Raw genomic sequence first — 113,808 nt, 5'->3', positions numbered from 1 at the left:
CGAGCACCAGCGTGGCGGCGGCCAGCGCGGCCATCTTGAGCGTGCGTTGCATGTGTCTCTCCTTGCGTCTGTGCGGGGGTCAACGACCGCACTGCGCCAGGCGTTCCTGCAGCGCACGCTCACAAAAGCCGTGAGAGATTGTTGATCGGATTCGCGTCAAAACCCTCTTGCAGACCTGCGGGAGCAGGCTCGCAAGAGGGCAACGCGAGACGCGACCCGGACGGCGACGTCCCCTGATCAGCAGCTCACGCTGCGACGGCGACCGCCCGCGGCCGCGCCACGCCGGTCTTGGTGACCCCCGGCAGCGGCGGCGCCGTCGTGCCAGTCGCGTGCGGGAAGTACTGCAACTGCATGGAATGCATGTAGCCGGCTTCTGCGGTCCAGGAATCGTTCGTCTCCACGATCGGCGTGATCGTGAACAGGTCCGGATTGCTCGGCACGATCGACGTATAGGTCGGGATCGTTGCGCTGAGGAGCTCAAGCGGCTTGTAGATCGAGTAGTAGTTGGTGTCCTTCAGGACCGGCGCCGGCGGCGCATAGGTGACGAGAATCCCTTTCAGATTGGCCCATCCCATCGGCACGATGTCGTTGCTGTTGACCGCCGCATAGTAGGTATAGGCCTTCGCGAAGGTGGTCGCGAAGCCCGCGTTCCACATGGTCGGAGCCGCGAAGGTGTGCGGCCACAGCGTGAACTTCAGCGACGAGTTCAGCTTCGGCAGTTGATCCTTCAGCCACGCCGTCGCCACCACGGCGAGCGCGCCGCCCAGGCTGTGCCCGGTCACCATCAGTTGCAGATTCTGCTTGGCCGCAAGGCCGCGCAGATAGTCGAGCAGCGACAGGTCCGTCGCGGGATCGGTGAGCGCGATGACCAGCGCCAGCGCATCGTTGATCCCGGCACTGATCTGCAGCGGCGAGCCGGCCTGCTGCGGATACAGCCACGGCACCTGGAAGACTGCATCGACGTCGGCGAGCACGTTCTCGAAGGCGCCGCCGACCGAGCCGTCGACATCGGTGCCGCGGAACGCCAGCGCGTAGCTGCCGTCGCTGCCTTGCGCGACATAGGCGAGCACGCCGTTGTTGACCGCCGGGCCCCAGACGAGCGACCACGGACCGTTCGCCGCGCCCGACGGGACGGACTTCAGCATCGTCACGAAATCGCTCGGCTGAACCGTATCGAGCGCGTCGTCGATATAGGCGAAGTAGGACAGATACGCTGCAGCAACCTTGTTGAGGGCCATGTGAAATCTCTCTGGCTTGAATGATGAAAACAAATTCGATCAAATCGGGCAGGCAGACCCTGATCCGCCGGCGCATCGGGATCATAGACCGCGTTATTTCCAGGTGCACATCACAACATGTTCAACCCCTGATCGTCGAACGTCACCATGGAGCTGCGACACGCAAGGGTCGCATCTCATTGCGCGCCGCCCCTCCCATTGCTATGGCCCAGGGCTGTCGCAGGACGACACGCCTCGACGATCATCAGCCCCTCGCCACGCTCACCCCGCGCGATGCCATATTCCCTCGTCATCTTCGATCTCGACGGCACGCTCGCCGACAGCTTCCCGTGGTTTCGCACCCACGTGAATGCCGTCGCCGTGCGGTACCGCTTTCGTCAGGTCGAGGAGCAGGACATCGACGGGCTGCGCCATGCCTCGACCCGTGAGATCCTCGATTTCCTTCAGGTGCCGCGCTGGAAGCTGCCCTTGATCGCGCGCCACGTGCGCCGGCTGAAGACGGCGCATGCAGCAAGCATCCCGCTGTTTGCAGGCGTCGACATCATGCTCGACACCCTTGCCGCGAACGGCACCATGCTCGCATTGGTCTCGTCGGACAGCGAGGCCAACGCGCGGCAGAAGCTCGGATCGCGCGCCGGTCTGTTCGCCGATTTCGATTGCTCAGCCTCGGTGTTCGGCAAGGCACGGAAGTTTCGCCGGGTGCTGAAGCGGCTGCGCGTCGACCCGGCCCAGGTCATCGCGATCGGCGACGAGACCCGCGACATCGAGGCTGCGCGCGCCGCCGGCATCGCCTTCGGTGCGGTGACATGGGGCTATGCCGCGGAGCAGGCGCTGCGCGACCACCAGCCGGAGATGCTGTTCACCCGGATGGACGAGATCGTGGAACGGTTGGTGGTGCCCGCCAGACGAGATTCGTAGCCTGCATCAGCGCCGGCGACATGCAGGGATAACGACGAGCCTCGATACCTCCCCGCGTCATTGCGAGCTACGCTCGCAATGACGGAGGCTGCAGATGCAACTCCATTCCCGCCACTGGCCGGCCTGCCTCACCGCCGCAGGAACGCGCCGAACGCGCGCGGGCCGTTGCCGACCTTGATCTCCCCTGTGACCTTCAGTGCGGCCACGTCGATGACGCTCAGGATGTTGCTCTCCCAATTGGCGACGATGACGCGTCGGCCGTCGGCCGTCGCCTCGATGCCCTCGGGATAGTCACCGACATTGATGCGCTGGAGCGGCTGGAGGCTCGCCAGGTCGAACACGCTGACCGTGCCGTCATACTGGTCGGTTACGAAGCCCCTGCCCTGCGCCAGCGCCACTGCATAGGGCCGCAAGCCGGTCTTGACCCGGCCGATCTCGCGACGCTCGGCGAGGTCGATCACCGAGACGTCGTTGGAGGCGACATTTGCCGTGTAGGCGCGCTTGCCCTCGGCGTCGATGGTGACACCGAACGGCCGCGTGCCAACCTTGATGGTCGCAAGGCGCTGGCGCGTCGCCGTGTCGATCACCGAGACCATGTCGTCGTCGCGGTCGGCGGAGAGCAGCAGCTTGCCGTCTTGTGTCACCGCAAGCCCCGACGGCGAGGCGCCGACCGCGATGCTGCCGGTCACGGTCCGGGTCTTCGCATCGATCACGCGAATTGCGGCGTTGTACCAGTCTGCGACGTAGACCGTCGAACCGTCCGGCGTCACGGCAATGCCGAGCGGGCCGCCACCGACCTCGATCCGTCCAACAACCTTTCGCGCGACAGCGTCGACGACGCTGATGCTCTTGTCGTCCGGACTCGCCACATAGGCGAAGCGTCCGTCGGCAGCCACCGCAACGCCGGCCGGCTTGCCGCCGATCGGGATCGTCGCCACCGGCTTCGAGGTCGCGAGGTCGACGATGGTCAGATCATCGCTGAGCTGATTGGTGACGAAGGCTTCTTCAGCATGGGCACTGGCGCAGCAGACGAGCAAGGCTGCGAGCAGAAAAGCTCGAATAGGATCTGAGAGACGATGAGTGGTACAGCGCCCTGCCTTGTACCCACCTCGCCCCGCTCTTGTCCGCCGTAGCTCGCAGAGCGAAGGCGGATGCGGGGCCGCGACGAGCTTCGCTCGCGCTGAGAGGTCGGATTGCATCGCCAGATGCAATCCGGGTGAGGCGGCACAGGTCTCACCGCCCACACCCCCCGTTCGGCTGCCCCTCACCCCAACCCTCCCCCCGTAAGAACGGGGAGAGGGAGCGCAGCGCTGACTTGGCGACATGGTCGTATCCAATCAGCTCCCGCTCTCCACCTTCTTCTTCAGTCCCTCGAGCCCGCCCTTGTAGAGCCCGGTCACCGCATTGACCGCGGCCTCGTCGCTCAGCTCCGGCGGCGGATCGTTGTTGGGGAAGCCGCGGTAGAACGCGCCGGTCCATTCGACCACGCTGCCTTTGCCGTCCGCACTCGGCGTCACCGCGATGGTCGACGAGTAGTTTGTCACCGGCAGCACCTTCACATCGACCGCCGTGATCCGGTACGAATAGCTCATCTTCTCGGCGTCGTATTTGTAGAGCTCCTCGTCGACCGTGGCGCCGCCCTTCAGGGTCAGCTTGCGCGTGGCGCCGATCTCGTTGCCCTTCTCGCCCGCGGTCTTGTCGACGACGCCGAGCCAGCTCATGTCCTGGAAGTTGCCGATCACGGCCCACACCTTGGCGGGCGCGGCGTTGATCTCGACGTGCTCCTGCACCTTGCGCCGGGTGGGACCATGCGCATCCGCCGTGCTCAAAGCCGTCGTTGCGATCGCGAGCGCCGCCGTTACGGCCAGCGCCTTGCCGAACACCATCCTCATCTCGTTTCCTCAACCATTCTCATTTGGCCCGCGCATCTGGCACGCGGCGGGCCCATCTTTGCACCGCTCCCGATTGTTGCAACAAAAAAGACCGTGTCGTGGCGCTCGAAAGCGGGTCAATTGGCGCCACAGCAGCGCTTGTATTTCTGGCCGGAACCGCACGGACAGGGATCGTTGCGGCCGACCTTGCCGAAGGAGGCGAACGGATTGGGTTGCTCAATGAAGGCGGGCGCGCCGGGCACGGGCGCCCCGCTCCGCCGATGACGGTTGAGGGTCAGCACCGCATGGCGGATGTCAGCAGGTGCTTCGCGGTCGAGCCTGGTATTCTCGACGCGGTCGGCATTCTCGTCGCGCGCCAGCTCGATCGCCACCATCAGGCTCAGGGCCGCCTCGCCCACGTCGCCGTCGACGTTCCGGTAGGCCTTGAACCGCTCTTGACGCAGGTCCACCGCCGCAGCGAAGCCGTCGATCCACAACTCCCAGATCACACTGCCGTCGATCGGATCGACCGGATAGCGCGGCTGATACAGCTCCGGCGTTTGCGTGAGCGTCCGGGCGATCTCGTCATGATACGCCATCACCAGGTCGAGCACCGCGTTGGCATGGGCGATGCTCGCAAACACCGAGTGGCGGCCTTTGCCGAACCCGAACGCCGCGGCGAACCATTCGCCGGGCGGGACCTGCTCCGGCAGGACCAGCAGGCCGGCGATGAAGCCGTCGAGCTCCTCCAGCACCATGGCGCGGTCGTCGAGGGCGAGCAGCGCCTGGTCGAGCTCGTCGTGACGGTTGGCCTGCTCCGACATCTGAAACCCTGCTTCCCTCACCCGCGTCGCGACCTGATTTGCCCGACGCGCACGCCGCGAAGGCGTGACGCGACCGTTTTGACACCAAAACGGCCATGCGCGCAAAATCTATATTTCGATGCGGGATCAGCGCCATCACCCCTGTCCAGTCGTGTCGCGAAAAGTATTCTTCTTTCGTTTTTTCGGAATTTGCGTTCTTCTGGGTGCGTCCTGCACTCACGAGAGGGGCGCTTCGCGGTCGTCACGGGCGTTGAGTGCGGGATGCGATGGACGTCACGGGCCCGGCGCAAATGCGCAGACGACGGGTCCGGCGGCGGACGGCGAAATCGTGTGGTCCTGACCTCCCGACGCTGAGGTCAAGCTGGTGGTGATGCTCACGCATCGCGCCGGTGACGGTGGCCAGAAAGCCCGGTGCACCGAGGAGATCACGTATAAGCCGTAACACCATCGCGCAGGGAAGGCCGGGTCATCTCGGCTGAGCCTGTGGTTCCTGCCCCGTGCATTTTTCCCGCACGGGGGCCGCGGGCATCAGCGGATGCCCGGCCTTCCCTGCGCCCCCTCACTTCGAGGAGGGCAGAATATGATGCAAAGCCCGGACGCCATTCGCACGCGGGAACGCGGACTCATGTCTCTCCGTCATCGCGAGGAGCAAAGCGACGAAGCGATCGAGAGTCTTTGCGCAGCCCTGGATTGCTTCCGCCTGCGCCCGATGGGCTTCGGCGGACACGTCGCTTCGCTCGCAATGACGGCGGAGCAAGTTGGTCGACCTCGCCAACTCTCATGCACCACACCCCGCCCTCACTCCGCAAGCACCGCCTGCACGAAGCCATCGGGATCGGCGCAGAACTCGCGCAGGGCCTTGAAGTGATCGGTGTCCTGCACAGCGACCTTCTCGAGACCGTATTTGGTCAGGCGCAGCAGGGTCGCGCCGGGATAGGCCATCAGCACCGGCGCATGCGTCGCCATCAGCACCTGGCAATGACTGGACTCGTCCATCCGCCGCATCAGCTTGAGAAACTCGATCTGGCGCGCCGGCGACAGCGCCGATTCCGGCTCGTCGAAGATGTAGATGCCCTGGCGCTGGCAGCGCTCCTCGAAGAAGCGCAGGAAGCCCTCGCCGTGGGAATGCGACAGGAAGTCGGGCGGCGGCCCTCCGAGTGGATCGTCCAACGCGGCCTCGTCGAGATAGCGCGCCACCGAGAAGAAGCTCTCGGCGCGGAAGAACCAGCCCTGCGTGATCTTCGGCAGCCAGCTCGCACGGAACGCGGCACCGAGCGTACCCCCCATGCGCTCGATTGCACGACCATGATCCACCGGCCTATAGCCCTTGCCGCCGCCGGCCTCGTCATAGCCGGCCAGCGCCGCGATGCCTTCGAGCAGGGTCGATTTGCCGGTGCCGTTCTCGCCGACGATGATGGTGATGGCGCTCGTGAAGCTCAGCTCGAACTCGTCCTGCAGGAACGGCAGGCAGAACGGATATTCGGCGCGGTCGGCGATCTTGGCCGGATCGAGCCACAGCCGCTTCAGATAGGGTGCGCGCAGCCGGATCTCACGTTGCTTCCTCGCCATGACGCCTTCACAAATTCGGTGACATCGCGGGCAATCTCGCACAAGGCGGCGGGATCGGCTACCGTCCCACGCGGGCTACGCCGCGACCTCCAGCACCAGCTCCATCGTCATCAGCACCGGGTTGTCGCCGCGAACCAGACGCCCCTGTGCCAGCGCGCCGGTGTAGTCGACCAGCGCGACGTCGAGCGTGGCTTCGAGGCCGACAGCGCCGGGCGCGATCGCGCCCGAGGCGATGGTCAGCTCGGTCGCAAACGGCTCGACCACAGCACCGCTCTCGAAGTGCGCGCCGATGGTCGAGCCGACACCGCCGCGGATGCGCGCCCTGCTGATGCCTTGCGCGCGGCAGAACTCCTCCAGACAGCCGGCAAAATCCTGGTTCGGCCGCAGCCGCAGCGCGAAGGCGCGGCGATCGGTTCTTGCGGCGCGCGGTGCCGCCGCCACCGGTCCGAACAGCTTGAAGCCGGTCTCCGGATCAGGCTCGGCCGCGAAGATCGCACCGTCGAGCCCGAAGGCCTCGACATCAAAGGACTCCGCGACAATCGTCTCCTCGGGCAGGATGTGCCCGCCACCGTTGCGACCGCCCTCTTCCGTCCACAGCGCATGGCAATGGAAGAACGGCGCGCCGTCGCGGACGCCAAGCGTCATGGTGGCGGTGGTCAGATGCGTGACACCCGCGGGCCGAAAGGTCTCGCTGTAGAACGCGGCATGATCCGGCGTCTTCGACAGCGCCGGCATCACATAGGTAAACGGGCCGAGCGCGCCACCTCTGATGTCGAGCACGCCGCCGGCAAAGCCTTCACGCGCAAAGCCGCGATGGGCCGCTTCCAGCAGCGGCAACCCCTGCTCCATGGTGAAGGTGAAGGCGCGGCCCCGCGCCTCGACCCAGTGGATGCGGTCGGCCACCGGCGCGCCGGGCTGTTTGATGAATCGCATCAGTGCTCAGCCCTGCCTGGTGAGATCGAGCAGGCCGCGCGCCTCGAGCTCGTCGCGCACGAGACGCTTGGGGATCTTGCCGTAGCCAGACTTCGGCAGCGCGTCCCAGAAGAAGAACCGCTTCGGCATCTTGTAGCGCGGCAGCTTGGTGGCGAGATAGCCGGCGATCGCGCTCTCGCTCGGCACGGCCGCGCCCTCGCGCGCCACGCAGACGGCGACGCCGACCTCGCCCCACACGGGATCAGGCACGCCGAGCACGGCGACCTCGCCGATGTCGGGATGGGTCAGGATCTTCTCCTCCACCTCGCGCGGATAGATGTTGGAGCCGCCGGAGATGTACATGTCCGACGCGCGGCCGGTGATATAGACGAAGCCCTGCGCGTCCATGTGGCCGAGATCGCCGGTGCGGAACCAGCCGTCGCGAAACGCCTTGGCATTGGCGTCGGGATTGTCGTAGTAGCCCGCGAACACGGCCGGACCGATGACGCAGATCTCGCCGGTCTCGCCCGGCTTCAGCTCGCGCCCCTGATCGTCCTGGATCGAGACCTGCATGCCCGTGCGCTCATAGCCGCAGGTGCCGATCCGCGCCTCCGGTCCATCCTCGTCCTCGTGCGCCGCGGCCGGCAGCACCGTGATGTTGCCGGTGACCTCGCCGAGGCCGAAATACTGGACGATGACCTTGCCGAGCCGCGCCAGCGCGCGCTTCTGGTCCTCGCGATACATCGGCGCGCCGGCATAGATCACATGGCGCAGCGAGGAATGATCGAATTGGTCGACGGCGGGATGCTCGACCATCATCTTCAGGATGGTCGGCACCGTGAACAGGTTGCTGATGCGATGCGCCTCAATGAGACGGAACGCCTCGGTGATGTCGAACTTCTCGCTCGGCAGCAGCACCGTCCTGGCGCCGCGCGCGCTCTGCATCAGCTGATGCACGCCGGCGCCGTGCGACAGCGGCGCCACGACGAGCGACGCGTCGTGCTCGGTCGTGCCCGGCGTCAGGTCCGCGAGATGGTTGGTGATGACGAACGCCATCTGACCATGCGTCAGCACCGCCGCCTTGGAGCGGCCGGTCGTGCCCGAGGTGAAGAAGAACCAGCAGGGATCGTCGTGCTCGACGGCAGCGTTCGCGACGTGTGCGCCGACATGCGCCTTCATTGCGTCGGCCACGGCCCCCGTGCCGAAGCTGCCGCCGTCACCGATGCGCCAGGTGAAGTCAGCAGTCGTCACTGCGGCAGCGTGCTCCGGAAAGTCGCCGTGGCAGAGAAACGCCTTCGCGCCCGATGCGGTCGCGAGGTAGGCGACCTCGTCCGGCATCAGGCGGAAATTGGTGGGCACCCAGACCGCGCCGAGCCGGAACGCGGCAAACATCGAGACGAACATCTCCTCGCAGTTCTTGGAGTGCACCAGGATGCGATCGCCCTTGGCGATGCCCTGCTCGGCCAGCGCCGCCGCGAGCGCCGAGACCATCGCGTCGATCTCGCGCCAGGACCACGACCTCTCGCCCCAGACGAAACCGACGCGGTCGCCGAGCCGGCGGCCGTTCTGCGTCACGATATGCGCGAGATTCATCACCCGCCGCGACATCCGCAGCTGTGTGCCACTCATCGACGAGCCCTCGCATCCCGGCAGCAAATGAACAGACCCATGACAGCGTCCCCTCGATCGATTTTCGGGCGGTCTCGGCCACCCGTTACCTTCCCGCTTGTTTATCGCGGTCCCGCGCGACCTCGCAAGCGCGGCCTGCCCATCGCTCCCATGCGACGGTGTCATTCGAACGAATGCAGATGCCGTGCGACAAACCCGAGGCTGGCCGCGCATTCCTTCATTTCACCGCGCACCGAATCTGATTTGAGGACACCCATGATCAATCGTCGTTTCCTGCTTCTCGGCCTCGCTGGCGTGCTCGCCGTATCCCCGCTTCGCGCGCAGGCCCCCGCCGCCAATGAGCCCACCGGCATCATGACCGCGATCTACACCCGCGTCGCCAAGGGCAAGGGCGAGGATGGCGGCAACTTCGTCATCGAGAACAAGGCGGCACGCGCGAACTATCTGTCGAAGTCGCTGGCCGCCCAATGGGCCAAGATGGACGCCCGCACGCCGAAGGGCGAGGTCGGCGCGGTCGATTTCGATCCGATCACCAATTCGCAGGACCCGGATGTCGCCTCGTTCAAGGTGAGTCCGGAGAAGCAGGAGGCCGACAAGGCGATGGTCGCCGTCACCATCGCCGGCCATCGCAACGATCGCAAGGAACAGGCCGACAACGTCATCCGTTACGACTTCGTGCGCGATGCCGGCCAATGGAAGATCGACGACATCCGCGGCGCCGTCGACGGCAAGCCCTGGTCGATCCGCGAAATGCTGGCCGAATTCATCAAGCAGACCGACAAACCGAAACGAAGGTAGAGAAGCATGACCGCCGTCCGCGACAACAAGGCCCAGAGCCGCTTCGAGCTCGACGTCGAAGGCAGCACCGCTTTTGCAAACTACCGAGCGACGCCGCAGGCGGTCGTCATCACCCACACCGAGACCCCGGCAGCCCTGCGCGGCCGGGGCATCGGGTCCGAGCTGGTCAAGGGCGCACTGGAGTTGATCCGCGCCGAGGGCCGCAAGGTGATCGCGGGCTGCAGCTTCGTCGCAGACTACCTCCGCGACCATCCGGAGAACCGGGACATCATGGCGTGACGTTCCGTAGAATTACCGAGCAACACGATTGGACCGCGCGCTTTAACCCAATGGCTACCCGGATGGATCAGCAATCCCCCGCCGAACAAGCAACCAGACCGGTGGGGAGAGGCTCATGTTCGTCACTGCCATTTTCGACGTTCTCAAGCGCTACGTCCACTACCGCACCCAGCTCGCTTATCTTGACCAGCTCGACGAGCGCACGCTGCGCGACATCGGCTTCAACCGCGACCAGTTGCACGCCGAGGCCTGGCAACGCGCCGGCGTCGTGCACGTCTGAGCCGTTCGAGCAACCTCTCGCGACACGATATCGACGACAAAGGCCCGCGCGATGGCGGGCCTTTCGCTTTTGGGCCGTCGGCGGCCGACGCTCAGTGCTTGATCTCCGGCGGAAGCTTGCCGCCATTGGCGGCGAGCTTGCTCATCACCTGCTTGTGCAGCCACACATTCATGCTGGCCGAGTCGTTGGTGTCGCCGCTGTAGCCGAGCTCCTTGGCAAGCTCCTTGCGCGCGGCGAGGCTCGAATCGATGTCGAGCGCCTTCATCAGGTCGACGATCGAGGTCCGCCACTCCAGCTTCTCGTGCTTGGCAGCCGCGGCCTTGTCGACGATCGCCGCCACATCGACGTTTTGCGCCGCAGCAGCCGGGCCCCCGGTCGGAGCTGCCGTACCGCCTGCCGGCGCGGTGCCGCCCGCGGCGGGCGTGCTGCCGCCGGCCGGCGCAGCCTCGGCATGATGGCCGAAAATAGCGCCCATGATCTTTCCGAAAATGCTCATCAATGGCTCCCAATGGATGGTGATCGTAAGAAGAACTCGGCCGGCGTTGTTCCGTTGCAAAGACGGCCGTAGAGCCGCTCCGCCACCCGCCGGGGCCTGCCAAGGCGACCACGGCGACGAATGTGAAGCTTACCCAAGGCGGAATGACGGCGGAATGACTTTGTCCGTGGACGGCTCGGCTTCTTCGGTCGCGGGCACCGTTCTAATGCACCGCGACATTCACAGCACTCACCGAGGCGTGAGTAGGCGCGGCCTGTTTTGCCACTATCCTGATGACTTCCGTTCGCGAATGGCCGCCCCGAGGTTCGTCGCGTCTGGCCATCGGCGAATTTGTTCCAACGAGAAGCGCAGCCCGCCTGCGTGGTTGGGTAGCGCCCTACGCAAGTTGAGGGAGCACACGACGATGGCCACCTACCACAGCAATGCCGCCTCCCACGTTCGGGCGGCAGACGAGGTCGCGGCTGAGCTGACGATTCGCACGATCGACATGTCGAGCCTGATGCGCGCGCTGCGGCTCGGCTGGGACGATTTCAAGGCCGTCCCGAGTCACGCCGTGATGCTATGTGCGATCTATCCCGTTCTCGGCCTGGTGATCGCGCGCGCGGTGTTCGGCTATGCGGTGCTGCCGCTGTTGTTTCCACTGGCGGCGGGCTTCGCCCTGCTCGGCCCATTCGCCGCGCTCGGTCTCTATGAGCTCAGCAGCCGCCGGGACCGCGGCGAGAACACCAGTGCCTGGGATGCTCTGGAGGTGCTGCGGTCGCCGTCGTTCGGCTCGATGCTCGGACTAGGCACGCTGCTGCTCGCGCTGTTCGTCACCTGGGTCGCGACCGCGCAGGCGATCTACGTCGCAGTGTTCGGCTATGGCGGCGCGACGGGTGCGGGCGATTTCCTGCAGCGGGTGTTCACGACGCCGCAAGGCTGGTGGCTGATCGCGGTCGGCTGCGGCGTCGGCTTCCTGTTCGCGCTGCTGGCGCTGTGCCTGAGCGTCGTCTCCTTCCCGCTGATGCTCGACCGACACGCCGGCGCGCTCGAAGCAGTCGTCACCTCGCTGCGCGTGGTGGCCAAGAATCCCGTTCCGGTTGCGGCCTGGGGCCTCATCGTCGCGGTGCTTCTGGTCGCCGGCACGATTCCGTTCTTCCTGGGGCTCGCCGTTGTTATCCCAGTGCTCGGCCACGCCACTTGGCATCTGTACCGCGAAGCCATCGCGATCAATCCCGACGCAGCCCGGATCGTGCCGCCGGCCCCGCGCGGCTCCAAACCCGCGGCCGACTTCCCGGCGAACCTGTTCCCATGGCGCTCGCGCGACGGGATGTGAGGACGCAGCGACGAGTTTGTCACGGCCGCCGGCCTCCCAGGCCGGCGGTCGCCTCGAGAGGCCGCCAGCGTGTGGCAGCGCTCACGAAATCCGACGCCAATGTGATCGAAAGGCCTTGTTGCTGCCGCGGTTACGCCCGACATGGAGCGCGCCCAGCAACGCTTTTTGAATCCATTGCCGTCCAGGTGTTTCGATGATTGCTCGCGTTCTCGCCGTTTCCGCTCTTGCCTGCCTCGCTGCCCTCACCACCCTGTCAGCGCCAGCGCACGCCGCGGTGCCTTGCGGCAGCGGCAATTTCGACGGCTGGCTCGCCGAGTTCAAGACCGAAGCTGCGGCCAAGGGCATCTCACAAAACACGATCAATGCGGCGCTGACCGGCGTGACGCCCGACCAAAGCGTGCTGAACCGCGACCGCGGTCAGAAGGTGTTCAGCCAGACCTTCGAGGAATTCTCCGGGCGCATGATCCCGCCGCGCATGACCCGCGGCTCCAACATGCTGAAGCAATACGGCTCGGTGCTGTCGCGGATCGAGCAGAGCTACGGCGTGCCGGGCGAGGTGCTGGTCGCGATCTGGGGGCTCGAGACCGATTTCGGCGTCAATGTCGGAAAATTTCCGACCATCCGTGCGCTCGCGACCTTGGCCTATGACTGCCGCCGCGCCGAGCAGTTTCGCGGCGAGTTGCTGGATGCGCTGCGGATCGTCGACCGCGGCGACCTTCAGCCGGCCGACATGCGCGGCGCCTGGGCCGGCGAGATCGGTCAGACGCAGTTCATGCCGTCGTCCTGGATCAAATACGCCGTCGATTTCGACGGCAATGGCCGGCGCGATCTGATCCGCAGCGCGCCCGACGTTCTCGCCTCCACCGCGAACTATTTGAAGGGCTATGGCTGGCAGAAGGGCAAGGATTGGGAGCCCGGCGGCCCGAATTTTGCGGTCATCCAGCAGTGGAACAAGAGCGAGGTCTACGCGCGGACGGTCGCGACCTTCGCGACCCAGCTGGCGCGGGCGCCGTAGCCCGGGTCAGGAATGAGGCCGATCGCGGCATCGCGACCGGCCGTTCGTTCGATGATGCGAAAGATGCGCCTGCTACTTGATCATCCCGGCCTGCATCGCCTTGGTCAGGTGCACGCTGCAGGCGCCCATCTTGCCGCTCAGCAGCGCGTCCTGCGCTGCCGCAATCTCCTTCTGCGCAGTATATCTGGCGTCGCCGTCGGCCATCGCCTCGATCGCCGTCTCGGTCTTCTCCAGATTGGCCCCGCTACAGCCGGCGCCATGCATCCGCGCCGCCTGAGCCGGACCGACCGCCACAATTGCCGCAGTGATGAGCGCGGCCCCAATAAGTTTGTTCATTGTTTTTCCTCGCTGGTGCGACGGCGCCGGCATCATTGCCCAGCACCGCGACACTTTGTCGCACCTTTCGTTATATGCCGCGAAGTGAAATCCGCGCGAGCGGTCCGTGATGGCGATCATCGATTTGAGAGGCGCAGCGTACATAATGAATTTATGTTCATTATATGAACCCATGCGTTTCGTGGGGTGTATGTCGGGCAATAGCTTCGTGCCTGGACCGGCCTTTAAGCCGGCATTGCTCGATCCGGCAATTCGAACGGGCGATCGAAAATCCGCATGAATACGGAGCCTTGCGCGGGTCGCTGAGCTGCCGGGCGCCTGCCCGATTCTTACTCAAGGGTTATGCAAGCTATGCGTCCGGGGTTTAGCTGCATCGCAACATTCACGCTTCCGCATCGCAATAAGCTCTTCTATGTTCATTTCAACGATGAGGTTCCGACGAAGAACTGAATCGCGAACTAAAGGAGATTTCTCATGTTGCTCTCGCTCATCCGCATGGTGCAGGCGTTCCGTGAGTATCAGCGCAACGTTGCCGAGCTGTCGCAGCTCAGCGATCGCGAGCTCGCCGACATCGGTCTCGATCGTTCGGACATCCCGCGCGTTGCTGCCGGTCACTACAACGGCTGATCAGCCTTCTTCCGATATCTACCGGACATCGCCCGCCTCGCTGCGGGCGTTGCCGCGTCTAGGCCCTGGCGCAACGAAACACACGCGCCCGGTTTCTCGCGTTGAACCCCACTGGCGCATTTGCAGCGCTCGGGAAAAGCGCTACCTGTCCCGCGCATGACAGGGACCAAATCACCTTCCAATACCGTCCACGTGATCGGTGCCGGCCTCGCTGGATCCGAAGCCGCCTGGCAGCTGGCCGAGGCCGGCGTCGACGTGGTGCTGCATGAGATGCGGCCGGACCGCATGACCGAGGCGCACCGGACCGCCACGCCTGCCGAGTTGGTCTGCTCGAATTCGTTCCGCTCCGACGATGCCGCCAACAACGCCGTCGGCCTCCTGCATGCCGAGATGCGCCGGCTGGGCTCGCTGATCATGCGGGCCGCTGACGCCAACCAGGTCCCGGCCGGTGGCGCATTGGCCGTCGACCGCGACGGCTTCTCGGCGGCCGTCGCAAGCGCGTTGGAAGGCCATCCACGCATCGCGCTGCGCCGCGGCGAGATCGCGGGCCTGCCGCCCGCGGAGTGGGAGAAGGTGATCATCGCCACCGGTCCCCTCACCTCGCAGCTGCTCGCCGAGGCCATCCGTGACCTGACCGACGAGACGGCGCTCGCGTTCTTCGACGCCATCGCGCCCATCGTGCACAAGGACACGATCGACATGTCGGTCGCTTGGTTCCAGTCGCGTTACGACAAGGTCGGCCCGGGCGGCACCGGTGCCGACTACATCAACTGTCCGATGACGAAAGAGCAGTACGACGCCTTCGTCGCGGCGTTGCTCGCGGGCGAGAAGATCGACTTCAAGGAGTGGGAGACCAACACGCCCTATTTCGATGGCTGCCTGCCGGTCGAAGTGATGGCGGAGCGCGGCCACGAGACGCTGCGTCACGGCCCGATGAAGCCGGTCGGCCTGACCAATCCGCACAATCCGACGGTCAAGCCCTACGCGATCGTGCAACTGCGCCAGGACAACAAGCTCGGCACGCTCTACAACATGGTCGGGTTCCAGACGAAGCTGAAATACGGCCCGCAGCAGCAGATCTTCCGCACGATCCCAGGCCTCGAGAACGCGGAATTCGCGCGGCTCGGCGGCCTGCATCGCAACACCTTCCTCAACTCGCCGAAACTGCTGGATTCGCAGCTCCGCCTGCGGGCCCAGCCGCGGCTGCGCTTTGCCGGCCAGATGACGGGATGCGAGGGCTATGTCGAGTCGGCGAGCATCGGCCTGATCACCGGGCTCTACGCCGCCGCGGAGACACGTGGCGCAAATCTGCTGCCGCCGCCTCCGACCACCGCGCTCGGTGCCCTGCTCGGCCACATCACTGGCGGCCATATCGAAACGATCGATGGAGCCACGCGCTCGTTCCAGCCCATGAACATCAATTTCGGCCTGTTCCCGCCGCTGGCGACGGCCCCGACCCGCAAGCCGGACGGCACGCGGCTGAAGGGCAACGAGAAGACGGTGGCGAAGAAGCAGGCGATGAGCGCCCGCGCGCTGGCCGATCTCGACCGCTGGATCGCCGAGCACCTGCCCGTCGCGGCCGCTGCGTGAGAGTACGATGAGCCTGCCGAAGACCGATTCCGCCCTGCTGGCGGCGCGCTGGAGCGAAGGTGTGCTGCTCAAGCGCGACGTGTTCTCGACCGTCGAGCGCGGCCGCTTCAAGAGCGAGGCCGGCGATGTCGATGCCGTGCTGCGCCGGCTCGACGAGGTGCCGTGGTGGTCGTTCGTGCTGGCGCGGCATTTGTTCGCGCGCGAGCGCAAGGCGCTGATGCGCGCCAAGGGGCTCAACGCCGGCCCTGATCTGCTATGGGCGGGGGATCGCGCGCTGATCCGCGGCTTCATCAATGGCGTGGCGCTGCATCTGGCCAAGCCGCACGGCAACGTCGCCTATTTCCGCTCGGCCAAACAGATGATGCGCCGGCTGCATCGCGCCGGGATCACGCACAACGATCTCGCCAAGGAGCAGAACTGGCTCGTCGGTCACGACGGCCATTGCTACGTGACCGATTTCCAGTTGGCCGCCTGCTTCGAGAGCCGCAGCCGGCTGTTCCGCATCGCGGCCTATGAGGACTTGCGTCATCTGCTCAAGCATAAGCGGAGTTACGCGCCCGAGGCGCTGACGCCGAAGGAGCGCAAAATCCTGGCGCGCAAATCGCTGTTCGCGCGCATCTGGCTGATGACCGGCAAAAAGGTGTATCGCGCCATCACGCGCGGCATCTTCAATTTCACCGACCGCGAGGGTGGCGGACGACGCTTGGTCAACGATGCGCCGGTGCTGATGGACATGATCCGGAAGAACCCGGCCGTGCGCGACGCGGCGATCGTTGCCTTCGCCGACCGCCGGACCGGCGTCGGGCTCTACGCGTTCGTCGAGAGCGAGCAGCCGACGCTTGAAACTCAGCTGCAAAACGAGCTTGCTTCAGCCAAGGGACCGAAGCCGCCGGAGCATATCCAGGTCGTGCATGCCCTTCCGCGCGACGCCAGCGGCAGGCCACGCACTGAACTTTTGCAGCTGGTCGCGATGAACCAGATCGACCTGATCGAGCCGATGCTCACGAGCGACAGCGATCGCGCTTTCCTCAAGGACATCCTGGACTCGCGCAAGAACCTGCGCGACCGGTTCAATTTCGAGGCGGACCTGAAACTGCCTTCGGCCTGAGCGGACGAGACTTCGCGGTCCGACCATTGTATCCTGCGAATGCAATGTCCTTTGGGAGGATCTGGCAATGAACGTCGAGAGCCGCGCAGCCACCACGTCTCGGTCGTCGAACATCGAGATCATCCCGACCGGCCGGCAACTGGGTGCCGAGATTCGACATGTCGATCTCAAGCATCTGGACGACGCGGGCTTCAGCGCCCTGCTCCGTGCCTTTCACACGCACTCCGTTTTGCTGGTGCGCGGCCAGGGTCTGACGGACCAGGATCTGATCGCCTTCAGCCGCCGCTTCGGCGATCTCGACTGGGCGCCGGTGCAGGAGAACGGCCGGCGCTTTGTCGACGGTCTGCCGGAGATCTACATCGTGTCGAACGTGAAGGTGAACGGCGAGGCGATCGGCAGCCTCGGCGCCGGCGAAGCGGTGTGGCACACGGACATGTCATATCTCGACACGCCGCCGATCGCGAGCGCGCTCTACGCGCTGGAAATTCCCCCCGTCGGCGGCAACACGTCGTTCTGCAGCATGTATGCCGTGTACGACGCGCTTCCTCCTGAACTGAAGCGCCGCGTCGCGGATCTGAAGATCAAGCATGACGGCACCTACAACAGCGGCGGCTTCGTCCGGCAGGGCGTGACGCCGACCGATGATCCGCGCACGTCGCCGGGCGCGATCCATCCGCTGGTCTGCACGCATCCCGATTCCGGCCGGCAGATGCTCTATCTCGGCCGCCGGCGCAACGCCTATCTGGTCGGCCTCGGGCTCGCCGAGTCGGAAGCATTGCTCGACGAGTTGTGGACCTATGTTGCTCGTCCGGAATTCGCCTGGGAGCACGTCTGGAAGGTCGGCGACCTCGTCATCTGGGACAATCGCTGCACCATGCATCGGCGCGATCCGTTCGATGATCATGCGCGGCGAATCATGCATCGAACCCAGATCAAGGGAACAGATCGCCCGCACTGATTCGCTTGCGCGCGGGCATCCGCACGATCAAGCGCCAGAATGCCTGCGAATGAGTTGCAGGATGCTGGATATTTCCTCGCGCGTCGCCTTGAAGCGTCCAATTTCCGACTCAGAGCGGCAGAGTGTGCCGACAATCGCCAGATCGTGCCGCGATCCTTCCGCGAATTGCCTCCGAGCCGAAACACCCCCGACAAATTACGATGGTTGATTTGCAGGCGCTGGTGAAACTTGGGAGATGACGCAAGTGAGTCTCAGAAGCAACGTTGCTCGAAGCGCCGAAAGCAGCCTCATCCAGGTCATCCCGACGGGAAAGACACTCGGTGCCGAGGTCTGCAATGTCGATCTCAGATCCTTCGACGATTGGGCGTTCGCCTCGTTCATGCGCGCGCTGCTCAAGCACCAGGTCCTGCTCGTGCGCGGCCAGCGTCTTGGTGAGTGTGACATCGCGGCCTTCAGTCGTCGCTTCGGTCACGCGGATCTATTTTACACCTCCCCCGGCAGCTTGCTGGGCGGCAGACTGTCGTTCTGCAGCCTCTACGCCGCTTATGACGCGCTCTCGCCAGCGCTGCGCAGCCGCGTCGCTCATCTGAAGGTCCGTCATGTCGCGAGCGACACCGCCGATGATGGCCGTCGCACCATCGTCGCAGGCCCCGTGCATCCGCTGGTCGGCAATCACTCCGATACGGGCCGAGCGATGCTCGCGCTTGGGCAGCGCCGCCATTCCTGTGTCGTCGGACTCGAGCAGGACGAATCGGATGCGCTGCTCGACGATCTCTGGCAGCTTGCCGAGCGGCCCGAGTTCAGCTGGGCCCACACCTGCCGGCCCGGTGATCTCGTCGTCTGGGACACCCGCTGTACGATCCACCGGCACGAGCCGCCGGACATGCCGAGACTCCTTCACAGCCCGCCACTCTGGAATACGATGCCCTCGGCTTGAGCCCGCGAGAGCGTCAGCGCGCGCCAAAACTCGCCGTCCTCGCAGCGCGCCACAGCGTCCACAACGTCGCAAGGCGCGAGCGGGGTTGCGGCTGAAACGGATCGTCGGTGCGGCGATCGGCCCGCGCGAGGTCGCGCCGGACCAGCGCCAGCGGCAGCAGAACCCGCCGCACCGCCAGCGGCGCCTGACGCGCCAGCTCGAGGGTGTGATCGAGATGCTGCCGGGCCTGCCCACGCAGGTCCATGATCACATCCTGGATCGCCGATGATGCCTTGCCTGCGAACATCTCCTCCTGGCTGACGCCATGGCGCGCGAGGAGATCGAGCGGAACATAGAGCTGCCGGTGGGCGGCATCGCGCGGCAGCGATGCGATCACCTGGAGCAACCCTTGCGCGATGCCGGCATGGTGCGCGAGGTGATCCGCCTCCGCAAACGGCGGCGCAATGATCTGTGCCGCCAGCGCGAACAGCGCGCCGCGCGTGTCGCCGAGATAGCCGTCCAGCGCCGCCATCGTCGGCATCGGATCGTTGTAAAGATCGAACTGATGCTCATCGATCAGGCGCGTCAGCCGCTCGACCGGAAGCGCGAAGCGCTGCACGGTGAGCAGCAATTCGGCTGCAACGGGATTTCCCTCCGCGCCGCCATGTTCATGACCCGTCAGCGTGTCGTGCCACCACTGCAGGCGGACCTCGCCCGGCAGCGGCTGCGACACGAGATCTCGAATGCGGCTGACCTCGACGTTGAATGCGTATAGCGACAACAGCGCACGCCGGAGTTCCGGCGCCATGAACAGCGTCGAAGCGTAGCGGTCGAAATCATGCTCGCGGACGAGGCTCGCACAGAACGCGGCGTCGCTGTTGGCGCTGGCCTCGCTCATGGGACGGCGATGAGCGCTGCCGCCACCCGCCGCCGCTCGCCGATCATGACGTTGTAGGTGCGAATCGCGGGACCGGTCTGCATCGCATCGAGCACGACGTTCACGCCCCGCAAGGCCGCGCGCAGCGGTGCCGGCGGGATCCAGACATCGTTTCCGGTCCCCACGATCAGTGTGTCGATCTTGTTGGCTGCGTCGAAAACGCGCTGCAACGCGTAGCGGTCGATCTGGCTCGGCTGGGTGACGTCCCAGGCCCAGATCGAATCCGGCAGACACAGCAGCGAGCCGCGATGCGACATGCCGGCAAAGGCGAAGCCGCCTTTGCCATAACCGTCGATCGGCGCGGACCGCGGGAAATGCGGAGCGTCAGTTGCCATGCGAGACCAACCTCTCAGCCCCGATTCGGGTCCAACGGCTCAAGTCCCGATCAAGGCCTCTTCTTCGGCTCGTCGGCCTGATCACCCCGAACGGCTCCGACGCCGAGATAGATCAGGATCGGCGCGGCGATGAAGATCGAGGTGTAGGTGCCGACCAGCACCACGCCGAACATCATCACCGCGGTGAAGCTGTGGATCGCAGGGCCGCCGAACAAGAGCAGCGCCAGCAGCGCCAGGGTCACCGTGACGTGCGTGATGATCGAGCGCGACAAGGTCGAGTTGATCGATTCGTTGAGCAGCTGCGGCATCGGCATCTTCTTATAGCGCCGCAACATCTCGCGGATACGGTCGTAGATGACGACGGTGTCGTTGAGCGAATAGCCGAGAATGGTCAGCAGCGCCGCGATGCTGGTGAGGTCGAAATCGACCTGGCTGATCGACATGAAGCCGATCGTCAGCACGATGTCGTGGACGTTGGCGATCATGGCACCGAGCGCGAACTGCCACTCGAACCGGAACCAGAGATAGATCAGAATCGAGACGATCGCGAGCATCAGGCCGAGCATGCCGACGGCTAGGAACTCGCCGGAAACGCGCGGACCCACCACCTCGACCCGGCGATACTCGACGGAATCGCCGATCGCCGCCTTGACCTTGTTGGCCGCCTCCTGCTGGGCGGCGTCGCCACCCGGCTGCTCGGCAACACGGATCAGAACCCCCGCCGGCCCGCCGAACTGCTGCAGCTGCACCTCGCCCAGACCGAGGGTCGCCAGCGTCGCGCGCATCGCCGCGATGTCGGCGGTGCCGGACTTGGCGCGCACCTCGAGCAAGGTGCCGCCGCGGAAATCGATGCCAAGGTTCAAGCCATGGGTGAAAAACAGCACGATCGCGAGGATCGACAGCGCCGCCGAGATCGGGAAGCTGATGCGGCGGAACTGCGTGAAATCGAAATGCGTGTCGTCGGGAACGATGCGCAGCGACGGCAGCAGGCCGAGCGCGCTGACCACCGTCAGCACCGCGATCAGGATGCCAAGCCCGATGAGAACCCAGTATGTCACAGTAGCTCCTAGATTGGCACGCTTTGCGGCCGCTTCCACCGCACCCAGGCCGCCACAATCAGGCGGGTGAGCGTGAAGGCGGTGAAGACCGTGGTGAGAATGCCGATGCCCAGCGTCACGGCAAAGCCGCGCACCGGGCCGGTGCCGATGTAGAACAGCACGGCTGCGGCGATGAATGTGGTGATATTGGAGTCCAGGATCGTCGCCAATGCGCGCTTGAAGCCCGCGTCGATTGCCGAAATGGCATTGCGGCCGCCGCGCAGCTCCTCGCGGATGCGCTCATAAATCAGCACGTTGGAGTCCACCGCGATGCCGACCGTCAGCACGATGCCGGCGATGCCCGGGAGCGTCAGCGTCGCATTCAACAGCGACAGCACGCCGAAGATCATCGCGACGTTCACCACCACGGCGATGTTGGCGAACACGCCGAACAGCCGGTAGGTCACCAGCATGAACACGATGACGAGGATCGAGCCGACATAGGATGCGAGCTCGCCCTTGGCGATCGAATCGGCGCCGAGGCCCGGACCGACGGTACGCTCCTCGATGACCGTGAGCGGCGCCGGCAGCGCGCCGGCGCGCAGCAGGATCGCGAGCTCGTTGGCGGACTGCACGGTGAAATTGCCGGAGATCTGGCCGGAGCCGCCGGTGATCGGCTCGCGGATGACCGGCGCCGAGATCACCTTGTTGTCGAGGACGATGGCGAACGGCTGTTGGACATTCTCGGTCGTGGCCTGCGCGAACTTGCGCGAGCCGGCCGAGTTGAAGCGGAAGGTGACGATCGGCTCGTTGGTGCGCTGGTCGAAGCCGGTCTGCGCATCGGAGAGATCACCGCCGGAGACAAGCACCTGCTTCTTCACGACATAGGGCTGGTTGGGGGGCGATGCGCTCTGGAGCACCTCGGAATCCGGCGGCACCCGCCCTTGCACCGCCTGATCCACCGGCACGGACGTATCGACCATCCGGAATTCCATCTTGGCCGTGCGCCCGAGCAGGTTCTTGAGCTGCGTCGGATCCTGCAAGCCCGGCACCTGCACCAGGATGCGGTCGTTGCCCTGGCGCTGGATCACCGGCTCCACGGTGCCGAGCTCGTTGACGCGGCGCTCGACGATCTGCATCGACTGCTCGATGGTCTGGCGGATGCGTTCGGTGATGGCCGCCGGCGGGATCGTCAGCCGGACCAGTCCGCCACCGGCATCGCTGACTTCGAGGCTGCGCTGGCCGCTGGAGCCGAGCAGCCCGCCGAGCGGCTGCGAGAGATCGCGCAGCTTGGAAATCGCAGTTCCCGTGTCACTTTCCTTGGTGATCCGGACCTCGACCCCATCACCCCGGCTCACCAATCCGGTGTAGCCGATCTTGGCATCGCGCAGCGTGCGGCGAACGTCGTCGCGCACGGCATCGAGCCGCTCCTTCTTGATGTAGTTGGAGTCGACCTCGAGCAGCAGATAGGAGCCGCCCTGCAGGTCGAGGCCGAGCACCAGCCGGCGCTGCGCCCAGGACGGCCAGGTCTTGACCGTTGCTTCGGAGAAGAAGTTGGGCACCGCGCACAGGCACACGACGAGCGCCGTGAGAATGATGCCCAGCGCCTTCCACCGCGTGAAATACAACATGGAGGTTGTCCGTAAGGGCCGTAGCCGGCCCGAAAAATCAGAACATCACAAAGAGCGACGGCCGGCGTTCGACTGGCCAGGCCGACGATCAGCTCGCGGCCTTCTCGTCCTTCTTGTCGTCCTTTGCATCTGCCTTCGCGGGCTCGCCCTTGGTGCGGACGCCCGTGATCATCTGGCGCATCTGGCGCACGCGAATGCCGTCGGCGATCTCGAACTCGACCTGGTCGTCATCGACGACCTTGGTGACCTTGCCGACCAGACCGCCCTGGGTCACGATCGTGTCGCCGCGGCGGACGTTCTTGACGAGGTCGGCGTGCTCTTTGACCTTCTTCTGCTGCGGCCGCAGGATCAGGAAATACATAATCACGAAGATCAGCGCGAACGGCAGCAGCGACATCAGCATGCTGTTGGTGTCGCCAGCGCCGGCGGCCTGGGCATAGGCAGGGGTGATCAGCATGTGGTCGATCCTCGTGGGCAGCGCCCGGTGAGACGGGAATAGCCGGCGAACCACGCTTGTCTCGGCGCGGGCCGGCCTCTTGCGAATTTCGCGCGGAATATAGCGGCAGCAGTCCCAATAGCAAGGCGCCCCGCCCCCTCATTTCGCCCCGCTTGCGGCAGCGGGCGAGGCCCGATATGGCTGCCCCATCAGGAACTTGCAGCATGTCGAAAAAACCAGCCAAAGCCCCGTCCCGCGGTCCCGCCCAAACCGTCGTCAGACGTCTCCAAAAAAGCTCCAAGCCCGCAGCGCAAAAGCCGGCGAAGGTCGCGGCAAAACGTCCCGCCGGCCCTGCTCCCGACCACATCGCCGAGCGCATCGCCCGTGCGCTGGAAGCCATTGCGACGCATCTGGCAACAACCCATGCGGGTGCCGCGTCGGCATTGGACCTCAACGCGGCCGACGCCTTCGTCTGGCATCCGGACGGCCGGCTCTCGACGGTGCCGCGCGTCAGCCGTGTCGAGATCGACCTGCTCAAGGGCATCGACCGGATGCGCGACATCCTGATCGAGAACACCGAGCGCTTCGCCAACGGCCTGCCGGCCAACAACGCGTTGTTGTGGGGCGCGCGCGGCATGGGCAAGTCATCGCTGGTCAAGGCCGCCCATGCCAGCATCAATGTCGCCCGCAAGCCGGCGGACCGGCTCAAGCTGATCGAGATTCATCGCGAGGACATCGAGAGCCTGCCCGCGCTGATGGACATCCTGCGTGCCGCGCCGTTCCACTTCATCGTGTTCTGCGACGACCTGTCGTTCGACGGCAATGACGCGTCCTACAAGTCGCTGAAGGCCGTGCTCGAAGGCGGCATCGAGGGCCGCCCCGAGAACGTCATTCTCTACGCCACCTCGAACCGGCGCCACCTGCTCGCGCGCGACATGATCGAGAACGAGCGCTCGACCGCGATCAATCCGGGCGAAGCGGTCGAAGAGAAGGTGTCGCTGTCCGACCGCTTCGGACTGTGGCTCGGCTTCCACCGCTGCAGCCAGGACGAGTACCTCGCGATGGTCAAAGGCTATTGCAGCCATTTCGACATCGCGGTCGCCGAGGATCAGTTGGAGCGCGAGGCGCTGGAATGGGCCACGACGCGCGGCTCGCGCTCGGGCCGCGTCGCGTGGCAGTTCACGCAAGATCTGGCGGGCCGCCTCGGCGTGCGGCTGACAACGCAAAAAGCCGCGCAGTAATCTGCGCGGCCCCGTGTCGTCCACGATTGCGTGAGGTCAAACGACCGGACCTCACGCCCCGTTGAGGAATTGCAGCGGGTCAACCGGTGACGATCCCTTGCGGATCTCGAAGTGGAGCTGCGGCGATCCGACTTCTCCCGATTGACCCGACTTGGCAATGACCTGGCCGCGCTTGATCGGATCACCGCGCTTCACCATCAGCTCACTCGCATGGGCATATGCGGTGACGTAGCCGTTGGAATGCCGCACCAGGACCAGATTGCCATAGCCCTTCAATTCATTGCCGGCGTAGGCGACGACGCCATCTTCGGCCGCCTTTACCGGGGTGCCCTCGGGCACGGCGATGTTGATGCCATCATTGGACTTGCCGTTGGTCTTGGCGCCATAGCTCGTGATCACCTTGCCGCGCGCCGGCCAGCGGAATGTCGGCAGCGAGCTGGTGGTCTCGGCCGGCCGAGCCGGCTCCTCCTCCTTCTCGGGTGCCGGATTGGCCTGGGCCAGGCGGGCGGTCTGGACCGGACCTGCAGCCGTCGCGACCCGTGTGGTCGGCGCTGGCGCCGGCACGGTCGCAACCGCCTGGGGAACGGTTGCGACCGGAGCCACCGGCGCAGCTGCCGCCACGGCCCTGCCAGGGACGGTCAGCCTGGTCCCGAGCTTGAGCGGCGAAGCCTGATCGAGATTGTTGGCCCGGGCGAGCTCAGCCGCCGTCAGATGATTCTGGCGGGCGATGCTGGCGAGTGTCTCGCCGCGGTTGACGAAGTGGACGGTGGCCGGAGCTGCGGGCGCTGCGGCCGCCACCGGCTTCGGCGCAACCATTGGCGCCGCAGCAACGGGCTGGGCCGCGGGCGCAGCCGCGACCGTGCCGGGATGCGGAATGATCAGCTGCTGGCCCGGCGACAACGCGCGCGGGCCCTTGTAGCCGTTCGCAGCCAGGATCTCAGCCGGTGTCACGCGATAGCGCTTGGCGAGGATGTCGAGCGTATCGCTGGTGCCGACGATGATCTTGGTGCCGCTGGCGGGACGCGCGGCGGCGACCGAACGCGGCGGCACGGTGCCGGTGGTCTCGAGGCGCGGCTGGGTCGGCGGAGCATAGGAATGCGCCGGCTGTGCATAGGGTTGGGGTGCAGCGACCGGGGGCGCAGCCACTGGGACCGCAGCGGGTGGCGCATAGGATGCGACGCCGCGCCCGCCCGAGGATACGCCTCCCGCACCGCCGCCGGCCGGATAGGATTGCGGAGCCCCGACCGCCGGGGGCGGCAGCGCCGAGGACGAGTAGGCCGGCGCCGGAGCGGGCGTGTAGGGCTGGTGCTGCCGGGGCGGCTGCGCCTGCACCGACCCCGTGGAATCGGATGCAAAGGGGTTTGAAAACGGGTTTTGCGTCTGCGACAGCCGCGTCGACATGTCGGCGCTGCAGCCGGCGACGCCGAACGACATCAGCGCCAATGCCGCAACCTGCGGCAGGCGGCGCGAGCGAAGCAACTCGACGGTAGTGGGCATGGTTACTCACTCGTACGCAACAAACAACGAATTCGAGTAAACACAGCCGCGGTAAATAAGCGCTTAAGCCGCGAATAAAGCGTTGTGCGGCCTGCTGATCCGCACGTTTAAAGTTCGCGCGCAATCCCCGGAATTGCCGGCACAAATCGTACGTCGACGAGCTCTTTTCGGTCGAAACGATCGCCCGTTCGCGTGATCCTGACGAGCGTCTGCACCCCGTGTTGCGGCCCGACCGGCGCGATCAGGATACCGTCCGGCTCCAGCCGGTCGAGCAGGCTCTGGGGAATCTCGTCCATCGCCGCGGTCACGATGATGCGACCGAATTGGCCGCCCCCCGGCGGCAGCGCGTAGCCATCGCCGAGCATGACCTCGACATTGAAGCAGGCGAGCTTCTCCAGCCGCTCCCTGGCCTTGTCGGCCAATGTCCGGAAGCGCTCTACCGTCAGGACATGAGCCGCAAGCCGGGACAGGATCGCGGCCTGGTATCCGGACCCGGTGCCGATTTCGAGCACGCGGTGGGTCTTTTGCAGCTTGAGCTGTTCGGTCATGTAGGCCACGACGAACGGCTGGCTGATGGTCTGCCCGCAAGCGATCGCCATCGCGCTGTCGCGATAGGCGTCCGGGCGGTCGGCCGGCAGAACGAACTCTTCCCGGGGCACCTCCTCCATCGCACGCAACACCGCCTGATCGCTGATCCCCCGCCGACGCAGGGTCAGCTGAAACATCATTTTCTCGGGAGGAGCGGCTGGGGGCATCGGGATGTCGGTTGGTGGGCTCGTGGGCAATTTACCTGCAGGGCGAGGGTTGCGCACCGAATTTCCGCGCACACATCGCAACTACGCACCGACATGGTCCCAACGACGACCGCGTTCCGCACGAGGAACCAAGTCGGGTCCGGTTCGTTCACCTTATGGGCGAGCCTGCCCACGCCGCACGGCGGTGAAAGATGACATTGTTGACGTTGCGCCATAAGCCGTTATTTGCGAGCGTCAAATCGGGTATGGGCAAGGACTGACATCATGACTGCACCGCGGCCGCCGCGCGGCTCTGTGTTTCTGGTTGAAGACGAAGTCATGATCCGGATGATGGTGGCCGACATGCTCGAGGAGCTCGGCTATACCGTCGCGGCCGAGGCCGGCGAAATCGGCGAAGCGATGCGGCTGGCCGAGAGCACCTTTTTCGACGTCGCCATTCTCGACGTCAACGTCAACGGCAAGGTCATCTCGCCGGTGGCCGATCTCATCAAGGCGCGCAACCGGCCCTTCATCTTCGCAACCGGCTACGGCTCGTCGGGATTGCCGGAAGAATATCGCGACCGGCCGGCCCTGCAGAAGCCGTTCCAGCTCGAGACGCTCGGAAAGGCGATCGACCATGCGCTGCGTGGCGCTGAGCCACAGGGGTAGACGGCGCTTCAGCCCAGAATGTCGCTGAGCTTGCCGGAGAACGCCTCGTCCGTGCGATCCAGGCGAAGCGGAGTCACTGACACGTAGTGCGCCGCGAGGGCCGCGAGGTCCGTCCCCTCGTCGGGCACGTCGAGCGAGGCAGCGCGGTCGAAGCCGATCCAGAAATAGGGATTGCCGCGGCCGTCGCGACGCTCGTCGACCTTCAAGAAGCCGAGATTGCGCTTGCCCTGGCGGGTGACCACGACGCCCCTGACCTCTTCCGGCGCACAGGCTGGGAAGTTGACGTTGATCACCGTATTCCTTGGTACGCCGGCTTCGAGCACCTTGCGCACGATCTGCGGGCCGAATTTGAGCGCGGTGTCCCAGGACGGCTTGTCACGCGTTGCGACGCTGAATTCCTGCGACAGGGCGAACGACGGCAAGCCGAGAATGGTGCCTTCGAGCGCGCCGGCGATGGTGCCCGAATAGACGACGTCCTCGGCAACGTTACGGCCCTTGTTGACGCCCGACAGCACCACGTCGGGCAGCTTCGCCCCCAGGATATGACGGGCCCCCATGATGACGCAGTCGGTCGGCGTGCCGCGCACCGCGAAATGCCGCGGGCCGACCTCGCGCAGCCGCAGGGGGTCATTGAGCGAGAGCGAATGGGACACGCCGCTCTGGTCCAGTTCGGGAGCCACGATCCAGATGTCGTCGGACAGGGCGCGTGCGACCTCCTCGATCACCTTGAGACCCGGCGCATGGATTCCGTCGTCATTGGTGCAGAGAATCCGCATGGCCACCTTTCCATCCCGTTCAAGACGATTGCCGCGGTGTCTTATCTGCTGCGCGACATCGAGGCAAACCCGCCGCCTCGAGCCGGGTTCGGCAGTGGTTCAGGGCCGAATCCGCCACTGCGGCAGGAACCTGGCGAGCTTCCCTCGCGTACCCAGCCGGAGCAACGCGGCGGGGGTGACGGACACATGGGACGCTGGCGGAGGGACCGGCGAAGGCACAGCGGACTCGGCCAGCGGCGGCGCCGGAAACCGGGCCCGCGCAACACCCAGCGCCTTGTCGAAATCAGCAGCGTTGAACCAGGCCTGATGGCGCAGGGCCTCCGGCGGGCCATCATGCCACACCGCTGCACGATCGATATCGAATGCTCCCTTCAGGCGTTGATCGACCGCCTGGATGCCGGAGCCGGTGACGGCCCATTGCCGTCCGATCCAGAAAATATCCCGATGCAGAGCCATGATGCCGGTATCTGAAAAGCAATTGCTGAACAGAACCGAGGATACGACCCGTCGGCGCCCACACAATGGCGGCGACCTGGGCGGATGCAATTTGCCGCGGCGCTATGGCTCCGCGGCCACCACCTTGAGGCCGCCCATATAGGGCTGCAGCACATCGGGGACGGCGATCGAGCCGTCGGCCTGCTGATAGGTCTCCATCACTGCGATCAGCGCGCGGCCGACTGCCGTGCCCGAGCCGTTCAATGTGTGCACGAAGCGCGGCTTGCCGTCGCTTCCGCGATAGCGTGCATCCATGCGGCGTGCCTGGAAGTCGCCGCACACCGAACAGCTGGAGATCTCGCGGAAGGCGCCGCCATCGCCCTGCCCGGGCATCCATACCTCGATGTCGTAGGTCTTCTGCGAGGAGAAGCCCATGTCGCCGGTGCACAGCGTGATGACGCGATAGTGCAGATCGAGCCGGCGCAGCACTTCCTCGGCGCAGGCCAGCATGCGCTCATGCTCGTCCTTGCTGGTCTCCGGCGTCGTGATCGACACCAGCTCGACCTTGGTGAACTGATGCTGACGGATCATGCCGCGGGTGTCGCGACCGGCCGCGCCCGCCTCGGCGCGAAAGCATGGCGTCAGCGCCGTGAGCCGCATCGGCAGCTCCTTCTCGTCGACGATGGACTCGCGCACCAGGTTGGTCAGGGCCACCTCGGCAGTTGGAATGAGACCGAGCCGCTCGGTCTTGAGGCGCTCATCCGGCTCTGCAATCAGCTCGCCCTTCACGGCCCAGAACTGGTCGTCCTCGAATTTCGGCAATTGGCCCGTACCGAACATGACGTCGTTGCGTACCAGCAGCGGCGGATTGATCTCGGTGTAGCCGTGCTCATTGGTATGAAGATCGAGCATGAACTGCCCGAGCGCGCGCTCGAGCCGCGCCAGGCCCCTCTTCAGCACGACGAAGCGCGCGCCCGACAGCTTCGCAGCCGACTCGAAGTCCATGGTGCCAAGAGCCGCACCGAGATCATCATGCGGCTTCGGCGCGAAGGCGTAGTTGCGCCGGGCGCCGAACATGTGGCGCTCGACATTGTCGTGCTCGTCCTTGCCGTCCGGCACCTCGTCGAGCGGCAAATTGGGAATCGCCGAGAGCTCGCGCGCCAGCTCCTCATCCGCCTGCTTCGCGGCCGCCTCGAGCTCTGGCATGGTGGTCTTGAGCTTGGCGACCTCCTCCATCAGCGCCGATGCGCGCGCGTCGTCCTTGGCCTTCTTGGCCTCGCCGATTTCCTTGGAGGCGGCGTTGCGCCGCGCCTGCGCCTGCTCGGACGCCAGGATCGCAGCGCGACGCCGCTCGTCGATGGCGAGCAGCTGCGACGACTGGGGCGACAGACCCCGGCGCGTCAGCGCCGCATCGAAACCTTGCGGATTGTCGCGGATCGATTTGATGTCGTGCATGGTCGTTCGGTCCTGGAGACGAAAAGATCTCGGCGAGTCGCCCGGGGTCACGGGCCGGCTTGCACTACCGCGAATGGCAGCGGATGGGAACAGGCCAGGCCGGGCGGGAAGCCCGGCCCTACTCGGCCGGATTGCTGGGCAGATTGCCGGAGCCGGACGACGTGCCGGAGCCCGACTTCGCAGCCGCTTGCTTCTCGACGATCCCCACCGCGATGATGGCGCCTTCGTAGAGGGCCAGCAGCGGGATCGCCAAGGACGCTTGGCTCAGCACGTCCGGCGGCGTCAGCACGGCGGCGATGATGAAGGCGATGACGATGAAATAGCGCCGCTTCTCTTTCAGCATCTGCGAGGTCACGATGCCGATGCGACCAAGCAGGGTCAGGATCACCGGCAGCTGGAACGCGATGCCGAAGGCGAAGATCAGCGACATCATCAGCGACAGATATTCGCCGACCTTGGGCATCAGCGCGATTTGCGCCGTCTCGGGGCCGCCGAGCTGCTGCATGCCCAGTGAGAAGCGCACGATCATCGGCCACACCGCAAAATAGACCAGCATGGCGCCGAGGACGAAGAAGACGGGGGTCGCTATCAAGTAGGGTAGGAAAGCATTGCGTTCGTGGCGATACAGCCCCGGCGCCACGAACTTGTAGATCTGCGTCGCGATGATCGGGAACGAGATGAAACCGGCGCCGAACATCGCGAGCTTGAGCTGCGTGATGAAATATTCGAGCAGCTGGGTGTAGATGAACTTGCTGTTCTCGGCCCCTGCCACCCAGACGAACGGCAGCACCAGGATGTTGTAGATCTGCTTGGCGAAAAAGAAGCAGAAGATGAAGGCCACGCCGAAGCCGAGCAGTGCCTTGATCAGCCGCGACCGCAGCTCGATCAGGTGATCCATCAACGGGGCCTTGCTGGCCTCGATATCTTCGACGGTCATGACGCTTTGGCGTCCTTCAGACGTTCAGCTTCTGCTGACGCAGACATTTCAGGCTGCGGCTCGGGCTTGATTTCACGCACGATCGCCAGCGGCTCGCCCACGGATTGATGGACTTCAGCCTCCACGAAGGTCTCGGCCACTGGAGGTTCGGGGGTGGTCGGGGTCATCATAGCAGGCTCGGGCGAAGCAGCAGCGACATCCGATGCGGGTGCCGGCTCGGCGGACTTGTCGATCCCCTCGATATCGAGAGCCTTGTCGACGTCGCGCTGCAACGAGGAAATCACGCCGGTCGGGGTGAAACCGCTGGCCGCCTCGCGGACCTCATCGAAACTCTTCTTGAGGTCGGCCATCTCCGCTTCGCGCATCGCCTCCTGGAACTGGCCCTGGAACTCCGAGGCCATCCGGCGCGCCTTGCCGATCCATTGCCCGACCATGCGCAGGACGCCCGGAAGCTCCTTGGGACCGATCGCGATCAACGCGACGACCCCAATGACGAGCAGCTCACTCCAGCCGATATCGAACATGAAACAATCCGCCTACGCGACGACGCCTCTGATCCCGCCTGCCCGGACCTGTCCGAACAGGTCCCGGTGCCGTCCCTGCGGGAGCGCGCCGCCCGCGCCTTTCACGCGCAGATCAAACGGCTTTGCTGCCGACATCCGTGCGGGTGGCCGAAGGCGTGGCGCCGTGATCGATCGACTTGACGGGCTCGGTCTTCTCCGGCGCCTTGTCGTCGTCCTGCATGCCCTTCTTGAACGCCTTGATGCCCTGCGCGACGTCGCCCATCAGATCGGAAATCTTGCCGCGCCCGAACAACAGCAGGACGACCGCGATCACGACGATCCAGTGCCAAATGCTAAGCGAACCCATCCTGCAACCCTCCAAACACCGGCGCAGCCTTCACCCGACTGCCCGTCGACGCTACCGCCGAAACCGCGCCATATCCATGGACTTGACCGCGACACTTCGCTTCTAGCATTCGATTGCGAAACAGCAACACGAACGCGGCCTGTCACTAGCCGAAAATAGCGCGCGGACAGCCCGATCTGGGCGGAAGGTAGGCGCCAACGCCTCCAAAAACAAGCACTTAAGGTCCGACAAATCGAGGCCGGACCTACGCAATAACGCGAGTGTTAACAGCCCCAGCCGCTAGTTTTAGTGCGGCGAGCCGTCGTCGTCGGTATCGCGGTCGTGCGCGTCATCGGCCGCGTCGATCTCCTCATCCGCCGCGTCGACCTCGGCCTCGGCCTCTGCCTCGTCGTCTAACTGAGCGTCAGCGTCGGCAGACAGCTCGACGAGTTCGATAACGGCCCCGTCGTCCGGCCCGACCTCGATCTCCTCGACGGCCAAGTCCACCTCGGTGATCTCGGTTTCCGCATCGGCGCCCGGCAGTTCCAGATCGCCAATGGCGACCTGCGACGAGGTGTCGTCCCGAACAGCGGCCTCGGCGGTCGCCATCTGGCCTTCGGCGACCTCGGCCGCAGCCGTGTCGGCTGCGACCGTTTCCATCTCGGCCGTTTCGTCTTCCGCGGCTTCGGCCTCGCCAGATTCGGCCTCGACCGCCGGCGCAAGCGCCAGATCGAGATCGCCCGGATCCAGCGGCTCCTCGTCCTCCCGGAGCGTCGGATCGTCAGATGGCGTCGGGACGGTGAAGCCGGTCGGCAGGCGAGAATCCAGCAGGCCCGTGCCCTTCAGCTCTTCCAGGCCAGGCAGATCGCCCAGGGTCTCCAGGCTGAACTGGGCCAGGAACGCATCGGTGGTGCCGAAGGTCAGCGGACGGCCCGGGGTCTTGCGGCGCCCGCGTGGCTTGATCCAGCCGGTCTCCAACAGAACGTCCAACGTTCCCTTGGAGGTGACGACGCCGCGGATCTCTTCGATCTCGGCACGCGTCACCGGCTGGTGATAGGCAACGATGGCCAGAACTTCGATCGCCGCGCGTGACAGCTTGCGCGTTTCGGTGCTCTCGCGCGTCATCAGCCAGGCGAGATCACCGGCGGTACGGAAGGTCCACTTGTTGGCGACGCGCACGAGGTTGACGCCGCGATTGGCGTATTCCGCCTGCAGTTGCGCCAACGCGGCCTTGATATCGACACCTTCAGGCATTCGCTTGGCAAGCGTGGCCTGCTCGAGCGGCTCGGCCGAGGCAAACAAGAGTGCCTCGAGGATGCGCAACTCTTCGGGGCGCACCTCGGGCTCGCTCGTCGCGATCTCGTCGGGCTCTTCCATGCGCAGTTCCGCCAAGCTTGCCATGGCAGGGTCTCCTTCTTCGTTACTCAACCGTCAAGTCCGGCGCAGCCATGGCGCCGGGCTGGATCGGTGGACGCTTACGAAAATACAGCGGCGCGAACGCCTGCTTCTGGTTCAGCTCGAGCTGCCCTTCGCGGACCAGCTCCAGCACGGCCGCAAAGCTCGATGCGAAGACGGTAGCCTTTTGGGCCGGCTCGGCGACGTAGCTCAGCAGATAGTCGTCGAGACATCCCCAGTCGTCCGACACCTCGGTCATGCCGACGAGCCGTTCGAGCGACGCGCGCGCCTCGGCGAGCGACCAGACGGTGCGCTTGGCCATATGAACGGATGTCACGACACGTGCCTGCCGCTGAATGGCGTAGGCCGACAGCAGGTCGAACAGGGTGGCTGTGAACTTGGGGCGGCGGACTTCCGCGATTTCTTCCGGATTGCCGCGGGGAAACACGTCGCGCTGGAACTGCGGACGATTCATCAGACGATTGGCGGCCTCGCGGATCGCCTCCAGGCGGCGCAGCCGGTTGGCGAGCGCGGTCGCCATCTCCTCGGCGCTCGGCCCTTCCTGCGCTGGCGGCTCGGGCAACAGGAGACGCGACTTCAGGAAGGCGAGCCAAGCCGCCATCACGAGGTAGTCGGCTGCAAGCTCGAGCCGGATCTTGCGCGCGGCCTCGATGAACTGGAGATACTGGTCGGCCAACGCAAGGATGGAGATCTTGGCGAGGTCGACCTTCTGCTGCCGCGCCAGCGCGAGCAGCAGGTCGAGCGGGCCCTCGTAGCCCTCGACGTCGACGACCAACGCCGGTTCGGCCTCGGCCAGCTCCGTGGTGGGCCGGCCGGTTTCAAACGACAGAATTTCAGCGGTCATGCGCTCGCGGGTCCCAGCCGGTTGATCAAGGCGTCGAGCTCGCCGCGCGCGGCGTCACGATCGAAGCCTGTGGGTGCCTTGCGCGCCGCAAGCGCGCGATCGGCGCGAACCAGAGCCTGGCCGGCCAGCTCCGGCGTCTCGGCCGCGACCGCCTGCATCTCGTCCAGTCGGCCGTTGCAGTGAAGAACCATGTCGCAGCCGGCCGCCACGATCGCACGCGTGCGCTCGGCGATCGATCCGGCCAATGCGTTCATGGAAACGTCATCACTCATCAACAAACCCTGGAACCCGATCCGTTTGCGAATCACCCGTTCGATCATTGTCGCAGAAGTCGTGGCCGGATGGGCGGCGTCGATTGCGCTAAACACAACATGTGCAGTCATCGCCATCGGGAGGTCGGCCAGCGGCCTGAAGGCGGCGAAATCGGTTGCGTCGAGTTCCGCTTCTGGCGTGTCCACGGTCGGCAGCCGGAAATGGGTGTCGGCGGCGGCCCGGCCATGCCCCGGAATGTGCTTCAGCACCGGCAGCACGCCGCCCTGCTCCAGCCCCTCCGTCACCGCCCGGGCGATCGCCGCCACCTTTTCTGGCGTCGTGCCATAGGCCCGATCCCCGATCACGGCATCGGCGCCGACAACAGGGACGTCTGCGAGCGGCAGGCAATCCACGGTGATGCCGAGCGCAAGCAGGTCGTCGGCGATCAGGCGGGCGCTGAGCCAAGCGGCACGGAGGCCTGCGGCCGAATCAAGATCGTAGAGACGGTCGAACACCACGCCTGCGGGATAGGCCGGCCAATGCGGCGGCCCCAGCCGCTGCACCCGGCCCCCCTCTTGGTCGATCAGGACTGGAGCCTCGGCGCGGCCGACGCAGGCCCTTAATTCCTCAACCAGTGCAGTCACTTGGGTGGGTGACTGGACGTTGCGTTTGAACAGGATGAAACCCCAGGGGCTGAACTCGCGGATGAACGCGCGCTCGGCGTCGGTGAGATCAGGCCCGGAGATGCCGGTAATGAAAGCCCGCATGGTCATGCGGGCCGCATAGACCCCGCCTCGGGGGCGGTCAAGCAAGCCTTACTGGTTGCTAAACGGGAAACACTGTCCGCCGGCGGTTTTCAACGATCCGCACATCTTGTTGGCCTCTTCCTTCGTCGCGAAGGGCCCGACGGCTGCGCGGTACCTGACACCGCCCTTCTCACCCAGATCCATCCGCCTGATGATCGGCTCATATTTGCCCAGCACGGCGCCGTACTTGTCCTGCACCGCCTTGTAGGACGACATCGCCTCCGCCTCGCTGGCCTGCGACGAGATCGAGACCAGATAGCCGCCGGTACGATCATTCTGGGTCTGCTCGGTGACCGGCACGGCCGCGGCGATGCGCGCCGGTGCGGCGGCCTGCGGTGTCAGCGGCATCGGGCTGTCGTTGGCGGCCGACGCGTTGGCGTTGGCCGGCGATTTGCGGCCCTTCGGCGTCGCCGCCGGCTTGGTTGCAGGCGTCGCCGGCATCGGCGGATCGGCCGCTGCGGCCTGATTGCCCCCCGTCACGGATAGCGTCTTGATCGGACGCGGATCACTGTTGGGCAAAATGCCATTGGCGTTGGCCATTTGCGACATCGGGGCCGCACCGGCGCTGACCGGCGGCGGAGCCGCATTCTGGCTCATTTGCGGGAACACCACGCGCGGATTGCCGCCGCGGGCGTTCAAATCCATCGGCGTCTCCTCGCGGGACACCAGCTTCTCGCCGCCGTCATTGCCGAGCAGGCGATCCGGCACTTTCGGCGTCGGATCCTGCTGGGCCATGATCTTGGTCGGACTGTTGTCGGCGCGAATGATCGGCGGCTCGCCAGTGCGGCCGGACGAGATGTAGGTCTTGTAGCCGTAGGCGCCGCCGGTGCCGACCACTGCAAGGGTCAACACCGCGAGCACGGTGCTCATGCCGCTGCGCCGCCGCGGCCGCTCCTCTTCCTCGCCCTCGTCGTAGCCGTCCTGATAGCCGTATTGGCCGTCCTGGAAATCGTTGTCGCCCTGAAACCCCTGCTGTCCCGAGCCCATCTGCCCGAACAGCGCATCGTCATAGCGCGAGGAGTCCGGCTCGTTGTCATCGAAGCCGTTGTCGCGGTTGTAGTCGCGGTCGTTCTCGGCGAACCCGTGGCGCGACTCCCCGACGCTGTAGTCGAGCTTGGACAGCTGGTCGGCGAACTCCGCGTTCGGATAACCCTGCTGCTGCCGGGGCGCGGGCGCGAAATCCTGCTCCGGGAAGCCCGGCTGGCCGCGCGGATCCTGATAGCCCGCCGGAAAGGCCGGCGGTGCCGGCGCCGGCTGCGGCGGCTCGCGGCCGATGTCGGCGAAGGGATTGGCGGCGGCAGGCTGGGCACGTTGCATCCAGGCCGGAGCGCCGGCAGGAGGCATGCCGGGAACCGACTGTTCTGGCGCGGGCGCGGCGGGGCGCACCATCGGACGCGACTGAGGTTGCGGAGTTGCCCGACCCGACGCGGCAAAAGGATCGTTCTGCCCGATCAGGCGAGCGAGTTCGGCGAGCGGATCGGCATCGGCCTGCTGGTTTCCACCACGGCCAAAACCATCAGCGGGAAAGGGTCTGTCCTGGTAACGATCAGCCATCGTGATGAAGCGTCCCTGCGGGTGAGCCGCATATGCGTCCTAAGGCGGACCCTGCCAGATTGAGGCCCCCAACTGAAGTCGTGTGTTTCCCCCAATCAGCGCATTGCATCAGGAGCATTAACGCCCAAGATCGCAAGTCCCGACGCCAGAACCGAGACGACGCCCTGAACCATGGCCAAACGTGCCTTGGTCAATTCTGCATCATCATCGATAATGAAGCGTAAATAGGGCAAATCCCGCCCCCGCGTCCAGAGGGCGTGAAATTCGCTTGCAAGTTCATATAGGTAGAAGGCGATCCGGTGCGGCTCATGCGCTACGGCCGCGCTCTCAACCGTACGTGGGTACAGTGCCAGCCGTTTCAAGAGGTCGTGTTCAGCCGGGTCGGATAGTTTTTCGAGATTCGCCTGCGCCAGGAACGCGAGTCGCGCGCCCTCCGCCTCCGGCAATTCGGGCAGGCCTTCCCGGGCATTGCGGAAGATCGAATGCCCTCGCGCGTGGCCGTACTGGACGTAGAACACGGGATTGTCGCGCGACTGCTCGATCACCTTGGCAAGGTCGAAATCGAGCACGGCGTCGTTCTTGCGGTAGAGCATCATGAAACGGACCGCATCGCGCCCCACTTCATCAACAACTTCCCGCAAGGTGACGAAGTCGCCGGAGCGCTTCGACATCTTCACCGGCTCGCCATTGCGCAACAGCTTGACGAGCTGCACGACCTTGACGTCGAGCACTGCCTGCGCAGCCGTGACGGCCTTCACCGCCGCCTGCATGCGCTTGATGTAGCCGCCGTGATCAGCGCCGAATACGTCGATCAGGTCAGCGAAGCCGCGCTCGAACTTGTGCCGGTGGTTGGCAATGTCGGAGGCGAAATAGGTGTAGCTGCCGTCCGACTTGATCAGTGGACGATCGACGTCATCGCCATAGGCGGTGGCGCGGAACAGGAGCTGCTCGCGATCCTCCCAATCCTCCACCGGCGCGCCCTTTGGCGGCGGCAGACGGCCTTCATACACGTCGCCCCGCTCGCGCAGGAACTCGATCGTGTCGGCAACCTTGTTGGTGCTACCTGCAATCAGCGAGCGCTCCGAAAAGAACACGTCATGACGGATGTTCAACGCGGCGAGATCGTCCTTGATCTCGGCCATCATCATCGCGATCGCCTTGTCGCGTACGATCGGCAGCCACTCGGTCTCAGCGAGCGCCTTGAGCTTGTCGCCGTACTCGCTCGCGAGCGCCTGCCCGACCGGCTTGAGATAGTCGCCGGGATAGAGCCCATCCGGAATCGCGCCGATATCCTCGCCGAGCGCCTCGCGATATCGGAGGAAGGCGGAGCGCGCGAGCACGTCGACCTGCGCGCCGGCGTCGTTGATGTAGTACTCGCGCGTGACGTCGCGCCCGGCGAACTGCAGCAGGCTGCATAGCGCATCGCCGAACACGGCGCCGCGGCAGTGTCCGACATGCATCGGCCCGGTCGGATTGGCCGACACGTACTCGACGTTCACCTTCGGCGCGCCGGGCACCGGCGCGACGCAGCCGTAGGCAGCGCCTTCGCGCAGGATCGTGCCGAGCGCTTGCGCCCAGACCACCGGCTGAAGCGTCAGATTGATAAAGCCGGGACCGGCGACGTCGACCTTGGCGACGAGTTCGTCGGCCCGCAGCCGCTCGGCGATCTGCTCGGCGAGATCGCGCGGCTTGGCCTTCGCCTCCTTGGCGAGCACCATCGCCGCATTGGTGGCCATGTCGCCGTGACTCGGATCGCGCGGCGGCTCGACCACCACGCGCGAAAAATCGATGCCCTCGGGCCAGCCGCCATCCTTGGCGAGCGCGGCGCAGATGGCGTGGACACGCGCGAGCATGTCGGCAAAAAGGTAAGGGGTGGAAGCTTGTTCGACCATGCCGCCGCCTAACGCAAATCCGGAGTCGAGTCAAAAAGCCGGTGGTGCTCCGTTAAGGCGAAACGGTCCGTCATTCCGGCGATAAAGTGGCCGATGCGGCGAGCCCGATCGCCCTCGCCCTCGCAACCGTCCAGCCAGCCTGCGGGCAGCGTCGAACCGTCCTCATGGTAGCGGCCATACAGGTCGGCGACGATGCGCTCTGCGTCGCGCATCACCCGCATCACCCGCTCATGGCGGTACATCCGCTGCCAGAGAAACCCCTTGATGGTCGCCTCATGCTCGGCCACATCGGCCGGAAATGCCACCAGCGGCCCGCTGTGCCGCCTGATGTCGTGAGGCGACATCGGCTGTGCCCGCGCGATCCGGCGCTCGGCCTCGGCCGCCACGGCTGCGATCAGGTAGGAGATCAGCTCGCGCACCAGCTCGGCGCCGCGCCGGATCGGATCGAGCGCCGGATATTGGCGGTCGATCTCGGCGATCATCGCGGCCAGCAGCGGAATCTCCTTGAGGTCGTCGACCGTGAACAGGCCGGCCCGCAGCCCGTCGTCGATATCGTGGGCGTCATAGGCGATGTCGTCCGCGAGCGCCGCGACCTGGGCCTCCAGCGAGGCGTAGCTCCACAGCTCCAGGTCGAACCGGGCGTTGAACTCGGTAATTCCCGGCGGGATCGGCGCCTGCAACGGCCCGTTGTGCTTGACGATGCCCTCGAGCGATTCCCAGGTCAGGTTGAGACCGTCGAAATCCGGGTAGCGCTGCTCGAACGACGTGACGATGCGCAATGTCTGGGCATTGTGGTCGAAGCCGCCATGGTCCGCCATGCAGCGGTTCAGGGCGCGCTCGCCGGCATGGCCGAACGGCGGGTGGCCGAGATCATGCGCCAGGGCCAGCGTCTCCGTCAGGTCCTCGTCGAGGCCGAACTGGCGGGCGAGCGCGCGGGCGATCTGGGCGACTTCCAAAGAATGGGTCAGACGGGTGCGGTAGTGGTCGCCTTCGTGGAAGACGAACACCTGGGTCTTGTGCTTGAGCCGTCGGAAGGCGGTCGAATGGATCACGCGGTCGCAATCGCGGCGAAAGGGGCTGCGGGTGCGGGACGGCGGCTCGGCGAACAGGCGGCCCCGGCTGCGATCGGGATCGCAGGAATAGGGAGCGCGGGGGGCAGCCATTCCGACCGACACGGGCGATTGTTCCTTTTGCGATTTGATTCCTCGACGGAGCCCACTTAACTATGGGGAGTGCCCGGCACCAAATGAATAGGGCATGACGCGCCTCCCGGAGACCCATTGCCATGACTGATGCCTCGACCGGCCCCGTCACCATCAGCGAACGCGCCGCCCGCCGCATCGGAGAGATCCTCGGCAAGGAGAGCGCCGGCGCGATGCTGCGCATCTCGGTCGAAGGCGGTGGCTGCTCCGGCTTCCAGTACAAGTTCGACATCGACCGCGCCAAGGCGGACGACGATCTCGTCATCGAGCGCGATCGCGCGGTGGTGCTGGTCGATCCGGCCTCGGTGCCGTTCCTCGCCGGCTCGGAGGTCGATTTCGTCGACGACCTGATGGGCGCCTCGTTCCGGGTCAATAATCCCAACGCCACCGCCTCCTGCGGCTGCGGCACCAGCTTCTCGGTCTAGCCTCCGTCGTATCGGTCAGACCTCCGCGGTAACGGCAGGGCTGTCGGACGGCGCAAGCGTTGGCCCTTCAAGGCTCGGTGCGGGCGTTCCGATTGCCTTCAGCATCGCCGCCACCATGGCCGGCTTGCGCAACGGCTTGGCCAGAAAGTCGGTCATGCCGGCCTCGCGGCACTGCTTGATGTCGTCCGGGAAGGCGTTGGCCGTGAGCGCGATGATCGGGAGCTCGGCGAGCCGCCCGCCCCTCGCCCGGATGGTCCGGGTCGCGGTGATGCCATCCATCTCGGGCATGCGGACGTCCATCAGCACCAGATCGAATTCCTGTTCGTCCGCCGCCTTCACCGCCTGCAAGCCATCCGGAACGATGCATTTGTCGACCGCGAACTCCTGCAGCATCTTCGACACCACCATGCGGTTGGTGGCGTCGTCCTCGGCGATCAGGACGCGCAACGGACGGCCAAGCGCTTCGATCCGCGCCTTGAGGTCACCGGCGCCGACGCGGTCGCCGCGCTGATCGGACACCTGCTTGTCGCTCCACGGCAGGGTCAGGCTGAAGCGGAAGGTCGAGCCTTCGCCCTGTACCGACGACACCGCAATCGATCCGCCCATCTGCTCGATGATGCGCCGGGAGATCGCGAGCCCCAGCCCGGTGCCGCCGAAGCGGCGATTGATCGACGCATCGGCCTGGGCGAAATCCGTGAACAGCTTGCCGACGCGATCGGCGGGAATGCCCATGCCGGTGTCGGAGACGCGCCACTCGATCGTCGCCTTGTGATCGTCCCGCGTGCGGCAGGCTACGGCAATGGTGACGCCGCCGCGCTCGGTGAACTTCACCGCGTTCGATGCAAGATTGATCAGGACCTGGCGAATGCGCGCCACGTCGCCCTTCAGAGCCGGCGGCAGCTTCGGATCGATGTCCGCGTTGACCAGCAGGCTCTTCGATTTCGCGTTGACCCCCATGATGGCGGTGACCGCCTCGACCAGGGCTGCCGGCGAAAAATCCACCGTCTCGAATTCGAGCTTGCCGGCATTGAGCTTGGACAGATCGAGGATGTCGTTGAGGATGCGCTGCAGATTGTCGCCGGACTCGCGGATCGTCATGACCGCGTGGCGCTGCTCATCGTCGAGCTTTGTCTCCAGCAGGGTCGAGGCGAGCCCGAGCACGCCGTTCATGGGCGTGCGGATCTCGTGGCTCATCATCGCCAGGAAGTCGGACTTGGCACGGCTCTCGGCCTCCGCCTGCTCGGCCCGCCAGCGCTCGGTGACGTCGCGGCCGAAGCCGCGATAGCCCGCGAACTTGCCCTCATGGTCGCGCGCCGGCCGCGCCGTCAGCGCCCAGCGGCGGCGCTCGCCGCCCGCGACCACGACATGGATCAGGATCTCCGGGATCGACAGCCGCTTTGCCATGCGGTCGGCGAGAGTCGAAAGCGTCGCCGTATCCGTCGGGCAGAGATATTTCAGCGTATCGATCAGCCGCTCGCCCTTGAGCTGATCGAGCGGAAGCTGCGCCACGTCGGCGAAGCGCTGCGGCGCGTCGATCAGACGGCCCTCGGCATCGGTCTGCCACAGCCAGCTCGCGGCGTTCTCCTGGAATTCCTTCAGCAGCAGCGAGATCGTCTCGTTCTGGCGCTCATGCCGGATCTGCGCCTTCAGGTTCTCCAGGAACACGTTGCCGTGCGACACCAGGTGACGCACCATGAACGAGGTGTAGAGCAGCAGGAACACGACGAGCACGAGATAGGTCGCGCCGCCGCACAGAAACAGCGACCCCACCGAGGCGAGCATCAGGGTCCAGGTGTAGGCGAGGCCGGCCCGCGGCACGCTCGACATCGCGAACGCGCCACCGGAGATCATCCCGGTCATCAGCGAGCCCACGATGATCTGCAGATGCGGATCGACCTGCGGCATCACGATCAGCGGCAGCGATCCCCAGATGGTCGCCAAGAAAAACGCCTGCAGCGTCATCCGGGAGATGGCGCGTTCGGACGCCTCCTGCGGCCGCGACTTGCGCGCGCGCCACCAGCCGCGCAGCGCCATGCCGCCGGCCACGGCGATCGCGGCGCCCCACGCGATGAGGAAGAGATTGGAGACGGTGTTCCAGAACACGCCGAGAATGATCGCCGCGTTGGCGAAATTGATGCCGATGGTCACGGGGACGAGGCGCGCGACGGCATCGACCTGCTGCGCCCGGATGCGCCGGCGATCGCGCTCGGTCAGCGCTTCATCGTCGAGACCTTCGATGGCGCCGAAGCCGCCGATCCAAAGGAAGAAGGCACCCAGCGGGCTGCCACCGGCCGTTCGCTTCGAGCGCGTGGGATCCCCAGGCCAATTCATGAGCGCGCAGAACCTTCCTTGTGATCCCTTGCCATGCCTGACCGGCTGCTTCAGCCGCGTTAATTGTCCCGCCCGTAGAATTACGGAAGCTCCGAACGCGCGCGCTGACAGGGCTGGATGCAACTCGTCGTTCTCGCGGCACGATATGCCCGAGTCATGATCGTCGATTTCACCCTCGTTGAGGTCGAGGGCGCAGGGAATGCCGGGTGCTGGCCGCAACCCATGGCCCGCCTGCAGAAAAAAGCAGGCGGCAGTCACCACAGGTCCAGCCGGTCAACCGGCATTCCCTGCGCGACGGCTCTACGCCTTATACGCACTCTCCCCGGGGACCGGCTTGATTGCCCCCGTGACCGGCGGATCATCGTCCCCACCGGCTTGGCCTCAGCATCGGGAGACCAGGACCATGCGATTTCGGCGTGCGCCAGGACTGTTCGTCCGCACGGCATCATCCGTGCTGCAGTCCACAGCGCCCGTCGCATCCCACCCCGCGTGTCGTGACGATCGCGATACGCCCCTCGTGCCGGGGCGGGACGACCTGAACGAAGCATGATTTCTGATAAAAAGAAACAACGAAATTTTTCGACGCGGGACTGGACAGGGCAAATCAGCTTGAAGCGACTGACGAAAATCCTTTCTGCGCGCAGACGGATTCGACGCCGGCCGCACCGGCTGACGCTCGGAAAATACACAAGGCCGCGCCACTGATTTGCCCGACGGGCACCCGCGACGGCGCAATGTCGCGCCGCGCTCTGACCAATCGCTCAGATCACCGCGCCGGATGCGTAGGCGCTGGCCCAACGCGGAAACCCGTTCTCCATGGCGCGCGCCGCGGCGCGATCCCAGTCGTAGGTGAGCGCGAACAACTCCGCCTGCCAATGTCCGCGCCGCTCCGTCAGAACGGCATAGCGCGCGTGCGGCGAGCGATATTCGAGCTGGGCAGCGACGGGGATGTCGCCGAATACGGGGCAGCCGACGCTGCCGGGATTGACCACCAGGGGACCGCGCGGCACCTGCACCATCGCCTGCCGATGGCTGTGGCCACACAGCACCAGCGTGGCGCCGCCGAGATTGACGAGACGCGCGGCCAGCACGTCGCGACGCGCCGAGACGTAGCGGCCGTCGTCGAGCATCTCTTCGAGGAGGCAGGTGCTGTCGTCATCCGGCGTGCCGTGGACGGCAAGAATGCCCTGCTCCAACGCGATCCGCGCCGGCAAGGCATGCAACTGGCGTCGCTGCTCAGGCGTGAGCGCCGCACGGGCGAAGCGGCCGGCCGGCGACAGCTTCTCCTCCGGCCATTCCTCGATCCAGCGGTCATGATTGCCGCGCACCGTCGGCAGCGCCAGCGACTGCAGCAGCTCGAAGGTTTCCTGCGGCCATAGCGGGCTCGTGACGCAGTCGCCGAGATTGACGGTGGCATCGACGCTGCGGGTCGCGATGTCGGCGAGCACGGCCTCCAGTGCCGGAAGATTGCCATGCACATCGGAAATCACGGCCAGTCGCATTGTCGTTTCCTCGCGTCGCAATTCGTAGTGATCACTTGAGACAGAGCCATAGCATGATCGTCATTGCGAGCGAAGCGAAGCAACCCAGGGCGACCCAGGAACTATGGATTACTTCGCTTCGCTCGCAATTGACGGCGCAAACGTAGGGTGGGCAAAGCGGCGCCGAAGGCGGCGCGTACCCACCATCGCGATCATGTTGTGGAACGGTGGGCACGGTGCTCGCGACGCTGGCGCGTCGCTGTGCGCCTTTGCCCACCCTACGATTCTCTCATTGCGGCGCATTGATCGCGAACACATCGGCGCGCTCGATGATCAGGTCGCGAAACAGACGCGCCCTATGCGACATCCATTGCGGATCGGGATAGACGACGTGCAGCGGCAGCGACGGGACGTCGTAGTCGGGCAGCAAGTGGATCAGCTTGCCCGACGCGATATGCTCCACCGCGCACCAGTCCGGCAGCACGGCAGCGCCGAGCCCTTCCAGCGCGGCCAGGGTCATGATGTCGGCGTCGTCGCACGTGAGCGATGGCATGATGCCGACGACGTGGCGGCCGGTCTCGGACTCGAAGCTCCATTCGTTCTTTGGCGACAACCGCGAATAGGTCACGCAGGGGAGCTCGCGCAGATCGTTCGGCAGCCGCGGCTGACGGTGCCGGGCGAGCAGCGTGGGCGCCGCGACCAGTAGCCGCTTCACGGTGCCGACGCGGCGCGCGACCAGCGAGCTCGAGCTGAGCACGCCAATGCGGACGGCGAGCTCGGTTCCGGTTTCGACGAGGTCAACGAACTGCTCGGTGAACCGGATGTCGAGCCGCACCTCGGGATAACGGCGGCTATATTCGGCGAAGACGTCGCTGAAGAAATAGCGGCCGAACGAGGTCGGCACCGTCATCCGCAAGGTGCCCGAGGGCGCGCCGACGCGCTTCGGCGACGGCATGCCCGCGCTCTCGAACAAGGTGACGATGTCCTTGGCGAGCTTGAGGACGCGATCGGCCTCGGTGGTCGGACGCAGCTTGCGCGTGGTGCGGACGAACAGGCGGCAGCCGAACTGCGCCTCCAAGAGCGCGATGCGCTTGGTGATCGCCGGTTGTCCCAAGCCGAGATCGGCCGCGGCCTGGGTGAAGCTGCCGGCCTCCATGACGCGGATGAAGGTCTGCAGCGCGTCGATCCGGTCCATCCATTCCTCCCCGGAATGAGTTTTATTCTCCTCATTCCGTATACGTCAGGAGGCGGCCTGGTCTAGCCTCTCAAAAAATGAAACGGAGGGAGACCATGGAGAAGTCGATTGGCATTGTCGGAGCCGGCATCGGCGGGCTGCATCTCGCGCTCTATCTGCAAAAGCATGGCGTCCGGGCGACGGTCCTGACCGACCGCGAGCCCGAGCAGTATGCTGCAACGCGGCTCATGAACACGGTGGCGCACCACGGCGTCACGGTCGCACGCGAGAACGAGCTCGGCGTGAATCATTGGGACGATCCTGATGTCGTCTATCACCACCACGATCACTTCTTCAATTTTCCGGGCAGCCCCCTGCTCTTCCGCGGCGCGTTCAAGCAGCCGAGCCGGGCCGTCGACTATCGGATCTATTTGCCGGCGCTGATGAAGGATTTCGAGAATCGCGGCGGCGCGATCGAATATGCCAGCATTCAGGACGACGACATTCCGGCGCTGGTGGCGCGCTTCGACCTGCTGGTGGTGTCGACCGGCAAGGGCGCGCTGGGGCGGATGTTCAGCCACCGGCCGGAGCTGTCGCCCTACAACCAGCCGCAGCGCCTGCTCTGCGTCGGCCTCTATGACGGTGTCGACCACGGCAGCCCCGACGGCGACGATCCGCGCGGCGTGACGCTGTCGGTCTCGCCGGGGCATGGCGAGATGATCGTGATCCCGACGCTCACCTTCGGCGGCATGAAGACGGCGCTGCTGATGGAGAACATTCCCGGCGGCGACATGGCCGAGCTGGTGTCGCTCAACTACGACGCCGATCCCTCGGGCTTCCGGCGGATGCTGCTCGACAAGCTGGAGAAGCACCATCCGCACACCTACAACCGGATCGACACGCACCGCTTCGATCTGCAGCCGCTGGACCTCTTGCAGGGCGCCGTGGTGCCGACCGTGCGGCGCTCCTCGGTCAGCTTCGACGACGGCAAGATCGCGATCGCGCTCGGCGACGTGCATTCCGTGGTCGATCCGATGATGGGCCAGGGTGCCAACATGGCCTCCTATGCCGCGTTCGAGCTTGGCAAGGCGATCACCGAGGCGGTGGCGTTCGACGACCGCTTCGTCGAGACGGTCGATCGCGCGCGCGAGAACCGCGTGCTCGCCGCCGCGCGCTGGACCAACCTGATGCTACAGCCGCCCTCGGAGGCGATGGGGCGGCTGATCTTCACCATGGCGCAGGATCGCGGGCTCTGCGACGAGTTCACCGACAATTTCAACTATCCGGAGCGGCAATGGGACCGGCTGGCGAGCGAGCGGCGGATTCATGCCTGGATCGATGACCGAGCAAAGCTTGCAGCGTGATGGCGGAGAGAAGCCGATGAGCCATCAGCCGGACCCGGCCAGTTTTCGCGCGGCCGCGTCGCGGTTCTCGACCGGTGTGACCGTGGTGACCAGCAGCGGTGACGACGGCGCGGCGGTCGGCATGACCGCCAACAGCTTCACCACGGTCTCGATGCAGCCTCCGACGGTGCTGGTGTCGCTGAAGCGCGGCCGGACGTGGCAGGCGGTGAGCGAGACGCGCCGCTATGCGGTCAATGTGCTCGCGGCCGACGCCGTCGCGATCTGCCGGCATTTCGCCGGCACCCCGCTGGCCCAACGAGCACCAGCGCTTGACGCGCGCGACGGGTTCTTCCTGCTGCCGCAGGCCATCGCGCAGTTCGGCTGCGAGGTCGTCAGCACGGTCGAGATCGCTGACCACACGCTGTTCATCGGCGAGGTCCGCTGGTGCCGGCACAGGGACGGCCTGCCGCTCGCGTTCTACGCCAGCCGCTTCCGCAACGGCTTGGGTGCGGAGATCTTGCCGGGCGATGCGCCGGCGTATCCGGCGGAGGGATGGAGCATTTGACCGCGTGGCGCGGTGGGCACGGCGCTGCGCGCCTTTTGCCCACCCCACCAGTCGACGGAAGTCTGATGCGGTTCGCCGGGACGACTTAGTGAGCCAAACATCGTCACATTGAAGACTGCGGGTCCGGCACAGTCGTGAGGCTCAACCGCCGATCGGTCCGGGGTCGATGCCCCCCGCTGTGGCGGCTCCAGGATGACCGGAGCGCGGCCACGTGACGATCGAACCTAAATTTTACCGCCCACCCCGCCTCGCCGTCAAATGGATCGGCACCGCAGGCGCCAGCCCTGCGGCCGGTGGTCCACAGGAGTTGCGCGCGTCGTCGGCTAGCGGCGCTCGTTCAGCCTGTGATTCCACGCCATTCGCCTTGACCGGGGTGGTCGCGGCTTGATCTAACCGAGGCCGTTTCTCCTTCCCCCGGGAACCTCAGGCCATGCGCATCGCCACCTGGAACGTCAATTCGGTCCGGCAGCGGATCGATCACCTCCTCACCTGGTTGAAGGAGTGCGCGCCGGACATCGTCTGCCTGCAGGAGATCAAGTGCACCGATGACGCATTCCCCAGGCTGGAGATCGAGGCGCTCGGCTACAACGTCGTGACGCACGGCCAGAAGACCTTCAACGGCGTGGCGCTGTTGTCGAAGCTGCCGTTCGACGAGACCAAGTCCGGGCTCGATGGGGATGCCGAGGATGTGCATGCGCGCTTCCTGGAAGGCGTGGTCAGCCTGAAGCACGGCGTCGTCCGCATCGCCTGCCTCTATCTGCCCAACGGCAATCCGCCGAACACGGAAAAATATCCCTACAAGCTCAAATGGATGTCGCGGCTTCGTGACTATGCGCGTGAACGGCTGAAGACCGAGGAGCCGCTGATCCTCGCAGGCGACTTCAACGTCATCCCCACGGCGGCCGATGTCTCCAATCCGGAAGCCTGGGTCGAGGACGCGCTGTTCCGCCCGCAGACGCGCGAGAGCTTCCAGGCGCTGCTCGGCCTCGGGCTCACGGACGCGCTGCGCGCGGTGACCGATGCGCCCGGGCGATACACGTTCTGGGACTATCAGGCGGGCGCCTGGCAGAAGAACATGGGGATCCGAATCGATCATCTGCTGCTGTCGCCGCAGGCCAGCGACCGGCTGGTCGAGGTCGGCATCGACAGTTATGTCCGCGCCTGGGAGAAGCCGTCCGACCACGTGCCGGTATGGGCCGATTTCGATCTCGAGACGGCGTAGAGTTCAAGGACGGTTCCCGTGATGCGTTACTCACGGCGGCAATTGTTTCCGCTCGCGCTCGTGCCCCTGCTGGTGAAGCCCGCGCTCGCAGCCGACCTCCAAGAGACAATTGCGGGCATCGAGGCTGACGGCGGCGGGCGGCTCGGCGTGGCGCTGCTGGACACCGCGAGCGGCGCGCTCAACGGCCACCGGCTCGACGAGCGGTTCCCGATGTGCAGCACCTTCAAGGCGGTGCTGGCGGCCGCGATCCTGACCAAGGTCGATGCCGGCGCCGAGCAGCTGCGCGCGCCGCATTCCGATCGCGCAAGGAGACATCCTGTCCTATGCGCCGGTGACCAAGGCCTATGTGGGGACGTCGGGCCTGTCGGTCGGTGAATTGTGCGAGGCGACCGTGACGCTCAGCGACAACACGGCGGCGAACCTGCTGCTGGCGTCGCTCGGCGGTCCGACCGGACTGACCCGCGCCATCCGCGGCTTCGGCGACGCCATCACCCGGCTCGACCGCATCGAGCCCGAGCTCAATGAAAGCGTGCCGGGCGATCCCAGGGACACCACGACGCCGGCGGCGATGGCGCAGACCTTGGCGAAGCTGACGACCGGCAACGCGTTGTCGGCCGCGTCGCGCGATGTCCTGAACGGCTGGCTGACCGGCTGCAAGACGGGCGCCGCCAAGTTGCGCGCCGGCCTGCCCGCGTCATGGCGCGTCGGCGACAAGACCGGTTCCGGCGAGCGCGGCAGCAGCAACGATGTCGCGGTGATCTGGCCGACGGGACGCGCGCCGGTGATCGTGACGAGCTATCTCACGGAGACCAAGGCCAGCGACGACAAGCGCAACGCGGTTCACGCGGCGGTCGGCCGAGCCGTCGCCAGCGCGCTCGGGGCCTGAGCCGCCGCCTCGCGATAGATCGCGGCGATCGCGTCGAATCCGGTGCGCAGCTGGCGCATCTCGCGGCCGGCGAGGCGCACGCCGAGACCGGCGCTATCCGGCAGCAGGCTCGCCGCAGCGTAGAGGGCGCCGATGCAGGACAGCGCATCGGCGAGACGCCGGCGGAGCGCGGTGAGATCGTGCGTCGGGGGCAGCATCAGCACGGCCGAGCCGAACGCGCGATGGCCCTTGAAGACGGCGACATCAGGATCGCACAGCTGCATGCGGTCGATCAGGAGCGGCTCCTCGCCCGTCCGGCGCACGACGAGCGTGGAGTCGAGCTCGCGGAACAAGCGCCCCTGCCCGTCCGGGTCATGCATCGTGAAGGCGTCGGTCACGAGCGCCGATGCATCGGCGGCGCAGTCCAGGTCGAGCACTTGGCACAAGGCCGCCTCGGGAAACAGGATGCGCGGCTCGGGTCGGTAGTCGAGCGACGCGCCGGCCGCGACGCGCAGCAACACCTGCTCCACCGCCCGCACGCCCGGCTCGGCGCGATACACTGACGTTGCGCCCTGCGTCGTCACGCAGGCCGCCGCACCCGGGCCAAGCGTGAACCGTTGCGTCAGCCGGTCCTCGCCATGCACCGCGCCACTGCCGGTCTGCAGAATCACGCTGAGGAGATCGGGCCGCGCCGGGTCGGTGTGGAAGCTGCGCGTCAGCACGAACGGCCAGGCGAACAGCCGGCGGTCGATCACGGTGCGGCCGCCGCGCCGGACGAAGCTCAGGTCAAGCCGCGGCTGCTCTATGGGAACGCCATCGGTCACGTGCGGAACAGCACCTCGCGCTCGAGCAGGTCGACGATCGCTTCAACGCCCTCGCCGCGCCGGCAGTTGGTCAAGAGCACCGGCCGGCCGCCGCGCACATCGGTGGCCTCGCGCTGCATGCGGGCGAGATCGACGCCGACATGAGGGGCGAGATCGACCTTGTTGATGACGAGCAGATCGGCGCGGATCACGCCGGGACCGCGCTTGCGCGGGATGTCGTCGCCGCCGGCGACGTCGATCACGAACATCCAGAAATCGGTGAGGTCGCGCGAGAACGTCGAAGCGAGGTTGTCGCCGCCGCTCTCCAGCAGGATCAGCTCGACGCCGGGAAAGCGCCGCTCCAATTCGTCGGCGGCCTCGATGTTGAGCGTCGGGTCCTCGCGGATCACGGTGTGCGGACAGGCGCCGGCCTCGACCGCCGAGACTCGTTCGGGATCGATCAGGCCGGAGCGGCGGACGCGCTCGGCATCCTCGGCGGTGACGAGATCGTTGGTGATGACCGCGATGTCGATGCCGCGCGCCTGCAAAGCCGGGATCAGGCGTTCGACCAGGGCGGTCTTGCCGGAGCCGACCGGGCCGCCGATACCGACGCGCGCGGCGGTCATCGGCTGATCGACGCGCGTGAGAGCGAGACGGCTCATCGCAGCATGAACCTTCTGGCGAGCGGCACCGTGGTGGCCGGCGGGCACATCAGCAGCTTGCCGTCGGCGCGCACCTCGAAAGTCTGCGGATCGACCTCGACATGCGGCATCGCCGCGTTTCTGATCATGTCGGTCTTGCGCAAACGGCGGACGTTCTTGATCTGCACGGTCTCACGTCCAAGCCCGAGCTTGCGGCGAATGTCGGCCTCGACCGCGAGCTTTGACATGAAGTTGACGCCGAGCCGCTGGGGCGCCGCGCCGAGCGCGCCCCACATCCGCTTCTGGATCATCGGCTCCGACAGCCCGAGGCTGCCATTGCCATCGCCCATCGCCGCCCACACCGGAAAGCCGTTCTTGATCACCATATAGGGCTTGAGGCCGAACGAGGCGCGCGGCCACAGCACGAGATCGGCCATCTTGCCGACCTCGATCGAGCCGACGACGTGATCGATGCCAACGGCGATCGCCGGGTTGATCGTGAGCTTGGCGATGTAGCGCTTGATTCGCTCATTGTCGGCGCGATCAGTCGCCTCCTCCGGCAGCCGGCCGATGCGGTCCTTCATGACGCTGGCGAGCTGCCAGCATTTGGCGACGTTCTCGGCGAGCCGGCCCATCCCCTGCGTGTCCGTGCCGAAGATCGAGATCGCGCCCATGTCGTGGAGGAAATCCTCCGCCGCCATCGACTGCGCCCGCACCCGCGCCTCGCCGAACATGACGTCCTCGGGCGCATTGTAGTTGAGCTGATGACAGATCATCGTCATCGGCACGCCCTCCTCCATGCCATAGGAGGTGTAGGGATTGGTCGGGTTGGTCGAGGACGGGATCACGTTGGGCCACGACACGACCTTGAGCAGGTCGGGCGCATGGCCGCCGCCGGCGCCCTCGACGTGGTACATGTGGATGGTGCGGCCATCGACCGCCGCCATGGTGTCCTCGCAGAAGCCGTATTCATTGATCGAGTCGGTATGCAGATGGACGGCGAAATCGTTGCGGTCCGCCGCGATCAGGCTCTTGTCGATCACGTCGGGCGCGGCGCCGAAATCCTCGTGGATCTTGACCGACATGCCACCGGCGGCGACCGCCTCCTCGACCGCTTCGGGATTGGAGCCGCCACGGCCGAACAGCGCGTAGTTCAGCGGCGAGAACTCGATCGATTTGAGGAAATGGCCGAAGTTCGGCCCCGAGCCGCTGCCGACGTCGAACACAGGCCCCGAGCCGTTGCCAACCAGGGTCGTGGTGCCGCCGGCCAGCGCATGATCGGACTGCTCCGGCGAGATCAGATGCGCGTGGCTCTCGATCGCGCCCGCAGTGACGATGAACGGGCCGCCGGCGATCGGCGCGGTGGTGTGTCCCACCACCATGTCCGGATGCACGTCCGGCATCACGTCGGGGTTGCCGGCCTTGCCGATGCCGACGATGCGACCGTCGCGAATGCCGATGTCGGCCTTCACGATGCCGGCGACGGCGTCGACGATGGTGGCGTTCTTGACGACGACGTCGAGGATCTTGTGGGACGACGTGCGGTGGCCGGCGATGGCCTCGCCGTCGCGCAAATTCTTGCCGGCGCCGACCAAAAGCTCATGACCGTAGGTCGTGTAGTCGTGCTCGATCTCGGCGAGCAGGCTGGTGTCGGCGAGCCGGATCAGATCGCCCTTGGTCGGGCCGTACAGTTCGGCATAGGCGCGGCGGGTCAGCGTGGCCATGGTCGTCAGGCTCCCAGATAGCCGCGCGACTGCGCGAGCTTCAACGCGGCCTCGCGCGCACCGGCGGCATCGAGCGGGCCGTTGACGAGCCCGGCCTGGCCCCGCACGATCCGGTCGCCGGTGATCGGCACGAGGCGTACCGATTTGGTGACACCAGGCTCGAAGCGGACGCCGAGTCCCGCCGGACGATCGATCTTCATGCCCCAGGCGGCGGCGCGGTCGAACAACAGCGCGCGATTGACCTCGAAGAAATGGGTGTGGCTGCGCACCTGGATGTCGCGGTCGCCGGTGTTGACGACGTCGAGCGTGACCGCCGGCAGCGCAGTGAACATGTCGATGTCGCCGGAGCCTTCGATGATCTCGCCGGGCACGATGTCATCGGCGACGGCGCCCTCCGCCGGCTGGATCGGCTCGAACAGCGCCATCACCTTGGTGCCCTCGGCGAACATCAGCTCGACATAGAGCATCGGGATCATCTGGGCGACGCCGGGTTCGACATCGTCGGTGGTGAGCAGCCGTCCCGCCATGTCGCGGATCTCCGCATAGGGCAGATTGCGGCGCGCCGCGGTCATCACCTCGTCGGTGATGTAGGCCACGGCCTCGGGATGGCTGAGCCTGATGCCGAGCAAGCGGTTGCGCCGCGCCATCTGCGCGGCGTTGAAGATCACGAGACGATCCATCTCGGTCGGCGACAGGTTCATCATGGCGCAACCTCTCAGGTCGTGAACATGCGCACGTGCCGCAGCGGACCGCGCGACACGGCGATGTCGATGAAGGGCGTGAAGCTCGACGGCATGGGGTCATCGTCGGGCGTATCGGCCAGCAAATCGGAGAGCAGCGCGCGGGCGCGCGCGAGGCTGCGCTGGGAGTCGATGTGGCCGATCAGGCCGAGCCGCACGGCGGCGCTGACGAGACCGGTGATGAGCGTCCAGCCGGAGACGAGCTCGGCGGCGGCAAGGCCGAGACCGGCATCACGGCCGGCAATGGCTTGCACGACGGCGAGATGGCCGAGCCGGGCATCCGCCGAGACGCACGCGCGATAGGACACGGACAAGGGACCGGCGAGCTTGACCCAGACGCCGAGCAGCGCCCTGCCCGCGCGCCGCGAGCCGTCGCGCATCTCGGCCGACGGCGTGGTCGCCGCGGCAAGGCGATCGACGGTGGCGATGGCGGCGGTGTCGCAGGCGCGCCAAGCGCGGCGCAGCAGGATGCGGTCCATGCTGGCCCAGCGCTGCTGCAGATGATCGGCGATGACGCCATCGAGATCGTCGCGGTTCGACAGCAGGCCGTCGGCGGCGAGGCCCTCGATGCCCCACGAGAAGGCGAAGCCGCCGGCTGGAAACGCGCTGTCGCCGAGTTGCAGCAGCGCCAGCGCCTCGGCACGATCAAACATGATCGCGCTCCACGACCTCGCCGGACTCGAGCAGCGGCTGTATGCGGGCGCGATAGGTCTCGAGCGGCGCATCGAGCAGCACGACGAGACAATCGTCTTCGAAGCGAACCCGCCAATGCAGATTGCCGGCATGCCAGCCGAGCTTGAGCGCGCTGGCCGGATCGCGCGGCGCGAGGTGCCAGACCCTCTGCTCGCCGAAACGGGCGATGATGGCGCGATCGGAGTCCAGATAGAGCAGCGCGCCGTCGATCAGCTCCTCGTCGCGATCGAGGCTGACCGCGCAATCGGTGCCGCGATCAGTGGTCAGGCGGAAGCGCTTGCGGCCGGCATCGGCGGGCGGCACGAACAACAGCTCGATGCCGCCGCGATGCTCCAGGGCGTGCAACTGCCGGGCATAGGCCTTGTCGTCGGCGCGTCCAATGATGCCGTGCAGACGGAGCATCGGCGTTGGTCCTCTTTGTTCGTCAGTTCTCGGCGTTGGGGCCTCATGGTTCGAGACGCCCGCCAAGTGGCGGGCTCCTCACCATGAGGGTTGAGAGTTTCGCGGTGCGTTAGCTTCGCTGCGAGTTTCCTCCCGCCACACCCACCGCCCTCGTCCTGAGGAGCCCGCCGCAAGGCGGGCGTCTCGAAGGACAATTTGTTTGCTGAAGTACCTCCGCGCCCTACCGCAGCGTCGCCGAGACCTCCTGCGAGGTCACGAGAATGACCTCGCCGTCGAGGATCGGCTTGGCGATGCCGAAGAAGGTCGCCACCGCGGCGGAGCCGTTGTGGCGGTCCATCGCGGCCTTGTCGGCGAAGCGCTCGTAGGTCGTGAACAGACCGGGCTCGGTCTCGCTCTGCGAGATGAAGAACCCGATCGTCTCCGGCTCGTTGGCCGCGACATGGGCCGCGACCGCAACGAGGGCATCGCGCATCGTGGCCTCGTGTCCCGCCTTGGCCCTGATGACCGCGGTGATGGTGATCATCAGAACGTCTTCCAGTCGCCGTCGGCCTCGAACGCGCTCGCCGCCTGGTAGATCGTGGACTCGCCATAGTCCTTGCCGATCAGCATCAGGCCGACCGGCAGGCCGTCCGACAAGCCGCACGGCAAGGTCATCGCCGGATGGCCTGTCACGTCGAACGGGCTGGTCGTCGCGGTCATCTCGAAGGCGCGCTGCACGACCTCGGCGAGCGGCGCATCCTTGGCCGGGATCGGCGTCGCAACGCAGGGCAAGGTCGGCATCAGCAGGAGATCATAGGAGCCGAACATCGCGTCATAGGCCGCCTTGGCCTGAATCGCGATGTTGCGCGACTTGGCGTAGTAGCGGCCGCGGTAGTGCTCGAGACCCCACTGCCCGACCAGCATGGTCAGCTTCAACGTCACCGACAGATCGTCGGCGCGGGTGCGCCAGCCGGAATGCGCATCGAGCAGGCCGACGTCGTAGAGACCCTTCCAGTTGAAGCCCATGCCGTTGCCGAGCATCATCTGCACCAGGAAGCCTTCGAGCGTGATCGGATTCCACGCCGCCAGCGCATGCATGTGCTCGGGGATCGAGACCTCGGACACCGAGGCGCCCAGCTTGGCGAAGCGCTCGGCGCCGGCCTTGACCTTGCTGACGACGCCCTCTTCCATGTTCGGCGCGCTGAAGCCCTCCTTGAGCACGCCGATCTTGAGGCCCTTGACGCCCTTGCCGAGCGCCTCGGTGTAGGCGGAGACCTTCGGCGCATATTGCCTGGGATCGAGCCCGTCGGCGCCGGCCAGCACTTCGAGCAGCAGCGCATTGTCGGCAACCGACTTGGTCATCGGGCCGGTGTGGTCGATCGTCGACTCGATCGGCATCACGCCGGTGTAGGGCACGAGACCGTGGGTCGCCTTCATGCCGTAGATGCCGCAATAGGACGCGGGGATGCGGATCGAGCCGCCCTGGTCGCCGCCGATGGACATGTCGACCTCGCCGGCCGCCACCAGCGCGGCGCTACCCGAGGACGAGCCGCCGGCCGAATAGCCCATCTTCCAGGGATTGTGCACCGGCGCGGGATTGGAAGTGTGGCTGCCGCCGGACAGGCAGAAGTGTTCGCAGACCGCCTTGCCGACGATGGTGCCGCCGGCATCGAGGATGCGGGAGACGATGGTGGCATCGGCGGCGGGAATGAAACCCTCGAGCGTGGTCGATCCGTTCATCATCGGCACGCCGGCGAGCGCGACGTTGTCCTTCAGCACCACGGTGCGGCCTGCGAGCTTGCCGCCCGCTGCGCCCTTGACGTCGGTCTTGATCGCCCAGGCGTTGTACTTGTTCTCCTTCGCCGGCGGCTTGGCGCCGGGCGTGCGCGGATATTTCACCGGCGGCAGCGGGTTCGGCAGCTCATCGATGATGTCGTACTGATCGAACATGCCGCCCATCAGCGACAGATATTCGGCGGCCTCCTCGACCGTCATGTTCATGTGCAGGCTGGCGGCGAGATCGGCGACTTCCTCGGCATTCGGGCGTTTGATGGACATGAGTCATCCTTTCTTGTGAGGACAAGCTGGGCAGAGACAGCAAATTGTCAGTTCAATGGGCCGGCGCAGCGCGCCGGTAGATTCTAGCTCGGGACCATCTGACCTTCCCGGGCCAGCAGAGTCTCACGGTCGAGCTCCTCGGTGATGCGCCCCTTCTGGATGTGCAGGATGCGATCCGACAACGACGTGATGAATTCGAGGTTCTGCTCGACCACGATCAAAGACATCTTCCAGCGCATCTTCAGCGCCAGCAGGGTCTCGATGATCTCCTCGATGATCGACGGCTGGATACCCTCGGTCGGTTCGTCCAGCAGGATCAGCCTCGGCTTGGTGCAGAGGCAGCGCGCCAGCGCCAGCAGTTGCTGCTCGCCGCCGGACAGCGCGCCGCCGCGACGATCGAGCAGCCGGACCAGCCGCGGGAAATCCTGCAGCACGGCATCGATGACGCTGCGGTCTTCCTTGGGCGCGGATGCGAGGCCCATGCGCAGATTTTCCATGACCGACAGGTCCGGGAAGATCTCGCGGCCCTGGGGCACAAGGCCGATGCCGAGCCGCGAGCGCTCATGCGGCTTCAGATGCGTGATGGTCTTGCCGGCGAACACGACCGAGCCGTCGGTGGTCGGCAGATGCCCCATCAGCGTGCGCAGCGCGGTGGTCTTGCCCATGCCGTTGTGACCGAGAATGCCGAGATACTCGCCATCGGCCACCGTCATGTCGATGCCGAACAGGATCGGGATCCGGCCGTAGCCGGATTTGAGCCCCTTGACCTCGAGGAGCGTGCTCATGCGGCCACCTTCTTGCCGAGATACACGTCGCGCACGCGCTGGTCGGCGAGCACCTTGTCGACGGTGTCCTCGACCAGCACGCGGCCCTGGTGGAACACGGTCACGCGCTTGGCGATCTGCTTGATGAACTCCATGTCGTGCTCGACCACGACAATGGCGCGGGTCTGGTTGATCTCGCGGATGATCGCCGCGGTGTGGAAGGTCTCCTCGTCGGTCATCCCCGCGGCGGGCTCGTCGAGCAGGATCAGCTCCGGCTCGGCGGCGAGCACCATGCCGATCTCGACCCATTGCCGCTGGCCGTGCGACAGGGTGGCGACGATGCTGTCGGCGTAGTCGGTCAGCCGGATCATCTCGAGCACGGCATTGACCGCCGGACCCTGCTGGCGCGGCGTCGCCTTGCGGCGCACCGCCATCCAGATGTTCTCGCGCACCGAGAGGCCGTTGAACACATTCGGGACCTGGGTCTTGATGCCGATCCCCATCCGCGCGATCTCGTGCGACAGCTTGCCCGCGATCGGCATGCCACGGAATGCGATGCTGCCCGACGTCGGCACCAGTTGTCCGGTCAGCGTCTTGAAGAACGTGCTCTTGCCGGCGCCGTTCGGGCCGATCAGGCAGCGCAGCTCCATCTCCTGAAGCGTGAAGGTGATGTCGTCATTGGCGACCACGCCGCCGAAGCGCATCGTCAGGTGCTCGGCCTTGAGCAGAGGAACCAGGTCCGCCATGTCATTCGGCTCCTGCGGGATGCGGCGCCGCCGCTGGCTGCATCGGGGGACCGCCGGTCTTCTTCCTGTCCGGCATCAGCCGCATCACAAGATCGCGGGCGGTCGGCACCATGCCCTTCGGCAGCAGCAGCACGAAGATCACCAGCACGCCGCCGAGCACGAGGTTGGAGTTCAAGAGCTGCTGCGAGCCGATATAGGCGACGATGTATTCGATCACGACGCAGCCGATGATCGGACCGAGCAAGGTGCCGAGACCGCCGACCGTGATCCAGATGATGATCTCGGCCGACAGCGACAGACTGAAGATGGTGGGGCTGACAAAGGCGCCCCAGTTGACGTAGAGCGCGCCGGCAAGGCCCGCGATCGCGCCTCCGAGGATGAAGGTGAGGCACTTCACGAGCCGCGGATCATAGCCGAGCAGCGACGCCCGCACCTCGTTCTCGCGCACGGCGACGATGACCCGTCCCGCAGGCAACGCTAGCAGCAGCCGCAACATCAGGAACACGGCCAGCAGCACGCCGGCGGTGGTCCACCACGACTGCTCCGGCGACAGCACCGTCGATGGATCGAACGGCATGTTGAAGGTCGGCACCGCCGGCATGCCGTTGAAGCCGCCGAGCAGCGCCTTGCCGATCTTGTAGGCGTCGCCCGAGGTCGAGTTGACCGAGTTGAACAGGATCAGCGTGACCGTCAGCGTGATGACGCCGAGATAGACGTCGGAGATGCGGCCGAAGAAGATGAAGTAGCCGAGGATCGCTGCGAACAGCGCCGGGATCACGATCGCCAGCAGGATTGCAGGCGTCGAATCCTGGAAGTTGATGGCTGCGATCGCATAGGCGTAGCCGCCGAGGCCGAAGAAGGCGGTCTGCCCGAACGACAGGATGCCGCCATAGCCCCAGATGAAGGCGAGGCTCAGCGCCAGCACCGACATCGCGGCAAACAGCGTCAGCTGCATCAGGGCGAACAGCTCGATCACGCTCGGCACGATCGCAATCGCCACGATGGCAAGGACGATCGCACCCATCTGGCCCGCAAGACGGGACTGCTTGGGCATCACAGGTTCCCCTTGAAGAAGCGCCCGGAGATGCCCTGCGGCAGCAAGCGGATCAGCACGATCGCGGTGGTGAAGACGATGACCTCGCCATAGACAGGCGTGGTGACGTAGGCGCCGATCTGGTTGACCGAGCCGAACAGGCTTGCCGCGGACAGCGTGCCGGAGAGGATCGCCGCGCCGCCCCCGACCACGGTCATGAAGGCTTTTGCGACATAGGCACCGCCCATCACCGGGGTGATGCCTGACACCGGCGCCAGCAGGCCGCCGGCGAGGCCCGTCACGGCCGCACCGAGCGCGAAGGTGCTCATGTAGACGCGGGCTGGATTGACGCCGAGCGTGGCCGCCATCGCCGGGTTCTGCATCGTCGCGCGGGCGACCAGGCCGAAGCGGGTGTAGCGCATCACGCCGTAGATGATCGCCATCATGACGGCCGCCATCAACACAAGGAACAGCGTGTAGTAGCTCGACTGGTACGATCCGATCGAGAAGCCGCCGAGCGGCGTCGGCACGCCCTGCTGGGTGTTGCCGTAGATCGTCGTGATGATCCCGATGATCAGGAGGCTGAGGCCCCAGGTCGCGAGCATCGAATCGACGAGGCGGCCGTAGAGAAAGCGGATCAGGCAGCGCTCGATGACGAGGCCGACGATGCCGACGAACAACGGCGCGATGATCAACATCGCGATCCAGATGTTCACCCCGGCATTCGCCGAAATCACCGTCGCATAGGCCCCCAACATGATGAACTCGCCATGGGCGAGATTGATGATCTTCATCATGCCGAAGATGATCGCCAGTCCCAGGCACAGCAGGAACAGCGAGGAGATTCCATTGAGGACGTCGAGCGCGAGGATGACGTAGATCGCCATGCGTCAGGTCTTTCAGGGCAGTCCAGTGAAACCGGGCCCCGCCGGACGGCGGGACCCGGCAGGCGTCAGAGATTGATGATGTACTGCTTGACGTCGTTCGGGTTCTTGACGAGGTCGCAGACACCAGCCGTGTCCGCTGGCTTGGCGTCGGTATAGGTCTCCAGCACCGACCATTTGCGATCCTTCACCTCGGCGAGGAACGCATTGCGGACCGTGTGATGCGTCGGCTTGTCCAGCGAGACCTTGCCGCTCGGACCATCGAAGACGAGGCCGCTTTCGAGCGCCTCGATCACCTTCATCCGATCGATGCTGCCGGCCTTCTTGACGCCCTCGGCCCACAGCATCACGCCTTCATAGGTGCACGAGGCGAGCTCGCTGATATAAGGCGAATCCGGATGCGCCTTCTTGATCTTCTCGACGAAGCTCTTGGAGGCCGGCGTGGTGAGTTCCTCGAAATAGCCGTAGGCGCCGATGATGGCGTCGCTCTCGGCGGCATCGAGCGTCGAGGGCTCGTTGACGAGGCCGAAGGTGGTCGAGGCGATCGGGATCTTCCCCTTCATGCCGGCCGCGGTCCACTGCCGGTAGAACGCCGTGTGGTTGCCGCCGACCAGCGCCGACAGGATGAGGTCGGGCTTGGCCGCCTGGATCTTCGAGATGGTGGAGCCGAAATTGGTGACGTCGAGCGGGAAAAAGTCGGTCGAGAGGATCTCGCCGCCATTGTCCTTGCAGTATTTGGTCATCCACTTCGCGGTAATCTGACCGTAATTGTAGTCGGCCGCGATGATGTAGGCCTTCTTGCCGGACTTCTTCATCGCGCTCGGCACAAGCTTCTCCACCGTCTGCGCCGGCGTCGTGCCGGTGCAGAAGGTGTTGCGGTCGCAGACGCCGCCTTCGTACAACGTGTTGTAGAAATACAGCACCTTGAAGCGGTCGAAGGTCGGCCGGATCGCCTCGCGCGAGGCCGAGGTGATTCCGCCGTGAACGACGTCGACCTTGTCCTTCACCGCCAGTTGCTGGGCGTATTGCGAGTACATCTGGATGTTGGACTGGGTGTCGTAGTGGATCACCTTCAAGGGCCGTCCGAGCAGGCCGCCCGCGGCGTTGATCTCCTCAACAGCAAGCTGCAGCGCATAGACCATCGGCGTGCCGGAGGTGCCGATGGGACCGGACTGGTCGTGCAGGCTGCCGACCGTGATCGGGTTCTCGGCCGCGAGCGCACCCGAGCGCAGCACGGCGGGTGCCGCGATCAATGTCGATGTCGCGATGGCCGAGCGTTGCAGGAAACGACGTCGGGAGAGAGTCATAGAGGTCCCCATGGGTTGATGATGCCGGTTCATGATCCGCTATAAATTTAAAATGACAATATTTGAAAAGGCAAGTGTTTTTAGGAAGCGCCCTGCGCTAACGCGACGCGACGACCGCGAAGTCGTAGCCGTCCAGCTCGGCGAGATGGATCGGGTGGCGTCCGCCAACCACCGGCTGCGCCTCGTTGCCGCGCGCCGTGCGCCGCTGCAGCGTGCGTCCGTAGAAGCGCCTGAGGTTGCGGGCGTCGAAGCTCTCGGCGCGCTCGATCAGCGCGGCGAGCGCGTGAATGCCCTCGTAGCAGGATTCGCCGTAGCCGTTGGGCGGCGGCGGATTGTCGCCGAATGCCGTGTAGTAGCGCTCGAGGAACGCGCCGTTGTTGCGCGACCGCAGCGAGGCGAAATAGCTCGACGCCACGTAGACGTTCTCGGTCTCGCTGCTGTCGAGTCCATAGACGATGGTCTCGTCGAAGGCCGAGGAGAAGCGCAGAACGTGGCGGCTGAGCCCGGCGGCGCAGAAGGCGCGGCTGAAGGCGATGCAGTCGAAGCCGAGAAAGACCGGCAGCACCACGTCGCTGCGCGTGGTCTTGATGCGGTCGAGCATCTCGTCGAAATCGTGGACGCCGACCGGCACGTAGCATTCGCCGGTCACCGTGCCGCCGAAGCGCGCGATCAGCCGCTTGGCGATCTGCAGCGACGAGCGCGGCCAGATGTAGTCGTTGCCGCAGAGGAAGAACCGCCTGGCGCGCTTGACCTCCGAGAGCCACTGCACCGCCGGCCCCAGCAATTCGCCGGCGGTCTCGCCCGTGGTCATCACGTCGCTGTTCGCCGACAGGCCTTCGAACTGGGGCGTGTAGACGAACGGCACGCGGCCGCGCGCGGCTTGCGCGACAGGATCGCGCGCGTAGCTCGGCAGCATGCCGACGAGGCCGTCGACGGCGAGCTCGTCGACCGCCTCGACCGCAGCCCGGCCCGCACTGGCGGCGGTCGCGCCGGCGTCGATCACGATCAGCTCGACCTGTCGGCGGCGGATGCCGGCGGCCTGGTTCAGCTCGGTCACGGCCAGCCGCCCGCAGGCTTCGGCGGAGGGCGCCCACAACCCTGCCGAGCCGCGCTGAGGAATGATCAGGCCGATCCGAACGCTGCGCAAACGTGCCGCCTCTGCTGTTGCAGAGGAATTGCACTCACGAATCGTGCCAAGCGCGTTTTGGCGTCATCGGGGTCGTTCGTGTACCAAAGATCGCCGATTTTGGTTCTGGAACCTGACGCTGGTCAAAACATCGGCGCGTCATCGCCCACTCCTTGGGCAGCCGCTACCGTGGCCTTGATGTCTCACCGTGGCCCGCGACTCACGGCGCGGTGGCGAGCGTCTTGCTCATTGGATAGGAGGCCGCGGTGCCGAACTTGCCGGCGGGCACGCCGACATCGGCGTAGCCGCGGGCAAGATAGAATCGGTGCGCCGTTTCGGTGCTGAGCAGCGCGACGTCGCGGGCGCCCAGTGCCATCGCCCGGCGCTCCAGCTCCGCCAACAGCGCCGAACTGATTCCACGAAAGCGCGCCTGCGGCGACACGTAGTTGGCCGTGATCTCGCCGGGGTGCGCGAGCCCGCCGACGGCGAGAATCGCCCCCTCCTCGACCGCCACCAACAGCGACCGGCCTTGCCCGTCGGCCCAGGTCGCGACGTTGTCCGGCGTCTTGTTGGCGAGCCAGCGGCCAAGGATGTCGGGATCGCCGCGGTGATCAGCCACGCACAGTTGGATGATGGATGCCCGCAGCATCTCGCAGGCCGCCGTTGCGTCTTCCGGTGTCGCATCGCGAATGACCATTCAATCCCTCTCTCGAACGGAGGGAACGCGATGCGCTCCTGCTACTCGCGCTTGCCCTGCACCCAGCTTTCGAGCATCTGCAGCGCCGAGGCGCGGTCATCGTCGGAGGCCTTGGCGAAGGCGCGGTTGTAGCTCTCCTTGATCCAGGCTTCGTCCGCACCGGCGCTGTCGCGCGCCAAGGTGAGCCACATCAGGCCGCGCGCCGGCTGGCGCGGCAGCCGGTCGCCGTTGAACAGCATCTGGCCGAGCAGCGCCTGGGCCTGATGCTGGCCCTTCTGCGCGGCGAGGCCAAGCCAGCGCGCGCCATAGCGGAAGTCGTCGCGCGAGGCATCCGCCGTCTTCAGGTACATCCGCGCCAGGTCGTATTGGGCGTCGGCATTGCCGAAGTAGGACGCCGCATAGGAGAACATCTCCCGCGCGCGATCCGGATCGGCCTTCACCTTCGTGTTGGGGATGCCGCTCAGGTAATAGCGGCCAAGCGCGACAAAGGCATTGGCGACGATCTGCGCCTGCGGCGCCGACGGACTGTCCTCCGCATGCGCATTGGCGATGCGGCTGAAATAGTCGAAGGCGCGCATGTCATCCCGCGCAACGCCATCGCCAGCCGCATACATGCGGCCGAGCTTGAACTGCGCAACCGGGTGACCTTCCTCCGCCGCGTATTGCAGCGCCGTCAGCGACTGCGTGGGCGACGTGGAGGACGTGGTCGCAGGCAACGCCTTGCGCAGCGCGCCGGCCTGAGCTCCAGCCACGGGGATCGCCGGCTCCTGGTTGACCGGAGCGCCATCGAACGCGAACGATGGCGTCGGCAACGCGAGCGGGGCAACCCCCAGCATCAATGCGAAAATGATCCGATCAGATGTCCGCATAGCAATACTTCTCTTGCGCACCACCTGGGTGAGTCACGGCGCCCGCCACGGCCGGCCCCACCTGCTGGGCATATTTCCAAAGTGCACCTGACGTGTGATGCGTCTCACGCGGCGTCCACTTGGTCTTGCGTGTCGCCAGCTCGGCATCGCTCAACTTCACGTTAAGGATACCCGCCTCGGCGTCGATCTCGATGATGTCGCCATCCTCGACCAGAGCGATCGTTCCGCCGACCGCCGCCTCTGGTCCGATGTGGCCGATGCAGAAGCCGCGGGTCGCGCCCGAGAACCGGCCATCGGTGATGAGCGCGATCTTGCCGCCCATGCCCTGCCCGGTCAGCGCCGCCGTCGTCTGCAGCATTTCCCGCATGCCCGGACCGCCGCGCGGCCCCTCGTAGCGAATGACGATCACCTCGCCTTCGCGATAGGTGCGCTTCTGGACGGCGTCAAAGGCGTCCTCTTCCCGATCAAAGCAGCGGGCCGGCCCAGAGAATTTCAAGTTCGACATGCCCGCGACTTTCACGATCGCGCCCTCCGGCGCGAGATTGCCTTTCAGACCGACGACACCCCCGGTTGCAGTGATCGGCTGGTCGGCCGGCCTCACCACGTCCTGGTGCGGATTCCACTTCACGCCTTTGAGGTTTTCGGCGATCGTCCGGCCGGTGACTGTGAGGCAGTCGCCGTTCAAATAGCCATGGTCGAGCAACGTCTTCATCAAGAGCGGAATGCCACCAGCCTCGAACATGTCTTTGGCGACATAGCGGCCACCCGGCTTCAAATCCGCGATATAAGGTGTCTTTTTGAAGATTTCGGCGACGTCGAATAAGTCGAACTTGATGCCCGCCTCGTGTGCAATCGCAGGTAGATGCAGCGCAGCATTGGTCGACCCGCCGGACGCCGCCACAACCGCAGCGGCATTCTCCAGGGATTTTCGCGTGACGATGTCGCGCGGGCGGATATTGGCGGCGATCAGCTCCATGACCTGTTCGCCAGCCGTCATGCAGAACGAATCGCGGATTTCGTAAGGCGCCGGGGCGCCGGCCGAATAAGGCAGCGCCAGCCCGATCGCCTCGGAGACCGTCGCCATCGTATTGGCCGTGAACTGGGCGCCGCAGGCGCCGGCGGATGGACAGGCGACGCGCTCGAGCTCGTCGAGGTCCTCGTCCGACATCGCACCCACCGAATGCTTGCCGACGGCCTCGAACATGTCCTGCACCGTGACCTGCTGGCCGCGAAAATTGCCCGGCAGAATCGAGCCGCCATAGATGAAGATCGAAGGCACGTTGAGCCGGACCATCGCCATCATCATGCCCGGCAGCGATTTGTCGCAGCCGGCGAGCCCGACCAGCGCATCGTAGGAATGGCCGCGAATCGTCAGCTCGACGGAATCGGCGATCGCCTCGCGCGACGGCAGCGACGAGCGCATGCCGTCATGGCCCATCGCGATGCCGTCGGTCACGGTGATGGTGCAGAATTCGCGCGGCGTGCCGCCCGCATGCGCCACGCCCTTCTTGACCGCCTGGGCCTGCCGCATCAGCGCGATGTTGCAGGGCGCGGCCTCGTTCCAGCACGAGGCGACGCCGACGAAGGGCTGATGGATCTGGGCCGTGGTCAGGCCCATCGCGTAGAGGTAGGACCGATGCGGCGCACGCTCGGGCCCTTCCGTCACATGACGGCTGGGCAGCCTGCGCTTGATGTCGGTCTTCGCGTCCATCGCTGTTCTGGCCTCCCGGTGCTGAGGAGAACGCTAAAATCCTAGAAATGGATTTTCGGCAGCCTCACACGCACTGGTTATGTTCTGATCAAAGTATTTCACGACCAGGTGTGGCTAAAAAGCGGCGCGTTTGCGGAGCGCCGGAGATTGTTACCAAAACTTCGTAAACTGTGGCGACGTCGCAACATTCGTGGCCGAGGCGCAACCATCCTCGGTTAACATGGAGAGCGGAAGCTACTCGGGCACCACCCCGGAGGCTCGGATCATCGGCCACCATTTATGGATCTCGGCGCGCTGCAGGGTTCCAAGGGCGGCCGGGCTGCGCTGGTCCGCCGCCGGCATCTGCAACCCCAGGTTTTTCAACTGATTTTTCACATCCGGCTCATCCAGCGCAGCCACCGCGGCCGCATTGAGCGTGTCGACGATCTCCTTGCTGACGCCCTTCGGGAGCCAGAGTCCCGACCACAGGGTCATGTGGAAGCCCGGCAGGCCGGCTTCATCGGTGGTCGGGATCTCGGGCGCGGAATCGAGGCGCTTGGCGTCCGTGACGGCGTAGGCGCGGATCGTGCCGGCGCGGACCTGGTTGATGGCGTTGGAGGTCTGGTCGACGATCAGATCGATCTGGCCGGCGACGAGATCGTTCATCGCCGGCCCCGTGCCGCGATAGGGCACGTATTGCAGCTTGAGGCCGGTGACCTGCTCGAAATAGAGGCCTGCGATGTGGCTGCCGGAGCCGTTGCCCGCCGTGCCGGCCGATACGGGGTTCGGCTGCGACGTCACCCAGGCGAGAAACTCCGGCAGCGTTTTGGCCGGGATGTTGTTCCTGCTGACGATGATCATCGGATTGCTCGGCAGCAGCACGACCGGCTCGAGATCGGCCTCGAGGTCATAGCCAAGCCGGTAGACGGCGCCGTTCGCGACGTGGGTGCCGAGATGGCCGAAGCTCACGGTGTAGCCGTCGGGCTTCGAGCGCACCGCGCGTCCCACGCCGATCGAGCCGCCCGCGCCGGTCACGTTCTCGACCAGCACGGGCTGGCCGAGCGTCCGTTTCATGTGTTCGGCGAGGATGCGCATCATCGCATCCGATGGGCCGCCGGCGGCGAACGGCACGATCACGGTGATCGCGCGCGAGGGGTAGGTGTCGGCGCGCGCTGGCACCGCCAGAGCCAGGCACGCAAACAGCACGGCGCAAAGAGCTCGTCGCATCACGTCCTCCCTTGTGTCGCACGCGCCGGTCACAGACGCGAATGCGTCTGCGCCGGAGCATGTGCTCGAGGCCGCGGTGCTGTTTTGTTAGTTAGAACTGCCCGAAGTCGATCGGCTGGTGACGATCGAGCGTCCGGGTGACCAGCGGCAGCGGATATTTAAGTCCTGTCGCGCAATTGAACAGCATGACGCGATCGTTTTTCGTCACGCGTCCGTCGGCCAGGCTCTGCTTGTAGGCGGCATAGGTCGCCGCGCCTTCCGGGCACAACAGCAGCCCCTCCTCGCGCGCGACTTCGCTGAGCGCAGATGAAATCTTCTCGTCATCGACCGCGATGGCGAAACCTTTGCTCTCGCGGACGGCGCGCAGGATAAGGAAATCACCGACCGCCTGGGGCACACGGATGCCGGACGCGATGGTGTGAGCATCCTCCCAGCGCGTCGCATGCTCGACGCCCTGCTCGAAGGCGCGCACCATCGGCGCGCAGCCGGAGGCCTGCACCGCCACCATGCGCGGGCGCTTCGAGCCGATGAAGCCGATCTTCTCCAATTCGTCGAACGCCTTCCACATGCCGATCAGGCCGGTGCCGCCGCCGGTCGGATAGAAGATCACGTCGGGCACGTCCCAGCCGAGCTGCTCGGCGAGCTCCAGGCCCATCGTCTTCTTGCCCTCGATGCGATAGGGCTCCTTCAGGGTCGACGTATCGAACCAGCCGACCTTGGCCTTGCCCTCGCCGACGATCTTGCCGCAATCGTCGATCAGGCCGTTGACGCGGTAGACGGTCGCGCCCTGCAGCTCGATCTCGCTGACGTTCACCTCCGGTGTATCGGCCGGACAGAAGATCGTGGTTTTGATGCCGCAGGAGGTCGCGTAGGCCGCGAGCGCAGCACCGGCATTGCCGTTGGTCGGCATCGCCATGTGCTTGATGCCGAGCGCCTTGCCCATCGACACCGCCATCACGAGGCCGCGCGCCTTGAACGAGCCGGTCGGCAGCCGGCCCTCATCCTTGACGATGATCTCGCCGCTGCCGAGCTTCCTGGCGAGCTTGGGCAGACCAATCAGCGGCGTCATCACTTCGCCGAGGCTGACGATGTCCTGGCATTTGCGCACCGGCAGCAGCTCGCGATAGCGCCACATGTCGGCGGGGCGCTGCGCCAGCGCGTCCTTGGTCAACGCCTGCTTCACGCCGGCGAGATCATAGCGCACCAGCAGCGGCTTGCCGGCCTTGGACAGGTTGTGGACCTGGTCCGCCGGATAATGATCGCCCTCCATCGCGCATTCGAGGTGGGTGACGAAGGTCGGACGCTCGATGGTGAGATTGTCGCTGGATTTCACGGCAGGACTTTCAGGTTGGCCCGTCTGGTTGCATCCGTCATTGCCGGGCTTGACCCGGCAATCCATCCTCTTCGCGAACGTTCCAGAAGCGCGATGGATGCGCGGGTCAAGCCCGCGCATGACGACGGAAAACGAGACTACATGTTCAGCACGCGGCCGTAGGCGTCGAGCACGGCTTCCTTCATCATCTCCGACAGCGTCGGATGCGGGAACACCGTGTGCATCAGCTCTTCCTCTGTCGTTTCGAGGTTCATCGCCACGACATAGCCCTGGATCAGCTCGGTGACCTCGGCGCCGACCATGTGGGCGCCGATCAGCTGTCCCGTCTTCTTGTCGAAGATCACCTTGACGAGGCCCTGGTCCTCGCCGAGCGCGATCGCCTTGCCATTGCCGACGAAGGGGAAGCGGCCGACTCTGACGTCGCGGCCCTGCTCCTTGGCCTTGGCCTCGGTGAGCCCGACGGAAGCGACCTGCGGATGGCAATAGGTGCAGCCTGGAATGAGGTTCTTGTCCATCGGGTGGGGATGCAGGCCCTTGATGGCCTCGATGCAGACCACGCCCTCATGCTCGGCCTTGTGCGCCAGCATCGGCGGACCGGCGACGTCGCCGATCGCGTAGAGGCCGGGCACGTTGGTCTTGCCGTAGCCGTCGATGACGATGCAGCCGCGGTCGGTCTTCACCCCGAGCTTCTCCAGCCCGAGATTCTCGATGTTGCCGACCACGCCGACCGCCGAGATCACGCGATCGAACTCGACCGACTCCGTCTTGCCCTTGCCGTCGTCGATCGTCGCCACCACGCTGTCGCTCTTCTTGTCGAGCTTGGTGACCTTGGCCCCGGTCATGATCTTGAGGCCCTGCTTCTCCAGCTGCTTGCGGGCAAGGCCTGCGATCTCGGCGTCCTCCACGGGGAGGATCTGCGGCAGCACCTCGACCACGGTGACCTCGGAGCCCATGGTGCTGAAGAACGAGGCGAACTCGATGCCGATCGCACCCGAGCCGACGACCAGCAGCGACTTCGGCATCTTGTCCGGCACCATCGCCTCGAAATAGGTCCAGACCAGCTTCTTGTCCGGCTCGAGGCCCGGCAGCACGCGCGGCCGCGCGCCTGTCGCGACGATGATGTGCTTGGCCTGATAGACGCCCTCGCCCAGCGCGCCCTTGGGCGCCTCGACATCCGACTTGGTCACCGTGATCTTGCCGGGTGCATCGATCGCGGCGCGCCCCCAGATCACCTGGACCTTGTTCTTCTTCATCAGGAAGCCGACGCCGTCGTTCAGCCGCTTGGAGACGCCGCGCGAGCGCTGCACCACCGCCTTCGGATCGTAGGAGATCTTCTCGGCAGAGAGGCCGTAATCCTTGGCGTGCTGCATGTAGTGATAGATCTCGGCCGAGCGTAAGAGCGCCTTGGTCGGGATGCAGCCCCAGTTCAGGCAGATGCCGCCGAGGTAGGACTTCTCGATGATCGCGGTCTTGAACCCGAGTTGGGCTGCGCGGATCGCGGCGACGTAGCCGCCCGGGCCGGAGCCGATGATGATGACGTCGAAGGATGTGTCGGCCATTACGGCTCCCATTCAACTGAAGCAGTTGGAAATCAGATGGTCGTGGTGCTGCCGACGGAACGTCGCCAGATCAAGGCTCGAACAATTGCCTCCAGCAGCATCAGCACAGCGCAGATCGCGAATCCGGCGAGCACGATTGGCGCCCAGATGCCGCGCGACAGCGCCTCGCCGGAGAAGAAAGCAGAATGGATGACGTCGATCCCGAGCGGGTTGGCGAGCAGCGCGACGCTTACCAGTGCCGTGATCCAGGGCCACCGCGTTCTGATCCGCATGCGCTGGCCCCGTTTGCCATCCCACTCCGCAAAGCAACATCACACCATCATCATCACGGGATTCTCGATCAGCTGCTTGAACGCGCCGATCAGCTCGGCGCCGAGCGCGCCATCGATGGCGCGGTGATCGCACGACAGGGTCACGCTCATCATGCTCGCGATCTCGATCTTGCCGTTGCGCACCACCGGGCGTTCCTCGGAGGTGCCGACCGCGAGGATCGTCGCATGCGGCGGGTTGATCACGGCCGTGAAGTGATTGATGCCGTACATGCCGAGGTTGGACACGGCTGTGGTGCCGCCCTGATACTCCTCCGGCTTCAGCTTGCGCGAGCGGGCACGCGCGGCAAAATCCTTCATCTCGCCGGAGATTGCCGACAGGGTCTTGGTCTCGGCCTTGCGGATGATCGGCGTGATCAGGCCGCCCGGCATCGCCACGGCGACGCCGACGTCGGAATGCTTGTGCTTGACCATGCCGCCTTCGGTCCAGCTGACATTGCAGTTCGGGATCTTCTGCAGCGCCACCGCCATCGCCTTGATGACGAAGTCGTTGACCGAGAGCTTGTAGAGCGGCTTCTTCTCCTTGTCCTTCGGCGCCGCCGCATTGATCTCCTCGCGCGCGGCCAAGAGCTTGCCGATGTCGCAGTCGATCGTCAGGTAGAAGTGCGGGACGTTCTGCACCGACGCGGTCAAGCGCTGCGCGATGGTGCGGCGCATGCCATCATGCGGGATGACCTCGTAGGAGCCCGGCTCGAACAGCGCCAGGATCTGCTTGTCTGACATCGAGGGCGCGAGCGCGGGGGCGCCTGCCGCAGCGGGCGCTGCTGACGGCGCGGCCTTGAGGCCCTTGCCCGACTTCGCCTCCTCGACGTCGCGCGCGACGACGCGGCCATGCGGGCCGGTGCCGGTGATGCGGACGAGATCGATGCCGGCATCCTTGGCGAGACGGCGCGCCAGCGGCGACGAGAAGATGCGGGCGTGGCCGTTCAGCTGCGGCGCAGCGGCGGGCGCGGGAGCAGCAGGAGCTGCGGCCGGCTTCGGCGCAGGCGTGGCGACAGGAGCGGCTGCCGCTGCGGCAGCGGGCTTTGCTTCTGGCTTGGGAGCTGCGGCCGCCGGCGCGCTGCCGGCCGCCTTGACGTCCTCGCCCTCGCCGGCGAGCACCGCGATCACGTCGTTGACGGGTACATCCTGCGTGCCTTCCGGCACCAGGATCTTGGCGAGCGTACCTTCGTCGACCGCCTCGACTTCCATCGTGGCCTTGTCGGTCTCGATCTCGGCGATGACCTCGCCGGACTTGACCTGGTCGCCTTCCTTCTTGAGCCAACGAGCAAGGTTGCCCTTCTCCATCGTCGGCGACAGCGCGGGCATGAGAATGTTGATCGGCATGATCAGTGACCTTGTTTCGACCTGGGGCTGGTGGTGCCCGTGTCGGTCGGCCGAGCCAGCTCGGCTTCGAACATCTCGACGATGCGCTGCAGCGCCTCGTCTTCGGAATAATCGCTCTCGCGCGCATAGGCGCGCGCAGCATGGCGGGCGACGTCGACCAGGAGCAGCCCCCACACGTCGGGCTCCTCGAAGGCGCGCTGGAAGGCGATCGAGAGCCCGCCATCGAGCACGAAGGCGCGCAACACTTCGGTGGCGTCCTCGCGGCCGATGACGTCCGGCGGCAATGGCTGCTCCTTGGGTCCGGCCATCTGGGCTTTCCCTTAGCGGTAGCAGACGGATTTGGCGGCCTGCACGACCTCCGCCGCCGACGGCAGCGCGAGCTTCTCGAGGTTGGCCGCATACGGCATCGGCACATCCTTGCCGGACACGCGGACGACCGGCGCATCGAGATAGTCGAAGGCGTGCTCCATGATGCGCGCGGCAATCTCGGCACCGACGCCGCTCTGCGCCCAACCCTCTTCCACCGTGACGGCGCGGCCGGTCTTCTTGACCGAGGCGACGATGGTCTCCGTGTCCATCGGGCGCAGGGTGCGCAGGTCGATCACCTCGGCCTCGATGCCCTCCTTGGCGAGCTCGTCGGCGGCCTTGAGCGCATAGGTCATGCCGTTCGACCACGCGATGATCGTCACGTCCTTTCCGGCGCGCGCGATGCGCGCCTTGCCGATCGGAATCACGTAGTCGTCGAGCTTCGGCACCTCGCCGGAATGACCGTACAGCACCTCGTTCTCGAGGAAGATCACCGGGTTCGGATCACGGATCGCCGCCTTCAGCAGGCCCTTGGCGTCCGCCGCCGAATACGGCGCGACCACCTTCAGACCGGGCACGTGCGAGTACCAGGACGAGTAGTCCTGGCTGTGCTGGGCGGCAACGCGCGCCGCCGCGCCGTTCGGGCCGCGGAACACGATCGAGCAGCCCATCTGGCCGCCGGACATGTAGAGCGTCTTGGCTGCGGAGTTGATGATCTGGTCGATCGCCTGCATGGCGAAGTTGAAGGTCATGAACTCGACGATCGGCTTCAGGCCGGCCATCGCGGCACCGACGCCGATGCCGGCGAAGCCGTGCTCGGTGATCGGCGTGTCCATCACGCGGCGGGCGCCGAACTCCTGCAGCAGGCCCTGGGTGACCTTGTAGGCGCCCTGATATTCGGCGACCTCCTCGCCCATGATGAAGACGTCGCCGTCGCGGCGCATCTCCTCGGCCATCGCGTCGCGCAGCGCCTCGCGGATGGTCTGCGTGACCATCTCGGTGCCGGCGGGCACCTCGGGATCGGGCTGAGCGATGCTCTGCGGCGCAGCCACGCCGGTCGGCGCGGGCGCGGCCGGCGTGGCTGCGGCTGGCTCGGACGGCGGCGCCGATTGCGCAGCCTTCGTCTCGGCCGCAGGTGCTGCGGCCTTGCCGAGATCGGCCGCGGTCTCGCCGTCCGCGAGGATGGTCGCGATCGGCGTATTGACCGCGACGTCGGCGGTGCCTTCGGGGATCAGGATCTTGCCGAGCGTGCCCTCGTCGGTCGCCTCGACCTCCATCGTGGCCTTGTCGGTCTCGATCTCGGCGATCACGTCACCCGACTTGATCGCCTCGCCTTCCTTTTTCAGCCATTTGGAGAGATTGCCCTTCTCCATCGTGGGCGACAGCGCAGGCATCAAAACTTGAATTGGCATATCAGCTCCGGACAAAACAGCGTCTGCGCTTAACGGTAAACGTCGGTGTAGAGCTCGGCGACATCCGGCTCGGGATCGGCCTGTGCGAAATCGGCGGCCTCGTTGACGATCATGCGCACGTCGGCGTCGATCGCCTTGAGATCCTGCTCGGTGACCTTGGCCGCCAGCAGGCGGTTGCGCACCTGCTCGATCGGATCCTGGTCGTGACGCACCTTCTCGACTTCCTCGCGGGTGCGATACTTGGCCGGGTCGGACATCGAGTGGCCGCGATAGCGATAGGTCTGCATTTCCAGAATGTACGGGCCCTTGCCCTCGCGGCACCACGCGACGGCCTTCTCACCGGCAGCCTTCACGGCGCGGACGTCCATGCCGTCGACCTGCTCGCCCGGGATGTTGAAGGAGATGCCGCGCTTGGAGAAGTCGGTCTGCGCCGAGGCGCGCGACACGGCCGTGCCCATCGCATAGCGGTTGTTCTCGATGACGTAGATCACCGGCAGCTTCCAGAGCTCCGCCATGTTGAAGCTCTCATAGACCTGCCCCTGATTTGCCGCGCCGTCGCCGAAATAGGCAATGCTGACCGAGTCGTTGCCGCGGTAGCGGTTGGCGAGCGCGAGGCCGGTCCCGAGCGAGACCTGGGCGCCGACGATGCCGTGGCCGCCGAAGAAGTTCTTCTCCATGCTGAACATGTGCATGGAGCCGCCCTTGCCCTTGGAGTAGCCGCCGCGGCGCCCGGTGAGCTCGGCCATGACGCCCTTGGCATCCATCCCGGTCGCCAGCATGTGGCCGTGATCGCGATAGCCGGTGATGACCTGATCGCCCGGCTTCAGCGCCATCTGCATGCCGACGACCACAGCCTCCTGCCCGATGTAGAGGTGACAGAAACCGCCGATCGCACCCATGCCATAAAGCTGACCCGCCTTCTCCTCAAAGCGACGGATCAGCAGCATGTCGCGCAGCGCGGCCAATTCCTGTTCTCTGGTGAATTCCGGCGGCGGGCCGTTGTCTCTGTCCTGCCCTTGTTCCTTTGCGGCGGTTTTCTTGGGTGCGGCCATGGCAATTCCGGATGAGAGAAAAAGTAGCTCTCTCTAGCTCAACTCCAAGGCACGTAAAAGGACTGCGTGAATTGCGGTTCATTTTGCTTTGCCGCACTGCAAACGAGCGCGAAATAAACGAATGCTGATGAGCGCGTTTTTGAAATTCCTGACGCCACGGCCTGCTAAAGTTTAGGCACCGCGGCGAAGGGACACGCGTCACTGCGGCCGATTGATCCGGATCAGATCACGAGGGTTGGCATAGCCGAGCTGAAAACGGGCGCGTTCATCGAGCATGTCGGGATCGACCCGGTCGGAGCGCAGCAGCAATACGCGCTTCTCACCCTCCGCCCGCTCCTGCTTCAACCGGGCGAGCTCGGAGGTGAGCGCAATGATCTCCTGGTCGAGCTCCTGACGCGCGGTCAGGCCGTACCGTCCGGTATAGGCGTTGATGCCGAAATAGCCGATGATGGCCGCCGCCATCGTGTAGAGGGCGAGCCCGGTCAGGAAGGATTTGAGACGCGCGCGGGAGACCATGGCCCGAGAATGCGGCGCCCCGGTTAAGGAAACGCTAACCCTGAGCCCGCCGTGCCGCTACGCGCTCAAGCCCGATAGGCGGGCTCCTCGGCGTCGAGCGTCCGCTTGATCGCTTCGAGATGCAGCCGCGCCGATTCCGCATCCCCCTCCCGCATCTGGCGATAGGCGGCCTCGGCGATGTCGGGCGCGACCGGCACCACCTTGCGCCCGGTCGACAGCGCCAGGCACTGAACCTGGCAGGCGCGCTCGAGATAATAGAGATCGTCCCAGGCTTCGGCGATGGTCGGCGCCAGAACCATGACGCCGTGATGCTTCATGAAGACGATATCGGCATCACCGACAGCCCCGGCGATGCGGTCCCCCTCGCGCGCGTCGAGCGCCAGCCCGTTGTAGTTCGCGTCGACGGCGGTTCGTCCATAGAATTTCAGCGCCGTCTGCCCGGCGAAGATCAGCGGATCGCCTTCGGTCATCGAGAGCGCGGTGGCATACGGCATATGCGTATGGAACGCGACCTTGGCGCGCGGCAGCGCCTTGTGGATGCGGGCGTGGATATAGAACGCGGTCGCCTCCGGGCGGCCGTCGCCGGCAATGACGTTGCCGTCGAAATCGCAAACCAACAGCTTCGAGGCCGTCAGCTCACGGAAGGCGTAGCCGTAGGGATTGACGATGAAGAGGTCGTCATAGCCGGGCACCAGCGCCGAGAAGTGGTTGCAGATGCCCTCCTCGAGTCCATGCCGTGCGGCCATCCGGAAGCAGGCCGCCAGATCGACCCGCGCCTGCCAGACCGCCTCCGAGTCGAGATCCGGCTGGTTCGGGCCGGGCTTCACTGACGACGCGGGTGTGAACGAATGGGCCATCATGCTTCCTTGGCAATGCGCATCCTTGCGCAGATCCGGCACTGCCTTGAAACGGATCGGGCAAGGCGCGTCAACGCCCTGCCCGGATCATACCCGTCATGCAGTTGGCGCCCGCGGCAGCGGCAGGCGCCGAACCTGGTCAGCCGTCCTGCTTGGCCACGAAGGCGGCGAACGCCTCAAGATATTGCTGCAGCACCGTCTTGAGCGCGTCCTTGACCAGCTCGCCCTGGGCGTCGAAGGCATCGCCGACCCCGTTCAGGTAGATCTCCGGCTGCCCCATGACCGGGCCCGAGATGCCCGGCATGATGTTCTGCAGGTGCTTGGCCGCCGCGACGCCGCCGAGCGCACCCGGCGAGTTGGCGATGAGACCGACCGGCTTGCCCAGGAACGAGCTCTGCCCATAGGGGCGCGAGGCGATGTCGATCGCATTCTTCAGCACGCCGGGAATCGAGCGGTTGTATTCGGGCGTCAAGATGAGCACGCCGTTCGAGGCCTTCAGCTTGTCGCGCAGGGCGAGCCAGTCGGCCGGCGGATTGGCTTCGAGATCCTGGTTGAAGAACGACAGGCCGTTGAGCGTGGTGACGTCGATCTTCAGGCTGACCGGCGCCAGCTTGACCAGGGCATTGGCGATCTTGAGCGTGAAGCTCTCCTTGCGGAGGCTGCCGACGAGGGCGACGATCGAATAGGGTGCAGGCATGGGGAGGTCCTTTGAGGAGCGGCGTGTGAGGGGCACTTAAAGCGCTCCGGCAGGAACATGCAAGTGCATGAAACCGGATCCCGCGAAACACTGCGCTTCATCGCAAGAGGCGCTCGATGACCCCGCCCGCCTGCCGCTTCCCCCCGGGCTCAACCCGTCTCTTTGAGATGACGGGTGAATTCCGCCACCGCCTGGTGCGTCAGCCAGATCGCCTGGCCATCGACCGGCTGCGCCCATGACGAGACCTTGGCGATCACGATGCCGTTGGACGTATCGACGAACAGGTTCTGGCCGTGAATGCCCATCGCGAACATGAGCTGCGGCTGATCGTTGATGACGTACCAGCCGCCGCGATAATGCATGTTGCGGCTGATGGCGGCAAAGCTGTCGCGCCACTGCCCGTCGCGCCACGCCTGGGCGTCGCCATTGTGCCTGATGTCGTCGAGCCAGCCCTCGGGGATGATCGTGTGCGAGCCGCGCCGGCCGCCTGACAGCACGAGCTGGCCGAGCCGCGCAACGTCGCGCAGCGTGGCGCAGAACCCGCCGGTGCAGCGCGGCGCGCCCTTGCGGTCGAGCGTGATGAAGGCCTCGCCGCTGGCGCCCATCGGCTTCCACAACAGGGTGCTGACCAGGCTCGCGAAGCTGCGGCCGGTGGCCCGCTCGATCGCCCAGCCGAGCAGATCGGTGTTGGCGGAGACGTAGCTGAAGGTGCCGCCATGCGGAATCGCCTGCGCGCGCATCGTCTCATAGAATTCATGCAGGTTCGGCGTCGTGCGAGGTGCGACCGGCTCCCAGCCCGCGGCGTCGGCATAGGCCTGCAGGCCGGCGGCGTCGAACACGACGCCCGCGCGCATGTCGAGCAACTGGCGGATCGTGGCGCCGCGATAGGCCGTGGCCGCCACTTCCGGCACGTAGCGCGTGACCTCGGCGTCGACGTCGAGCTCGCCGCGGCCGGCCAGGATGCCGGCCATCAGCCCGGTGATCGACTTGGTCGCGGACATCAGGATGTGCGGCGTGTCGCGGTCGGTGCCGCCGTCATAGTGCTCGAACACGATGCGGCCGTCGTGGAGGATCAGGAGCCCGTCCGTCGCCGTCGCTTTCAGGAAGCCGTCGAGATCGAGCGTGCCGCCCTTCGGCAGCCGCAGGCTGAACTGATCGAAGGAGATCGGACTTGCCGGCAGCGGCCACGCGCTGCCGGGCGCGCTCTCGATGTCGGCGACCGGGAGGATCGACCGAATGTTGTGGAAGGCCCAGCGGCTGAACGGCGCGGAGCGCCAGTTGGAAAGATCGGCGCTGGAGGTTGAGAGATCGGTCGACATGCAAGGCCCTGCGGACATCCCGGGAGGTTCGACATAGGCGCTCGCGCGAGCCGCGGAAAGCCCGACATTTCGCATATGCAAAAACGAGCAGGCCGCCCGAAGGCGGCCCCCCTTCTCTCTCCTCCGTCATTGCGAGGAGCGAAGCGACGAAGCAATCCAGAGTCCCAACCGAGCCCTGGATTGCTTCGCGGAGCCTGTCATCGGGCAGCGCGTTCGCGCGGACCCGTTGGCTCGTAATGACGGCGACGAATTCGCGGTCCCCGCTCAGATCACCGGATTCCACGGCGCCGGAATCAGGCGGTACTTGGCGCCGTCCTTCTCGACATAGCCCACCGAGGGGAACGAGAAGTGGAAGCCGATCACCTTGGCCTTCTCGGCGGCGGCCATGTCGTAGAACTTGTGCCGCGTCTCCTGCGCCATCGCGGCATCGGTGTCGAACATCACGTGCCAGTCCGGGTTGCGCAGGAACAGCTCGGGGACGTTGGTGACGTCGGCCTGGATCAGGACCCTGGCATTGCCGGACGCGACCGCGAACGAGGTGTGGCCCGGCGTGTGACCGGGCGTGCCGAGCGCGGTGATGCCGGGCGCGACCTCCTTGTCCCACTCGTACTGGGTGACCTTGCTCTCGAGCCCGCCGAACACCTTCTTGAAGTTGGCGAAATTGCCCTTCATCAAGTCGGTCTGCGCCCTTGCGGCATTCTCGTCGCTGGCCCAGAACGCCCACTCCTTGGCCGGCACCTTCAGCTCGGCGTTCGGAAATGCCAGCGAGCCGTCGGCGAGCTTGAGGCCGTTGATGTGGTCGCCGTGCATGTGGGAGAGCACGACGACGTCGATGGACTTCGGATCGACGCCGGCCGCGGCGAGGTTCATCAGAGTGCGTCCGACCGCGCCCTTGCTGGCCTCGAAGGCGCCAGCGCCGTTGCCGGTGTCGATCAGGACCAGCTTTGAGCCGGTGTTGATCAACTGCGGATTGAAGGGGATCGTGATCATGCCCTTCGGCATGTAGGCGCTTTCGGCCGCGGCGAGCGCGTCGTCCTTCGCCGTGTTGACGACGAACTTGTCGGGCATCGGAAGGGTGCGCGCGCCGTCATTGACGGAGGTGCATTCGTAGTCGCCGACCTTGTAGCGGTAGAAGCCGGGCGCCTGCGCGCCGGCGGGCGCAACCGCCGCGCGTGCCGGCGCGGCCAGCGGCGGCAGAGCGGTCGCAGCTCCGGCGAGGGCCGCACCGGCCAGAAATCGACGGCGATCCAATAGGGTCATGACAAATCTCTCCTCAGTGCTCCATGCGGCTGACACCGCCCCCAGACAAACGGGGCGGATTTTCTCCGCATGCAGGCCAAACGCAAGCCCGTCAGCAACGTCCGGGGAGCGACGTTAGGTCACTTCTCTTTGTTGGGGTCGATGAGGAATTTTTCGCCGGTGGCCCGTTTGGCGTACACGGCGAGATTGGCCGGATCAAGCGCCTCGGTCAGCGAGACGACCTTGGTGTAGTGGCTCGCGAAGGTCGTCTTGAGCTCGTCGACGACGCGCTGCCGCAACCGCTCGGTATCCGCCTTGCCGATCTTCATCAGGAACGGAAACAGCAGCCAGCCGCCGACGCTCCAGGTCATGCCGAAGCCGCGCGTGATCTCGGTCGGCCTGACGTCCAGGCTGCCGTAGATGTAGACCTGCTTGTGCACGTTCGAGCCGTAGCGGCTGTAGGGATGCTTGCCGGACTTGTTGATCGCAGCTTCCATCGCGTTGAGGATCTGGCCCGCGAGCTTGCCGCCGCCGATCGCATCGAAGGCGATGGTCGCGCCGGTCTCGACCAGCGCCGCGATCAGGTCGTCCATGAAGGTCGGTGACGTCGAATCCACCACGTATTTGGCGCCGAGGCCGCGCAGGATCTCGGCCTGTGCTGCACTGCGCACGATGTTGACGAGCGGGATGCCGTCCTTGAGGCAGATCTTGTTGAGCATCTGCCCGAGATTGGACGCGGCCGCGGTATGCACCAGCGCGGTATGGCCCTCGCGCCGCATCGTCTCGGTCATGCCGAGCGACGTCAGCGGATTGACGAAGCAGGAGGCGCCCTCGGCCGGCGTGGTGCCGGCCGGCAGCGGCAGGCATTCGGAGACCTTCAGGCAGCGATACTGGCTGTACATCGCGCCGCCGATGGCCGCGACGGTGCGGCCCATCAGCGCCTTGGCGGCGTCCGACGAGCCGGTCTTGACCACGACGCCAGCGCCCTCATTGCCAATCGGCAGCGACTCATCGAGCCGGCCGGCCATCGCCCGCATCCCCGCCTCCGGCACCTTGGCGGTGATCACGGGGCGGTCCTTGGTGCCGGACGCCTGCAGGGTCGACAGATCGGCCGCGCCGACGAGGAGGCCGAGATCGGACGGATTGATCGGCGCCGCCTCGATGCGCACCACCACTTCGTCCGGCCCCGGCTCGGGGGTCGGCACCTCGACCAGCGAGAGCTCGAGCTCGCCGCTGCGCTTGATCAGCGTCCGCAGTTGCAGGCCTGCCTCGACACCCATGCGCGCCTCCCCTATTGGTTCTTCTTCAGCGCAGGCTCAGGCCAAGGCCTTCAGCGCCGCCCTGCCCGCATATTTGGCCTGCGCATCCAGCTCCTGCTCGATGCGCAGCAGCTGGTTGTACTTGGCGGTGCGGTCGGCTCGCGCCAGCGAGCCGGTCTTGATCTGCCCGCAATTGGTGGCGACCGCGAGATCGGCAATCGTGGAATCCTCGGTCTCGCCCGAGCGGTGCGACATCACGGCGGTGTAGCCGGCCTTGTAGGCCATCTCGACCGCGGCCAGCGTCTCCGTCAGCGTGCCGATCTGGTTGACCTTGATCAGGATCGAATTGGCGCGGCCGTTGCGGATGCCGTCGGCAAGGCGGTTGACGTTGGTGACGAACAGGTCGTCGCCGACGAGCTGACACTTGTGGCCGATCAGGTCGGTCAGCTCCTTCCAGCCGTCCATGTCGTCCTCGGACATGCCGTCCTCGATCGAGGCGATCGGATAGCGGGCGACTAGGTCTGCAAGATACTTGGCCTGCTCGGAGCGCGAGCGCGACTTGTTCTCGCCCTCGTAGACGTACTTGCCGTCCTTGAAGAACTCGGTCGCCGCGCAGTCGAGCGCCAGCATGACGTCCTCGCCCGCGGTATAGCCGGCCTTGCCGATCGCGCTCATGACGAAGTCGAGCGCGGCGTCCGCCGACGGCAGGTTCGGCGCGAAGCCGCCCTCGTCGCCGACATTGGTGTTGTGGCCCGCCTTCTTCAGCTCGGCCTTGAGCGTGTGGAATATCTCCGAGCCGCAGCGCAGCGCCTCGGCGAAGCTCGGCGCGCCCACCGGCATGATCATGAATTCCTGGAAGTCGATCGGGTTGTCGGCGTGGACGCCGCCATTGACGATGTTCATCATCGGCACCGGCAGGGTGCGGGCCGAGGTGCCGCCGACATAGCGATACAGCGGCATGTCGTAGGAGATCGCCGCCGCCTTGGCGCAGGCGAGCGAGACGCCGAGAATGGCGTTGGCGCCGATCCGGCTCTTGTTCTCGGTGCCGTCGAGCTCGATCAGGATCTGGTCGATCTGGACCTGGTCCTGCACCGACATGTCGCTCAAGGCCTCATAGACCTCGTCGTTGATGGCTTCGACGGCCTTCAGCACGCCCTTGCCGAGATAGCGGTGCTTGTCGCCGTCGCGCAGCTCGACCGCCTCATGGGCGCCGGTGGAGGCGCCGGACGGCACGGCAGCGCGGCCGACCGAGCCGTCCTCCAGCACGACGTCGACCTCGACCGTGGGATTGCCGCGGCTGTCCAGGATTTCGCGGCCGATGATGTCGACGATGGCGGTCATGAGGTCCTCTCGCGGGCGTTTCTGGGTGGGCGTTGTTGCGCTGCTTCTACCGCAAGCCCGCGAGCGCGAAAAGGCCAAGTGGCGTTGAAATGAAGTCACGACCAAATCACGAAGCGGGTGACGGGGGCGCCCCGATTGGCTAAACGGGCGCCACTGCGGCAGGTGACACGACACATGGCGAAAAGACCCAACACATCCCCGACATCGGCCGGCCTTCAGCTGGGCCGCGAGGTGGCGGCGCCGGACAGCCCGGATGCAGCGACGCTCGACCGCGTTCCCAACCCGCAGAAGGACACCGATTATCTCGCCCGCTTCACGGTGCCGGAATTCACGTCGCTATGCCCGGTGACGGGCCAACCCGACTTCGCCCATCTCGTGATCGACTATGCCCCCGGCCCGTGGCTGGTCGAATCCAAGTCGCTCAAGCTCTACCTCGCCAGCTTCCGCAACCATGGCGCGTTCCACGAGGACTGCACGGTCGCGATCGGCAAGCGCCTCGCCACCGAGCTCAAGCCGAAATGGCTGCGCATCGGCGGCTACTGGTACCCCCGCGGCGGCATCCCGATCGACGTGTTCTGGCAGACGGGGAAGCTGCCGAAGGGCCTGTGGGTGCCGGACCAGGGCGTGGCGCCGTATCGCGGGCGGGGGTGACGAGCGACCAAGCTCTTTTCTTTAGTCTGACCTTCCCGGAGGAGGTGTCGTTCAGCGAATCGTAATTTGTCTAAAAGACCATGCCAAGATCGCGAGCGACCTCAGAACACCCTCGCCCCGCTCGACCCGCTTGCATGCCGACGGAAACTGACGTTTCTTCACTCCTGCTGCCATAGGTCATCCTTAGGAGTGCCTGTCACTGAATTTCCATCTCTCAGTTGAGGGATGCAATCCAGCGCTGCCCGCGTGATCGAAGATGCAGACCAACATACAGAGGATTGCGCGCAGAGGCGCACCGGCGATGAAAATGCGATCTTCTGATCTGCCTTAAGGTTACTCCTTTGCTTGCATTGGCGAGTTTTGTTGAGACGGTAACGGAGCATTCTGAAGCGAGGCTGCGCTATCGCGCTCCATTTCCGCGCGCCATAATTGCTCTGCTCTTTCCTTTACCAGTTCGTTGACGAAGTCGATTGGGAGCACTTCGGCTAATCCAGAGTTTTCCTCGAACGTGATTCTGGCGCGCTTTGTCTGTTGGCTGATCGCAGTATCGATGTAGGATTCGTAGCTCAAGACTACGCCGATCAATGCAGCTTTTGAGTTTGATTTAGTTCCCTGAATGGAAATGATTTCCGGCTTTAGGATAACAGGGCCGCCACTGTTTCCTGGAAACACAAATGCATCTATAAGAAACTTCTTTGAAGCACCTTCTAGTAGTTCGGAAATTCTGGCAATGGCTCCTCGTCGAACAATAACATAATTCCGGCGCTCGCCTGAAAGGCCCATCGGAAATCCTGGCACAAAAATGTCGTCACCCGCGGCTGCACCGACCTCGTTCATTTGGCTGATTGTGAATGTGTGTTCGTCGCTCGAGAAGAAGCTGTTCTGTAGCCCTTTTTGCTTAAGCAGCTGTATAGGAATCGGAGTAGCTGTTAAGTCTAAGCTTGGATGGAAGAACCAGCCAGACAGCGGAATCTCGAATTTTTCTGAGTTGCTCTTATCTGTTGCGTCTATCCGAATTTCTATGTTGGTTTTACCAGCCTCAGCAAGGCCTTTGACGACATGTGCGGCTGTGATGAGATAGACCGCATACTTCCGTTTATCTGGCGCGGGATCACTATGAACTAAATACCCGTAGAAAAATCCGGTCCCCACTGTAATCCATCTTGTGAGAGGAGGCTTTCCGGGTTCTTGAATTGTCTGAGTTGTTCCGAGCGATACGACTGCACTTATAAAATCGGGCGGGAGTAACGCGGCGTATGATGACTGGCAGTAACAAACCAGCAGCAAGATTAAGCTGGCCCTTGCGCAATTGAAAAGCTTGCTAAGATGGTGCCACACAGATCTGCTCCAGCGGGTCGGGTACGCGCACATCCTGGGCCCGCATGGCATCGCAGGACGCGGCGGACAAATGAATCAGTTCAAGTTTGACTTGAACGTTCCTATTATGTTCCATTCTAGTCAAGATTGAAACCCAACAAACGTGCTTCGTTGGCTCGCAGCATGTCCCCGTTTCGAAACTCTGTCATTGCTCCTTGGCCGACATGAGCAGGATGTCCGCCTGCTAACGAATCGGCGCAACTTCTGGCAAGTTCTCCCCGTCGATCCATGCCCCTGAGTCGCCCGACGAGCACGCTCCCGCTCGACTTTATCACCTTATGCAACCATCAAACGGCTGCTCCCGTAAGCCGATTTTTGCCGCACTTTCAAGCCGATCACGCCTGTCAGACCTCCCGCGAAGAATATTTCACTTTCGCTTTATCAGAATTCATGATTGATTGTCGCCGTCCCGTCTCGATCAGAGGGGCGCTTCGCGGTCGTCACGGACGTTGAGGCGGGATGCGGTGGGCGTGTCGGGTCGCAGCGTGATCACTCATGCGGACGAACGATGCTGATGCGCCGGCGAAATCGTATGGTCCTGGCCTCCCGACGCTGAGGTCACGCTGGTGGTGATGATCCGCCGGTCACGGGGGCAAGACAGCCCGGTCCCCGGGGAGAGTACGTATAAGCTGCCCAACCATCGCGCGGGGAATGCCGGGATGACTCGGCTGAACCTGTGGTACCTGCCGCCTGCATCTTTTTCCGCAGGCGGGCCATGGGGGCGGCCAGCTCCCGGCATTCCCCGTGCCCTCTCCTCGAAGAGGGCATGTTCAAATGGCAAAAGCTCGGACGCAACTGCGCCGCGAGACGGCGGCAACGCGTCCGCCGGCAACGAAAGTGCCAATCCTGACATGTCTCAGCCGCGCAGCTTCAGCACCGTCTTCGAGAGCGGATTTCCCAGCCCAGCTTCGAGAGGGCTACAACGTGGTTGCCGCATCCGCCGGTGGCCGCTGCCGCAACAGCGCGGCGCAGGCGAAGCCGAGGGCGACCATCATGATGGCGGCGATCAGCAAGGTCGGCTGCTTGCCGCCATGGACCAGGCCGACGCCATAGGCGATCGGACCGACCGTCTGGCCCATGAAGAAGAAGAACGAGTGCAGCGACATCGCGGTCGCGCGCGCCCCGATCGACAGCTCGCTGGCGAACACCTGCAGGCAGCCATGGATCATGTAAAAACCCCAGCCCATCATCAGCATGCAGGCGAATTGCAGCTTCCAGCCGGGGCCGAAGGCGAGCGCGGCGAGTTGCAAGGCGACGAGGCTCGCGCCCACGATCATCATGCCCTTGACGCCGAGCCGCGGCAGGAAGTTCGACACCGTGAACGTGTAGAACAGCCCGCCGACCGCGAAGCCTGCGATGACGATGCCGGCAATCGACAGCGAGGTCTCGCCGAGATCGAACAGGAACGAGGCGATGAACGGAAACAGCCCGAACACGCAGCAGCCTTCGACGAACACCGCCGAGAAGCAGAAGCGCGAATTCGGATTGGTGAAGATGGTGCGGTAGCCGTTCCTCAGCGCGGCGAGATCCGTGGTCGGCACGTGGGTGACGCTGGCGCCGCGGAAGCCGGCGGCGACCGCGAAGGAGGCGATCAGGCCGAGCGCGCCGAGGATCGCGAGCACACCGCGCCAGCCGATGAGATCGCCGATGATGCCCGATGCCGTGGCGCCGAGCAGGTTGCCGGCCATCGAACCGGCGAGCGTGCGGCCGATCGCAACCTGGCGCTTGTCGGGCGCGACGAGATCGCTGGTCAGCCCGAGCGCCACCGGAAACACGCCGCCGGAGGCGATGCCGGCAAGAATGCGCGAGGCGAACAGCAGCGGAAACGAGGTGGCGAGCGCACCGAGCAGGCTCGCGACGCCGAGCAGCGCCAGACACAGCGTCATCAGCCGCGCCTTGCCGAACAGGTCGGCGGCCGCGCCGATCGCCGGCTGGATCAGGGCGTAGATCAAGGCATAGCCCGCGGCGATGCCGGCCGCGGTCGTGATGCTGATTGCGAAATCCTCGGCGACATGCGGCAGCACCGGATCGAGCGCCCGCGTCGACAGCGCCGCCGAGAAGCCCGCCAGCGCGATGATGTTCACGGCTGGTGGAAACTTCTGCCCCGCGGGCTTGGCGACGGTCTGGTGCATCAGCGCGCGGCGTCCGATGCCCGCCCCTTGGCGAGCGCATCGAACGCCATCAGCGTTCGCAGCAGCCCCTCGAACTGCGCGAGCGGGACCATGTTCGGCCCGTCGGAGGGCGCGTGATCGGGATCGGGATGGGTCTCGATGAACACACCGGCGACGCCGACGGCAACGGCCGCGCGTGCGAGCACCGGCACGAACTCGCGCTCGCCGCCCGACGAGGTCCCCTTCCCGCCGGGTTGCTGCACCGAATGCGTGGCGTCGAAGATGACAGGCGCGCCGGTCGTGCGCGCCATGATCGGCAGCGCGCGCATGTCCGAGACCAGCGTGTTGTAGCCGAACGAGACTCCGCGCTCGGTGACCAGCACGTTGCGATTGCCGGAGCCGGTGATCTTGGCCACGACATTGGCCATGTCCCAGGGCGCCAGGAACTGGCCCTTCTTGACGTTGACGACGCGGCCGGTCGCCGCGGCCGCGAGCAGCAAATCGGTCTGCCGGCACAGGAACGCCGGAATCTGCAGCACGTCGACGGCCTGCGCCACCTCGGCGCATTGGCCGGCGTCATGCACGTCGGTCAGCACGGGCAGGCCAAGCGAGGAGCGTATCTCGGCGAAGATCGGCAGCGACTGCGCCAGGCCAAGCCCACGCGCAGCGGAGGCGCTGGTGCGGTTGGCCTTGTCGAACGAGGTCTTGTAGACGAGGCCGATGCCGAGCCGCGTCGCGATCTCCTTCAGCGCCGAAGCGACCTCCAGCGCATGCGCCCGGCTCTCGAGCTGGCACGGGCCGGCGATGACGGCGAGCGGCAGCTGATTGCCAAAGCTGACGGAGCCGAGGCTGACGACCGGAGCGGCAGAGATCGAAGCGTTCACGACATCATCCTCTTGTGGGCGCGCGACCATGGCCCAGCGCTGGCATCCGGATCAACCCGGCGTGTGCCCGCGAATAGCAGGGTTGCGGGGATGAGGCCATCCGCGCATCCCGGCTCCCGTGCAAGGGCCCTATTTCAACGCCGAGAACGCCGTCGGCACCAGGAACTGGCTGGTGATGTTGGCGACGATCTGGCCGTCCTCCTCGCTCTTGGCGCGCGCCGCGATCCAATCGGGATCGGCCATGAACTTGGTCCACTTGGTCTCGCGCTCGGCGAGCGATTCCCAGGCCAGGAAATAGGTCAGGTCCTGGTTGGATTCGCCGATCAGGGTCGTGAAGAAGCCGACCGGGCGGATGCCATGCTTCTCCCACAGCTTCAGCGTCGTGGTCTCGAAGCGCTTCAGCAGCGCCGGCAGCCGGCCCGGAATGCAGCGATAGATGCGGCTCTCGTAGATCATTGGTCACTCCCTGATCTGTTGGATCGGGAGCGTTCTCGCAATATTCGGCCACACCGTCAAAGACGGTCGTCAGACCAGCCGCGACTGCACCATCGCCGCCTGGATGAAGGACGCGAACAAGGGATGCGGCTCGAACGGGCGCGACTTCAGCTCGGGATGGAATTGCACGCCAATGAACCAGGGATGGTCCTCATATTCCACGATCTCCGGCAGCACGCCGTCCGGCGACAGGCCGGAGAACTTCAGACCGTGCTGCTCGAGCCGGTCCTTGTAGGCGGTGTTGACCTCGTAGCGGTGGCGATGGCGCTCGGAGATCTCGGCGGCGCCGCCATAGACCTCGGAGACGCGGCTGCCGCGCTTGAGCGCCGCAGGATAGGCGCCGAGCCGCATCGTGCCGCCGAGATCGCCGCTCTTGGAGCGCTTCTCCAGCTCGTTGCCGCGCAGCCATTCCGTCATCAGGCCGACGAGCGGCTCCGGCGTCGGACCGAACTCGGTCGAGTTGGCCTCGGTGATGCCGACGAGATTGCGCGCCGCCTCGATCACCGCCATCTGCATGCCGAAGCAGATGCCGAAATACGGCACGTCACGCTCCCGCGCGAACCGCGCCGCGCGGATCTTGCCCTCGGCGCCGCGCTGGCCGAAGCCGCCGGGCACCAGGATGCCGTTGACGTGCTCGAGGAATGGCGCCGGGTCTTCGTTCTCGAACACCTCGCTCTCGATCCAGTCGAGCTTGACGCGGACCTTGTTGGCGATCCCGCCGTGAGAGAGCGCCTCGATCAGCGACTTGTAGGCATCCTTCATGCCGGTGTACTTGCCGACGATCGCGATCGTCACGTCACCTTCGGGATTGCGGACGCGTTCGTTGATCGTGTGCCAGCTCGCCAGCGCCGGCGGCACCCGCGGCTCGATGCCGAACGCGGCCAGCACCTCGTCGTCGAGGCCGGCGGCATGATAGGCCTCCGGCACGGCATAGATGTTGTCGACGTCACGCGCCTCGATGACGGCGCTTTCACGCACGTTGCAGAACAGGCCGAGCTTGCGCCGTTCCTCCTTCGGGATCGGGCGGTCGGTGCGGCACAGCAGGATGTCCGGCTGGATGCCGATCGAGCGCAGCTCCTTGACCGAATGCTGCGTCGGCTTGGTCTTCAACTCGCCGGCGCTCGGGATGTAGGGCAGCAGCGTGAGATGGATGTAGATCGCGTGATGGCGCGGCAGCTCGTTGCCGAGCTGGCGGATCGCCTCGAAGAACGGCAGGCCCTCGATGTCGCCGACGGTGCCGCCGATCTCGACCAGCACGAAATCGTACTCGTCATTCCCGGACAGGACGAAATCCTTGATCGCATTCGTCACGTGCGGGACGACCTGGATGGTCGCGCCGAGATAGTCGCCGCGCCGCTCCTTGGTCAGGATGTCCTGATAGATCCGGCCCGTGGTGATGTTGTCGGCCTTGGTCGCCGGCCGGCCGGTAAAGCGTTCGTAATGACCGAGATCGAGATCGGTCTCGGCGCCGTCATCGGTCACGAACACTTCGCCGTGCTGATACGGCGACATCGTGCCTGGATCGAGGTTGAGATAGGGGTCGAGCTTGCGAAGCCGGACCTTGTAGCCGCGGGCCTGCAGCAGCGCGCCTAACGCGGCTGAAGCCAGACCCTTTCCGAGCGAGGAAACCACGCCGCCGGTGATGAAGATGTACCGCGCCATGGGACCCTACCTTTAATGCCGCGCGCTCGATTCGCCAAAACGAATCGCTTGCAGCCCGCAACGCTGTCGCGGGCCTGTGGGTTACTTCAAAATATTAATGGTCTCAGGTACTTGAGACCGCCTCATGACGCAGGACGCCAATTGCGTTCCTGCATGGCTTGCCCGCGTTATTGCGACTGCGGGGCCTGCGGCGCAGCCGGAGCCGCGGGTGCCTGCTGCTCGTCGGCCTTCTTGAGCTGGTCGAGCACGCCGCCCGCGGTCGGCGCCGCTGGGGTCGCTCCGCCTGACTGGGTCTGCCCCGGCAGGTTGTTGAGAATCGAGGTCGGCTTGCGATCCAGACCCGCGAGCCAAGTCAGCGCCAGGCTGGTGAGGAAGAAGAGGAGTGCCAGGATCGCGGTCGTGCGCGTTAGCAGGTTGGCCGTGCCGCGGCTCGACATGAAACCGGCGCCGCCGCCCATGCCAAGGCCACCGCCCTCGGATTTCTGCAACAGCACCGTACCGATCAGGACGGCGACAATCATGAGGTGGATGACGATCAAGACAGTCTGCATGGTGACCTTCCGTCACAAGCCCTCGCAGGCCCCGACCGGGGGCCGGGATCGCGAGAGCTTCGCGGGCTATTCGGAAATTTGCGCGGTGTTACACGATCATGTCGAGCAACGCCACCCCGCAGATAATCCCAACCGCGCTTCGCACAAGCGCCGACGTCGCCCTCCGGGTCGACACTTGCCGGCCGCTTCAATATCCATTATTAGAGACGAATGGATCAAATAGTAGACGACTTCAGCCAGAGGCTCGCCCGTCGCCTGCTGCTGGAACGGGACGGCCGTGGGTGGTCGCTGGCCGACCTCGCCGAACGCTCTGGCGTGTCGAAGGCGACCATCAGCAAGATCGAGCGTGCCGAAGTCAGCCCGACCGCGGTGATCCTGGTTAAGCTCGCAAGCGCTTTCGATCTCACGCTGGCCGGCTTGATGCTCCGCGCCGAAGCCCAGTCGGAGCGCCTGTCCAAGGCCGCCGAGCAGCCGGTCTGGCGCGATCCGGACACGGGCTATGTCAGGCGCCAGGTCTTTCTCAGGCCGGATCATCCGATCGAATTGGTGACCGTCGAGATGCCGGCGCACCGCAGCGTGACCTTGCCGGCCTCCTCCTACATCCACATCCGCCAGCTCCTCTGGGTTCAGAGCGGGCAATTGACCATCACGGAAGGCGCGGAACGCCACGTGCTCGGGCCGGGCGACTGCCTCGGCTTCGGCCCACCGATCGACACCACCTTTGCCAATGAGACCGACGCGCCCTGCGTCTACGTCGTCGCCCTTGCCAGGAGTTGAGAATGTCCCCGCCCCGAATCGCGGCCCTGTCAGATACGCCGGCAATCCGGGCTGCGCTTCGCGCAATGCTGATCGAAACGGTCGCCCATGGTGGCTCGGTCAGCTTCATGCACCCGCTTCGCGAGGAGGATGCCGACGCGTTCTGGCGGGAATCGCTGTCGGCCGCGGCGCGCGGCGAACGAGCCGTTCTTGGCGCCTTCGATGGAGAGGATGTGATCGCGACCGTGACGCTGCAGCTGAAGCTGCCGCCAAACCAGCCGCACCGCGCCGAGATCGCGAAGATGATGACGCGCATCAGCCACCGCAAACGCGGAATCGCGACCGCGCTGCTCTGCGCGGCCGAAAACCTCGCCCGCGCGCACGGTCGGACGATGCTGGTCCTCGATACCGCCGAGGATGGGGGCGCCTCACGGCTTTATGAAAGCGTCGGCTTCCAGCTGAGCGGAACCATTCCGGACTATGCCTTGAAGCCGCATGGCGGCCTCACCGGCACGAAGATCTATTGGAAGCGAATCGAACAGGCGGACTGAAACGCTTGGCGCGTTTTCGCTCACGTCGCTTCTCAACAGCCCTTCGCAATGGCGAGAAAGTCTGAGGCTTTCAGGCTGGCGCCGCCGACCAGCGCGCCGTTGACATTCGCGACCGCCATCAGCTCGGCCGCATTGGAGGGCTTCACCGAGCCGCCATAGAGGATGCGCGTCCGCGCTCCCTCCTGCTTGAAGCGATCGATCAGCAGCTCTCTGATAAAGGCATGAATCTGCTCGACATCCTTGGCGGTCGGGGTCAGGCCGGTGCCGATCGCCCAGACCGGCTCATAGGCCACGACCAGGTTGTCGGCCCGTGAGCCCTGCGGCAGACTGAGGTTGAGCTGGCCGCGCAGGATGTCGAGCGTTTGCCCGGCATCGCGCTGCTGCTGGGTTTCGCCGACGCAAACGATCGCGACCAATCCGGCGCGCCACACCGCCTCAGTCTTCTGGTGCACCACAACATCGGTTTCGCCATGATCGGCGCGCCGTTCGGAATGGCCGACGATGATGGCGCTGGCGCCGGCATCGGCCAGCATCTCCGCCGAGATGTCCCCGGTATGGGCTCCCGACGCCTTGGGGTGGCAATCCTGAGCGCCGACCGCGATCGCGTGGGTGCCGCGTGCCCTCTCGGCGAAGCCTGCCACCAGAGTGGCGGGCGGACAGACCAGCAGATCGGCCTTGCCGGTGACCTCGGCGGCTCCGGCCAGCATGGCGTCGAACTCGGCGGTCGAGGCCTTCAGGCCGTTCATTTTCCAGTTGCCGGCGATCAGCGGCCGGATGCGGTCGGTCATGGCGGGATTCCAGCAAATGTTGTGACGGACATCGGCTAGCAGAGCCGTTCGACGAGCACCAGAGCGGGACCCGTCTTCCCACCGCTTCAATCGGCCTCAGGGCCGAGGTTGCGACCGGGCGGCGGCCTCTTTATAAGCCGTTTCAACTCGGTGACGGCCTTTTGCGGAATCTGCTTTAAGGCGCGGCCTCTTCATCCTTTTTCCTGCAGACAGACTGGACCCATGCTTCGAGGATTACGCAAGGCCTCATCAAACTGGCTCGGCAAGACCATCATGGCGGTGGTCATGGGCGTTTTGATCGTCAGTTTCGGCATCTGGGGCATCGCCGACATCTTCCGCGGCTTCGGGCAGTCGACGGCTGCAACCGTGGGACGCACGGAGATCTCGGTCAACGAGTTCCGGCAGATCTATACCGACCGGCTGCAGCAGATCGGCCGCCAGCTCGGCCGTCCGCTGACCACCGAGCAAGCCCGCATGTTCGGGCTCGACCGCTCCGTTCTGCAGCAGACGATTGCGGAAGCCGCCCTCGACGAGCAGGCCCGCCGTCTCGGTCTCGCCCAGTCCGATGCGGAGACCATGCGGGTGATCCTCAGCGATCCCAACTTCAAGGGCCCGAACGGGGCGTTCGACCCGCAGCGTTTCCAGGCCATCATCCGCAATTTCGGCTTCACCGAGCAGCGCTATCTGGCTGACCAACGCCGACAGTCGCTGCGGCGGCAGATCACCGGCACGATCGCGGCCGGGCTGGAGCCGTCCAACACGATGCTCGAGGCGCTCGGCCGCTTCCAGAACGAGCAGCGCTCGATCGATTACATCAAGCTCGACGCGGCGCAGGCCGGCACCATCGATGCGCCCTCGCCCGAGGTTCTCGCGTCCTATTTCGAAGAGCACAAAGCCCAGTTCAAGGCGCCGGAATATCGCAAGATCTCCTTCGTCGTGGTGACGCCCGAAGAGATCGGCAAGTGGACCGACGTATCTGACGAGGACGCCAGGAAGCTGTTCGACCAGCGCAAGGCGCTGATGGGCACGCCGGAGAAGCGCCAAGTCCAGCAGATGACCTTCTCCACCATAGAGGAGGCACAAGCGGCGCGCGCCCGGATCGCCGCGGGTGAAGTCACGTTCGACGAGCTCGCCAAGGAGCGCAACCTCAACCCAGCCGATCTCGATCTCGGTCTGGTGACGAAATCGGCGATTCTCGACCCTGTCGTTGCCGATACCGCCTTCTCGCTGCCGACCGGCGAGGTCAGCCAGCCGGTCAAGGGCGCGTTCAACGTGGCGCTGGTCAAGGTCAGCGCGATTCAGCCGGGCCAACAGCCGGAATATGAGAGCGTCGCTGCCGACATCAAGAAAGAGATCGCAGCCGACCGCGCCAAGTCGCAAGTCGCCAATCTTCGCGACAAGATGGAAGACGAGCGCGGCGGTGGCGCCAGCGTGTCAGAGGCCGCCAAGAAGCTCGGTCTCAATGCCGTCACGCTCGAAGCGGTCGACAGGTCCGGCAAGCAACCCAACGGCCAGCCCGTTTCGAACATCCCGCTTGGCCTGGATGTCGTTGCGCAGGCCTTCAACAGCGACGTCGGTGTCGACAACGAGCCGATCTCGTTCCGCGGCGGCTATGTCTGGTTCGAGGTTCTCGGCATCACCCCGCCGCGCGATCGCCCCCTCGACGAGGTCAAGGATCAGGTCGCCGCGCGCTGGCGCGACGACGAGGTCGCAGCCAAGCTGCGCGCGAAGGCCACCGAACTGGTCAAGAAGCTCAACGAGGGCGGCAAGCTCGCCGACGAGGCGGCATCGCTCGGCGTGAAGGTCGAGACGGCCAGCACGTTCAAGCGCGACGCCTCGGTTTCCGGCGTCCCCACCGGAGCGATCACCGCCGCATTCCGCACGGCGAAGGACGGCGTCGGCCAGACCGAGGCTGATGGCGGCCGGCAGTGGATTGTGTTCCGTGTCACCGACATCATCGAGCCGAAGGTCGACCTCGCGTCCGAAGACACCAAGAAGCTGAAGGACCAGTTGCAGCGCGCGCTCGCCGACGAGCAAGGCACGGCCTATGTCATGAAGCTCGAGAAGGACATCGGGACGACGATCAACGAGGCTGCCGTGGCCCAGGTGGTCGGCGGCGGCAGCAGCAACCAATGACGGATCGCTAGGGGCACGCGATGGACGATCTCAAGTCGATCATTGGCAAGGTGGCGACCGGCGCGCCGCTGTCCCGCGAGGAGGCGGCGTCCGCCTTTGACAGCATGATGTCGGGCGAGGCGACGCCGTCGCAGATGGGCGCACTGCTGATGGCGCTGCGCGTGCGCGGCGAGACGGTCGAGGAGATCACCGGCGCCGTCAGCGTGATGCGGGCGAAGATGCTGCGCGTCGACGCGCCAGCGAGCGCGCTCGACATCGTCGGCACCGGCGGTGACGGCTCTGGCTCGGTCAACGTCTCGACCTGCGCCTCCTTCATCGTGGCCGGCGCCGGCGTGCCGGTCGCCAAGCACGGCAACCGCGCGCTGTCGTCGCGCTCGGGCGCGGCCGACGTGCTCGCCGCGCTCGGCGTCAAGATCGATCTGAAGCCCGACCAGGTCGGGCGCTGCGTGCGTGAGGCCGGCATCGGCTTCATGTTCGCGCCCGCGCATCATCCGGCGATGAAGAACGTCGGTCCGACCCGGGTCGAGCTCGCCACTCGCACGATCTTCAATCTGCTCGGTCCCCTGTCCAATCCGGCCGGCGTCAGGCGCCAGATGGTCGGCGTGTTCTCGCGGCAATGGGTGGAGCCGTTGGCACAGGTGCTGAAGAATCTTGGCTCGGAAGCCGCCTGGGTCGTGCACGGCTCCGACGGGCTCGACGAGATCACCTTGACCGGCCCGACCTTCGTCGCTGCCCTGGAGAACGGCCATATCCGTACCTTCGAGGTCTCGCCCGAGGAGGCCGGGCTTGGCCTGTGCGGCAGCGATGGTCTGAAGGGCGGCGACGCCGCGGCCAATGCGGTGGCGCTGCAGAGTGTGCTCGATGGCCTGCCGAGTCCCTACCGCGATGTGGCCCTGCTGAACGCCGCGGCGGCGCTGGTTGTCTCCGGCCGCGCCAAGACGCTGAAGGAAGGCGTTGCAATCGGCCGGGATTCGCTCGACAGCGGCGCCGCAGCGGCGCGGCTGAAGCAGCTGATCGACGTCTCGAACGACTGATCTGCGGAGCGCGCCATGTCGGATATCCTGGCCAAGATCGAAGCCTATAAGCGCGAGGAGATCGCGGCCGCCAAGCGGGCGTGCCCGCTGTCGGATCTCGAGGCGCGAGCGCGTGATGCCTCAGCGCCGCGCGGCTTCGTCGCGGCGATCCGAGCCAAGCATGCGAACGGCGACTACGCGCTGATCGCGGAGGTGAAGAAGGCTTCACCGTCGAAGGGGTTGATCCGCGCCGATTTCGATCCGCCTGTTCTCGCCAGGGCCTATGAGGCCGGCGGCGCGGCCTGCCTCTCGGTGCTGACCGACACGCCGTCGTTCCAGGGCCATCTGGACTTCATGGTCGCCGCACGCGCCGCGACCGCCCTGCCCGTGCTGCGCAAGGACTTCATGTTCGACACCTATCAGGTGGTCGAGGCTCGCGCTCATGGCGCCGACTGCATCCTGATCATCATGGCCGCGCTCGACGACGCCGCGGCTGCGGAGATCGAGGCCGCCGCGCTCGCCCACGGCATGGATGTGCTGATCGAGATCCATGATCGCGCCGAGCTCGATCGCGCGCTGAAGCTGCGCTCGCCGATGATCGGCATCAACAACCGCAACCTGCGCACCTTCGAGACCACGCTGGCGACCTCCGAGACGCTGGCGCCGCTGGTCCCGAAGGAGCGTCTGCTGGTCGGCGAGAGCGGCATCTTCACGCCGGCCGATCTCGCGCGCCTGGCGCGCGTCGGCATCCAGACCTTCCTGGTCGGCGAGAGCCTGATGCGGCAGGCGGACGTCACGGCGGCGACCCGCGCGTTGCTCGCGCGCGATGCCGCCTCCGCCAGCGCGGCTGAGTGACAATGTCCGACAAGTCACCCGGCGCTCCCGCCCTCACCCACATCGATGCTCGTGGCGAAGCCCGCATGGTCGACGTGTCGGACAAGGCTGCAACGGAGCGCACGGCAACAGCCGAAGGCCGCGTGGTGATGAGTCCCGCGACGCTCGAGCTCATCATCTCCGGCAACGCCAAGAAGGGCGACGTACTCGGCACGGCCCGCATTGCCGGCATCATGGCCGCCAAGCGCACATCCGAGCTCATTCCGCTGTGCCACCCGCTGGCGCTCTCCAAGGTCACCGTCGACATCACCCCCGATGCTGCGCTGCCCGGCTGCATCGTCAGTGCAACCGTCAAGGTCACCGGGCCGACCGGCGTCGAGATGGAAGCCCTGACGGCCGTGTCCGTCACCTGCCTGACGATCTACGACATGATCAAGGCCGCCGAGCGCGGCGTGCGCATCGAAGGTATCCGTTTGACCGAGAAGATCGGCGGCAAGTCCGGGCATTATCGCGCCTGAAGGTATTTGAAAACCAAATACAACTTCGAATTAATTGTTCGCTAACTCAACTTCCTAACCTCACTTCCATAGCGGGCCTATAGCAATGGTTGTGGGAGGGACATCGTAGCGGTTCCATCCCGAAGCGCCTATCGCAAGCGTATTCAGGACCGATGACGACCAACGCTAGTCCACGGAATGCCCTCAGAGCTTCGACCGACCGCGGTGGACCGATCCGCTGGCTGGTCGGCGGAGGCCTCGTGCTTATTGCAGCCATCGCGATCGGCACGACCATCATGGCCGACAGTTTCCGGGAACGCGCGCTGAACAGCGCGACGCGCGAGCTGGAGAACACCGTCCTTCTACTGGCGCGTCATTTCGATCAGCAGATGGAGGATCTCGGCGCGATCCAGCGCGATCTCGCCAACTACGTCCGACAGAACCATATCGACACCGGCGCCCGCTTCAAGGAGCAGATGGGAAGCGCCGCCGTCAATGCCATGCTGAAGGACAAGCTGAGCGCGGTGACCTATGTCGGCGGTCTGAACATCTTCGACTCCGACGGCAACCTGATCAACTCCGGAGCGACCTGGCCGGTGCCGCCCGTCAATATTGCCGATCGCACCTTTTTCAAGCGGCTGAAAGCCGATCCGACCGCGCCGCAATTGCTGATCGAACCGGTCGTGGGCCGGATCACCGGCACATATGTCGCGGTCATCGCCCTGAAGCTGACCAGTCCCAACGGCGAGTTCCTGGGCATCATCGGCCGCAGCCTCGAACCCATCAATGTCGAGCGGTTCTTCGCCTCCGTCGCGCTCGGACCCGACGCGGCGATCTCGATGATGCATCGCGACGGAACCCTTCTGGCCCGCCATCCACGCCACGAGGGCATGCAGAACCAGAACTACAAGAGCGCGCCGATCTTCCGCCAGATCCTGGCCGGCGATGGCAACACCACGGGCATTTTCAGCAGCCCCGTCGACGGCGAGCACCGCATCGGCGCGTCGCACCGGCTGACGAGCTATCCCTTGATCGTGACCGCGACGACGACGGTCTCGGCGGCGCTCGCCGACTGGCGCGAGCAGATGCGCTTCCTGATCGCCGTCGGCGTGACCTCGGTGCTGCTGATCGCCGGCATGCTCTACGTCGTGGTGCGCCGGTTGATCAGCGACCACGACGCCTCCAGCCGCCGCTTGACGCTGGAGAAGGAACGGCTCGACAAGGCCGTCAACAACATGACCCAGGGCCTCCTGCTGTTCGACGCATCGGAGCGCCTGGTCATCAGCAACCAGCGCTACGTCGACATGTACGGCCTGTCTGCCGACGTCGTGAAACCAGGCTGCACGTTCCGCGAGTTGATCGCGCACCGCAAGGCGACCGGCTCGCTCGCGGGCGACGACGGCGAATATGCCGATGCGGTGCTGCGCGACATCGGCCGCAAGACCTCGCAGATCATCGAGACCACGGACGGTCGCTGGATCCAGATCGTCAACGAGCCGATCGCGGGCGGCGGCTGGCTCGCCACCCACGAGGACATTACCGAGCGCAAACGGTCCGAGGAGCAGATCACGCATCTGGCGCACTATGATGCCCTGACGGATCTGCCGAACCGCACCCTGTTTCACGAGCGCCTCAAGGAGGAGCTGACCGGCGTCCCCCAAGGCCGGCGCCTCGCGCTGCACTACATCGACATCGACGAGTTCAAGGGCGTCAACGATTCGCTCGGCCACCTCGTCGGCGACGAGCTGTTGAAATCCGTCGCGGCGAGCCTGAGCGCCTGTGTCGGCACCACGGGATTCGTCGCCCGCCTCGGCGGCGACGAGTTCGCCGTGGTTCAGACGGCCATCCGCAACCGCGAGGACGTCGAACAGCTGATCGAGGATATTCTCAGCGCGATCCGCGCCCCGCGCTACTGCCTCGGCCATCAGCTCACCGCCGACGCCTCGATCGGCGTGGCGCTGATCCCCGAGCACGGCACCGATCTCGACCAGATCATGAAGAATGCCGATCTGGCGATGTACGCCGCCAAGGCCGCGGGACGGCGCACCTGGCGCTTCTTCGAGCCCGAGATGGACGCCCAGGTCAAGGCGCGCCACCAGCTCGAGGTCGACCTGCGCCAGGCCATCGCCGACGATCGGCTCGAGGTCTACTACCAGCCTTGTCTGAGCCTGCAGGACGACCGCATCGTCGGCTGCGAGGCGCTGGTGCGCTGGAAGCATCCGACCCGCGGCACCGTCTCGCCAGCCGAGTTCATTCCGATCGCCGAGGACACGGGCCTCATCAACCTGCTCGGCGAACGCGTCCTTCAGGTCGCCTGTACCGAGGCTGTGAGCTGGCCGGACGACATCCGGCTCGCCGTCAACGTCTCGCCGGTGCAGTTCAAGAGCGGCACCCTGGCGCTCAAGGTCGCGAATGCGCTTGCGACCTCCGGCCTGCCGCCGCATCGGCTGGAGCTCGAGATCACGGAAGCGGTGCTGATCCGCGACGACGACGCGCTCGACACCCTGCATCAGTTGCGCGCGCTCGGCGTCCGTATCGCGCTCGACGATTTCGGCACCGGCTATTCGAGCCTCAGCTACCTCCAGCGCATTCCGTTCGACAAGATCAAGATCGACCGCTGCTTCGTCCAGGACATCACCGAGAGTGAGGGCTCCGCGGCGATCGTCCAGGCCGTGGTCAACATCGCCGCCATCCGCAAGATGTCGACGACCGCCGAGGGCGTCGAGACCGAGGCGCAGCGCCAGGTGCTGAAGCGGCTCGGCTGCTCGGAGATGCAGGGCTATCTGTTCAGCCCTCCGAAGCCCGCAGCCGACGTGGGGCAATTGTTCGCCGCGCAGCGCGCCAATCCCTCAACCGGCCGCCATTCGCGCCCCAACGCCGCGTGAGCCAGTTCCGAACCGATAAATACCGTTGCAATTTGAGGCTTTTCCACAAGCCAAACTCAAACCCTACCAACCAGTCGTCCCGTCCGCCGCTTGAAGTCCACGGCTCCGCCATGATCTACGGGACACAGACGGACATACTCCGTGTCCGCTTGTACACGCTGGTCGAAAACCACGGCGGGACGGCCTCAGGGCCGCCCCGTCGGGTGTGAGCATCGAGCGTCGCAAGCCGCGCACCCGCCCACTTCGCAGATCAGTTCGGCACCGCCGCCTTGGCTCGGACGTCGGCATTCACGGTGACGCCGCGCAGCACGTTGAAGGCGGCGTGCAGCGCCTTGTCGTCCTTCTCGTCCGGCGGAACGTAGGACTGCGAGCCGGTCTGCTCGGTGCCGTCGGGCGCCGAGAGATGGCCGCGCATGCCGGCCTCACCCTTGAGATCGCCGCGATCCTTCAGCTCGTCCGGCACGTCCTGCTTGACCTCGATGTCCGGCGCGATGCCCTGCGCCTGGATCGAGCGTCCCGACGGCGTGTAGTAGCGCGCCGTGGTCAGCGCCAGCGCGCCATTGCCGGCGCCGAGCGGAATGATGGTCTGCACGGAACCCTTGCCGAACGAGCGCGTGCCGACCAGGGTTGCACGCTTGTGATCGTGCAGCGCGCCCGCCACGATCTCCGACGCCGAGGCCGAGCCGCCGTTGATCAGCACCACGAGCGGCTTGCCCTTGGTGAGATCGCCGCCGCGTGCGGTGAAGCGCTGCGTCTCCTCAGGATTGCGGCCGCGGGTCGAAACCACCTCGCCTCGCGAGAGGAACGTGCTTGAGACCGACACCGCCTGATCGAGCAGGCCGCCCGGATTGTTGCGCAGGTCGACCACATAGCCGGCGAGCTTCTCCTGCGGAATGTCCTTGGAGATGCTGGCGACGGCCTTGCGCAGGCTCTCGGTGGTCTGCTCGTTGAATGATGTGATGCGGATATAGCCGATGTCGCCGCCTTCGGTGTGATAGCGGACCGGGCGCACCTTGATGATCTCGCGCGTCAGCGTAACGTCGAGCGGTGCGTCCTTGCCCTTGCGCATGATGGTGAGCTTGGTCTTGGTGTTGACGCCGCCCTTCATCTTGGCGACGGCCTGCTCGAGCGTCAGTCCCTGCACCGCCTCGCCGTCGATCTTGGCGATGAGATCGCCCGAGAGAACGCCGGCCTTGGACGCGGGCGTGTCATCGATCGGCGCGACGACCTTGACCAGGCCCTCCTCCATGGTGACCTCGAGACCGAGTCCGCCGAACTCGCCGGACGTGGTCTCCTGCATGTCGCGCCAGGACTTGTCGTTCATGTAGCGCGAATGCGGATCGAGCGAGGACACCATGCCGTTGATGGCGCCTTCGATCAGCGCGGGATCGCTCGGCTTCTCGACATAGTCGGCGCGAACACGCTCGAACACCGCGCCGAACAGATTGAGCTGCGAATAGGTGTCGGCCATGCCGGCCGCGGCCTTGGCCTTGGCAACGAGTTGCGCGCCGTCGGGACCCGTGACCATCAGGGTCAGCCCGACGCCGGTCATCGTGCCCGCCAAGAACAGCCAGTTTTTCCGCATTGTTTGCTTCCCGAGCGTTTGTTGGATGGCCGGCCGATCAAATGGTCCGCACGCATCGCCGGCGCGATTTGTGTTGCGAACACACACCACATTTCCGGTTTCTTCAAGGCCGATATTGCGCCGCCGTACCGGGGCCCGACCGCCGGCGCTCGCATCCGAAATGGACGTTCACAGGCTGAAATCAAGCTCAAGGCTGCGCCGGCGCCGGGCCCGGCTGAACATACCCCGTCTTTCACGGACACCCATGATCACAATTCGACGAGCCGTGTACCACGCCGCGATTTGATGGCCTGGGCCTGCGGGGCGCCGCTCCCTGCGCGCGCCCGGGAAGCTCGAGTTCGGAATGGCTTGCTCCCGGCCCGCTCGATGGGCGATGCTCCGCGGCAAAACCGCAAACATGACAGTCGCTGGGAGGCAAACATGAACCAACGGACCCCGATCGAGGCCGGGTGGCGGAACGTCGAACTCGGCTCGAGCGACGAGAAGTTCCAGAACCTGCACGAGCTCATCCGCAAGGCGCGCGCCCAGCTCAACCAGAACGCCTGGGACTACATCATCGGCGGGGCCGAAACCGAGACCACGCTGCGTCGGAACCGGATGGCGCTCGACGAGATCGCGTTCCGTCCGCGCGTGCTGCGCGACGTGTCCAGGGTCGATGCCTCGGTCGAAACTTTCGGACGCAAGCTGCGCCTGCCGGTGGTCATGGCCCCGGTCGGTGCGCTCGAAATCTTCGATCCGGCAGGGGCGGCCAGCGTGGCCCGTGGGGCGGGCCGATTCGGAGCGGCGCACATGCTGAGCTCGGTGTCGGAACCCGGGCTGGAGAAGACCGCCGAGGCCGCGCCCGACGCGCTGCGAATCTTCCAGCTCTATGTCCGCGGCGACGACGCCTTCGTCGAGGACTATGTGAGCCGGGCGGTCGCCAACAGCTACACCGCGTTCTGCCTGACCGTCGACACCGCCCATTACAGCCGGCGCGAGCGCGACATCGCCAAGCGCTACGTCCGCGAAAGCCGGCTGCGCGCGACCGGCGGCGACCACCAGAAAGCGCTGAGCTGGCACACCGTCAAGCTGATCAAGGACAAGTTCAAGCTGCCGCTGATCATCAAGGGCATCGCGACCGCCGAGGACGCGCAGATTGCGGTCGATCACGGCGTCGACTGGATCTACGTCTCCAACCATGGCGGCCGCCAGCTCGACCATGGCCGCGGAGCCATGCAAGTGCTGCCGGAGATCGTCGCCGCCGTGAAGAGCCGGGCAAAGATCATGGTCGACGGCGGCTTCTGCCGCGGCACCGACATCGTCAAGGCGATCGCCTCCGGCGCCGACCTCGTCGGCATCGGCCGGCTGCAATGCTGGGCGCTCGCCGCGGCCGGCGAGGACGGCATCCTGCGCATGCTCGAGCTGCTGGAGGACGAGGTCATCCGCGCGCTCGGCCTGCTCGGCGTCACCTCGTTCGCCGAGCTCAACGGCTCCTACCTGCATCCGGCAACCGCCACCAACCAGCCGAGCGTCGTCAGCGCGTTTCCGCTGGTCGACATCGAGCCCTACCGCTATTGAGGCGGAGGCCCTTCCGTTCAACGCCAGCCATCGACGCCCCCTCCATGCCCTCCTCCGCTCTCCGCCCCGGCGACGCCGACGCGCTGCTGTTCGATCTCGGCCGCGTCGTCATCGACATCGATTTCGTCCAGGTCGTCTCGCGCTGGGCCGCGCATGCCGGCTGCGCGCCGGAGCATCTCGCCGCCCGCTTCGTGCGCGACGAGATCTATCACGGCCATGAGCGCGGCACGGTCTCCGACGCTGCATTCTTCGCCAACCTGCGCCGGCAGCTCGGCATCGACATCACCGACGCGCAGTTTCTCGACGGCTGGAACGCGATCTTCGTCGGCCCGATGCCCGGCATCGCGCCGCTGCTCACCCGCGCCGCCGACAAGCTGCCGCTGTACGCCTTCTCCAACACCAACCAGCCGCACATCGATCACTTCTCGCCGCGCTACGCCGACCTGCTCGGTCACTTTCGCGAAATCTTCCTGTCGTCGTCGATCGGCCTGCGAAAGCCGGACGTCGAGGCCTACGCGCATGTGGTCGATGCGATCGGCGTGCCCGCCGGGCGCATCGTATTCTTCGACGATCTCGCTGAAAACATCGACGGCGCGCGGGCCAGCGGGCTGCAGGCGGTGCTGGTGCGCTCGACGGCCGATATCGCCGCGGCGCTGGAGGCGCTCGGGATCTGATCGCATCGCGCAAGGGTGCGTCATGGCCAGCGGCGTGACGTTCTGAAAGGCTGCGCTCGCAATGACGGTGCCACTCATGCAAGATTGTTCTCGCGACACGATGTGCCCGAGCTTTGCTGCTCTCATCTCACCCTCCTCCAATCGGAGGGCGCAGGGAATGCCGGGCTGCTGGCCGCAACCCATGGCCCGCCTGCAGAAAAAAAGCAGGCGGCAGTCACCACAGGTCCAGCCGACATCCGGCATTCCCTGCGCGATGGTCTTCACGTTTATACGCGATCTCCCCGGTGCCCGGCTTGTTGGCCACCGTCGCCGTCGGGATCATCATCACCCGCCGGCTTGGCATCAGCTTCGGGATGCCAGGACCACGCGACTTCACGTCCGCGCCATGCCGTTCGTCCGCGCGCCATCAGGGCACGCTGCGACACGTCGCGGCCACCGCATCCCGCGCTCCACGTCCGTGACGATCGCGAAGCGCCCCTCCTGTCGAGCACGGGACCAAATCAGCATAGCAGACTTTTCCGAAAAAGCGAATCCTAAATTCGACCGCCGGCAAGGGCGCGATCCGGCCCGTCTCCCGCCGCATCCGCTGGTCGCAGACGACCCGACCGCCTAAGCTGTCCGCTCCTGCACGCCCCGCCGCCCGGAAGAACCGAATGCCCCTCGACATCATTTGTTTGCGTGATCGGCCGACCTGATCCCGCGCGTGTTCTCGCCCGGGCTCGATGGTCTTTAGCTCGAGTTCATGCGTCAAGACCGGACGGCGATGTTGTACTTCGACTCGCCCGTGTTCGACCAATATGCGGACTGCGCCTACGTGGCGCTCGCCGGTGACGAGGTGGTCGGGCGCGCCTTCGCCGTCCCCTTCACCTTCGGCATCGAGGGCCGCCGCACGCTGCCGGATGCGGGCTGGGACGAGGTGATCCGCTGGGGTCACGAGGACCGCCTGCTGGGACGGCGGCCGACGACGATGAGCGCGCTGGAGATCGCGCTGCTGCCGAAGGCGCGCGTGCCCGGCAGCTCGCTCGCCATGCTCGCGGCTCTGAAAGGCTGCGCACGCGCCAAAGGTTTTGCCGAGCTGTATGCGCCGGTGCGACCGAACCAGAAACATCTGGCGCCGCGGACGCCGATGCGCGCCTATCTCGATCAGCGGCGCGAAGACGGCCGATTGGTCGATTCCTGGCTGCGCACGCACCTCGGCATCGGTGGCGAGATCGTCAAGATCGCGCCGTGCTCGATGACCATCGTCGGCACGCTCGCCGAGTGGTCGCAATGGACCGGCGTGACCTTCGATCGCTCGGGTGAGATCGAGGTCCCCGCTGCTCTCGTGCCCGTGCTCGCGTCGGTCGAGCACGACCATGCCGCCTATGTCGAGCCGAATGTCTGGATTCGGCATCCGCTCTAACGCGGTGCAGGCCGTCCGCGCGACGATCAACGCGCCGGCACGACGCGCTCGTCCAGAAATCCGATCACCGCATCGAACGCCTGCCGTCGATTCCGCTCCATCAGGATCATGTGCGTGCCCTGCCCGATCTCGACCAGGCGCTTGTACGGCGCGCTCACGAGACGAACGAACAGGTCGTGCGCCACGTCGAAGCGGACGTCCAGATCCCATTCCGCCGAGAGCACGAGAACAGGGCAGTTGATCGTGCTGGGATCGTAGATCGGCTGGTCCACGGTCCAATGCTCGCGCACGTCCTGCACCGCGCCCGAAGGCGCACGGATCGCGCCGGGGTACGGCGAGTCCGGATCGGTCGCGAGCGTCGCCTCCGCCCAGGACTCGAACCAGCCGTCCGGAATCAGCTTGTCCCGCGCCTGCTCCGGAGCGGCGCCGCGCCACGCAGCCTCGAACGCGCGCGGGCTGACGATCCGATAGGCGCCGAGCGGTCCGCCGGCGTCGATGCGCAGCGGCTCGCTGGACAGCCAGAGCGGCGTCACCAGGATCAGCTTCTCGAGCTTCGCGCTCGCCGCGCTCGCGAACATGCCCGCGACGGTGGCGCCCCAGGACATGCCGAGCACGTTGGCGCGCGGGACGTCGCGATGCCGGCAGATGAAGTCCACCGCCGCGCCGAAATCGTCCACGGCGGTCCGCGCATTGACCAATGGAGATCCCTCCTCGGCCGCCCGCGACATCTCCGGCGGCCGGCTGGAGCCGCCATAGCCGCGCGCATCGACGGCCCAGACATCGTAGCCGGCCTGCGCCAGGACATCCATGAAGGAGGCGCCACCAACCGCGACGTCGAACAGGCTGGCGGATGAAAAGGTGGCGCCGTGCATCATCACCAGCGTGCGCTCGGCCGAGAACCGTTGCACGTCATGCCGGCGCTTGTTGATGAGCTGAAGCTGGACGTCGGACACCGGGCCTTCGATCAGGCGGCGCTCGGAAACGATGCGCGAGGAGGACGTTGCGTTCTCGGTCATGGTCACCTCGGATCAGGCGAAGTGCCACGCGAACCGGTCGTCGTCGCGGCTGATCCGCCCGGCCGAGGACTCGGCGAAGTGGGTCGTGAACACGAGGGAGCCGGTCTCGGCGGCGTGGTTCAGCGCCCATTGGCGTGAGCTCCGCGCCGCGTCCGGAAATTCGCAATAGACCGAGTTCCAATCCGGACGCGCGACCTGCAGCGGATGATGCATCACATCGCCCCAGAACAGCGCGCGCTCGCCGCGCGAGGTGAGACTGATGCAGGCGTGATCGATGCTGTGACCAGGGCTCGGCAGATAGCGGAAGCCATCCACGACCTCGCTGCCATCGACCGTGATCTCACGCGCGAGGCCGGCCTCGACGATCGGCAGCACGCTGTCTTCGTAGACCCCTGGCAGCGGCGGATGCAGCATGCGACCGAGACCGGCCGCATCCCTGATCGCGGCATCCGAGCCGTCAGCGGCCGACAGTGCCGCCAGATAGGCGCGCTCGCGGCCTGAGAAAACGTACCGGGCGTTCGGAAACACCGGCGTCCAACGGCCATCGGCAAGCTGCGTATTCCACCCCACATGATCCGCGTGCAGATGCGTCATCAGGACGAGATCGACATCGCCAGGGGCGACGCCGGCCGCCCGCAGCCGGTCGAGAAACGGCTCGTTCAAGCGATGCAGAACTGCTGCGCCGGGCCGCTCCTTGTCATTGCCGGTGGCCGTGTCGATCAGGACCACCCGCTCCGGCGTCCGCACCAGCCAGCTATGGATGCTCAGGCGCAACGATCCCGTGTGCGGATCGACCGATCCCGGCCCCACCTGGCCTCGTTCCCGAACGATGCTGTCTGCTTCTACGCCCGGAAACAAAAACTCTCCCTCGACCGCATCGAGGCCGATCTCGAAGATCCTCGTGATGGTGGCGTCTCCGACGCGATAGGTCGTGATGTCCTGCATGTCTGGCGGCCTCGATCCGAACGGTGATCTTGTCTGGGCCGAGATCTACGACTAGGTCATACATTCCTCAAATCGATCCAACTCATGCAGTCCATCGACCACTTCGATCTTCGCTCCTTCGACCTCAATCTGCTGGTCGCATTCGACGCGCTGATTCAGGAGCGCAGTGTCACGCGCGCGGCGGCGCGCCTCAAGGTGGGGCAGCCGGCAATGAGCCATTCGCTGTCGACGCTTCGCGTGCTGCTGCAGGATGAGCTGTTCGTCCGCGTCGGCACGATCATGCAACCGACGCCGCGGGCGGCGGCGCTCGCCGGGCCGGTTCGAGCAGCGCTGGCGCAGATGCAGGCTGCGCTGCACGCCGCACCGGAGTTCGACCCGGCGACCGAGCAGCGCACCATCCGCTTGGGATTTTCGAGCGAGGTCGAGCTGCTGCTGATCCCCGAGCTTGCGGCGGCGCTCCGTCGCTCGGCGCCCGGCGTGCGGCTTCTCAGCCGGCCGACCGAACGCAACGAGGTGCATCGTTTGCTCGACGATGGCGCCTTGGATGTTGCGGTCGGCTGCTTCGAGGCCGTCGCACAGCGGCACAGATCCCAGTTCCTGTTCGAGCAGGCTCTGAGCTGCGTCTACAATCCAAAGCGCATCGCGATGAAAACGCCGATCAGCCTCGCCGACTATCTGTCGCTTCCCCACGCGCTGGTGACGCTGACCAACAGCCTGCAGGGCTGCCTGGAGGCGGCGCTTGACGAGATCGGGACCGAGCTCAACGTGGTCTCGGCCTCCTCGGATTTCCTCAGCGTGCTGGCGACGGTGGCCGCGTCACCGGTGATCACGACGATACCGACCAGGATGGCAAAGCTCTACGGGCCGCGGTTTGGGCTGACGCTCTGTCCCGCGCCGTTGAAGCTGCGGCTGCCGGCCGTCTCGATGGTCTGGCCGCTGCAGCTCGATCGTGATGCAGCATCGGTCTGGCTGCGGAACATGGTGGCGGATATCCTGCACACGACCGAGCGCGCCGCCTGTCGCGCGGCTGCTGGATAGAACGCGGGGCGGGAGCTAATCGGAACGGCGCATCGGCCAACGCCTTGGCACTGCGGTCGACCTTCTGCGCACTGATTGCAGGGTTTCTCGCGCGGTCGTGAGGCAGCGGCCCGGACGCGGCCAACATCAGACGATCAGAAGGCAGGAAGCGGCCTGAGCCCTTGGCCGGGCCGTGCGCGTTCGGTTAGAAGGCGACTCATTCGATCTGCCGTCTCCGTCCGAAGGAACTCTCATGGCCCTGATGCCGGTGTCTGATGCGTTGTCCGCCGTGCTCGCCGGCGCCGAGCCGCTGGCCGAGGAGCTGGTGACGCTGGACGAGGCCCATCACCGCATCCTGGCCCGCGACCTCGCGGCGCTGCGGACGCAGCCGCCCGAGGCGATGTCGGCGATGGACGGCTACGCCGTGCGCGCGGCGGACGCAGCCCAGGCCAAGGTGCGGCTGAGGGTGATCGGCGAGGTCGCGGCGGGGCGGCCGTTCGATCGCGTGGTCGGACCCGGCGAGGCGGCGCGCATCTTCACTGGTGGCGTTGTCCCTGAGGGCGCCGACGCGGTGGTGATCCAGGAGGACACGATCGCCGAAGATGGCCACGTCGTGATCACCGAGGCCGCGATCAAGGGCCGGCACATCCGGCCCGCCGGCGTCGACTTTCATGAGGGCATGGTGCTGCTGAAGGCGGGCCGCCGGCTCAGCGACCGCGACCTGTCGCTGGCGGCCAGCATGAATCATCCGGCACTGCCGGTGCGGCGCCGGCCGAAGGTGGCGCTGCTCGCCACCGGCGACGAGCTCGTGATGCCTGGCTCGACGCCCGGCCCGGGCCAGATCGTCTATTCCAACGGCTACGCCCTGCGGGCGCTGGTGCGCAGCGAGGGCGCGACACCGATCGATCTCGGCATCGCCGCGGATACGATGGAGGCCACGATCGCCGGGATCCGGCGGGCGCGCGAGGCCAAGGCCGACATCCTGATCACGACCGGCGGCGCCTCGGTCGGCGATCACGACCTCGTCAAGCAGGCGCTCGAAGCCGAGGGCGTCGAGATGGCGTTCTGGAAGATCGCGATGCGGCCGGGCAAGCCGATGATGCACGGACGGCTCGGCGACATGAGGGTGATCGGACTGCCCGGCAATCCGGTGTCGTCCTATGTCTGCGCCATCCTGTTCCTGGTGCCGCTGATTCGGCGGCTGCTCGGCCGCGACGAAGCTCGCATGCCACGCGAGACCGCCCTGCTCGGCCGCGAACTCGGGGCCAACGATTCGCGCGAGGACTATCTGCGGGCGCAGCTCGAGGAGCGCGCCGACGGCACCCTGATCGCAACGCCGGTGACCCAGCAGGATTCGTCGCTGCTCGGCAATCTCGCGCTCTCGCAGGCGCTGGTGATCCGGCGGGCGTTTGCGCCGAAGGCCGCCGCCGGCAGCCCGTGCGAGATCCTGCGCCTGCCGAGCTAGGCCGTTTCCCCCGGCAAAGCCCGGTCCGTTCACTACAATTTAAGGATTGCGGAACACACATCGAACATATAGTGTCCGTTCATGATTTGTTTTTAGTATGTTGCGGGCGACGCGATGATGGTCCGACTCCAAGGCGCTCTCAGCCGGTTTGTGCTCAAGGCGCAGCTCCTGGACTCGGACGACAACAAACTGGGGACCAGGTCGAGATGCTGACGCGCAAACAGTACGAACTTCTGCGGTTCATCAACGAGCGGCTCAAGGAAGCCGGCGTGCCGCCGTCCTTCGACGAGATGAAGGATGCGCTCGATCTGCGCTCGAAGTCCGGCATTCATCGCCTGATCACGGCGCTCGAGGAGCGCGGCTTCATCCGCCGGCTGCCCAACCGCGCCCGCGCGATCGAGGTGATCAAGCTGCCCGAGCTGTCACAGGCCGCCAACAACCGCCGCGGCTTCACCCCATCGGTGATCGAGGGCAATCTCGGCAAGGTGCGCACCAGCACTCCCGCGCTGGACGATGGCGAGCGCCCCGTCGCAGTGCCGGTGATGGGCCGCATCGCCGCCGGTACCCCGATCGAGGCGCTACAGACGCGCAGCCACACCATCAGCGTGCCTGCCGACATGCTCGGCAACGGCGATCACTATGCGCTTGAGGTGCGCGGCGACTCCATGGTCGATGCCGGCATCCTCGACGGGGACATGGCGCTGATCCAGCGCAACGAGACCGCCGACACCGGCGACATCGTGGTAGCGCTGATCGACGATGAGGAAGCGACGTTGAAGCGCTTCCGCCGCCGCGGCGCATCGATCGCGCTGGAGCCGGCCAACACCGCCTACGAGGTCCGCATCCTGCCGCCGAACCGGGTGAAGATCCAAGGCAAGCTGGTCGGGCTGTATCGCAAGTACTGATCGCGGACGCGATCGGTCGATCGGCGACGGGCGCACGCGCTTCGCCGCCGATCGAAATTGGTCACGCGCGAATGCACCTCAGGATGTGCAGCGCGGCATGCTCAAACGCTTGTGATCGCCCGCGGGCGCACGCGGTGCAGATCAGCGCAGAATTGCCGTGAAGCGCGCGCTAACATCACCATCGATGTCCACTCTGATAGAGGCCTGCGCCTGTCCGGGGGGAGCGTGGGTCGGCTATCTCTCAACGAGGAGCGATCCGATGTGTGACTACAGCCTCCATGCGGTTGCGTCCCGTCCCGCCAAGGTCGGCGAGACGTTGATCTCGACGACGTTTCGCGGCACCGCCACCCGCGGCTTCGCCCTCGAGAGCGAGCCGACCGTCGCCGTCTGCATGCTGCCCGGCACCGAGTTGGCATTTGTCGAGGACGTCCGCTACGACAGCCGCTGGCTCTGGACCCGGACGATCCGCGAGCGCGTCGCGAAGTTCAACAGCATCGAGACGCACATCCCCGATCGCCATCACGACGCGATCGAATTCGCCGACGGCCGCCACGTGCTGGTGACCCAGCTCTGCGAGGGCCAGCGCGTCACCGTGCTACAATTGCCGGTCAGCAAGCAGCCGGCCGAGCGCCGCCCGGGCGTGGCGGAGGACGTTCCGGCTTCGCAGGCCACACCGATTCGCCGCATCAGCATCACCTGAGCGCCTGCGCGTCCGCATTTCTCTCGGTCATGAGCGAGCTTTCGGCCGGGGGAGATTTGGTTTCTGCAAGCGCAAGGTCCTTTCGGGCGAACCTCACGCTCCGGCATCGCATCGAATAGGAACGACATCCCTCGGCCGGCATTGTGTGCCGGGGGAGCTTGCCGCCGCGGTCAACAAGATCGATTGGAACAAGGCCGACCGGATCACCGAGCCCGGCCGCTACATGCTTCCGTTCGGATGGCTAACGGTCACGGTTGATGACATCGCCGTCTGGCAACGATATCCGGGCGCTGCGTTCACGCTGGTCGAAGGTCCCTCGCTGTTCGATGGACCCGACGACACCGAGTATCATCTCAGCACGTTGTATCATCTCAGCACGTTCGAGCTGTCCGGCGCTCAATCCTGCTCGCCCTGCTCCGTCTCCGGCGGCGTCGCGTCCTGAAGCCGCGACACCGGCGCACGCGGCGTCAGCGTCGTGTCGAACTCGCCGGCCTCGGCGGGCGCCGGCCACCACGGGCGGTCGGTGCCGCCGGCGCGCACCGGCGTGACGGAGAAGCCGGTGCCCCGCTGCACCAGCATCAAGGCGCCCTGCTGCTGCAGGCGCTGGCGATCGATGACGGCCGCCGCGCAGGATGACGGCGCGGCGCGCGCGGTGACGATCAGCGCGGCACGGGCGCAATCATCTTCGAGCGCCTCGGTGCGCAGGGTCAAGGCGGCGAATCGGCCGTCGAGCATCGCGACCACGCAGCCCGCCTCGTCGCAGGAGACGCCATCGGCGAGCGATGAATCCGCCGGCAGCCGGGCATCGGCGTCGGCCGCGAGCCACTCCTTGGTGGCGAACACGTCCTTGCCGGTGCGCATCACATGCAGGCGCCCGTCACGGCCGCGCACCGCCACCGCGCGCCCATCGCCGGCGATCAGCACGTGGGGCAACGGCGTCGTGGCGGCCCACGCGGTGGCCACCACGAGCCCGACGGCACCCGACCAGCGCAGCGGTGTGCGCAGCAGGCCGATCAGGATGACGCCGAGGCTGGCCAGGATCAGCGGACCGATGCCGAAGCCCGGGATGCGCCCGACCGCGCCAGGCAGCGCCGCCACCCAGCGCGTCACCGCGATCATCCAGTCGATGCCGAGGCCCATCAGCGTCCACCAGGGACCGTCGAGCCCGAACGGCGCCGCCAGCAGGCCGAGCAGTCCGGCGGGCATCACCAGCACCGAAACCACCGGCATCGCCGCGAGATTGGCGAGCACGCCATAGGGCGTGACGCGATGGAAGTGGAACGCGGCATAGGGCGTGGTCGCAAGCCCCGCGATCAGCGAGGCCAGCAGCAGCATCGCGAGCTCGCGGCCGCCCCACAGCGCGATGCGCTGCGTCGTGGAGCTGTCCGGCGTCGCAAACAGTTTGGGCAGGCCGAACTGCACCAGCGCGACCAGGCCGAGCGTCGCCGCGAACGACATCTGGAAGCTCGGATGCACCAGCGCTTCGGGTGCTGCGATCAGCACGATCATCGCCGCGACCGCGAGCGTGCGGAAGGTGACGGCGCGGCGATCGACCATGACCGCGATCAGCACCACGGCCGTCATGAAGAACGATCTCTGCGTCGCGACCTCCGCGCCCGACAGCAGCAGGTAGAACGCCGCCGCGACCAGCGCCGCCGCGGCCGCCCATTTCTTGATCGGATGGCTGATAGTGAGGCCGGGGATCAGCGCAAGCAGCGCGCGCACGGCGAAGAACACGACGCCGGCGACGACGGCCATGTGATAGCCTGAGATCGACAGCACGTGGCCGAGGCCGGAGACGAACATCGCATCGTTGACATCGGGCGTGATGGCGTCGCGCCGGCCGGTCAGCAGCGCGGTGGCGATGGCGCGCTCATCGCCCGTCAGACGGGCGCGGATGCGTGCGTCGATCGCATCGCGCAGGCCCTGCATGGCCGCCGCATAGCCCAGGCCGAAGCCGGCGGCCTGCGGCGGCGTCGCCGTCGTGATCGCGCCCATCACGAAGCCGGAGGCGCCGATGCCCTGGAAGAACATGTCGCGCGCGAAGTCGTAGGATCCCGGCCGCACCGGGGCCATCGGCGGCAGCAGCCGCGCCTTGAGCTGCACGAAGCTGCCGACCTCGGGCGCCGTGCCCTTACGCACCGCGAGCCGCACGCGCGCGAGGCTGATGCTGCTGCGCTGGCTCTCCATCGCGGCGACGCGCAGCACGATCCGATCGCTGCGCTCGCGAATGTCGCGCGCCTCGACGAAGCCGGACAGCGCCACCGAATACAACGGCCGCGCCAGCACTGGATGAGCGACACGCGCGGTCTTGATGGTCGCCGCGGCAAAGCCGCACGCTGCAGCTGCGATCATCACGGCAACCGGAAACATCCGATGCCGCCGCATCATGATGGCGACGATGCAGAGCAGCGCCGCGGTGGTGGCGGCGATCCAGAGCACCGGCTCGTGATCGGCGGTGAAGTACAGCGCGATGCCGGCCCCGAACGCCACCGGCACCCAGGGCAGCAGCCGGCCTGCCCCGGCCTCCTCGACCGCCCAGCTCTTCAGGCGGGCGGCGAATGCCGACGACGCGCCGGCCCCGATCGCGGGCCAGCCGCCGGCCAGCGCGCCGCGCGGCGGCCAGACATCGGCCATCGCGCCCGCGATCCCGCGACGCCCTCCCGGCGGCCTGACCGGCTCCGCCATTGCCCACACCACCCGTTACTTCACGGGCATGGAGGCTAGCGAAACCACGGGGAATCCGACTAGCGGAACGGAACGAGAATCCAATCCCGGTGCCGGGAACGTCATTGGAACTTTCGGCACCGCACGGGCTTATGCGGGTATGGACCACCATGACAATGACGATCCCTTTGCCGACCTCGCGCTCGACACGGCGATCCACCTGCGCTGGACGTTGCGGGACATCAAGGCCCACCGGCTCACGCTCTCCCCCGTCGCCGACGATGATCTCTCGCTCCTCGCGGAGCGCGGCCTGGTGGAGGTCAGCGATGGCGTGCCAACGCTGACCGAGGCCGGCCTCGCAGCGATCAATTGAGCTGCGGCTGCGGTCTCCCCATCTCATCCCTTCGCGACCTCCTTCGCAAAGGTGTCGCGCAGGCCGATGGTGCGGTTGAACACGAGCTTGTCGGGCGTCGAATCCGGATCGCGGACGAAGTAGCCCTGGCGCTCGAATTGCATCGGCGCGTCCGAATTGCTCTCGGCGATCGCCGGCTCGATGCGCGCGTCGGTCAGGACCTCAAGCGAGTTGGGACTGAGATCGGCGGTGAAGTCGGCCGCATTGGGGCTCGGATTGGCGAACAGCTGGTTGTAGAGGCGGATCTCGGCGGTCAGCGACTGCGCAGCGGGCAGCCAGTGCATCGTCGCCTTGACCTTGCGTCCATCCGGCGCGTTGCCGCCCTTGGTCGCGGGATCATAGGTGCAACGCAGCTCGACGATCTCGCCGGCGTCGTTCTTGATGACGTCGCGGCACTTGATGAAATAGGCGTAGCGCAGCCGCACCTCGTTGCCCGGCGACAGCCGGAAGAACTTCTTCGGCGGGTTCTCCATGAAGTCGTCCTGCTCGATATAGAGCTCGCGGCCGAAGGCGATCCTGCGCGTGCCGGCTGCGGGATCGTCGGGGTGGTTGATCGCCTCGAGCTCCTCGACCTGGCCTTCCGGATAATTCTCGATCACCACCTTCAGCGGCCGCAGCACGGCCATCCGACGCAGCGCCGTGCGGTTCAGCTCCTCACGAATGCAGAATTCGAGCATGCCGACGTCGACGATGCTGTTGGCCTTGGCGATGCCGATGCGCTTGATGAACTCGCGCACCGCAGCCGGCGGCACGCCGCGCCGCTTCAGGCCGGCGATGGTCGGCATGCGTGGATCGTTCCAGCCTGAGACATGGCCGTCCTGCACCAGCCGCGTCAGCACGCGCTTCGACAGCAGCGTGTAGGTCAGGTTGAGCCGCGCGAACTCGTACTGGTGCGGATGCGACGGCACCGGCAGCTTGTCCAGGAACCAATCGTAGAGCGGCCGGTGGTCCTCGAACTCGAGCGTGCAGATCGAGTGCGTCACGCCCTCGATCGCGTCCGACTGCCCGTGGGCGTAGTCGTAGCTCGGATAGATCTTCCAGGCGTCGCCGGTGCGCGGGTGATGGGCGTGCATGATCCGGTACAGCACGGGGTCGCGCAGGTTGATGTTGCCGGCGGCCATGTCGATCTTGGCGCGCAGCACGCGCGCGCCGTTCGGGAATTCGCCGGCCTTCATGCGCCGAAACAGGTCGAGATTCTCCTCGACCGTGCGGTCGCGGAACGGGCTGTTCTTGCCGGGCTCGGTGAGCGTGCCGCGCGACAGGCGGATCTCCTCCTGCGACTGGTCGTCGACATAGGCGAGCCCGGCCTTGATCAGCCCTTCCG

110 protein-coding genes and 1 pseudogene (2 of these 111 only partly in view) are annotated in these 113,808 nt (G+C 65.7%); 35 read left to right on the top strand and 76 right to left on the bottom strand.

Annotated features, from left to right (window positions below; genetic code table 11):
* Together QX121_RS01095 and QX121_RS01090 are read right to left on the bottom strand one after the other, a co-directional pair.
* Positions 1–52: the start of a hypothetical protein gene (locus tag QX121_RS01095; RefSeq protein WP_315810946.1), read on the bottom strand. 266 nt of this gene lie to the left of the window's left edge; only the first 52 of its 318 coding nucleotides appear in the window; it begins with the start codon at positions 50–52; its stop codon lies beyond the left edge, outside the window.
* 193 nt (positions 53–245) lie between these two features.
* Complete coding sequence (locus QX121_RS01090) at positions 246–1,238, bottom strand: lipase family protein (protein ID WP_315810945.1); 993 nt, start codon at positions 1,236–1,238, stop codon at positions 246–248.
* 273 nt (positions 1,239–1,511) lie between these two features.
* Here QX121_RS01090 and QX121_RS01085 point away from each other — a divergent pair, with 273 nt between their 5' ends.
* Positions 1,512–2,156 carry an HAD hydrolase-like protein gene (locus QX121_RS01085; RefSeq protein ID WP_315738118.1) on the top strand — a complete coding sequence of 215 codons (645 nt, stop codon included), beginning with the start codon at positions 1,512–1,514 and terminating at the stop codon, positions 2,154–2,156.
* A 128-nt stretch (positions 2,157–2,284) separates the two neighbouring features.
* Here QX121_RS01085 and QX121_RS01080 read toward each other — a convergent pair whose 3' ends face one another.
* The 6 genes from QX121_RS01080 to QX121_RS01055 all read right to left on the bottom strand — a co-directional run bounded on the left by QX121_RS01080 (position 2,285) and on the right by QX121_RS01055 (position 8,961).
* Positions 2,285–3,217: a cytochrome D1 domain-containing protein gene (locus QX121_RS01080; protein WP_315738316.1), complete on the bottom strand. Its 933-nt coding sequence runs from the start codon at positions 3,215–3,217 to the stop codon at positions 2,285–2,287.
* 276 nt (positions 3,218–3,493) lie between these two features.
* Complete coding sequence (locus QX121_RS01075) at positions 3,494–4,048, bottom strand: SRPBCC family protein (protein ID WP_315738119.1); 555 nt, start codon at positions 4,046–4,048, stop codon at positions 3,494–3,496.
* 116 nt (positions 4,049–4,164) lie between these two features.
* Positions 4,165–4,956 (bottom strand): UPF0149 family protein, encoded by a 792-nt coding sequence (locus QX121_RS01070; protein WP_315810944.1) that lies wholly within the window; start codon positions 4,954–4,956, stop codon positions 4,165–4,167.
* 693 nt (positions 4,957–5,649) lie between these two features.
* Positions 5,650–6,420, bottom strand: coding sequence for an AAA family ATPase (locus QX121_RS01065; RefSeq protein ID WP_315810943.1), 771 nt, complete (start codon positions 6,418–6,420; stop codon positions 5,650–5,652).
* Between the two features lie 75 nt (positions 6,421–6,495).
* Positions 6,496–7,353 carry a PCC domain-containing protein gene (locus tag QX121_RS01060; protein WP_315810942.1) on the bottom strand — a complete coding sequence of 286 codons (858 nt, stop codon included), beginning with the start codon at positions 7,351–7,353 and terminating at the stop codon, positions 6,496–6,498.
* A gap of 6 nt (positions 7,354–7,359) precedes the next feature.
* The gene (locus tag QX121_RS01055; RefSeq protein WP_315810941.1) at positions 7,360–8,961 is read right to left on the bottom strand and encodes an acyl-CoA synthetase; all 1,602 of its coding nucleotides are present in this window, start codon (positions 8,959–8,961) and stop codon (positions 7,360–7,362) included.
* 255 nt (positions 8,962–9,216) lie between these two features.
* Between QX121_RS01055 and QX121_RS01050 the strand changes: the two genes are divergently transcribed.
* The 3 genes from QX121_RS01050 (at position 9,217) to QX121_RS01040 (ending at position 10,318) form a co-directional block, all read left to right on the top strand.
* Positions 9,217–9,759 carry a DUF3828 domain-containing protein gene (locus tag QX121_RS01050; protein WP_315810940.1) on the top strand — a complete coding sequence of 181 codons (543 nt, stop codon included), beginning with the start codon at positions 9,217–9,219 and terminating at the stop codon, positions 9,757–9,759.
* Positions 9,760–9,765: 6 nt separating this feature from the next.
* Positions 9,766–10,038, top strand: coding sequence for a GNAT family N-acetyltransferase (locus QX121_RS01045; RefSeq protein ID WP_315810939.1), 273 nt, complete (start codon positions 9,766–9,768; stop codon positions 10,036–10,038).
* Between the two features lie 115 nt (positions 10,039–10,153).
* Positions 10,154–10,318 carry a DUF1127 domain-containing protein gene (locus QX121_RS01040; RefSeq protein ID WP_315797499.1) on the top strand — a complete coding sequence of 55 codons (165 nt, stop codon included), beginning with the start codon at positions 10,154–10,156 and terminating at the stop codon, positions 10,316–10,318.
* 91 nt (positions 10,319–10,409) lie between these two features.
* Here the strand turns inward: QX121_RS01040 and QX121_RS01035 are convergent, their stop codons facing one another.
* Positions 10,410–10,814 (bottom strand): DUF3597 domain-containing protein, encoded by a 405-nt coding sequence (locus QX121_RS01035; protein ID WP_315738127.1) that lies wholly within the window; start codon positions 10,812–10,814, stop codon positions 10,410–10,412.
* A 403-nt stretch (positions 10,815–11,217) separates the two neighbouring features.
* On the opposite strand from QX121_RS01035, the gene QX121_RS01030 reads away from it, so the two are divergent.
* Both QX121_RS01030 and QX121_RS01025 read left to right on the top strand, forming a co-directional pair.
* The gene (locus QX121_RS01030; RefSeq protein WP_315810938.1) at positions 11,218–12,129 is read left to right on the top strand and encodes a DUF2189 domain-containing protein; all 912 of its coding nucleotides are present in this window, start codon (positions 11,218–11,220) and stop codon (positions 12,127–12,129) included.
* 193 nt (positions 12,130–12,322) lie between these two features.
* On the top strand, positions 12,323–13,144 hold the full coding sequence (locus tag QX121_RS01025; RefSeq protein ID WP_315810937.1) for a lytic murein transglycosylase: 822 nt from the start codon (positions 12,323–12,325) through the stop codon (positions 13,142–13,144).
* Positions 13,145–13,216: 72 nt separating this feature from the next.
* Here QX121_RS01025 and QX121_RS01020 read toward each other — a convergent pair whose 3' ends face one another.
* Complete coding sequence (locus QX121_RS01020; RefSeq protein ID WP_315810936.1) at positions 13,217–13,480, bottom strand: hypothetical protein; 264 nt, start codon at positions 13,478–13,480, stop codon at positions 13,217–13,219.
* A 474-nt stretch (positions 13,481–13,954) separates the two neighbouring features.
* On the opposite strand from QX121_RS01020, the gene QX121_RS01015 reads away from it, so the two are divergent.
* The 5 genes from QX121_RS01015 (at position 13,955) to QX121_RS00995 (ending at position 18,700) form a co-directional block, all read left to right on the top strand.
* On the top strand, positions 13,955–14,107 hold the full coding sequence (locus tag QX121_RS01015; RefSeq protein ID WP_006614327.1) for a DUF1127 domain-containing protein: 153 nt from the start codon (positions 13,955–13,957) through the stop codon (positions 14,105–14,107).
* 156 nt (positions 14,108–14,263) lie between these two features.
* Positions 14,264–15,697, top strand: a complete 1,434-nt coding sequence (trmFO, locus tag QX121_RS01010; RefSeq protein ID WP_315810935.1) for a methylenetetrahydrofolate--tRNA-(uracil(54)-C(5))-methyltransferase (FADH(2)-oxidizing) TrmFO — start codon at positions 14,264–14,266, stop codon at positions 15,695–15,697.
* Between the two features lie 7 nt (positions 15,698–15,704).
* A complete protein-coding gene (locus tag QX121_RS01005; protein WP_315810934.1) occupies positions 15,705–16,805 on the top strand; it encodes a serine/threonine protein kinase in 1,101 nt (366 codons plus the stop codon).
* Between the two features lie 67 nt (positions 16,806–16,872).
* A complete protein-coding gene (locus QX121_RS01000; protein ID WP_315810933.1) occupies positions 16,873–17,763 on the top strand; it encodes a TauD/TfdA family dioxygenase in 891 nt (296 codons plus the stop codon).
* Between the two features lie 244 nt (positions 17,764–18,007).
* Entirely contained in the window at positions 18,008–18,700 is a 693-nt protein-coding gene (locus QX121_RS00995) for a TauD/TfdA family dioxygenase (RefSeq protein WP_315810932.1), read from the top strand.
* A gap of 13 nt (positions 18,701–18,713) precedes the next feature.
* Here the strand turns inward: QX121_RS00995 and QX121_RS00990 are convergent, their stop codons facing one another.
* From QX121_RS00990 to yajC, 5 genes are all read right to left on the bottom strand, one after another.
* Positions 18,714–19,577, bottom strand: coding sequence for a phytoene/squalene synthase family protein (locus QX121_RS00990; protein ID WP_315810931.1), 864 nt, complete (start codon positions 19,575–19,577; stop codon positions 18,714–18,716).
* Complete coding sequence (locus QX121_RS00985) at positions 19,574–19,951, bottom strand: Mth938-like domain-containing protein (RefSeq protein WP_315738136.1); 378 nt, start codon at positions 19,949–19,951, stop codon at positions 19,574–19,576. Before QX121_RS00985 ends, QX121_RS00990 begins: the two co-directional genes overlap by 4 nt.
* 50 nt (positions 19,952–20,001) lie before the next feature.
* Positions 20,002–21,009 carry a protein translocase subunit SecF gene (gene secF / locus QX121_RS00980; RefSeq protein WP_315738137.1) on the bottom strand — a complete coding sequence of 336 codons (1,008 nt, stop codon included), beginning with the start codon at positions 21,007–21,009 and terminating at the stop codon, positions 20,002–20,004.
* Positions 21,010–21,017: 8 nt separating this feature from the next.
* Entirely contained in the window at positions 21,018–22,619 is a 1,602-nt protein-coding gene (secD, locus tag QX121_RS00975) for a protein translocase subunit SecD (protein ID WP_315797507.1), read from the bottom strand.
* Positions 22,620–22,707: 88 nt separating this feature from the next.
* On the bottom strand, positions 22,708–23,076 hold the full coding sequence (gene yajC, locus QX121_RS00970; protein WP_172108587.1) for a preprotein translocase subunit YajC: 369 nt from the start codon (positions 23,074–23,076) through the stop codon (positions 22,708–22,710).
* A gap of 203 nt (positions 23,077–23,279) precedes the next feature.
* Here yajC and QX121_RS00965 point away from each other — a divergent pair, with 203 nt between their 5' ends.
* Entirely contained in the window at positions 23,280–24,296 is a 1,017-nt protein-coding gene (locus QX121_RS00965; RefSeq protein WP_315810930.1) for an ATP-binding protein, read from the top strand.
* 51 nt (positions 24,297–24,347) lie between these two features.
* On the opposite strand, the gene QX121_RS00960 is transcribed toward QX121_RS00965, so the two are convergent.
* Positions 24,348–25,793, bottom strand: a complete 1,446-nt coding sequence (locus QX121_RS00960; RefSeq protein ID WP_315810929.1) for a LysM peptidoglycan-binding domain-containing M23 family metallopeptidase — start codon at positions 25,791–25,793, stop codon at positions 24,348–24,350.
* A 107-nt stretch (positions 25,794–25,900) separates the two neighbouring features.
* On the bottom strand, positions 25,901–26,548 hold the full coding sequence (locus tag QX121_RS00955; protein WP_315738317.1) for a protein-L-isoaspartate(D-aspartate) O-methyltransferase: 648 nt from the start codon (positions 26,546–26,548) through the stop codon (positions 25,901–25,903).
* A gap of 264 nt (positions 26,549–26,812) precedes the next feature.
* On the opposite strand from QX121_RS00955, the gene QX121_RS00950 reads away from it, so the two are divergent.
* A complete protein-coding gene (locus QX121_RS00950; protein WP_315738142.1) occupies positions 26,813–27,196 on the top strand; it encodes a response regulator in 384 nt (127 codons plus the stop codon).
* 8 nt (positions 27,197–27,204) lie between these two features.
* Here the strand turns inward: QX121_RS00950 and surE are convergent, their stop codons facing one another.
* The 12 genes from surE to QX121_RS00890 all read right to left on the bottom strand — a co-directional run bounded on the left by surE (position 27,205) and on the right by QX121_RS00890 (position 39,587).
* Complete coding sequence (gene surE, locus QX121_RS00945; RefSeq protein ID WP_315774957.1) at positions 27,205–27,972, bottom strand: 5'/3'-nucleotidase SurE; 768 nt, start codon at positions 27,970–27,972, stop codon at positions 27,205–27,207.
* Positions 27,973–28,071: 99 nt separating this feature from the next.
* Positions 28,072–28,428, bottom strand: coding sequence for a hypothetical protein (locus tag QX121_RS00940; RefSeq protein WP_315738144.1), 357 nt, complete (start codon positions 28,426–28,428; stop codon positions 28,072–28,074).
* Between the two features lie 102 nt (positions 28,429–28,530).
* The gene (gene serS, locus QX121_RS00935) at positions 28,531–29,862 is read right to left on the bottom strand and encodes a serine--tRNA ligase (protein WP_315756656.1); all 1,332 of its coding nucleotides are present in this window, start codon (positions 29,860–29,862) and stop codon (positions 28,531–28,533) included.
* A gap of 118 nt (positions 29,863–29,980) precedes the next feature.
* Positions 29,981–30,799, bottom strand: a complete 819-nt coding sequence (gene tatC / locus QX121_RS00930; protein WP_315738146.1) for a twin-arginine translocase subunit TatC — start codon at positions 30,797–30,799, stop codon at positions 29,981–29,983.
* Complete coding sequence (gene tatB / locus QX121_RS00925) at positions 30,796–31,323, bottom strand: Sec-independent protein translocase protein TatB (RefSeq protein WP_315756657.1); 528 nt, start codon at positions 31,321–31,323, stop codon at positions 30,796–30,798. Before tatB ends, tatC begins: the two co-directional genes overlap by 4 nt.
* Positions 31,324–31,435: 112 nt before the next feature.
* Positions 31,436–31,669 carry a twin-arginine translocase TatA/TatE family subunit gene (locus tag QX121_RS00920; RefSeq protein WP_006614346.1) on the bottom strand — a complete coding sequence of 78 codons (234 nt, stop codon included), beginning with the start codon at positions 31,667–31,669 and terminating at the stop codon, positions 31,436–31,438.
* 285 nt (positions 31,670–31,954) lie between these two features.
* Positions 31,955–33,049, bottom strand: coding sequence for an SMC-Scp complex subunit ScpB (gene scpB / locus QX121_RS00915; protein WP_315810928.1), 1,095 nt, complete (start codon positions 33,047–33,049; stop codon positions 31,955–31,957).
* Positions 33,050–33,068: 19 nt separating this feature from the next.
* Positions 33,069–33,908 (bottom strand): ScpA family protein, encoded by an 840-nt coding sequence (locus QX121_RS00910; RefSeq protein ID WP_315738149.1) that lies wholly within the window; start codon positions 33,906–33,908, stop codon positions 33,069–33,071.
* On the bottom strand, positions 33,905–34,933 hold the full coding sequence (gene nagZ, locus QX121_RS00905) for a beta-N-acetylhexosaminidase (protein WP_315810927.1): 1,029 nt from the start codon (positions 34,931–34,933) through the stop codon (positions 33,905–33,907). The genes QX121_RS00910 and nagZ overlap by 4 nt, the downstream gene beginning before the upstream one ends.
* 42 nt (positions 34,934–34,975) lie before the next feature.
* Positions 34,976–36,520 (bottom strand): SPOR domain-containing protein, encoded by a 1,545-nt coding sequence (locus tag QX121_RS00900; RefSeq protein ID WP_315810926.1) that lies wholly within the window; start codon positions 36,518–36,520, stop codon positions 34,976–34,978.
* Between the two features lie 95 nt (positions 36,521–36,615).
* Complete coding sequence (gene argS, locus QX121_RS00895; protein ID WP_315774965.1) at positions 36,616–38,412, bottom strand: arginine--tRNA ligase; 1,797 nt, start codon at positions 38,410–38,412, stop codon at positions 36,616–36,618.
* A gap of 8 nt (positions 38,413–38,420) precedes the next feature.
* Positions 38,421–39,587, bottom strand: a complete 1,167-nt coding sequence (locus QX121_RS00890) for a deoxyguanosinetriphosphate triphosphohydrolase (RefSeq protein ID WP_315774966.1) — start codon at positions 39,585–39,587, stop codon at positions 38,421–38,423.
* A gap of 110 nt (positions 39,588–39,697) precedes the next feature.
* Here QX121_RS00890 and erpA point away from each other — a divergent pair, with 110 nt between their 5' ends.
* Complete coding sequence (erpA, locus tag QX121_RS00885) at positions 39,698–40,039, top strand: iron-sulfur cluster insertion protein ErpA (RefSeq protein WP_315711699.1); 342 nt, start codon at positions 39,698–39,700, stop codon at positions 40,037–40,039.
* A gap of 15 nt (positions 40,040–40,054) precedes the next feature.
* Here erpA and QX121_RS00880 read toward each other — a convergent pair whose 3' ends face one another.
* From QX121_RS00880 to QX121_RS00870, 3 genes are all read right to left on the bottom strand, one after another.
* The gene (locus QX121_RS00880; RefSeq protein WP_315810925.1) at positions 40,055–42,370 is read right to left on the bottom strand and encodes an ATP-binding protein; all 2,316 of its coding nucleotides are present in this window, start codon (positions 42,368–42,370) and stop codon (positions 40,055–40,057) included.
* Between the two features lie 761 nt (positions 42,371–43,131).
* The gene (locus QX121_RS00875; protein ID WP_315774968.1) at positions 43,132–43,872 is read right to left on the bottom strand and encodes a metallophosphoesterase family protein; all 741 of its coding nucleotides are present in this window, start codon (positions 43,870–43,872) and stop codon (positions 43,132–43,134) included.
* A gap of 268 nt (positions 43,873–44,140) precedes the next feature.
* Complete coding sequence (locus QX121_RS00870; protein WP_315810924.1) at positions 44,141–45,046, bottom strand: LysR family transcriptional regulator; 906 nt, start codon at positions 45,044–45,046, stop codon at positions 44,141–44,143.
* Positions 45,047–45,141: 95 nt separating this feature from the next.
* On the opposite strand from QX121_RS00870, the gene styA reads away from it, so the two are divergent.
* The 4 genes and pseudogenes from styA to bla all read left to right on the top strand — a co-directional run bounded on the left by styA (position 45,142) and on the right by bla (position 49,041).
* Positions 45,142–46,389: a styrene monooxygenase subunit StyA gene (gene styA / locus QX121_RS00865; RefSeq protein ID WP_315810923.1), complete on the top strand. Its 1,248-nt coding sequence runs from the start codon at positions 45,142–45,144 to the stop codon at positions 46,387–46,389.
* Positions 46,390–46,405: 16 nt separating this feature from the next.
* Entirely contained in the window at positions 46,406–46,933 is a 528-nt protein-coding gene (locus tag QX121_RS00860; RefSeq protein ID WP_315810922.1) for a flavin reductase family protein, read from the top strand.
* A 430-nt stretch (positions 46,934–47,363) separates the two neighbouring features.
* Positions 47,364–48,155 carry an exodeoxyribonuclease III gene (gene xth / locus QX121_RS00855; protein WP_315810921.1) on the top strand — a complete coding sequence of 264 codons (792 nt, stop codon included), beginning with the start codon at positions 47,364–47,366 and terminating at the stop codon, positions 48,153–48,155.
* A 21-nt stretch (positions 48,156–48,176) separates the two neighbouring features.
* Positions 48,177–49,041, top strand: a pseudogene (gene bla, locus QX121_RS00850) (class A beta-lactamase).
* On the opposite strand, the gene QX121_RS00845 reads toward bla, so the two are convergent.
* The 32 genes from QX121_RS00845 to eno all read right to left on the bottom strand — a co-directional run bounded on the left by QX121_RS00845 (position 48,996) and on the right by eno (position 80,948).
* Complete coding sequence (locus QX121_RS00845) at positions 48,996–49,844, bottom strand: urease accessory protein UreD (protein ID WP_315810920.1); 849 nt, start codon at positions 49,842–49,844, stop codon at positions 48,996–48,998. The pseudogene bla and the gene QX121_RS00845 sit on opposite strands and share 46 nt — an antisense overlap.
* The gene (gene ureG / locus QX121_RS00840; RefSeq protein ID WP_315810919.1) at positions 49,841–50,485 is read right to left on the bottom strand and encodes an urease accessory protein UreG; all 645 of its coding nucleotides are present in this window, start codon (positions 50,483–50,485) and stop codon (positions 49,841–49,843) included. Before ureG ends, QX121_RS00845 begins: the two co-directional genes overlap by 4 nt.
* The gene (gene ureC, locus QX121_RS00835) at positions 50,482–52,188 is read right to left on the bottom strand and encodes an urease subunit alpha (protein ID WP_315810918.1); all 1,707 of its coding nucleotides are present in this window, start codon (positions 52,186–52,188) and stop codon (positions 50,482–50,484) included. The genes ureG and ureC overlap by 4 nt, the downstream gene beginning before the upstream one ends.
* Positions 52,189–52,193: 5 nt before the next feature.
* Positions 52,194–52,892, bottom strand: a complete 699-nt coding sequence (ureB, locus tag QX121_RS00830) for an urease subunit beta (RefSeq protein ID WP_315810917.1) — start codon at positions 52,890–52,892, stop codon at positions 52,194–52,196.
* A gap of 11 nt (positions 52,893–52,903) precedes the next feature.
* A complete protein-coding gene (locus QX121_RS00825) occupies positions 52,904–53,581 on the bottom strand; it encodes an urease accessory protein UreF (protein WP_315810916.1) in 678 nt (225 codons plus the stop codon).
* Positions 53,574–54,023, bottom strand: a complete 450-nt coding sequence (ureE, locus tag QX121_RS00820; protein ID WP_315810915.1) for an urease accessory protein UreE — start codon at positions 54,021–54,023, stop codon at positions 53,574–53,576. Before ureE ends, QX121_RS00825 begins: the two co-directional genes overlap by 8 nt.
* A gap of 220 nt (positions 54,024–54,243) precedes the next feature.
* Positions 54,244–54,546: a putative quinol monooxygenase gene (locus QX121_RS00815; RefSeq protein ID WP_257164995.1), complete on the bottom strand. Its 303-nt coding sequence runs from the start codon at positions 54,544–54,546 to the stop codon at positions 54,244–54,246.
* Entirely contained in the window at positions 54,546–56,060 is a 1,515-nt protein-coding gene (locus tag QX121_RS00810) for an amidase (RefSeq protein WP_315810914.1), read from the bottom strand. Before QX121_RS00810 ends, QX121_RS00815 begins: the two co-directional genes overlap by 1 nt.
* A gap of 83 nt (positions 56,061–56,143) precedes the next feature.
* Complete coding sequence (locus tag QX121_RS00805) at positions 56,144–56,845, bottom strand: ABC transporter ATP-binding protein (protein WP_315780133.1); 702 nt, start codon at positions 56,843–56,845, stop codon at positions 56,144–56,146.
* On the bottom strand, positions 56,842–57,570 hold the full coding sequence (locus QX121_RS00800; protein WP_315711676.1) for an ATP-binding cassette domain-containing protein: 729 nt from the start codon (positions 57,568–57,570) through the stop codon (positions 56,842–56,844). Before QX121_RS00800 ends, QX121_RS00805 begins: the two co-directional genes overlap by 4 nt.
* Before the next feature lies 1 nt (position 57,571).
* Complete coding sequence (locus QX121_RS00795) at positions 57,572–58,624, bottom strand: branched-chain amino acid ABC transporter permease (RefSeq protein ID WP_315810913.1); 1,053 nt, start codon at positions 58,622–58,624, stop codon at positions 57,572–57,574.
* The gene (locus QX121_RS00790) at positions 58,624–59,490 is read right to left on the bottom strand and encodes an ABC transporter permease subunit (RefSeq protein ID WP_315810912.1); all 867 of its coding nucleotides are present in this window, start codon (positions 59,488–59,490) and stop codon (positions 58,624–58,626) included. The genes QX121_RS00795 and QX121_RS00790 overlap by 1 nt, the downstream gene beginning before the upstream one ends.
* A gap of 65 nt (positions 59,491–59,555) precedes the next feature.
* On the bottom strand, positions 59,556–60,794 hold the full coding sequence (locus QX121_RS00785; protein WP_315810911.1) for an ABC transporter substrate-binding protein: 1,239 nt from the start codon (positions 60,792–60,794) through the stop codon (positions 59,556–59,558).
* A 97-nt stretch (positions 60,795–60,891) separates the two neighbouring features.
* Positions 60,892–61,941, bottom strand: a complete 1,050-nt coding sequence (locus QX121_RS00780; RefSeq protein ID WP_315810910.1) for a substrate-binding domain-containing protein — start codon at positions 61,939–61,941, stop codon at positions 60,892–60,894.
* A 199-nt stretch (positions 61,942–62,140) separates the two neighbouring features.
* On the bottom strand, positions 62,141–62,617 hold the full coding sequence (locus QX121_RS00775) for a GNAT family N-acetyltransferase (protein ID WP_315738175.1): 477 nt from the start codon (positions 62,615–62,617) through the stop codon (positions 62,141–62,143).
* 41 nt (positions 62,618–62,658) lie between these two features.
* On the bottom strand, positions 62,659–63,453 hold the full coding sequence (locus QX121_RS00770) for a tetratricopeptide repeat protein (RefSeq protein WP_409999300.1): 795 nt from the start codon (positions 63,451–63,453) through the stop codon (positions 62,659–62,661).
* Positions 63,454–63,472: 19 nt separating this feature from the next.
* Positions 63,473–65,197, bottom strand: coding sequence for a dihydroxy-acid dehydratase (gene ilvD / locus QX121_RS00765; RefSeq protein ID WP_315774988.1), 1,725 nt, complete (start codon positions 65,195–65,197; stop codon positions 63,473–63,475).
* Positions 65,198–65,431: 234 nt separating this feature from the next.
* Complete coding sequence (locus QX121_RS00760) at positions 65,432–66,403, bottom strand: tripartite tricarboxylate transporter substrate binding protein BugD (protein ID WP_315810908.1); 972 nt, start codon at positions 66,401–66,403, stop codon at positions 65,432–65,434.
* 91 nt (positions 66,404–66,494) lie between these two features.
* Complete coding sequence (locus tag QX121_RS00755) at positions 66,495–67,736, bottom strand: threonine synthase (protein WP_315810907.1); 1,242 nt, start codon at positions 67,734–67,736, stop codon at positions 66,495–66,497.
* Positions 67,737–67,873: 137 nt separating this feature from the next.
* The gene (lpdA, locus tag QX121_RS00750) at positions 67,874–69,295 is read right to left on the bottom strand and encodes a dihydrolipoyl dehydrogenase (protein WP_315810906.1); all 1,422 of its coding nucleotides are present in this window, start codon (positions 69,293–69,295) and stop codon (positions 67,874–67,876) included.
* Between the two features lie 32 nt (positions 69,296–69,327).
* Positions 69,328–69,567, bottom strand: coding sequence for a hypothetical protein (locus tag QX121_RS00745; protein ID WP_315756683.1), 240 nt, complete (start codon positions 69,565–69,567; stop codon positions 69,328–69,330).
* A gap of 39 nt (positions 69,568–69,606) precedes the next feature.
* Positions 69,607–70,950, bottom strand: a complete 1,344-nt coding sequence (locus tag QX121_RS00740; protein WP_315810905.1) for a pyruvate dehydrogenase complex dihydrolipoamide acetyltransferase — start codon at positions 70,948–70,950, stop codon at positions 69,607–69,609.
* A gap of 2 nt (positions 70,951–70,952) precedes the next feature.
* Complete coding sequence (locus QX121_RS00735) at positions 70,953–71,258, bottom strand: DUF5076 domain-containing protein (protein ID WP_015666657.1); 306 nt, start codon at positions 71,256–71,258, stop codon at positions 70,953–70,955.
* 12 nt (positions 71,259–71,270) lie between these two features.
* A complete protein-coding gene (locus QX121_RS00730; RefSeq protein WP_315756685.1) occupies positions 71,271–72,668 on the bottom strand; it encodes a pyruvate dehydrogenase complex E1 component subunit beta in 1,398 nt (465 codons plus the stop codon).
* Positions 72,669–72,697: 29 nt separating this feature from the next.
* Complete coding sequence (gene pdhA / locus QX121_RS00725; protein ID WP_315810904.1) at positions 72,698–73,720, bottom strand: pyruvate dehydrogenase (acetyl-transferring) E1 component subunit alpha; 1,023 nt, start codon at positions 73,718–73,720, stop codon at positions 72,698–72,700.
* Positions 73,721–73,918: 198 nt separating this feature from the next.
* A complete protein-coding gene (locus QX121_RS00720; protein ID WP_315738186.1) occupies positions 73,919–74,236 on the bottom strand; it encodes a septum formation initiator family protein in 318 nt (105 codons plus the stop codon).
* Positions 74,237–74,301: 65 nt separating this feature from the next.
* Positions 74,302–75,093: an aldolase gene (locus QX121_RS00715; protein WP_315810903.1), complete on the bottom strand. Its 792-nt coding sequence runs from the start codon at positions 75,091–75,093 to the stop codon at positions 74,302–74,304.
* A 139-nt stretch (positions 75,094–75,232) separates the two neighbouring features.
* Positions 75,233–75,790: an NADPH-dependent FMN reductase gene (locus tag QX121_RS00710; RefSeq protein ID WP_315810902.1), complete on the bottom strand. Its 558-nt coding sequence runs from the start codon at positions 75,788–75,790 to the stop codon at positions 75,233–75,235.
* A 149-nt stretch (positions 75,791–75,939) separates the two neighbouring features.
* Positions 75,940–77,109: a serine hydrolase gene (locus QX121_RS00705; protein WP_315810901.1), complete on the bottom strand. Its 1,170-nt coding sequence runs from the start codon at positions 77,107–77,109 to the stop codon at positions 75,940–75,942.
* Positions 77,110–77,373: 264 nt separating this feature from the next.
* Positions 77,374–78,369: an MBL fold metallo-hydrolase gene (locus tag QX121_RS00700; RefSeq protein WP_315810900.1), complete on the bottom strand. Its 996-nt coding sequence runs from the start codon at positions 78,367–78,369 to the stop codon at positions 77,374–77,376.
* A gap of 119 nt (positions 78,370–78,488) precedes the next feature.
* Positions 78,489–79,628 carry a zinc-binding dehydrogenase gene (locus tag QX121_RS00695; protein WP_315810899.1) on the bottom strand — a complete coding sequence of 380 codons (1,140 nt, stop codon included), beginning with the start codon at positions 79,626–79,628 and terminating at the stop codon, positions 78,489–78,491.
* Positions 79,629–79,664: 36 nt separating this feature from the next.
* Positions 79,665–80,948: a phosphopyruvate hydratase gene (gene eno, locus QX121_RS00690; RefSeq protein WP_315738192.1), complete on the bottom strand. Its 1,284-nt coding sequence runs from the start codon at positions 80,946–80,948 to the stop codon at positions 79,665–79,667.
* Between the two features lie 174 nt (positions 80,949–81,122).
* On the opposite strand from eno, the gene queF reads away from it, so the two are divergent.
* Positions 81,123–81,599, top strand: a complete 477-nt coding sequence (queF, locus tag QX121_RS00685) for a preQ(1) synthase (protein WP_315750940.1) — start codon at positions 81,123–81,125, stop codon at positions 81,597–81,599.
* Between the two features lie 333 nt (positions 81,600–81,932).
* On the opposite strand, the gene QX121_RS00680 is transcribed toward queF, so the two are convergent.
* From QX121_RS00680 to secG, 6 genes are all read right to left on the bottom strand, one after another.
* A complete protein-coding gene (locus tag QX121_RS00680) occupies positions 81,933–82,751 on the bottom strand; it encodes a trypsin-like peptidase domain-containing protein (RefSeq protein ID WP_315810898.1) in 819 nt (272 codons plus the stop codon).
* Positions 82,752–83,893: 1,142 nt separating this feature from the next.
* Positions 83,894–85,108 carry an MFS transporter gene (locus tag QX121_RS00675; protein ID WP_315810897.1) on the bottom strand — a complete coding sequence of 405 codons (1,215 nt, stop codon included), beginning with the start codon at positions 85,106–85,108 and terminating at the stop codon, positions 83,894–83,896.
* The gene (gene kdsA, locus QX121_RS00670) at positions 85,108–85,971 is read right to left on the bottom strand and encodes a 3-deoxy-8-phosphooctulonate synthase (RefSeq protein ID WP_315810896.1); all 864 of its coding nucleotides are present in this window, start codon (positions 85,969–85,971) and stop codon (positions 85,108–85,110) included. Before kdsA ends, QX121_RS00675 begins: the two co-directional genes overlap by 1 nt.
* A 129-nt stretch (positions 85,972–86,100) precedes the next feature.
* Positions 86,101–86,427 carry an NIPSNAP family protein gene (locus tag QX121_RS00665; protein WP_315810895.1) on the bottom strand — a complete coding sequence of 109 codons (327 nt, stop codon included), beginning with the start codon at positions 86,425–86,427 and terminating at the stop codon, positions 86,101–86,103.
* Between the two features lie 69 nt (positions 86,428–86,496).
* Entirely contained in the window at positions 86,497–88,128 is a 1,632-nt protein-coding gene (locus tag QX121_RS00660) for a CTP synthase (RefSeq protein WP_315810894.1), read from the bottom strand.
* A 167-nt stretch (positions 88,129–88,295) separates the two neighbouring features.
* Complete coding sequence (gene secG / locus QX121_RS00655; protein ID WP_315798413.1) at positions 88,296–88,679, bottom strand: preprotein translocase subunit SecG; 384 nt, start codon at positions 88,677–88,679, stop codon at positions 88,296–88,298.
* 210 nt (positions 88,680–88,889) lie between these two features.
* Between secG and QX121_RS00650 the strand changes: the two genes are divergently transcribed.
* Positions 88,890–89,456 carry an XRE family transcriptional regulator gene (locus QX121_RS00650; protein ID WP_315756702.1) on the top strand — a complete coding sequence of 189 codons (567 nt, stop codon included), beginning with the start codon at positions 88,890–88,892 and terminating at the stop codon, positions 89,454–89,456.
* Between the two features lie 2 nt (positions 89,457–89,458).
* The gene (locus QX121_RS00645) at positions 89,459–89,986 is read left to right on the top strand and encodes a GNAT family N-acetyltransferase (protein ID WP_315810893.1); all 528 of its coding nucleotides are present in this window, start codon (positions 89,459–89,461) and stop codon (positions 89,984–89,986) included.
* A gap of 32 nt (positions 89,987–90,018) precedes the next feature.
* Here QX121_RS00645 and tpiA read toward each other — a convergent pair whose 3' ends face one another.
* Positions 90,019–90,774 carry a triose-phosphate isomerase gene (tpiA, locus tag QX121_RS00640; RefSeq protein WP_315775013.1) on the bottom strand — a complete coding sequence of 252 codons (756 nt, stop codon included), beginning with the start codon at positions 90,772–90,774 and terminating at the stop codon, positions 90,019–90,021.
* Positions 90,775–90,996: 222 nt separating this feature from the next.
* On the opposite strand from tpiA, the gene QX121_RS00635 reads away from it, so the two are divergent.
* From QX121_RS00635 to QX121_RS00615, 5 genes are all read left to right on the top strand, one after another.
* Entirely contained in the window at positions 90,997–92,910 is a 1,914-nt protein-coding gene (locus QX121_RS00635) for a peptidylprolyl isomerase (RefSeq protein WP_315810892.1), read from the top strand.
* A gap of 20 nt (positions 92,911–92,930) precedes the next feature.
* A complete protein-coding gene (gene trpD, locus QX121_RS00630; protein WP_315810891.1) occupies positions 92,931–93,944 on the top strand; it encodes an anthranilate phosphoribosyltransferase in 1,014 nt (337 codons plus the stop codon).
* A gap of 15 nt (positions 93,945–93,959) precedes the next feature.
* A complete protein-coding gene (gene trpC, locus QX121_RS00625) occupies positions 93,960–94,778 on the top strand; it encodes an indole-3-glycerol phosphate synthase TrpC (RefSeq protein ID WP_315810890.1) in 819 nt (272 codons plus the stop codon).
* Positions 94,779–94,780: 2 nt separating this feature from the next.
* A complete protein-coding gene (gene moaC / locus QX121_RS00620; RefSeq protein ID WP_315738207.1) occupies positions 94,781–95,275 on the top strand; it encodes a cyclic pyranopterin monophosphate synthase MoaC in 495 nt (164 codons plus the stop codon).
* A gap of 152 nt (positions 95,276–95,427) precedes the next feature.
* Positions 95,428–98,139 (top strand): EAL domain-containing protein, encoded by a 2,712-nt coding sequence (locus QX121_RS00615; protein WP_315810889.1) that lies wholly within the window; start codon positions 95,428–95,430, stop codon positions 98,137–98,139.
* 250 nt (positions 98,140–98,389) lie between these two features.
* On the opposite strand, the gene QX121_RS00610 is transcribed toward QX121_RS00615, so the two are convergent.
* Positions 98,390–99,724, bottom strand: a complete 1,335-nt coding sequence (locus QX121_RS00610; protein WP_315738209.1) for a S41 family peptidase — start codon at positions 99,722–99,724, stop codon at positions 98,390–98,392.
* Between the two features lie 420 nt (positions 99,725–100,144).
* Here QX121_RS00610 and QX121_RS00605 point away from each other — a divergent pair, with 420 nt between their 5' ends.
* The 3 genes from QX121_RS00605 to QX121_RS00595 all read left to right on the top strand — a co-directional run bounded on the left by QX121_RS00605 (position 100,145) and on the right by QX121_RS00595 (position 103,357).
* Positions 100,145–101,281, top strand: coding sequence for an alpha-hydroxy acid oxidase (locus tag QX121_RS00605; RefSeq protein WP_315738210.1), 1,137 nt, complete (start codon positions 100,145–100,147; stop codon positions 101,279–101,281).
* A 44-nt stretch (positions 101,282–101,325) separates the two neighbouring features.
* Positions 101,326–101,955, top strand: coding sequence for an HAD family phosphatase (locus QX121_RS00600; protein WP_315810888.1), 630 nt, complete (start codon positions 101,326–101,328; stop codon positions 101,953–101,955).
* 763 nt (positions 101,956–102,718) lie between these two features.
* Positions 102,719–103,357 carry a hypothetical protein gene (locus tag QX121_RS00595; RefSeq protein WP_315810887.1) on the top strand — a complete coding sequence of 213 codons (639 nt, stop codon included), beginning with the start codon at positions 102,719–102,721 and terminating at the stop codon, positions 103,355–103,357.
* A 26-nt stretch (positions 103,358–103,383) separates the two neighbouring features.
* Here the strand turns inward: QX121_RS00595 and QX121_RS00590 are convergent, their stop codons facing one another.
* Together QX121_RS00590 and QX121_RS00585 are read right to left on the bottom strand one after the other, a co-directional pair.
* On the bottom strand, positions 103,384–104,373 hold the full coding sequence (locus tag QX121_RS00590; protein ID WP_315810886.1) for an alpha/beta hydrolase: 990 nt from the start codon (positions 104,371–104,373) through the stop codon (positions 103,384–103,386).
* 12 nt (positions 104,374–104,385) lie between these two features.
* On the bottom strand, positions 104,386–105,318 hold the full coding sequence (locus tag QX121_RS00585; protein ID WP_315810885.1) for an MBL fold metallo-hydrolase: 933 nt from the start codon (positions 105,316–105,318) through the stop codon (positions 104,386–104,388).
* 84 nt (positions 105,319–105,402) lie between these two features.
* On the opposite strand from QX121_RS00585, the gene QX121_RS00580 reads away from it, so the two are divergent.
* From QX121_RS00580 to QX121_RS00560, 5 genes are all read left to right on the top strand, one after another.
* Positions 105,403–106,356 (top strand): LysR family transcriptional regulator, encoded by a 954-nt coding sequence (locus QX121_RS00580; RefSeq protein WP_315810884.1) that lies wholly within the window; start codon positions 105,403–105,405, stop codon positions 106,354–106,356.
* A gap of 232 nt (positions 106,357–106,588) precedes the next feature.
* On the top strand, positions 106,589–107,800 hold the full coding sequence (gene glp, locus QX121_RS00575) for a gephyrin-like molybdotransferase Glp (RefSeq protein WP_315738215.1): 1,212 nt from the start codon (positions 106,589–106,591) through the stop codon (positions 107,798–107,800).
* Positions 107,801–108,006: 206 nt separating this feature from the next.
* Positions 108,007–108,705 (top strand): transcriptional repressor LexA, encoded by a 699-nt coding sequence (gene lexA, locus QX121_RS00570; RefSeq protein ID WP_172109545.1) that lies wholly within the window; start codon positions 108,007–108,009, stop codon positions 108,703–108,705.
* Between the two features lie 259 nt (positions 108,706–108,964).
* Positions 108,965–109,405, top strand: coding sequence for a hypothetical protein (locus tag QX121_RS00565; RefSeq protein WP_315738216.1), 441 nt, complete (start codon positions 108,965–108,967; stop codon positions 109,403–109,405).
* 223 nt (positions 109,406–109,628) lie between these two features.
* Positions 109,629–109,847 carry a hypothetical protein gene (locus QX121_RS00560; protein WP_409998063.1) on the top strand — a complete coding sequence of 73 codons (219 nt, stop codon included), beginning with the start codon at positions 109,629–109,631 and terminating at the stop codon, positions 109,845–109,847.
* Here QX121_RS00560 and QX121_RS00555 read toward each other — a convergent pair.
* Positions 109,802–112,093 (bottom strand): ComEC/Rec2 family competence protein, encoded by a 2,292-nt coding sequence (locus QX121_RS00555; protein WP_315810883.1) that lies wholly within the window; start codon positions 112,091–112,093, stop codon positions 109,802–109,804. The genes QX121_RS00560 and QX121_RS00555 overlap by 46 nt on opposite strands.
* 139 nt (positions 112,094–112,232) lie before the next feature.
* Between QX121_RS00555 and QX121_RS00550 the strand changes: the two genes are divergently transcribed.
* Positions 112,233–112,445, top strand: coding sequence for a hypothetical protein (locus tag QX121_RS00550; protein ID WP_315738219.1), 213 nt, complete (start codon positions 112,233–112,235; stop codon positions 112,443–112,445).
* A 23-nt stretch (positions 112,446–112,468) separates the two neighbouring features.
* Here QX121_RS00550 and QX121_RS00545 read toward each other — a convergent pair whose 3' ends face one another.
* On the bottom strand, positions 112,469–113,808 hold the 3' portion of the coding sequence (locus tag QX121_RS00545; RefSeq protein ID WP_315810882.1) for a glutamine--tRNA ligase/YqeY domain fusion protein. It continues 349 nt past the right edge of the window; the window shows 1,340 of its 1,689 coding nt (coding positions 350–1,689); its start codon lies beyond the right edge, outside the window; it ends in the stop codon at positions 112,469–112,471.

The sequence above is a fragment of the Bradyrhizobium sp. SZCCHNR2028 genome (assembly GCF_032380995.1).
Taxonomy (GTDB): domain Bacteria; phylum Pseudomonadota; class Alphaproteobacteria; order Rhizobiales; family Xanthobacteraceae; genus Bradyrhizobium.
This window is presented reverse-complemented; position numbering and strand designations above follow the sequence as displayed.

Coding starts and splice junctions, on each gene's coding strand:
- scpB (WP_315810928.1), bottom strand. CDS start 33,049: ATGGCAAGCTTGGCGGAACTGCGCATGGAAGAGCCCGACGAGATCGCG.
- QX121_RS00550 (WP_315738219.1), top strand. CDS start 112,233: ATGGACCACCATGACAATGACGATCCCTTTGCCGACCTCGCGCTCGAC.
- QX121_RS00910 (WP_315738149.1), bottom strand. CDS start 33,908: ATGACCGCTGAAATTCTGTCGTTTGAAACCGGCCGGCCCACCACGGAG.
- surE (WP_315774957.1), bottom strand. CDS start 27,972: ATGCGGATTCTCTGCACCAATGACGACGGAATCCATGCGCCGGGTCTC.
- QX121_RS01040 (WP_315797499.1), top strand. CDS start 10,154: ATGTTCGTCACTGCCATTTTCGACGTTCTCAAGCGCTACGTCCACTAC.
- serS (WP_315756656.1), bottom strand. CDS start 29,862: ATGCACGACATCAAATCGATCCGCGACAATCCGCAAGGTTTCGATGCG.
- QX121_RS00585 (WP_315810885.1), bottom strand. CDS start 105,318: ATGCAGGACATCACGACCTATCGCGTCGGAGACGCCACCATCACGAGG.
- eno (WP_315738192.1), bottom strand. CDS start 80,948: ATGACCGCCATCGTCGACATCATCGGCCGCGAAATCCTGGACAGCCGC.
- ilvD (WP_315774988.1), bottom strand. CDS start 65,197: ATGGACGCGAAGACCGACATCAAGCGCAGGCTGCCCAGCCGTCATGTG.
- QX121_RS01015 (WP_006614327.1), top strand. CDS start 13,955: ATGTTGCTCTCGCTCATCCGCATGGTGCAGGCGTTCCGTGAGTATCAG.
- QX121_RS00565 (WP_315738216.1), top strand. CDS start 108,965: ATGTGTGACTACAGCCTCCATGCGGTTGCGTCCCGTCCCGCCAAGGTC.
- QX121_RS00775 (WP_315738175.1), bottom strand. CDS start 62,617: ATGGTCATTCGCGATGCGACACCGGAAGACGCAACGGCGGCCTGCGAG.
- queF (WP_315750940.1), top strand. CDS start 81,123: ATGGCGAAAAGACCCAACACATCCCCGACATCGGCCGGCCTTCAGCTG.
- QX121_RS00950 (WP_315738142.1), top strand. CDS start 26,813: ATGACTGCACCGCGGCCGCCGCGCGGCTCTGTGTTTCTGGTTGAAGAC.
- erpA (WP_315711699.1), top strand. CDS start 39,698: ATGACTGATGCCTCGACCGGCCCCGTCACCATCAGCGAACGCGCCGCC.
- QX121_RS00660 (WP_315810894.1), bottom strand. CDS start 88,128: ATGGCGCGGTACATCTTCATCACCGGCGGCGTGGTTTCCTCGCTCGGA.
- yajC (WP_172108587.1), bottom strand. CDS start 23,076: ATGCTGATCACCCCTGCCTATGCCCAGGCCGCCGGCGCTGGCGACACC.
- QX121_RS00710 (WP_315810902.1), bottom strand. CDS start 75,790: ATGCCTGCACCCTATTCGATCGTCGCCCTCGTCGGCAGCCTCCGCAAG.
- QX121_RS00560 (WP_409998063.1), top strand. CDS start 109,629: ATGCTTCCGTTCGGATGGCTAACGGTCACGGTTGATGACATCGCCGTC.
- QX121_RS00955 (WP_315738317.1), bottom strand. CDS start 26,548: ATGCCCCCAGCCGCTCCTCCCGAGAAAATGATGTTTCAGCTGACCCTG.
- QX121_RS00735 (WP_015666657.1), bottom strand. CDS start 71,258: ATGGCCGGACCCAAGGAGCAGCCATTGCCGCCGGACGTCATCGGCCGC.
- ureE (WP_315810915.1), bottom strand. CDS start 54,023: ATGCTCCGTCTGCACGGCATCATTGGACGCGCCGACGACAAGGCCTAT.
- QX121_RS00610 (WP_315738209.1), bottom strand. CDS start 99,724: ATGCGGAAAAACTGGCTGTTCTTGGCGGGCACGATGACCGGCGTCGGG.
- QX121_RS01005 (WP_315810934.1), top strand. CDS start 15,705: ATGAGCCTGCCGAAGACCGATTCCGCCCTGCTGGCGGCGCGCTGGAGC.
- QX121_RS00860 (WP_315810922.1), top strand. CDS start 46,406: ATGAGCCATCAGCCGGACCCGGCCAGTTTTCGCGCGGCCGCGTCGCGG.
- QX121_RS00790 (WP_315810912.1), bottom strand. CDS start 59,490: ATGGCGATCTACGTCATCCTCGCGCTCGACGTCCTCAATGGAATCTCC.
- QX121_RS00810 (WP_315810914.1), bottom strand. CDS start 56,060: ATGTCCATCAAACGCCCGAATGCCGAGGAAGTCGCCGATCTCGCCGCC.
- QX121_RS00825 (WP_315810916.1), bottom strand. CDS start 53,581: ATGTTTGATCGTGCCGAGGCGCTGGCGCTGCTGCAACTCGGCGACAGC.
- glp (WP_315738215.1), top strand. CDS start 106,589: ATGGCCCTGATGCCGGTGTCTGATGCGTTGTCCGCCGTGCTCGCCGGC.
- QX121_RS00745 (WP_315756683.1), bottom strand. CDS start 69,567: ATGCGGATCAGAACGCGGTGGCCCTGGATCACGGCACTGGTAAGCGTC.
- QX121_RS00555 (WP_315810883.1), bottom strand. CDS start 112,093: ATGGCGGAGCCGGTCAGGCCGCCGGGAGGGCGTCGCGGGATCGCGGGC.
- lexA (WP_172109545.1), top strand. CDS start 108,007: ATGCTGACGCGCAAACAGTACGAACTTCTGCGGTTCATCAACGAGCGG.
- QX121_RS00715 (WP_315810903.1), bottom strand. CDS start 75,093: ATGGCCCATTCGTTCACACCCGCGTCGTCAGTGAAGCCCGGCCCGAAC.
- QX121_RS00720 (WP_315738186.1), bottom strand. CDS start 74,236: ATGGTCTCCCGCGCGCGTCTCAAATCCTTCCTGACCGGGCTCGCCCTC.
- QX121_RS00800 (WP_315711676.1), bottom strand. CDS start 57,570: ATGGCGGACCTGGTTCCTCTGCTCAAGGCCGAGCACCTGACGATGCGC.
- QX121_RS00875 (WP_315774968.1), bottom strand. CDS start 43,872: ATGCGACTGGCCGTGATTTCCGATGTGCATGGCAATCTTCCGGCACTG.
- QX121_RS01020 (WP_315810936.1), bottom strand. CDS start 13,480: ATGAACAAACTTATTGGGGCCGCGCTCATCACTGCGGCAATTGTGGCG.
- QX121_RS00960 (WP_315810929.1), bottom strand. CDS start 25,793: ATGCCCACTACCGTCGAGTTGCTTCGCTCGCGCCGCCTGCCGCAGGTT.
- QX121_RS00880 (WP_315810925.1), bottom strand. CDS start 42,370: ATGAATTGGCCTGGGGATCCCACGCGCTCGAAGCGAACGGCCGGTGGC.
- QX121_RS01090 (WP_315810945.1), bottom strand. CDS start 1,238: ATGGCCCTCAACAAGGTTGCTGCAGCGTATCTGTCCTACTTCGCCTAT.
- pdhA (WP_315810904.1), bottom strand. CDS start 73,720: ATGGCCGCACCCAAGAAAACCGCCGCAAAGGAACAAGGGCAGGACAGA.
- ureB (WP_315810917.1), bottom strand. CDS start 52,892: ATGATGAACCTGTCGCCGACCGAGATGGATCGTCTCGTGATCTTCAAC.
- tpiA (WP_315775013.1), bottom strand. CDS start 90,774: ATGACCGACCGCATCCGGCCGCTGATCGCCGGCAACTGGAAAATGAAC.
- QX121_RS00920 (WP_006614346.1), bottom strand. CDS start 31,669: ATGGGTTCGCTTAGCATTTGGCACTGGATCGTCGTGATCGCGGTCGTC.
- QX121_RS00985 (WP_315738136.1), bottom strand. CDS start 19,951: ATGGCAACTGACGCTCCGCATTTCCCGCGGTCCGCGCCGATCGACGGT.
- nagZ (WP_315810927.1), bottom strand. CDS start 34,933: ATGACCATGCGGGCTTTCATTACCGGCATCTCCGGGCCTGATCTCACC.
- QX121_RS00900 (WP_315810926.1), bottom strand. CDS start 36,520: ATGGCTGATCGTTACCAGGACAGACCCTTTCCCGCTGATGGTTTTGGC.
- QX121_RS00770 (WP_409999300.1), bottom strand. CDS start 63,453: ATGCTGGGGGTTGCCCCGCTCGCGTTGCCGACGCCATCGTTCGCGTTC.
- QX121_RS00805 (WP_315780133.1), bottom strand. CDS start 56,845: ATGAGCACGCTCCTCGAGGTCAAGGGGCTCAAATCCGGCTACGGCCGG.
- QX121_RS00665 (WP_315810895.1), bottom strand. CDS start 86,427: ATGATCTACGAGAGCCGCATCTATCGCTGCATTCCGGGCCGGCTGCCG.
- QX121_RS00615 (WP_315810889.1), top strand. CDS start 95,428: ATGACGACCAACGCTAGTCCACGGAATGCCCTCAGAGCTTCGACCGAC.
- QX121_RS00785 (WP_315810911.1), bottom strand. CDS start 60,794: ATGACTCTCTCCCGACGTCGTTTCCTGCAACGCTCGGCCATCGCGACA.
- QX121_RS00695 (WP_315810899.1), bottom strand. CDS start 79,628: ATGGGTGTCGAGGCAGGCCTGCAACTGCGGACGCTGATCAAGCGCAGC.
- QX121_RS00600 (WP_315810888.1), top strand. CDS start 101,326: ATGCCCTCCTCCGCTCTCCGCCCCGGCGACGCCGACGCGCTGCTGTTC.
- QX121_RS01035 (WP_315738127.1), bottom strand. CDS start 10,814: ATGAGCATTTTCGGAAAGATCATGGGCGCTATTTTCGGCCATCATGCC.
- QX121_RS00675 (WP_315810897.1), bottom strand. CDS start 85,108: ATGCACCAGACCGTCGCCAAGCCCGCGGGGCAGAAGTTTCCACCAGCC.
- trmFO (WP_315810935.1), top strand. CDS start 14,264: ATGACAGGGACCAAATCACCTTCCAATACCGTCCACGTGATCGGTGCC.
- QX121_RS00635 (WP_315810892.1), top strand. CDS start 90,997: ATGCTTCGAGGATTACGCAAGGCCTCATCAAACTGGCTCGGCAAGACC.
- tatC (WP_315738146.1), bottom strand. CDS start 30,799: ATGACCGTCGAAGATATCGAGGCCAGCAAGGCCCCGTTGATGGATCAC.
- argS (WP_315774965.1), bottom strand. CDS start 38,412: ATGGTCGAACAAGCTTCCACCCCTTACCTTTTTGCCGACATGCTCGCG.
- QX121_RS01045 (WP_315810939.1), top strand. CDS start 9,766: ATGACCGCCGTCCGCGACAACAAGGCCCAGAGCCGCTTCGAGCTCGAC.
- QX121_RS01065 (WP_315810943.1), bottom strand. CDS start 6,420: ATGGCGAGGAAGCAACGTGAGATCCGGCTGCGCGCACCCTATCTGAAG.
- trpD (WP_315810891.1), top strand. CDS start 92,931: ATGGACGATCTCAAGTCGATCATTGGCAAGGTGGCGACCGGCGCGCCG.
- QX121_RS00705 (WP_315810901.1), bottom strand. CDS start 77,109: ATGTCGACCGATCTCTCAACCTCCAGCGCCGATCTTTCCAACTGGCGC.
- QX121_RS00645 (WP_315810893.1), top strand. CDS start 89,459: ATGTCCCCGCCCCGAATCGCGGCCCTGTCAGATACGCCGGCAATCCGG.
- trpC (WP_315810890.1), top strand. CDS start 93,960: ATGTCGGATATCCTGGCCAAGATCGAAGCCTATAAGCGCGAGGAGATC.
- styA (WP_315810923.1), top strand. CDS start 45,142: ATGGAGAAGTCGATTGGCATTGTCGGAGCCGGCATCGGCGGGCTGCAT.
- ureC (WP_315810918.1), bottom strand. CDS start 52,188: ATGGCCACGCTGACCCGCCGCGCCTATGCCGAACTGTACGGCCCGACC.
- QX121_RS01085 (WP_315738118.1), top strand. CDS start 1,512: ATGCCATATTCCCTCGTCATCTTCGATCTCGACGGCACGCTCGCCGAC.
- QX121_RS00760 (WP_315810908.1), bottom strand. CDS start 66,403: ATGCGACGAGCTCTTTGCGCCGTGCTGTTTGCGTGCCTGGCTCTGGCG.
- QX121_RS01030 (WP_315810938.1), top strand. CDS start 11,218: ATGGCCACCTACCACAGCAATGCCGCCTCCCACGTTCGGGCGGCAGAC.
- QX121_RS01050 (WP_315810940.1), top strand. CDS start 9,217: ATGATCAATCGTCGTTTCCTGCTTCTCGGCCTCGCTGGCGTGCTCGCC.
- xth (WP_315810921.1), top strand. CDS start 47,364: ATGCGCATCGCCACCTGGAACGTCAATTCGGTCCGGCAGCGGATCGAT.
- QX121_RS00650 (WP_315756702.1), top strand. CDS start 88,890: ATGGATCAAATAGTAGACGACTTCAGCCAGAGGCTCGCCCGTCGCCTG.
- secG (WP_315798413.1), bottom strand. CDS start 88,679: ATGCAGACTGTCTTGATCGTCATCCACCTCATGATTGTCGCCGTCCTG.
- secD (WP_315797507.1), bottom strand. CDS start 22,619: ATGTTGTATTTCACGCGGTGGAAGGCGCTGGGCATCATTCTCACGGCG.
- QX121_RS00580 (WP_315810884.1), top strand. CDS start 105,403: ATGCAGTCCATCGACCACTTCGATCTTCGCTCCTTCGACCTCAATCTG.
- QX121_RS00730 (WP_315756685.1), bottom strand. CDS start 72,668: ATGCCAATTCAAGTTTTGATGCCTGCGCTGTCGCCCACGATGGAGAAG.
- QX121_RS00605 (WP_315738210.1), top strand. CDS start 100,145: ATGAACCAACGGACCCCGATCGAGGCCGGGTGGCGGAACGTCGAACTC.
- QX121_RS00815 (WP_257164995.1), bottom strand. CDS start 54,546: ATGATCACCATCACCGCGGTCATCAGGGCCAAGGCGGGACACGAGGCC.
- QX121_RS01025 (WP_315810937.1), top strand. CDS start 12,323: ATGATTGCTCGCGTTCTCGCCGTTTCCGCTCTTGCCTGCCTCGCTGCC.
- QX121_RS00700 (WP_315810900.1), bottom strand. CDS start 78,369: ATGACCCTATTGGATCGCCGTCGATTTCTGGCCGGTGCGGCCCTCGCC.
- lpdA (WP_315810906.1), bottom strand. CDS start 69,295: ATGGCCGACACATCCTTCGACGTCATCATCATCGGCTCCGGCCCGGGC.
- QX121_RS00740 (WP_315810905.1), bottom strand. CDS start 70,950: ATGCCGATCAACATTCTCATGCCCGCGCTGTCGCCGACGATGGAGAAG.
- QX121_RS01075 (WP_315738119.1), bottom strand. CDS start 4,048: ATGAGGATGGTGTTCGGCAAGGCGCTGGCCGTAACGGCGGCGCTCGCG.
- QX121_RS00940 (WP_315738144.1), bottom strand. CDS start 28,428: ATGGCTCTGCATCGGGATATTTTCTGGATCGGACGGCAATGGGCCGTC.
- moaC (WP_315738207.1), top strand. CDS start 94,781: ATGTCCGACAAGTCACCCGGCGCTCCCGCCCTCACCCACATCGATGCT.
- ureG (WP_315810919.1), bottom strand. CDS start 50,485: ATGAGCCGTCTCGCTCTCACGCGCGTCGATCAGCCGATGACCGCCGCG.
- tatB (WP_315756657.1), bottom strand. CDS start 31,323: ATGTTCGATATCGGCTGGAGTGAGCTGCTCGTCATTGGGGTCGTCGCG.
- QX121_RS00990 (WP_315810931.1), bottom strand. CDS start 19,577: ATGAGCGAGGCCAGCGCCAACAGCGACGCCGCGTTCTGTGCGAGCCTC.
- QX121_RS01055 (WP_315810941.1), bottom strand. CDS start 8,961: ATGAGTGGCACACAGCTGCGGATGTCGCGGCGGGTGATGAATCTCGCG.
- QX121_RS00590 (WP_315810886.1), bottom strand. CDS start 104,373: ATGACCGAGAACGCAACGTCCTCCTCGCGCATCGTTTCCGAGCGCCGC.
- QX121_RS01000 (WP_315810933.1), top strand. CDS start 16,873: ATGAACGTCGAGAGCCGCGCAGCCACCACGTCTCGGTCGTCGAACATC.
- QX121_RS00795 (WP_315810913.1), bottom strand. CDS start 58,624: ATGCCCAAGCAGTCCCGTCTTGCGGGCCAGATGGGTGCGATCGTCCTT.
- QX121_RS01060 (WP_315810942.1), bottom strand. CDS start 7,353: ATGCGATTCATCAAACAGCCCGGCGCGCCGGTGGCCGACCGCATCCAC.
- QX121_RS00965 (WP_315810930.1), top strand. CDS start 23,280: ATGTCGAAAAAACCAGCCAAAGCCCCGTCCCGCGGTCCCGCCCAAACC.
- QX121_RS00870 (WP_315810924.1), bottom strand. CDS start 45,046: ATGGACCGGATCGACGCGCTGCAGACCTTCATCCGCGTCATGGAGGCC.
- QX121_RS00595 (WP_315810887.1), top strand. CDS start 102,719: ATGTTGTACTTCGACTCGCCCGTGTTCGACCAATATGCGGACTGCGCC.